This is a genomic window from Cupriavidus sp. 01T418, from assembly GCF_056398885.1.
The window spans coordinates 335,574-443,070 of record NZ_JBFTQG010000002.1 but is presented as its reverse complement, the minus strand read 5'-3'; the positions used below and the strand labels follow the sequence as shown (position 1 = coordinate 443,070).

General features: G+C 64.6%; 100 protein-coding genes, 4 tRNA genes and 1 riboswitch (1 of these 105 running past the window's edge). Of the genes, 35 read left to right on the top strand and 69 right to left on the bottom strand.

Annotation, left to right across the window (positions count from 1 at the left end; genetic code table 11):
* Positions 1 to 361: 361 nt before the first annotated feature.
* Positions 362 to 1,378: a 3'-5' exonuclease gene (locus tag AC1DQ3_RS04175; protein WP_477118897.1), complete on the bottom strand. Its 1,017-nt coding sequence runs from the start codon at positions 1,376 to 1,378 to the stop codon at positions 362 to 364.
* A 323-nt stretch (positions 1,379 to 1,701) separates the two neighbouring features.
* On the opposite strand from AC1DQ3_RS04175, the gene AC1DQ3_RS04170 reads away from it, so the two are divergent.
* The 8 genes from AC1DQ3_RS04170 to AC1DQ3_RS04135 all read left to right on the top strand — a co-directional run bounded on the left by AC1DQ3_RS04170 (position 1,702) and on the right by AC1DQ3_RS04135 (position 8,338).
* A complete protein-coding gene (locus AC1DQ3_RS04170; protein ID WP_477118896.1) occupies positions 1,702 to 2,298 on the top strand; it encodes a recombinase family protein in 597 nt (198 codons plus the stop codon).
* Positions 2,299 to 2,570: 272 nt separating this feature from the next.
* Positions 2,571 to 2,774 (top strand): hypothetical protein, encoded by a 204-nt coding sequence (locus tag AC1DQ3_RS04165; RefSeq protein ID WP_477118895.1) that lies wholly within the window; start codon positions 2,571 to 2,573, stop codon positions 2,772 to 2,774.
* A 106-nt stretch (positions 2,775 to 2,880) separates the two neighbouring features.
* Positions 2,881 to 3,240, top strand: coding sequence for a hypothetical protein (locus tag AC1DQ3_RS04160; RefSeq protein WP_477118894.1), 360 nt, complete (start codon positions 2,881 to 2,883; stop codon positions 3,238 to 3,240).
* A gap of 327 nt (positions 3,241 to 3,567) precedes the next feature.
* The gene (locus AC1DQ3_RS04155; protein WP_477118893.1) at positions 3,568 to 4,434 is read left to right on the top strand and encodes a hypothetical protein; all 867 of its coding nucleotides are present in this window, start codon (positions 3,568 to 3,570) and stop codon (positions 4,432 to 4,434) included.
* A gap of 1 nt (position 4,435) precedes the next feature.
* Positions 4,436 to 5,605, top strand: a complete 1,170-nt coding sequence (locus tag AC1DQ3_RS04150) for a hypothetical protein (protein WP_477118892.1) — start codon at positions 4,436 to 4,438, stop codon at positions 5,603 to 5,605.
* A gap of 263 nt (positions 5,606 to 5,868) precedes the next feature.
* Positions 5,869 to 6,297 (top strand): hypothetical protein, encoded by a 429-nt coding sequence (locus AC1DQ3_RS04145; RefSeq protein ID WP_477118891.1) that lies wholly within the window; start codon positions 5,869 to 5,871, stop codon positions 6,295 to 6,297.
* 275 nt (positions 6,298 to 6,572) lie between these two features.
* Entirely contained in the window at positions 6,573 to 7,505 is a 933-nt protein-coding gene (locus tag AC1DQ3_RS04140) for a metallophosphoesterase (protein ID WP_477118890.1), read from the top strand.
* Positions 7,506 to 7,516: 11 nt separating this feature from the next.
* Positions 7,517 to 8,338 carry a tetratricopeptide repeat protein gene (locus AC1DQ3_RS04135; RefSeq protein WP_477118889.1) on the top strand — a complete coding sequence of 274 codons (822 nt, stop codon included), beginning with the start codon at positions 7,517 to 7,519 and terminating at the stop codon, positions 8,336 to 8,338.
* A 348-nt stretch (positions 8,339 to 8,686) separates the two neighbouring features.
* Here the strand turns inward: AC1DQ3_RS04135 and AC1DQ3_RS04130 are convergent, their stop codons facing one another.
* From AC1DQ3_RS04130 to AC1DQ3_RS04010, 25 genes are all read right to left on the bottom strand, one after another.
* Positions 8,687 to 8,893, bottom strand: coding sequence for a hypothetical protein (locus AC1DQ3_RS04130; RefSeq protein ID WP_477118888.1), 207 nt, complete (start codon positions 8,891 to 8,893; stop codon positions 8,687 to 8,689).
* Between the two features lie 344 nt (positions 8,894 to 9,237).
* Positions 9,238 to 9,495 (bottom strand): hypothetical protein, encoded by a 258-nt coding sequence (locus tag AC1DQ3_RS04125; protein WP_477118887.1) that lies wholly within the window; start codon positions 9,493 to 9,495, stop codon positions 9,238 to 9,240.
* Positions 9,496 to 9,576: 81 nt separating this feature from the next.
* Entirely contained in the window at positions 9,577 to 10,578 is a 1,002-nt protein-coding gene (locus tag AC1DQ3_RS04120; protein WP_477118886.1) for an ADP-ribosylglycohydrolase family protein, read from the bottom strand.
* A gap of 114 nt (positions 10,579 to 10,692) precedes the next feature.
* Entirely contained in the window at positions 10,693 to 11,835 is a 1,143-nt protein-coding gene (metK, locus tag AC1DQ3_RS04115) for a methionine adenosyltransferase (RefSeq protein WP_477118885.1), read from the bottom strand.
* A 60-nt stretch (positions 11,836 to 11,895) separates the two neighbouring features.
* Complete coding sequence (locus tag AC1DQ3_RS04110) at positions 11,896 to 12,378, bottom strand: hypothetical protein (RefSeq protein ID WP_477118884.1); 483 nt, start codon at positions 12,376 to 12,378, stop codon at positions 11,896 to 11,898.
* A gap of 254 nt (positions 12,379 to 12,632) precedes the next feature.
* Positions 12,633 to 13,061 (bottom strand): DUF3293 domain-containing protein, encoded by a 429-nt coding sequence (locus AC1DQ3_RS04105; protein ID WP_477118883.1) that lies wholly within the window; start codon positions 13,059 to 13,061, stop codon positions 12,633 to 12,635.
* A gap of 28 nt (positions 13,062 to 13,089) precedes the next feature.
* A riboswitch (SAM-I-IV-variant riboswitch) is annotated at positions 13,090 to 13,195 on the bottom strand.
* Between the two features lie 368 nt (positions 13,196 to 13,563).
* Entirely contained in the window at positions 13,564 to 14,910 is a 1,347-nt protein-coding gene (locus tag AC1DQ3_RS04100) for a restriction endonuclease subunit S (protein WP_477118882.1), read from the bottom strand.
* Positions 14,907 to 16,346: a class I SAM-dependent DNA methyltransferase gene (locus AC1DQ3_RS04095; protein ID WP_477118881.1), complete on the bottom strand. Its 1,440-nt coding sequence runs from the start codon at positions 16,344 to 16,346 to the stop codon at positions 14,907 to 14,909. Before AC1DQ3_RS04095 ends, AC1DQ3_RS04100 begins: the two co-directional genes overlap by 4 nt.
* A gap of 9 nt (positions 16,347 to 16,355) precedes the next feature.
* Positions 16,356 to 19,709, bottom strand: coding sequence for a type I restriction-modification system endonuclease (gene hsdR / locus AC1DQ3_RS04090; RefSeq protein ID WP_477118880.1), 3,354 nt, complete (start codon positions 19,707 to 19,709; stop codon positions 16,356 to 16,358).
* 484 nt (positions 19,710 to 20,193) lie between these two features.
* A tRNA-Pro gene (locus AC1DQ3_RS04085) sits at positions 20,194 to 20,270 on the bottom strand.
* Positions 20,271 to 20,326: 56 nt separating this feature from the next.
* Complete coding sequence (locus tag AC1DQ3_RS04080) at positions 20,327 to 20,758, bottom strand: MerR family transcriptional regulator (protein WP_477118879.1); 432 nt, start codon at positions 20,756 to 20,758, stop codon at positions 20,327 to 20,329.
* 131 nt (positions 20,759 to 20,889) lie between these two features.
* Complete coding sequence (locus AC1DQ3_RS04075; RefSeq protein ID WP_477118878.1) at positions 20,890 to 21,306, bottom strand: integration host factor subunit alpha; 417 nt, start codon at positions 21,304 to 21,306, stop codon at positions 20,890 to 20,892.
* 68 nt (positions 21,307 to 21,374) lie between these two features.
* On the bottom strand, positions 21,375 to 23,822 hold the full coding sequence (gene pheT, locus AC1DQ3_RS04070; RefSeq protein ID WP_477118877.1) for a phenylalanine--tRNA ligase subunit beta: 2,448 nt from the start codon (positions 23,820 to 23,822) through the stop codon (positions 21,375 to 21,377).
* Between the two features lie 67 nt (positions 23,823 to 23,889).
* Positions 23,890 to 24,933 (bottom strand): phenylalanine--tRNA ligase subunit alpha, encoded by a 1,044-nt coding sequence (gene pheS, locus AC1DQ3_RS04065; RefSeq protein ID WP_477118876.1) that lies wholly within the window; start codon positions 24,931 to 24,933, stop codon positions 23,890 to 23,892.
* A 319-nt stretch (positions 24,934 to 25,252) separates the two neighbouring features.
* Positions 25,253 to 25,609 (bottom strand): 50S ribosomal protein L20, encoded by a 357-nt coding sequence (rplT, locus tag AC1DQ3_RS04060; protein ID WP_006163216.1) that lies wholly within the window; start codon positions 25,607 to 25,609, stop codon positions 25,253 to 25,255.
* A 27-nt stretch (positions 25,610 to 25,636) separates the two neighbouring features.
* Complete coding sequence (gene rpmI / locus AC1DQ3_RS04055; RefSeq protein ID WP_006163215.1) at positions 25,637 to 25,834, bottom strand: 50S ribosomal protein L35; 198 nt, start codon at positions 25,832 to 25,834, stop codon at positions 25,637 to 25,639.
* 168 nt (positions 25,835 to 26,002) lie between these two features.
* Positions 26,003 to 26,524 (bottom strand): translation initiation factor IF-3, encoded by a 522-nt coding sequence (infC, locus tag AC1DQ3_RS04050; RefSeq protein WP_081488948.1) that lies wholly within the window; start codon positions 26,522 to 26,524, stop codon positions 26,003 to 26,005.
* 44 nt (positions 26,525 to 26,568) lie between these two features.
* The gene (gene thrS, locus AC1DQ3_RS04045) at positions 26,569 to 28,476 is read right to left on the bottom strand and encodes a threonine--tRNA ligase (RefSeq protein ID WP_477118875.1); all 1,908 of its coding nucleotides are present in this window, start codon (positions 28,474 to 28,476) and stop codon (positions 26,569 to 26,571) included.
* Between the two features lie 392 nt (positions 28,477 to 28,868).
* A tRNA-Val gene (locus AC1DQ3_RS04040) sits at positions 28,869 to 28,945 on the bottom strand.
* A gap of 60 nt (positions 28,946 to 29,005) precedes the next feature.
* A tRNA-Val gene (locus tag AC1DQ3_RS04035) sits at positions 29,006 to 29,082 on the bottom strand.
* A gap of 21 nt (positions 29,083 to 29,103) precedes the next feature.
* Positions 29,104 to 31,326, bottom strand: a complete 2,223-nt coding sequence (locus AC1DQ3_RS04030; protein ID WP_477118874.1) for a RelA/SpoT family protein — start codon at positions 31,324 to 31,326, stop codon at positions 29,104 to 29,106.
* A 15-nt stretch (positions 31,327 to 31,341) separates the two neighbouring features.
* A complete protein-coding gene (locus AC1DQ3_RS04025) occupies positions 31,342 to 31,704 on the bottom strand; it encodes a RidA family protein (RefSeq protein WP_477118873.1) in 363 nt (120 codons plus the stop codon).
* A gap of 54 nt (positions 31,705 to 31,758) precedes the next feature.
* Positions 31,759 to 32,643, bottom strand: coding sequence for an alpha/beta fold hydrolase (locus AC1DQ3_RS04020; protein WP_477118872.1), 885 nt, complete (start codon positions 32,641 to 32,643; stop codon positions 31,759 to 31,761).
* 239 nt (positions 32,644 to 32,882) lie between these two features.
* A complete protein-coding gene (locus AC1DQ3_RS04015) occupies positions 32,883 to 33,521 on the bottom strand; it encodes a CoA transferase subunit B (protein ID WP_477118871.1) in 639 nt (212 codons plus the stop codon).
* An 11-nt stretch (positions 33,522 to 33,532) separates the two neighbouring features.
* On the bottom strand, positions 33,533 to 34,246 hold the full coding sequence (locus AC1DQ3_RS04010) for a CoA transferase subunit A (RefSeq protein ID WP_477118870.1): 714 nt from the start codon (positions 34,244 to 34,246) through the stop codon (positions 33,533 to 33,535).
* A gap of 173 nt (positions 34,247 to 34,419) precedes the next feature.
* On the opposite strand from AC1DQ3_RS04010, the gene AC1DQ3_RS04005 reads away from it, so the two are divergent.
* Complete coding sequence (locus tag AC1DQ3_RS04005; RefSeq protein WP_477118869.1) at positions 34,420 to 34,965, top strand: PAS domain-containing protein; 546 nt, start codon at positions 34,420 to 34,422, stop codon at positions 34,963 to 34,965.
* 17 nt (positions 34,966 to 34,982) lie between these two features.
* Here the strand turns inward: AC1DQ3_RS04005 and AC1DQ3_RS04000 are convergent, their stop codons facing one another.
* The 5 genes from AC1DQ3_RS04000 to AC1DQ3_RS03980 form a co-directional block, all read right to left on the bottom strand.
* Positions 34,983 to 35,381, bottom strand: coding sequence for an acyl-CoA thioesterase (locus AC1DQ3_RS04000; protein ID WP_477118868.1), 399 nt, complete (start codon positions 35,379 to 35,381; stop codon positions 34,983 to 34,985).
* Positions 35,382 to 35,464: 83 nt separating this feature from the next.
* Positions 35,465 to 36,493: a DctP family TRAP transporter solute-binding subunit gene (locus tag AC1DQ3_RS03995; RefSeq protein WP_477118867.1), complete on the bottom strand. Its 1,029-nt coding sequence runs from the start codon at positions 36,491 to 36,493 to the stop codon at positions 35,465 to 35,467.
* 72 nt (positions 36,494 to 36,565) lie between these two features.
* Positions 36,566 to 37,870 (bottom strand): TRAP transporter large permease, encoded by a 1,305-nt coding sequence (locus AC1DQ3_RS03990; protein ID WP_477118866.1) that lies wholly within the window; start codon positions 37,868 to 37,870, stop codon positions 36,566 to 36,568.
* Positions 37,867 to 38,463, bottom strand: coding sequence for a TRAP transporter small permease (locus tag AC1DQ3_RS03985; protein WP_477118865.1), 597 nt, complete (start codon positions 38,461 to 38,463; stop codon positions 37,867 to 37,869). Before AC1DQ3_RS03985 ends, AC1DQ3_RS03990 begins: the two co-directional genes overlap by 4 nt.
* Before the next feature lie 348 nt (positions 38,464 to 38,811).
* Positions 38,812 to 39,597 carry an SDR family oxidoreductase gene (locus AC1DQ3_RS03980; RefSeq protein ID WP_477118864.1) on the bottom strand — a complete coding sequence of 262 codons (786 nt, stop codon included), beginning with the start codon at positions 39,595 to 39,597 and terminating at the stop codon, positions 38,812 to 38,814.
* A gap of 319 nt (positions 39,598 to 39,916) precedes the next feature.
* Here AC1DQ3_RS03980 and AC1DQ3_RS03975 point away from each other — a divergent pair, with 319 nt between their 5' ends.
* On the top strand, positions 39,917 to 41,602 hold the full coding sequence (locus tag AC1DQ3_RS03975; protein WP_477118863.1) for an electron transfer flavoprotein-ubiquinone oxidoreductase: 1,686 nt from the start codon (positions 39,917 to 39,919) through the stop codon (positions 41,600 to 41,602).
* 221 nt (positions 41,603 to 41,823) lie between these two features.
* Here AC1DQ3_RS03975 and AC1DQ3_RS03970 read toward each other — a convergent pair whose 3' ends face one another.
* Positions 41,824 to 42,723 (bottom strand): flagellar brake protein, encoded by a 900-nt coding sequence (locus AC1DQ3_RS03970; RefSeq protein ID WP_477118862.1) that lies wholly within the window; start codon positions 42,721 to 42,723, stop codon positions 41,824 to 41,826.
* A 406-nt stretch (positions 42,724 to 43,129) separates the two neighbouring features.
* Between AC1DQ3_RS03970 and AC1DQ3_RS03965 the strand changes: the two genes are divergently transcribed.
* Positions 43,130 to 44,236 carry an NAD(P)/FAD-dependent oxidoreductase gene (locus tag AC1DQ3_RS03965; protein ID WP_477118861.1) on the top strand — a complete coding sequence of 369 codons (1,107 nt, stop codon included), beginning with the start codon at positions 43,130 to 43,132 and terminating at the stop codon, positions 44,234 to 44,236.
* A gap of 19 nt (positions 44,237 to 44,255) precedes the next feature.
* Here the strand turns inward: AC1DQ3_RS03965 and AC1DQ3_RS03960 are convergent, their stop codons facing one another.
* The 5 genes from AC1DQ3_RS03960 to AC1DQ3_RS03940 all read right to left on the bottom strand — a co-directional run bounded on the left by AC1DQ3_RS03960 (position 44,256) and on the right by AC1DQ3_RS03940 (position 49,995).
* Positions 44,256 to 45,470, bottom strand: a complete 1,215-nt coding sequence (locus AC1DQ3_RS03960; RefSeq protein WP_477118860.1) for an MFS transporter — start codon at positions 45,468 to 45,470, stop codon at positions 44,256 to 44,258.
* Position 45,471: 1 nt separating this feature from the next.
* Positions 45,472 to 46,590 carry a chorismate synthase gene (aroC, locus tag AC1DQ3_RS03955; RefSeq protein WP_477118859.1) on the bottom strand — a complete coding sequence of 373 codons (1,119 nt, stop codon included), beginning with the start codon at positions 46,588 to 46,590 and terminating at the stop codon, positions 45,472 to 45,474.
* A gap of 86 nt (positions 46,591 to 46,676) precedes the next feature.
* Complete coding sequence (locus AC1DQ3_RS03950) at positions 46,677 to 47,396, bottom strand: glutathione S-transferase C-terminal domain-containing protein (protein ID WP_477118858.1); 720 nt, start codon at positions 47,394 to 47,396, stop codon at positions 46,677 to 46,679.
* 28 nt (positions 47,397 to 47,424) lie between these two features.
* Positions 47,425 to 49,323, bottom strand: coding sequence for an MFS transporter (locus AC1DQ3_RS03945; protein ID WP_477118857.1), 1,899 nt, complete (start codon positions 49,321 to 49,323; stop codon positions 47,425 to 47,427).
* A 225-nt stretch (positions 49,324 to 49,548) separates the two neighbouring features.
* Positions 49,549 to 49,995, bottom strand: coding sequence for a CBS domain-containing protein (locus AC1DQ3_RS03940; protein WP_477118856.1), 447 nt, complete (start codon positions 49,993 to 49,995; stop codon positions 49,549 to 49,551).
* Positions 49,996 to 50,196: 201 nt separating this feature from the next.
* Between AC1DQ3_RS03940 and AC1DQ3_RS03935 the strand changes: the two genes are divergently transcribed.
* From AC1DQ3_RS03935 to AC1DQ3_RS03925, 3 genes are all read left to right on the top strand, one after another.
* The gene (locus AC1DQ3_RS03935) at positions 50,197 to 51,507 is read left to right on the top strand and encodes an O-acetylhomoserine aminocarboxypropyltransferase (RefSeq protein ID WP_477118855.1); all 1,311 of its coding nucleotides are present in this window, start codon (positions 50,197 to 50,199) and stop codon (positions 51,505 to 51,507) included.
* Positions 51,507 to 52,331: an alpha/beta fold hydrolase gene (locus AC1DQ3_RS03930; RefSeq protein ID WP_477118854.1), complete on the top strand. Its 825-nt coding sequence runs from the start codon at positions 51,507 to 51,509 to the stop codon at positions 52,329 to 52,331. Before AC1DQ3_RS03935 ends, AC1DQ3_RS03930 begins: the two co-directional genes overlap by 1 nt.
* Before the next feature lie 101 nt (positions 52,332 to 52,432).
* Entirely contained in the window at positions 52,433 to 52,750 is a 318-nt protein-coding gene (locus AC1DQ3_RS03925; RefSeq protein ID WP_477118853.1) for an Mpo1-like protein, read from the top strand.
* Between the two features lie 26 nt (positions 52,751 to 52,776).
* Here the strand turns inward: AC1DQ3_RS03925 and AC1DQ3_RS03920 are convergent, their stop codons facing one another.
* On the bottom strand, positions 52,777 to 54,120 hold the full coding sequence (locus AC1DQ3_RS03920; RefSeq protein WP_477118852.1) for a YihY family inner membrane protein: 1,344 nt from the start codon (positions 54,118 to 54,120) through the stop codon (positions 52,777 to 52,779).
* A 170-nt stretch (positions 54,121 to 54,290) separates the two neighbouring features.
* On the opposite strand from AC1DQ3_RS03920, the gene wrbA reads away from it, so the two are divergent.
* From wrbA to AC1DQ3_RS03905, 3 genes are all read left to right on the top strand, one after another.
* Positions 54,291 to 54,896 carry an NAD(P)H:quinone oxidoreductase gene (gene wrbA / locus AC1DQ3_RS03915; RefSeq protein ID WP_477118851.1) on the top strand — a complete coding sequence of 202 codons (606 nt, stop codon included), beginning with the start codon at positions 54,291 to 54,293 and terminating at the stop codon, positions 54,894 to 54,896.
* Positions 54,893 to 55,318: a DUF2069 domain-containing protein gene (locus AC1DQ3_RS03910; protein WP_477118850.1), complete on the top strand. Its 426-nt coding sequence runs from the start codon at positions 54,893 to 54,895 to the stop codon at positions 55,316 to 55,318. The genes wrbA and AC1DQ3_RS03910 overlap by 4 nt, the downstream gene beginning before the upstream one ends.
* Positions 55,319 to 55,404: 86 nt before the next feature.
* A complete protein-coding gene (locus AC1DQ3_RS03905) occupies positions 55,405 to 56,826 on the top strand; it encodes an FAD-binding oxidoreductase (RefSeq protein ID WP_477118849.1) in 1,422 nt (473 codons plus the stop codon).
* Positions 56,827 to 56,843: 17 nt separating this feature from the next.
* Here the strand turns inward: AC1DQ3_RS03905 and AC1DQ3_RS03900 are convergent, their stop codons facing one another.
* On the bottom strand, positions 56,844 to 57,386 hold the full coding sequence (locus AC1DQ3_RS03900) for a gamma carbonic anhydrase family protein (RefSeq protein ID WP_477118848.1): 543 nt from the start codon (positions 57,384 to 57,386) through the stop codon (positions 56,844 to 56,846).
* A gap of 358 nt (positions 57,387 to 57,744) precedes the next feature.
* Between AC1DQ3_RS03900 and AC1DQ3_RS03895 the strand changes: the two genes are divergently transcribed.
* Positions 57,745 to 58,584: a class II glutamine amidotransferase gene (locus AC1DQ3_RS03895; RefSeq protein WP_477118847.1), complete on the top strand. Its 840-nt coding sequence runs from the start codon at positions 57,745 to 57,747 to the stop codon at positions 58,582 to 58,584.
* Positions 58,585 to 58,753: 169 nt separating this feature from the next.
* Here the strand turns inward: AC1DQ3_RS03895 and AC1DQ3_RS03890 are convergent, their stop codons facing one another.
* On the bottom strand, positions 58,754 to 58,894 hold the full coding sequence (locus AC1DQ3_RS03890) for a hypothetical protein (protein WP_477118846.1): 141 nt from the start codon (positions 58,892 to 58,894) through the stop codon (positions 58,754 to 58,756).
* Between the two features lie 31 nt (positions 58,895 to 58,925).
* Here AC1DQ3_RS03890 and AC1DQ3_RS03885 point away from each other — a divergent pair, with 31 nt between their 5' ends.
* Positions 58,926 to 61,043: a TonB-dependent receptor gene (locus tag AC1DQ3_RS03885; RefSeq protein WP_477118845.1), complete on the top strand. Its 2,118-nt coding sequence runs from the start codon at positions 58,926 to 58,928 to the stop codon at positions 61,041 to 61,043.
* A gap of 92 nt (positions 61,044 to 61,135) precedes the next feature.
* On the opposite strand, the gene AC1DQ3_RS03880 is transcribed toward AC1DQ3_RS03885, so the two are convergent.
* Positions 61,136 to 62,503 carry an MFS transporter gene (locus tag AC1DQ3_RS03880; RefSeq protein WP_477118919.1) on the bottom strand — a complete coding sequence of 456 codons (1,368 nt, stop codon included), beginning with the start codon at positions 62,501 to 62,503 and terminating at the stop codon, positions 61,136 to 61,138.
* A 160-nt stretch (positions 62,504 to 62,663) separates the two neighbouring features.
* Between AC1DQ3_RS03880 and AC1DQ3_RS03875 the strand changes: the two genes are divergently transcribed.
* A complete protein-coding gene (locus tag AC1DQ3_RS03875) occupies positions 62,664 to 62,813 on the top strand; it encodes a hypothetical protein (RefSeq protein ID WP_477118844.1) in 150 nt (49 codons plus the stop codon).
* Here AC1DQ3_RS03875 and AC1DQ3_RS03870 read toward each other — a convergent pair.
* The 7 genes from AC1DQ3_RS03870 to cysS form a co-directional block, all read right to left on the bottom strand.
* Positions 62,806 to 63,066 (bottom strand): DUF6538 domain-containing protein, encoded by a 261-nt coding sequence (locus AC1DQ3_RS03870; RefSeq protein WP_477118843.1) that lies wholly within the window; start codon positions 63,064 to 63,066, stop codon positions 62,806 to 62,808. The two genes, AC1DQ3_RS03875 and AC1DQ3_RS03870, sit on opposite strands and share 8 nt — an antisense overlap.
* 123 nt (positions 63,067 to 63,189) lie before the next feature.
* Positions 63,190 to 63,283 (bottom strand) — tRNA-Ser (locus tag AC1DQ3_RS03865).
* Positions 63,284 to 63,432: 149 nt separating this feature from the next.
* Positions 63,433 to 64,683 (bottom strand): aspartate kinase, encoded by a 1,251-nt coding sequence (locus AC1DQ3_RS03860; RefSeq protein WP_477118842.1) that lies wholly within the window; start codon positions 64,681 to 64,683, stop codon positions 63,433 to 63,435.
* 194 nt (positions 64,684 to 64,877) lie between these two features.
* Entirely contained in the window at positions 64,878 to 66,311 is a 1,434-nt protein-coding gene (gene tilS, locus AC1DQ3_RS03855) for a tRNA lysidine(34) synthetase TilS (RefSeq protein WP_477118841.1), read from the bottom strand.
* The gene (locus AC1DQ3_RS03850; RefSeq protein ID WP_477118840.1) at positions 66,277 to 67,248 is read right to left on the bottom strand and encodes an acetyl-CoA carboxylase carboxyltransferase subunit alpha; all 972 of its coding nucleotides are present in this window, start codon (positions 67,246 to 67,248) and stop codon (positions 66,277 to 66,279) included. Before AC1DQ3_RS03850 ends, tilS begins: the two co-directional genes overlap by 35 nt.
* 112 nt (positions 67,249 to 67,360) lie before the next feature.
* Positions 67,361 to 68,314, bottom strand: coding sequence for a DNA-3-methyladenine glycosylase family protein (locus AC1DQ3_RS03845; protein WP_477118839.1), 954 nt, complete (start codon positions 68,312 to 68,314; stop codon positions 67,361 to 67,363).
* Positions 68,299 to 69,687: a cysteine--tRNA ligase gene (gene cysS / locus AC1DQ3_RS03840; RefSeq protein ID WP_477118838.1), complete on the bottom strand. Its 1,389-nt coding sequence runs from the start codon at positions 69,685 to 69,687 to the stop codon at positions 68,299 to 68,301. Before cysS ends, AC1DQ3_RS03845 begins: the two co-directional genes overlap by 16 nt.
* A 290-nt stretch (positions 69,688 to 69,977) precedes the next feature.
* Here cysS and AC1DQ3_RS03835 point away from each other — a divergent pair, with 290 nt between their 5' ends.
* The 4 genes from AC1DQ3_RS03835 to AC1DQ3_RS03820 all read left to right on the top strand — a co-directional run bounded on the left by AC1DQ3_RS03835 (position 69,978) and on the right by AC1DQ3_RS03820 (position 72,731).
* Positions 69,978 to 70,679 (top strand): tetratricopeptide repeat protein, encoded by a 702-nt coding sequence (locus tag AC1DQ3_RS03835; RefSeq protein WP_477118837.1) that lies wholly within the window; start codon positions 69,978 to 69,980, stop codon positions 70,677 to 70,679.
* A gap of 67 nt (positions 70,680 to 70,746) precedes the next feature.
* Positions 70,747 to 71,331: a peptidylprolyl isomerase gene (locus AC1DQ3_RS03830; protein WP_477118836.1), complete on the top strand. Its 585-nt coding sequence runs from the start codon at positions 70,747 to 70,749 to the stop codon at positions 71,329 to 71,331.
* A 21-nt stretch (positions 71,332 to 71,352) separates the two neighbouring features.
* Positions 71,353 to 71,853 (top strand): peptidylprolyl isomerase, encoded by a 501-nt coding sequence (locus AC1DQ3_RS03825; RefSeq protein ID WP_477118835.1) that lies wholly within the window; start codon positions 71,353 to 71,355, stop codon positions 71,851 to 71,853.
* Between the two features lie 86 nt (positions 71,854 to 71,939).
* Positions 71,940 to 72,731 carry a UDP-2,3-diacylglucosamine diphosphatase gene (locus AC1DQ3_RS03820; RefSeq protein WP_477118834.1) on the top strand — a complete coding sequence of 264 codons (792 nt, stop codon included), beginning with the start codon at positions 71,940 to 71,942 and terminating at the stop codon, positions 72,729 to 72,731.
* Positions 72,732 to 72,776: 45 nt separating this feature from the next.
* On the opposite strand, the gene cysE is transcribed toward AC1DQ3_RS03820, so the two are convergent.
* Together cysE and AC1DQ3_RS03810 are read right to left on the bottom strand one after the other, a co-directional pair.
* A complete protein-coding gene (gene cysE, locus AC1DQ3_RS03815) occupies positions 72,777 to 73,520 on the bottom strand; it encodes a serine O-acetyltransferase (protein ID WP_477118833.1) in 744 nt (247 codons plus the stop codon).
* 400 nt (positions 73,521 to 73,920) lie between these two features.
* Entirely contained in the window at positions 73,921 to 74,793 is an 873-nt protein-coding gene (locus AC1DQ3_RS03810; RefSeq protein ID WP_477118918.1) for an RNA methyltransferase, read from the bottom strand.
* 156 nt (positions 74,794 to 74,949) lie between these two features.
* On the opposite strand from AC1DQ3_RS03810, the gene AC1DQ3_RS03805 reads away from it, so the two are divergent.
* Both AC1DQ3_RS03805 and AC1DQ3_RS03800 read left to right on the top strand, forming a co-directional pair.
* Entirely contained in the window at positions 74,950 to 75,771 is an 822-nt protein-coding gene (locus tag AC1DQ3_RS03805; protein ID WP_477118832.1) for an inositol monophosphatase family protein, read from the top strand.
* A 377-nt stretch (positions 75,772 to 76,148) separates the two neighbouring features.
* Entirely contained in the window at positions 76,149 to 78,116 is a 1,968-nt protein-coding gene (locus tag AC1DQ3_RS03800) for an APC family permease (protein ID WP_477118831.1), read from the top strand.
* 35 nt (positions 78,117 to 78,151) lie between these two features.
* Here the strand turns inward: AC1DQ3_RS03800 and AC1DQ3_RS03795 are convergent, their stop codons facing one another.
* Positions 78,152 to 78,577: a universal stress protein gene (locus tag AC1DQ3_RS03795; RefSeq protein WP_477118830.1), complete on the bottom strand. Its 426-nt coding sequence runs from the start codon at positions 78,575 to 78,577 to the stop codon at positions 78,152 to 78,154.
* Positions 78,578 to 78,956: 379 nt separating this feature from the next.
* On the opposite strand from AC1DQ3_RS03795, the gene mutS reads away from it, so the two are divergent.
* Positions 78,957 to 81,650 carry a DNA mismatch repair protein MutS gene (mutS, locus tag AC1DQ3_RS03790; protein WP_477118829.1) on the top strand — a complete coding sequence of 898 codons (2,694 nt, stop codon included), beginning with the start codon at positions 78,957 to 78,959 and terminating at the stop codon, positions 81,648 to 81,650.
* Positions 81,651 to 81,757: 107 nt separating this feature from the next.
* Positions 81,758 to 82,750 carry a hypothetical protein gene (locus tag AC1DQ3_RS03785; protein WP_477118828.1) on the top strand — a complete coding sequence of 331 codons (993 nt, stop codon included), beginning with the start codon at positions 81,758 to 81,760 and terminating at the stop codon, positions 82,748 to 82,750.
* Positions 82,751 to 82,875: 125 nt separating this feature from the next.
* On the opposite strand, the gene AC1DQ3_RS03780 is transcribed toward AC1DQ3_RS03785, so the two are convergent.
* The gene (locus AC1DQ3_RS03780; protein WP_477118827.1) at positions 82,876 to 83,409 is read right to left on the bottom strand and encodes an FKBP-type peptidyl-prolyl cis-trans isomerase; all 534 of its coding nucleotides are present in this window, start codon (positions 83,407 to 83,409) and stop codon (positions 82,876 to 82,878) included.
* 11 nt (positions 83,410 to 83,420) lie between these two features.
* On the opposite strand from AC1DQ3_RS03780, the gene AC1DQ3_RS03775 reads away from it, so the two are divergent.
* Positions 83,421 to 84,629: a JmjC domain-containing protein gene (locus AC1DQ3_RS03775; protein WP_477118826.1), complete on the top strand. Its 1,209-nt coding sequence runs from the start codon at positions 83,421 to 83,423 to the stop codon at positions 84,627 to 84,629.
* Positions 84,630 to 84,828: 199 nt separating this feature from the next.
* Complete coding sequence (locus tag AC1DQ3_RS03770) at positions 84,829 to 85,077, top strand: hypothetical protein (RefSeq protein WP_477118825.1); 249 nt, start codon at positions 84,829 to 84,831, stop codon at positions 85,075 to 85,077.
* Between the two features lie 126 nt (positions 85,078 to 85,203).
* On the opposite strand, the gene AC1DQ3_RS03765 is transcribed toward AC1DQ3_RS03770, so the two are convergent.
* The 8 genes from AC1DQ3_RS03765 to AC1DQ3_RS03730 form a co-directional block, all read right to left on the bottom strand.
* Positions 85,204 to 85,992: an MBL fold metallo-hydrolase gene (locus tag AC1DQ3_RS03765; protein WP_477118824.1), complete on the bottom strand. Its 789-nt coding sequence runs from the start codon at positions 85,990 to 85,992 to the stop codon at positions 85,204 to 85,206.
* Positions 85,993 to 86,071: 79 nt separating this feature from the next.
* Positions 86,072 to 87,289 carry an outer membrane protein assembly factor BamC gene (bamC, locus tag AC1DQ3_RS03760; RefSeq protein ID WP_477118823.1) on the bottom strand — a complete coding sequence of 406 codons (1,218 nt, stop codon included), beginning with the start codon at positions 87,287 to 87,289 and terminating at the stop codon, positions 86,072 to 86,074.
* Between the two features lie 44 nt (positions 87,290 to 87,333).
* Positions 87,334 to 88,218 carry a 4-hydroxy-tetrahydrodipicolinate synthase gene (dapA, locus tag AC1DQ3_RS03755; protein WP_477118822.1) on the bottom strand — a complete coding sequence of 295 codons (885 nt, stop codon included), beginning with the start codon at positions 88,216 to 88,218 and terminating at the stop codon, positions 87,334 to 87,336.
* 150 nt (positions 88,219 to 88,368) lie between these two features.
* Positions 88,369 to 88,962 (bottom strand): class I SAM-dependent methyltransferase, encoded by a 594-nt coding sequence (locus AC1DQ3_RS03750; RefSeq protein ID WP_477118821.1) that lies wholly within the window; start codon positions 88,960 to 88,962, stop codon positions 88,369 to 88,371.
* Positions 88,959 to 90,161, bottom strand: coding sequence for a tryptophan--tRNA ligase (locus AC1DQ3_RS03745; protein ID WP_477118820.1), 1,203 nt, complete (start codon positions 90,159 to 90,161; stop codon positions 88,959 to 88,961). The genes AC1DQ3_RS03750 and AC1DQ3_RS03745 overlap by 4 nt, the downstream gene beginning before the upstream one ends.
* An 80-nt stretch (positions 90,162 to 90,241) precedes the next feature.
* Entirely contained in the window at positions 90,242 to 90,907 is a 666-nt protein-coding gene (locus AC1DQ3_RS03740) for a site-2 protease family protein (protein WP_477118819.1), read from the bottom strand.
* 77 nt (positions 90,908 to 90,984) lie between these two features.
* The gene (locus AC1DQ3_RS03735; RefSeq protein ID WP_477118917.1) at positions 90,985 to 91,608 is read right to left on the bottom strand and encodes an L-threonylcarbamoyladenylate synthase; all 624 of its coding nucleotides are present in this window, start codon (positions 91,606 to 91,608) and stop codon (positions 90,985 to 90,987) included.
* Positions 91,609 to 91,745: 137 nt separating this feature from the next.
* Positions 91,746 to 92,591, bottom strand: coding sequence for a 3',5'-nucleoside bisphosphate phosphatase (locus AC1DQ3_RS03730; RefSeq protein ID WP_477118818.1), 846 nt, complete (start codon positions 92,589 to 92,591; stop codon positions 91,746 to 91,748).
* Between the two features lie 215 nt (positions 92,592 to 92,806).
* Here AC1DQ3_RS03730 and AC1DQ3_RS03725 point away from each other — a divergent pair, with 215 nt between their 5' ends.
* Positions 92,807 to 93,940 (top strand): NAD(P)/FAD-dependent oxidoreductase, encoded by a 1,134-nt coding sequence (locus AC1DQ3_RS03725; protein WP_477118817.1) that lies wholly within the window; start codon positions 92,807 to 92,809, stop codon positions 93,938 to 93,940.
* 24 nt (positions 93,941 to 93,964) lie between these two features.
* Here the strand turns inward: AC1DQ3_RS03725 and AC1DQ3_RS03720 are convergent, their stop codons facing one another.
* Positions 93,965 to 94,858 (bottom strand): alpha/beta fold hydrolase, encoded by an 894-nt coding sequence (locus tag AC1DQ3_RS03720; protein WP_477118816.1) that lies wholly within the window; start codon positions 94,856 to 94,858, stop codon positions 93,965 to 93,967.
* A 154-nt stretch (positions 94,859 to 95,012) separates the two neighbouring features.
* On the opposite strand from AC1DQ3_RS03720, the gene AC1DQ3_RS03715 reads away from it, so the two are divergent.
* On the top strand, positions 95,013 to 96,746 hold the full coding sequence (locus tag AC1DQ3_RS03715) for an acetate--CoA ligase (protein ID WP_477118815.1): 1,734 nt from the start codon (positions 95,013 to 95,015) through the stop codon (positions 96,744 to 96,746).
* 271 nt (positions 96,747 to 97,017) lie between these two features.
* Here AC1DQ3_RS03715 and AC1DQ3_RS03710 read toward each other — a convergent pair whose 3' ends face one another.
* The 3 genes from AC1DQ3_RS03710 to AC1DQ3_RS03700 all read right to left on the bottom strand — a co-directional run bounded on the left by AC1DQ3_RS03710 (position 97,018) and on the right by AC1DQ3_RS03700 (position 100,387).
* Positions 97,018 to 97,230: a hypothetical protein gene (locus AC1DQ3_RS03710; protein WP_477118814.1), complete on the bottom strand. Its 213-nt coding sequence runs from the start codon at positions 97,228 to 97,230 to the stop codon at positions 97,018 to 97,020.
* A gap of 11 nt (positions 97,231 to 97,241) precedes the next feature.
* Positions 97,242 to 98,783, bottom strand: a complete 1,542-nt coding sequence (locus AC1DQ3_RS03705) for an RHS repeat domain-containing protein (RefSeq protein WP_477118813.1) — start codon at positions 98,781 to 98,783, stop codon at positions 97,242 to 97,244.
* A 671-nt stretch (positions 98,784 to 99,454) separates the two neighbouring features.
* Positions 99,455 to 100,387, bottom strand: coding sequence for a ferritin-like domain-containing protein (locus AC1DQ3_RS03700; protein WP_477118812.1), 933 nt, complete (start codon positions 100,385 to 100,387; stop codon positions 99,455 to 99,457).
* 133 nt (positions 100,388 to 100,520) lie between these two features.
* Here AC1DQ3_RS03700 and AC1DQ3_RS03695 point away from each other — a divergent pair, with 133 nt between their 5' ends.
* The 3 genes from AC1DQ3_RS03695 to AC1DQ3_RS03685 all read left to right on the top strand — a co-directional run bounded on the left by AC1DQ3_RS03695 (position 100,521) and on the right by AC1DQ3_RS03685 (position 102,668).
* Complete coding sequence (locus AC1DQ3_RS03695) at positions 100,521 to 101,045, top strand: gamma carbonic anhydrase family protein (RefSeq protein ID WP_477118811.1); 525 nt, start codon at positions 100,521 to 100,523, stop codon at positions 101,043 to 101,045.
* A 39-nt stretch (positions 101,046 to 101,084) separates the two neighbouring features.
* Positions 101,085 to 102,113 (top strand): Hsp33 family molecular chaperone HslO, encoded by a 1,029-nt coding sequence (gene hslO, locus AC1DQ3_RS03690; RefSeq protein ID WP_477118810.1) that lies wholly within the window; start codon positions 101,085 to 101,087, stop codon positions 102,111 to 102,113.
* A gap of 114 nt (positions 102,114 to 102,227) precedes the next feature.
* Positions 102,228 to 102,668 carry a hypothetical protein gene (locus tag AC1DQ3_RS03685; RefSeq protein ID WP_477118809.1) on the top strand — a complete coding sequence of 147 codons (441 nt, stop codon included), beginning with the start codon at positions 102,228 to 102,230 and terminating at the stop codon, positions 102,666 to 102,668.
* Between the two features lie 123 nt (positions 102,669 to 102,791).
* Here the strand turns inward: AC1DQ3_RS03685 and ftsB are convergent, their stop codons facing one another.
* The 5 genes from ftsB to AC1DQ3_RS03660 form a co-directional block, all read right to left on the bottom strand.
* On the bottom strand, positions 102,792 to 103,127 hold the full coding sequence (ftsB, locus tag AC1DQ3_RS03680) for a cell division protein FtsB (RefSeq protein ID WP_477118808.1): 336 nt from the start codon (positions 103,125 to 103,127) through the stop codon (positions 102,792 to 102,794).
* Positions 103,128 to 103,220: 93 nt separating this feature from the next.
* A complete protein-coding gene (gene eno, locus AC1DQ3_RS03675) occupies positions 103,221 to 104,510 on the bottom strand; it encodes a phosphopyruvate hydratase (RefSeq protein WP_477118807.1) in 1,290 nt (429 codons plus the stop codon).
* Between the two features lie 106 nt (positions 104,511 to 104,616).
* Positions 104,617 to 104,907 (bottom strand): DUF1330 domain-containing protein, encoded by a 291-nt coding sequence (locus AC1DQ3_RS03670; protein WP_477118806.1) that lies wholly within the window; start codon positions 104,905 to 104,907, stop codon positions 104,617 to 104,619.
* Positions 104,908 to 104,992: 85 nt separating this feature from the next.
* The gene (gene kdsA, locus AC1DQ3_RS03665; protein WP_477118805.1) at positions 104,993 to 105,865 is read right to left on the bottom strand and encodes a 3-deoxy-8-phosphooctulonate synthase; all 873 of its coding nucleotides are present in this window, start codon (positions 105,863 to 105,865) and stop codon (positions 104,993 to 104,995) included.
* Between the two features lie 31 nt (positions 105,866 to 105,896).
* Positions 105,897 to 107,497, bottom strand: partial view of a CTP synthase gene (locus AC1DQ3_RS03660; RefSeq protein WP_477118804.1) — the 3' portion only. It continues 52 nt past the right edge of the window; only the last 1,601 of its 1,653 coding nucleotides appear in the window; its start codon lies beyond the right edge, outside the window — the gene reads right to left on this strand; its stop codon occupies positions 105,897 to 105,899.

The following is a 107,497-nucleotide window of genomic DNA, read 5'->3' as shown; positions in this document are numbered from 1 at the left end:
TCCACGTGTACACCGTCTGCCGTGCCACGCCCACCGCAGCCGCAACCTCCGCGACCGGCTTGTTTGCTAACAGCATCCGTCCAGCGCGAACCCGATTCCTGGTCGCTTCGTCCATCTTCCCAGCCATGCAATCGACTCCCGATCAACGCCTTGAGTAGATAACGCGTCAGACTCGAATCGGTTGTCATGATTTATACAAGTCTCAATAGTGGAATTCCGACACGCTGGCTACGGCAGCTTCGTGGGTTCGAACTTGTGGAACCGTTGATCTTCCGATTCGAGGCCACAGTGGCAAAGACCGGCTAATCAGAGACGCTACAGTGCAAGTCCGCAAGTCCGTAAGTCCGTAAGTCAGCGAAAGTCAGGCGGTGAATTTTCTGAAGGTGTGCGCGCACGACCGGCACGAAATATCAAGCAACTTCCCTGCCGGAACCCGAAGCTGTTGGCTGCACCGAGGACATCGAACTACTATGGTCATTTTTAGATTGGCATACTTCGGACGGGGACGATCATGTTTAGCTTCCCAAGCCTCTTGTGCTGCATCAGCTTGCAATTGAGCAATGCTTGCGTTAGCTCGCGCCGTTTCAGAGTGGGTGGTCTTGGGTTTAGGCGGTTCGTCCTTCATTATTGACCGCAAGTGGTCCCAAGCTTCCTGTTCATTGGGGTACGCAGATGCTATTGCGTCGGGACCACTAGCAACTTGCTGAGGATTTGCGGTTCGTCTGGATGCACTTCCACGCCTTAAATTCTGAGTGCTTTGTCGGCCCATTGATGTAGCGCGTGCAGGCGATTGACCTTCTGACCGGCTCTTCGATGTAAGCAGCACATCTCGCCGCCGCAGTTCGAAGAAACACCGCGCCGTAGCCTCGACATCCGCTTTCGAAGTATGTGCGTCGGAGAAGTTGCGGCCAAACAGCGCAAGATAAAGCTCCTGTAGCTTCGGATTCTTGTAGCCAATTCCGTTCGCCCGCGGTATTCGGCAGACAGAGCCGCTGCTTTGCATAGTACAGATGAAAGGAAGGTGGAATATATCAAAACTGAATCCGTTTCGACTTAATTCTGCCCCAATGACTTTTATGTCGAAATCAACGTTGTGGCCAACAATCGTCAACTCCCCGGACGACTGCAAGTCAGTGACGAACCTTCCAAGCACGTCTTTGATTGGCCGCCCATACCTTCTGGCTTGTACCTCGGATACGCCGTGAATCCGCTCTGCCCCAGGTGCGATTCGAAAGCCATCAGGCTTCACAATATGGTTCTCCATCTTCTCTTCGAAGCCATTAGGCTGCGCGATCAGCCAAGTAATGGTGACGATTCGGAGTTCGAACCGTTTGCTAGGGTGGTCGTTGGTTTCGACGTCAACAAATATATATTTCATGGCTGGTGAAGGCTTAGTGTCAGACCCATGGGCAGTCGCGATGCTCACGCGATCACGCACGTGCCGGTTCAGACTGAGCATAGCACTGCGCATATTGAAAACTGTGGGTTAGGTAACATGGCTATTCACCAGCAAAGGGCGCCACATCGGCGTCGCCGCGCAATGGGGTAAAGCGTTGGCAGGAAAGCGTAAAGCATCACGCCTATGGTGTCCGAAACGGAGCACTGGCGGACACCCTGAATCAGGGTGTCCGAAACTAGGCTTGTAAACTTATCGGACACGGTGTAATATTCGTACGTATATTTCGGACACATGAGTTGCGGATGTCACGATTGTTTGCCTACTGCCGGGTCTCGACTGCGGACCAGACGACCGAGAACCAAGTGAAGGAAATTGAGTCAGCGGGCTTTGCTGTTGCGAAGCAGCGGATCATTGCCGAGACTGTTTCCGGTTCAGTTGCTGCTTCCGAACGCAAGGGGTTCTCAAAGCTACTGGACAAGCTGGAAGACGGCGATGTGCTGATCGTGACAAAACTCGACAGGCTGGGGCGGAATGCCATCGACGTGCGGGCGACAGTAGAACGGTTGGAAACCGCTGGCGTCCGCGTTCACTGTCTGGCGCTTGGCGGCGTGGACCTGACCAGCCCGGCAGGAAAGATGACCATGCAGGTCATCAACGCGGTGGCCGAATTCGAACGTGACCTTCTCATCGAACGGACACAGGCTGGCATTCGCCGGGCGAAGGCGGAAGGCAAGGCATTCGGCAGGCCGTCAGCACTGACAGGCGAACAGCGTGCCGCGGTCCTGGAACGGTTGAATGCTGGTGTCCCCGTTGCTCAGATTGCACGGGACATGAAGACCAGCAGGCAGACAATTTTGCGGGTCAGGGAAGGCGCGGCAGCTTCAGCCTTGGTGACGTAGTGCCGCTGGAAATGACGACACCGTGTCAGTGCTTCATGAACAGGGACAGACTGCGTAGACGACGGCCGGGATCACAAGGCAGGCAGCCAGCGCGAGGTAGTATTTCGCCCGTGATGGGGCGGGTTCGCAGGGAAATGATGACTCAGCGGCTTCATGTTGCCCTACCTCAATGGTTTAGTTAGAAGACTGTGCGCAGGTCTGTCAATGGCCATGACGATCATCAGAGCGCGCTTGGATGCAGTGCTCACAATATCTACCAGTGGCGGAATGCCATGAAACTGAAGCCAGTGAAACTTGAAGACATAGAACTGGACCCGCGCAAGTTCGATGGAGACATGCTGGAGGAATCGTGGGGCCGGACTACCGACGATGAATGCTTTGAAGGCATCTATGGCAGTGGCCTGACGGTGCCGGAGCATTCGGCAGACTACCCAGCTTGGGTGATGTGGCTGGCAAAGAACCATCCGAAAGCTTGACCCGCGGTCGCGCTGCTCCCCAATCTATGCGGGCGGCAACCTATCGCCTCGCCACAAATGAAAGCCCCCTCGGAACCGTCGCTATAACGTCCAAGGATGGCGACAAATGGACAACCTCGTCCAAAATCTGGATGCAACCATTTTGCATTCAAGTGCAATAAAGAGTGTTCCACGCCTTATGCGGGAGCAAGTTCAGGTTTTCCAGATAGCCAACATTGTTGGCCATGCCCCCCCTGAGCTTTTTTTGTTTGATGTTTCATTTATAGGCGGACACGGCGAGCTCGCTGGACCCCACTTCGGTGGGGTGTCCGCTAACCCTGCCCTGGCAACAGTCAGTTGTGCGGCTTCACTTGACGTCATCCGTTTGGTGGATTCAGCCAGCGGGAGGATATGGCCAATGTCCTCGGGAAGTTATGATGTTTCTGGAAGGGTCGTGCCGCACTCTCATCAGTCAGCGGCGAAGTAAATGCACTTGATCTTCCGCCTGCTGTCTCTCCGCGACGAAATGGTCGTGTAGCCAGGGAGTAATCCGTTGCAATCAAGTGCAAAGCATGATGCAGCGCCCCCTACTGGGAAGTAGGGCTGCCTCGCGCTCGATCGTGAGCAATTGCTGCGAGCGGACAACGAAGCGCTGGGCCGCTCTTGCTTGGTATGTTGATCACCGCGGTGTACAGTTTTTCAGCGTGGGGCCATTTCAGCGGTCGGACCTTAGCCGATCGGAAACGCGGGCCCTGACTGCTCCAGCACGGCGACGTCCGGGCGGCATTGATCGGACATTTATCGGGAGGGCGACATGTTCGCGCATGGAGTCAATCGCATCCCTGTGGTCTTCGAGGAGATCACCCGCTCGGACTCGCCCAGCTTTCGGTCCTTCTACGAGATGTATGAGGCTGCGTTCCCCATTGCGGACGAGCGCGAGCCGCCCGAGGCGTTCGACGCCATCCTCGGCTTCAATGCCAATCTGCCACTGCAGATTTCGCATGGGCCCTACCGCGAGATCGTCGTCGCGATCCGCGCGTGGGACGGCGGGCCGGTGGTCGGCGGCCACGTGTTCGGCATCACGACGAGCGCCGCCCACCGCGAGTGCGGCATGGCGGCGTCCGTGCAAGGCATCTACACCTTTCTGCATCCGTGCTGGCGTGGGGCCGTGCCAATTCGAACCTTGACCGAATATTCGCAACGCGCCGCCTCGCGCGTGTTCGAGACGCCGGGGTTCGAACCTCGACAACCGCCGCCCATCATCTTCGAGGTGAACAATCCACTGCGCATGTCCGCGCAAGAGATCGAACTCGATACGCGGCTGTCGGGCACGGACCCGTTCCGGCGCTACATGTTTTGGCGCAGGTCAGGTTTTTGGCCGCTGGACTTTCCGTACGTGCAGCCCCAACTGCGGGTCGACGCCTCGCCGATTGGCTATCTCGACCTCTTCTGCACCCATGGCGCGGCGACTTCGCTTCCGCCCAAGGTGTTGCTCAGGCATCTGAGCGCGTTCATGTCAGTGTCTGTTCTAAAGGGCCGCGATGCCGGCGAGGACGCCGACTTCGCGACGATGAAGGAATGGCTCGAATCCCACGACACGGTGGAGTTCAAGGACCATTCAAGTGGAGATATTGCCGCCATCGCGAATCACGTTCGCAAGCACTCGACAAAAAAAGTGTGACATGGGCAAGAGAGCCTGGTGGCCTGCGTGGCCCTATAAGATCCTGTACGAGTACCTTGAGCTCTACGAGAACAAGTTCGAGGCCATCGTTGCGACGATCGAGATCTTACTCATTGCGTTCGGGCTCTGGACGACGCTCCGCGAGGTGCTCGGGTCGCACAGCGAAGTCGGGCTCGCCACAATCCAGATGGCCTTCGAGTCCGCGGAGTTCGTAGTCTTTCTGCTGCTCCTGCTGACGGCGCTCAGCAGGTTCCTCGTCTCCATTCGGAGAACGAAACTTGGCTATGCCTACGATCACATCTTACAGACGTTCGGTTCGGGTAACGAGCCGGAGGCGTTGCGGCGTTTTCAAGAGCAGGTCGAGGCCGCGCCGATGGGATACGCTCCGGGGCTTCTGCCCGGTTGGTCCGACCAGGTCCAGTATCTGGCCGACAAGATCGCGGTGCAGACGGCGAGTCTGCTTTCCTTGAGGAGCTGGTTCTTCATAGACCGGCGATGGCAGCGGCGCGAGCGGGATTCGCTCTCCGAGTGGTTCAAGGAGTTTCCCGCTGCGCTGTGGATCGTGCCAGAGGCCGAGGATGCCCCGGCTCCAAAGGACCCGCTCAGCGGCGGGTACCTCAGCATTGTCGTCCCGATGACAAGCCATTCGGGTCGGTCGATTCGCAAGGGGCAACGAGCCACCGATCTCGCCGAATTGGACCTGAGCATTCTCGAGCGATTTGGTGATAACGCGGGCCAGAGCGCATCGGAAGCGCGAGGGCTCGATCTGCTGGCCTATTTGCACATCCATTTGCCATCGCCCGAGGCGCCACAGGCGCGAGACGACACGCGACTGCTGGCCGCCAGCATCCAGCACCTCGCCTTCCTGCTGCACGCCATCTACGGCGCAAGCGGCGACGCCTTCATGGATAACTGGAACTTCGCCGTGCTGTGCGAATCGTCGAACCGCCGGATGAACGTGATCCTTCAGGAGCTCGGTTTCGTGCGCATCGAGCGCAAGCCGGATGGGTCAGACACACAGCGTCGCGAAGCAAGAAGTTATGCAGGTTTCACGCTCTTCGAGCTGAACGTGGAACGCGGTTACTGCGAGGAGCCCGAAGGCAGGCACCTTCTGGTCATGCTGCGCAAGATGGTCCTCGCCTTCGCGAAGCCAGCGAAACTGGTGGCTTAGTTATCAGGCTAAAGAGCCGACACCAACACGCCTGCGCGCGCGCCCATTCGGCCGCTCCTGAAACGGATCGTCCATAAGATGGATTTCCTTCCCCTACCAATGGACACGAAAATGATTATGGGAAGGTCCGCCGCAGGCGACTGATCGCGCGACCGTTCCAATGCTATGGCCAATGGCTCGTAGTTATAAAAGTTGAGCCTCTCCGTCGCCAAGCTGCTGGCGGTGCAGAAGGGAACCGACATCACAGCCGCAGGAGAAGAAGCATGACCGGCTTTAAGAGCAACGTGGTATCGGGGCTGTGCGGAGCGGTATTGGCAGCGTCCGGGTTTGCTGCCTACACGGCGCATCAAGTGGTCAGCGGGGGTAGTGAGCCGAGCACGGCCAAGGTGCCACCGGTTGCCACCGCCCCGGCTGCGGCCCCGCAGGATGCGCTTGCCGAGGCCAAGGACTTGGTGCGTGCCCGGTTGACCGACCCGGACAGCGCACAGTTCAGAAACCTGTTCAACGTCACCAGTGTCAAAGGGGAGTTAGTCACCTGTGGCGAGGTCAATGCCAAGAACCAGTTGGGGGGCTATACCGGGTATGCGCACTTCTTCATCGCTGATTCGGGGCACGTGCACCTAGCTGCGGGCGACGTTGAGCGCCTTGTCGATATGCTGTGGGTAACTGCATGCGAAAAGCGGAGGTGGTAGATCATGTGGAAGATCGCGGTGCTGGTTGTGGCGGCGACGGTGTATGCCGGCTTGGTGGCGACCGAGTCTTAGGACCAGCAGTAGTCAACATAACTTTGCAACAGCTAACGTTACGCTGCCCCCCAGAGTGCACAGGTATCACGGTGCGCCCTGCAACTGAGTGCGCGGCGGTGCCGGTAACGGTGTGGCGACTGGACTGGATCTGGCTGCGGTTGGCAATTCGTGGCAAACCAACTGCACCTGCAACCGCACCACGAGAGCCTGATGGGGGGAAGATGAACTACGACATCATCGGCGATATTCACGGGCAGGTAGAAAAGCTCCGCGCGCTCCTACAGCGGCTCGGCTACAGAGAGCGTATCGGCACATGGCAGCACCCGGACCGCACAGCGATCTTCGTGGGTGACTTCATTGACCGAGGCCCCCACCAGCTTGAGACGGTTAGCCTCGTGCGCCGGATGGTCGACGGTGGTCACGCGTTAGCCGTCATGGGGAACCACGAATTCAATGCCATCGCGTGGTATCTAAAAGACCCGGTGCAGGAAGGGGAATACCTGCGGCCACATTGGGGCGAAGTCGGGAGTAAGAACCGTCAGCAGCATGCCGCATTCTTGGCAGAGGCTGAGGACACCCCAAAACACCGTGAGGCCGTGAACTGGTTCCTAACGCTCCCCCTCTGGCTAGATCTGCCTGAGTTGCGGGTCATCCATGCCTGTTGGCACGCCGCTTATATGGCCGATCTCGAACCCCTCTTGCGGCCGGGGAATCGACTGGATGATGCCTTGGTTGCAGCCGCCAGCCGTAAAGGTACGGCTGAATATCGGGCTGTAGAAGGGCTCCTCAAGGGGGCGGAGATTCCGCTACCAAAGGGCTCGTCGTTCTTCGACAAGGATGGAGTCGAGCGGCATGAGGCACGGCTTCGTTGGTGGGACGCCGCCGCGGTGACATACCGTGCTGCGGCGATAGTCCCTCCAGAAAGTCGCGGGCACCTCACCGACGATCCAATTCCTGATGACGCGCGGGTAGGATATGCGGCCGACAAGCCCGTGTTCTTTGGTCATTATTGGCTGACGGGTGTGCCAGGACCACTAGCCTCCCGAGTAGCGTGCGTGGACTACAGTGCCGGGAAGAAGGATGAACCGCTCGTTGCCTACCGCTACGACGGTGAGACCGAACTGGATGCCAGCAAGTTTGTAAGTTCCCACTGATGGAGGAGCGCATGTCTGCCGATTTTTCAACCCAGCTCCGACAGGCCACAGCAGGTGATGCCGACGCGCAATTTACTGTGGCCGAGGCTTACCGCATGGGGCGGGAGACCGACGAAGATCTCCCAGAGTCGTTGCGCTGGTACCGCGCCGCGGCCGAACAGGGACACCCCCAGGCCCAAAACAATCTTGGCAGCATGCTGCTAAACGGGATGGGGACAGACAAGAATCCGGGGGAAGCGGCCATCTGGTACCGCAAGGCCGCTGAGCAAGGAGAAGCCGCGGCGCAATTCAATCTTGCGCTTCGATACCTGCACGGGAACGGAGTGTCGCAAAGCGACACTGAGGCTGCGGACTGGCTAAAAAAGGCTGCCGCGCAAGGCTATACCGATGCCGTCGGCCAGTTGGGAACGCTCTGTCGCTTCGGGCAAGGCGTTCCCCAAGACATTGTCAGAGCTGCAGAGTTGCACACGATTGCCGCGCTCGAAGGCGACGTGACGTCGATCGGCAATCTATCCGACTACCATGGGGAAATCGAGAAGGCGGCGCTGCGGGGGAGCGTAATTGCAGCGCTAAGCCTGGCCAAGATGTATGACCGAGGCCTGGCCGTTCCAAAGGATCCTGCGCAGGTGTATGCCTGGCTCCAGTGGGCAAAGCGACATGGGCTCACCGACAACGATGCTGAGGCTATGGAGGAGCTGGAAGACATGGAGACGTTCTACAGCGCGTTCGCGTCCGATGAGGATGCAAAACGCGGTAAGGCCTTGCTCAAAGAGATGGCTCGGACTGCCGCAAAATACGCCGTGCCACCGACTGCTTCCGAGCACAACGCATAGCTAGGATTACCTTTGGGAGACCGCGATGGCGCTCACAAAGTCCCAGATCGGACGCTGCGGCGAATTGCTGGTGCAATACCGCCTGCTCAAGCTCGGCATTGAGTCTGCGCCCATGACCACCGATTCGGGGGTCGACCTAGTTGCGTACGCCCCTGCATCGGGTCGGCCAGCAACAATACAGGTTAAGACAAACCTCCGTGCGAAGCCCGGCGGGGTAAGGGCAAGGCCGGACTGGATTGGTGGGTGTCAACGGAATGCCCAACTGGGCTTATTACGTTTGTTGACCTATCTTCACAGCGCGTCTGGGTACAGCAAACCCCTGAACTTCCCGGCCTCGCACAGCAATGTTCAGGCGGTCGGTTTCACTTTTACATGTACACCGACCCCACCGCCCGCCCACGAAAGGCAAATCGGCTTCTCCGGTGGATGAAATTCCCACGGTACGCCTAGAGCATCTGACACTAGCAGCCCTACAAGCCCGCCGATTGCCGGATCGGCCGCATGATCCCGCAGCAGTCCGCCGAATCCATTGCTCTCATTGTTCTTGTCTTTCAAATCGCCCTCCCCGACTGGGGTTCGTTGTTCGCCATTGGAAGCGACTGGCACTTCCAATGGTGTCAATGACACCGATGGGACCTGTCGTGCGGCTGCTGCAGCATGGCTCATCTCGTCCACGCAAGTCTTGAAGATGCCTTGATCCGCGGAAGATTCATTCCCCCGATTGCACTTGAGTGCAGAAAGTCTACAAGGTAAATCATATGCCGGAAATAGCGCCTTCCTTCTCAAGGGGGAAGTACAACCGGACTGCGCATCGTTTCGGTGTTCAACCACGGCGGGACGCGGCATCAAGGGCATGCCCCCTTGCGCCGGCGCTCTGTGTTCAGCTCGGTGACCTACCGTCACGGAGCTGGCCAAGATGGCGTATCGAGGCGCTGGCCATGACTAAAGCGCCAACCGTTGCACTTGAATGCAGGGGCTGTGCCGGCATTGCTGCGGTTTGCACTTGAGTGCAGGAGCTTCCTCTTCATGACGGCATGCCTCGGCAGCGACAGCGCCGGCAGCAGGCTCGGGAAGTCGGCGGAATGCCCGACACCCTGCGCGTCTAGTTGCTTCAAAAGCAGCGCCCGCACCATCTCTGCTTCAAGAGGCTCGCTCATGTCAGCCTTCCATCTTCAGTTGGTTGACGCTGTCCGGTTGTGAAGATGGTCGAATGGAATCCCAGACCGGTGGCAATCCCATCAGGTTCCATGAGCGCCTTCTTCTTGACCTTTTGCGAGCAACGCAGAAGTCAACGGCGCAGCAATCTCAAATCCACGTAGCTGCTTAAGCCATCGCGTCGGAATACCGCCCAGCCCGAAGCGGATGCCGGCCAGGCCCCCTGCGACGCAGGCGGTCGTATCGGTGTCATTTCCGAACAGGACGGCCGTCCTGACGACGTCCTCGAACGTCGACTCTTCGAGCGCGCGCCGCGCCGACCAGATCGTGTCGAGCACGTAGCCCGTGCCACGCGGCGCGTCATGTTTCGGGAAACCTCGCAGGATGTCCAACTCGCGGAGATATTCGCTGCCTTTCCGCTCATCGGGCCACGCTTTATAGACCGTTTCGAGACGACTGTCTGCGGATGCCCACGGGTCCGCCAGACCGCGCAGATAGCCGGTGGCGACCAGACAATAGAAAGCGCACGCGACCTGCGAGCGCGCATGGGCATGCGTGGGTAGCGATTGCAGGTGGGCCCCGCGCACGAGTGCCGAGTCGGTCCCCGCATGCAGAAGCGCCAAGGGCAGACAGCGCATTAGACTGCCGTTGCCATTGTCCATGACATCGGCCCCACCCGATTCACGCGGCGACGCGCCGTCGCGCAGATTGTCCAGTGCGTCGGCAGTCTGGATGCCGACATCGAAGACCCGCCCATCAACGGCCAGATAGCCACGGTCCAGCCAGCGCAGCAGCCGGTCGGCGAAATCGACCAGCGAGAAGTGTTCGTGCTCGACCAGGGTGGCCAGCAGACACAGGGCCTGCGCACCGTCGTCGGACCAGGTCCCTATCGGCACACCGGTGTGCGCGCGCGGAAATCCAGCTGGCGGCTGCATCTCGATGGCCTTGCGCGCCGGCAACTGCTGCGCTGGGTGAAACTCATACGGTACGCCAAGCGCATCGCCCACCAGCACGCCCACAAGGCCACCCAGCTTGGCATGGGCGGGGTGCCACTGTGCCAACCCCAAAAATCCATCATGGCTCATTCGGTATCCTCCTTGACTGTCTTCCTTGCGACATCCGCCTCGTCGGCGATTGCCACCCTATCTTTTGCACTCATGGCCCGCAGGCCTGGCAGCGCTCTCGCGCGGGTCATCCCATCACTGTTCCCAAGGCAGACTGACATCCTCCCGGCCGAAATGGCCGTAGGCCGCGGTCGGATAGTAGATAGGACGCAGCAGGTCCAGGGTTTCAATGATCCCCTGCGGCCGCAGGTCGAACTCGCGCGCAAGCTCGGCAGCGATGTCGCGCCGTGATTCGACCTCGGTCCCGTACGTCTCGACCAGGAAGCTGACCGGCTCCGCCTCGCCGATCGCGTAGGCGAGCTGCACCAGGGCACGCCGCGCCCAGCCGCGCGCCACGACCTGCCTCGCTAGGTAACGAGCCATATAGGCCGCCGAGCGGTCCACCTTGGAGGGGTCCTTACCGGAGAAGGCGCCGCCGCCATGGGGCGCCGCGCCGCCATAGGTGTCGACGATGATCTTGCGGCCAGTCAGTCCAGCATCGCCCTTCGGGCCACCTGTGACGAAGCGCCCGGTCGGGTTGATCAGGCGGCGCAGTCCTTTGGCGCGGAAGTGCGCCGGGATCACCGGCTCGATCACATGCTCCAGCACCGCGGCGCGCAGCGCTTCCAACTCGATGCCCGCATCATGCTGCGTCGATAGCACCACGGCCTCAATCTGCGTGGGGCGGCCGTCGACGTAGCGGATGCTCACCTGCGACTTCGCATCCGGCTGAAGCCAGGGCACGATGCCCTGCTCCCGCAGTTCGGCCTGGCGCCGCACGAGCCGGTGCGCGTAGACGATCGGCGCCGGCATCAGCTCCGGCGTCTCGTCGGTGGCATAGCCGAACATTAGCCCCTGGTCCCCCGCGCCCAGGATGCCGTCGGCGCGATCGACACCTTGGTTGATGTCCTGCGACTGGCCATTGAAGCGGATCTGGACTTCGCAGTGCTGCGGGTCGATGCCCGTTTCGGCATCGCGGTAGCCCGTTTCGCGCAGCACCTCGCGCACCAGCGCCTCGGCCGACTCTCGCACCGCCTCGAAATCATCGCGGCGTCGCGTCTTGAACTCGCCGGCTACGACCACGCACTGGTCCGCTAACAGCGTCTCGCAAGCAACCCGCGCATGAGGATCGCGCGCCAGGAAGGCATCCAGGATGCGATCGGAAATGCGGTCGGCCAACTTGTCCGGATGGCCGGCGGAAACCGACTCCGAGGAAAAAAGCCCGTTGCGAATTGTCATGAATCTCTCCTGTTGTGCCGCGCCCGCTTGCTGTCGGCAGCACTAGGGCTCCACCCGTTGTCATCGAATGGAAAACGTATAGCCGAAGGTCAGCTCGGGCCAGGGTGTAGGAAGGACCTGGCCGGCTTTGTATAGCCCGCGGCCGTACTTCCTATAGAAGATCGCCAACGCAAACAGCGGGGCGTAGACCGGTGGCCCCGCGCGCGAGAAGCCGAGGTAGGTCAGCTCTCCCGCACTGGCCGAAAAAGCCGCGTGGACAGCATGGAAGAACGCGTCGCTCTTCGTCACGCATCCGTGCTCGTCGGCGATCAGCTTCGCGTACTTCCGGCTTCGCTCTTGGCTGGCATTGGTGTAGAGCCCCATCAGATCGGCCTGTTCGTGGTCTCCGATGATTTCGACGCGCACACGCTGCGGCACACGCTGCGCCAGGTACATAGGGAAATGCACCAGATCGAAGCTGTGCCTGCGTAAAGCGTCGTCGTCGACGGTGATGGTGGCGTGAGACATATCCCCCGCCTTCGGCATGCAGTCGTCAGCGGGCATGCGTCAACACCGCGGGAATGGGCTGCGGCAACGCCGGATGCCTCTCACCAGCGAGGTACTGGGCCTGGGGTAGGTATGAAGCAGTCGCGTCCCGGCGGACGGCTGGGAGGCAAGTAGGGATGGCAGGCATCTCGATCTCCTGTTTAGCCGCGTTTGACGAATTGTCGGGGGCGGCAAGCTGGAACAAATCCCCCGGTCCATTCCCCCATGCGGGGCGGCAGACCAGCCGTTTCTCAATCCGAGTCTGTCTAAAACTATCGCAAGAGAATCAATTGCGGCATGGCATCCGCGCCGGACCGGACGATGGCGTTCTGGCCGAATTGCGTACCCAGTGCCTTCGCGTCGTCCAAGGCAAGGCCAAGCGTAAGGAAGCTCTCCTCGCCCGGCCATCCATTGACAGGATGCTGGCCGATGCCGCCGATGAAGCGGAATCCGCGTTGCTGCAGGGTGTGCGCCAATGCCCGCTGCCGCTCAAGATTGCAGGCCGGCTCCCGCTGCTCGCTAAAGGGATTGCACGCCGTGATGAAGGCGCTGCAGGCCACGCCGTCCGTATCGTGCAGTGCAGCCAGCACGGGGTTGGCCTCGCCCACCTTCTGGGTGGGCGGGGTGCCGCCGTGCACGTGGTAGTGGGTTTCCAGATAAGCCTGGATGATGTCTTTAGGAATTTCCGAGTCAGAAAACAAAAAACCCTCCGTTGAAGGAGGGTCGACGCGTTACCCGCTTGGTTGCTCCTACAGGAGCCACATCCGCTTTCGCGATCCACCTTGCCCGGGGAGGCAGGTTGGCATGGGCGTCGACCCAATTCATAATGTTCGTCTATTAGAGCACACGCTATCGCAGTACGTCAAGCGCCGACATTGTCGGGGGCAGAATTCCGTGCAAACTAACACGGAGATGAAACCCAGATCCACAACTTTGCCCGCGGCCTACATCACCTCGCGCAGTTCTCCAAAGCGGGCCAGTGGTGGGCGGATTCCGTTGCACTTGAGTGCAGGGCTATGCCGGCATTGCTGCGGTTTGCAAAGAGTCCTAGTAGCTTGCGGTCCATGACAAATTGGGGCCACCGTTCGCGACTCTTCACGTTGTTCGCAATGAAAGCCTGGACCTTATGCCTGACAAGCTAATCGGACACTGGCACGTGACATCCCGTACGTCTGCACCCGCGAGCGTTGGCTCTAGCTAGCCTCATGAATCCAGTGAGCCGCAGGATCGCTTAACCCGCCTCCTACCCGGCGCAGCAAACGCCGCCGACTCCGCCCTCACCCGCTCCAGCAGCTTCTCGGCCGACTCGTCGCTCGGATCCTGCGGCACCAGTTCACCTCGAAAGGCCTTCGTCAGCAGCGCGGGGATGAGCTTGTCAAGGCGTTCGCGGGCGCGCTCGTATTGGACCTGTACCTTGTCAGCGAGGCCGAACAGAGACTCGACCCGGCGGATGATTTCGCGTTGCTCTTGGAGCGATGGCAGTGACATTGGGAATTCTTTCACCTTCGAAAGGTTAAGGTTTGGCTGATTCCCTCCCTCTGCCAAATCACGCATCTCGTAATAGTTGGCCTCAAGCGTCAGGCGCACATAGCGCCTATCCGCTTTTGCTTGATCAACTTGCACCGCAGCACAGGCCTGATTGATTGTGGCCGGAATTGCTAATTCCGTTACTTGGCCCCGTGTTTTGCCTTCGCCATACAAAGCAATCAACAATGTGCCGGCTGGATAGATTTTCAGCCTATGCGCTCTGATTGCCTCATCGGTCACAAACTCATCTGCTGCAGTTACGAAACGCTTGGAAGTGGCGGCACTGGTAATCCACGGCGTGCCCTGCGGCGCATAGAAGGCAGGATTCGAACGCAATGGCGTAGATCCAGTGCCGACTTGGGCAACAGCCTGCACGTCAACGGAACTCCACTCCTTCAACAACCCGCACTCCAACCGCCATTCCTCCGTCAGCTCCCCGCTGATGGCAGCCGCCAGCACGGAGTGCCGGAAGCGCTTGAGCAGCGCCGGCACGCGCTCCAGTCGAGCGCGAGCTGCATCCACGCGGGCCAGCACGGCGTCGAGTTTGTCGGCGATGCGCTTTTGTTCGTGTAGGGGCGCAAGCACGAATGGCGCCTTCTTCCCTGCGTCCGTGCCGAGACGTGGCATGTTCAATCCATGACTGACTTCTGCCGCGTAATCGAGAAAGCGCGGATTCTTGAGCCAGTAGAAAACGTAGCGATTGTCCGTGGCACTGGTCCGCTTGATTGGCACGATTTCAGTGGTGCAGAAACCATCAGAGTCGGCGATCACAACCTTGTTCAAGTATGGTCGCAATTTCCCGTAGAGCACATCTCCCTTCACGAAGCTGTTCTTCGTGCTCTTGGACTGGCGATCCCCGAAGGTAAAACGACCGACAATCCTCGACGTGTCCTTCTCGATGTCCTCAAGCTCCAGAATCCACGCGTCGTCCGCGATTTCATCCGGCTCAGCCTTGATGGTCACCCCGTAGTCAATGACTTCGCCCAGCGTCGTTTCCAACCACCCTTGCGGAAATTCACTCATTCCTCTACCGCCTCCACACCCAGTTCCTCCATCAAGCCGCGCAACTCCTCCAGCGCGCCTTCCAACTCGGCCATCGCCTCCTGTGCCAGCACCTTCGGCTTCCTCAGTTCGCCGCCGTTTTCGTCCTCGTCCTTCAGCCAGGCAATGTCCAGACTGTCGCCACGCTTGGTGATGTCCTCGCGGCTGAAATAACGGAACCGCCCCTCAGCGCCCGTGTCCCTGCGCTGGGCACGCCCGTCCGGCTGGCTGCCATAAGCCTTCTCGAATTCGGCAAAGTGAGCACGGGTTAGCGGCGTGCGCTTACCGAATTGGGGCATGTTCGCGCGCAAGTCGTACACCCACACGCCGGTGGTGTTGCCCTTCTCGGTCTTGCCGCGGGTAAAGAACAGCACGTTGGTCTTCACGCTTTGGGCGTAGAAAATGCCCGTGGGCAGACGCAGGATGGTATGCAGATTGCACTTGTCCATCAGGTCACGGCGAATCTCCGCGCCGATGTTCGCCTCGAACAGCACATTGTCCGGCAGCACCACCGCCGCCCGGCCGCCAGGTTTGAGCGCTCGATAGACATGCTGCAGGAAGGCCAGTTGCTTGTTACTGGTCGGGTAGGTGAAATCATCACGAGTCGGCAGGCCGCCGCCCTTCTTGGTGCCGAACGGCGGGTTAGTCAGGATCAGGTTGGCCTTGGGCAGTTGCTGGCCCTCGCTCGACAGCGTGTCACCGAACCGGATGCCACTGTTCTCGTCCGACTCCAGGTCATGCAGCATCAGGTTCATCAGGCCGAGACGGTGAGTGTCCTGCACGAGTTCCATCCCGTGGAACTGACGGCGATAGGCCTTGTACACCTTCTGATCCAGTGCCTCAATGTCGTTGCGCTCGCGGATGTAATGGTTCGAGGCGATCAGGAAGCCGCCGGTACCGGCCGCCGGATCCTGGATCTGCTCGCTCAGTTGCGGCTGCATCAACGCGACCATGCTGTCAATTAGCACGCGCGGCGTGAAGTACTGGCCGGCGCCGGACTTCTTTTCGTTGGCGTTTTTCTCCAGCAAGCCTTCGTAGAGGTCGCCAAGGCCCTCAACCTTGGCCGAATACCAGTCGATCTCGTCGATGGCGCTGACCAGCCCGGTCAGAGTCGCCGGCTTCTTGATGAAGGAACTGGCGTTGGCAAAGATCTCCTGCGTGATCAGGGAACCGTGCGTACCAAGGTGGATCAGCATGACCTTGTAGAATTCCAGCCGCTCGGGCGCGGCCTGGCACTCCAGGTCGTCCCATCGATAGCCGGCCGGGAGCTTGTCCTCGGTGCCGGTTTCCTTGGCCATCTTCAGGAACAGTAGATAGGTCAGCTCGGTGACGTACTGATGATAGGTCACGCCGTCGTCGCGCAGGACGTGACACAGGTTCCACAGCTTGGCGACAATGTCGTTGGTGATGTTGCTCATTGGTCCTTCTTATTGATTGGCAGCAAGCTGCCAAATGGCTTCGTTCATGTCGGCCAGCACATCATTGAGCTGCTGGTCGAAAATTTGATTGAGACGCCGGAATCCGCCCTGCTGCCCGAACGGCCCTTCATTGATCATGGCTTCGTCCAACACGATGTTCGCCTTGACTTGCTTGGCCAGCCGCTTGAGCCAGTCCTGCTGGACCGGCGTTAGCTTGCGCTGCTGGCTGATGCGCCGTACTGCATCGTCCACGCGCTGGTCGAACGACATCAGCGGATCGCCTAAGGCAGCCTGACGGACGAACCCGAGCACGCGCGCGGCGATCTCGTGGTTTGATTTCTGCGCCCAAGCATGGGTCAGGGACTTCTCGTCAAAGCCGGCGCCTTCCAATGCGACCACTAGATCCATTAGGTCGCGGCGGGTCAGCTCGCGCGGCCGCTGCACTACGGCCATCAGCGCGGGCAGGGTATTGCCATTTTCCTTGACGAACCTGGTGAACCGCTCTAGATAGTCATCCGGTCGCCCGTAGGCGGGGGTTATGTCAATCAGCTTGTCCTCGTGTGAAGACACGACCAGCGGATCGGCTGGCATGTCCCGCTTGCGATCAAGTAACTCGCCCAGCCCGACATGGCGGGACCACCATTCGGCTAGTTGCTTCGTGTCCGCCGTCTTGAGGAATTCGGCGAAGTCCTGCGGGTCGCAGCCAGCCTGCTTCAGTGCATTGGCTTGGGTTTCAGTCAGGTGGCGCTTCTTCCGCTGCCACTTGGCGAGCAACTGCTCGCGTGCCTGCTGGGCAATGGCCTGCTCCGGGTGCTCGATGATTTCCCTGGCCAGTTGGACAAATCCGATGTTCGAGTTCTGAACAACCGGCTTCATGCTGTTGACTGCTTCGAGATTGGTGTACAAGTCCACGGCATCGAAAATGCGGAAGACATCTTTGCCGATCTCATCGCACCGGCGTGTTGCGCGGCCGAGCATCTGTTCATACAGGATGCGACTGTTTACCCGGCGCAGAAACACTAGATTGCTGATCGCCGGCACGTCGATACCGGTGGTCAGCAAATCTACCGTAACAGCGATGACTGGATTGGCCTCGTTGCGGAAGCGACGGATCAACTGCAGGGGTTTGTCCGCACTACCGGTGATTTTGAGGATGGCATCGTCATCGATCTCGATGCCCTTGCCCTGGAACGCCTCCTTTAACAACCGCACTACCATGTCGGCGTGGACGTCCGTTGCGCAGAAAATCAGGGTCTTATCCGGGCCAGCGGGATTGAGATGGTCCGCTAGCGCCCCACAAACCGCACGGTTGAAGTGCTCGGTGATAACCTTCCGGTTGAATTCACCCACTTCGAAATCCAATTCGTCTGGCGCCTGGAATAGATCGAGCGTCTGGGTGTGGGCGTTGTAGGCTGCCACTTCCTCGCCAACCGCATAGTGGATGCCCCCTTCGCTCAGTTCCGTACGAACGCGGAGGGCCGGATCGTGATCGATCAGGTGACCATCCAACACGGCTTCGCGGTAGGAATAGACAAACACCGGCATGCCAAAGATTTCGGTCGTATGCAAGGCCGGCGTGGCAGTCAGGCCAATCTTGACCGCGTCGAAGTGATCGAGGACGCGGCGGTACTTGGAGATGTAATCGGCCTGATCCCTGAACTGAGCCTCGACTTCGCTCATCTCCCGATCCAGCAGGTAACCGCGGTGGCACTCATCGACCACGATGCAATCGTATGCATCGACCGGCAAGCCGCCATCCTCGTCGTACAGGATGCGCTTGACCAGTCCCTGCACGGTGGCGATGTGCAATTTGGTATCCGCTTCGGGCTGCTGCTCGTCAATTTCCTTGATGCCAAAGACGTCGGCGAACCGGTGCAAGGACTCCATCTGCGTTTCCTTGAACGCATTGGCCGCCTGTTCGCCCAACGCCGAGCGGTCGACCAGGAAAAGGATCCGACGGAAACGTTGCGCCTTAAGCAAGCGGTAAACTAAGGCGATACAGGTCTTGGTCTTGCCGGTCCCCGTGGCCATCGCGAGCAGTACACTCTGCTTGCCGGCTTTGATCGCATCTTCCGTGGCTAGGATGGCCCGGCGCTGGTAGTCACGCAGCGGGAAGCCGAACTGAAATCCAATGCTGCCCAGCTTATTTTCCGCTTCATCGATGTCCTGCTTCAGCAGCTCACGGACGCCCTGCGGGGTGTACCAGCCATCCAGGGCCTTGCGGTGATTAGTCGGACGCCGCAGGTCGCAGAACCAGATGCCGCTCACCTCCTTGAACTGCTGCTGGAACGGACGACCATTAGTCGCAAACACAAGCGGCACGCGGAACTGCCCCCATTGGACCTGCATCGGTGCGCCGGATTCGTCCAGCGCATCCCTTGCATAGCGTCGGGCCTGATCGATGGCGGAAGCCACGTTCCTGCTATTGCGTTTGGCCTCGACCACGGCCACGCACTCGGTGCCGAGGAACAGGGCGTAGTCCACGGGGCCGCTAGCGGTCGGCCACTCAGCGATGGCAAGATGCCGGCCGGGTTCAGGCCGGCTACCAGCGCTGTAGCGCAACTGAGCGGAATTGGCCTCCCAACCGGCGTCACGTAGTTGCTGGTCGATCAGCTCGCGCGTCGACTTTTCGTCCAGTAGGATCTGGTCGGCGGCGTGGTCGACCAGCCTCTGTAGGCGAAGCAGGTCCTCCTTCGGCTGCTCGGCGGCCTTCGCCTGCAACTCGGCAAGCTGCGCGGCAGAGACTGCCTGCAGTTCGGCAAGCCTAGCTTCAAGTCCATCGACAGTCTGGCTACCATCCGCCGCCAGGGCTTCCCAAAGCCTAGCCTCTTCCCTAGCTTGAACGATCTGTTCCTCGGCGGTCTGCGCCCGTTGAGCCTCCGCCTCGAACCTCTGCCGCAGCTCCACCAGTTCGGCCTTGACTGCGGCAGACTCGTCCACTGGTGCCTCCGGTGGTATGAAGGCTCCGGGCTTGAAGTCGGCGTTGCCGAAGCTGCGCTGAAACCAAATACCGAGCTGGGAGGCTATCTTCAGGCCCTGCAGCGCGGCCCGATGGTCACCAACGAACTGATGGTTGGCCTCGTTACCAGCCTTCCGCAACCAGTGGAACAGATCGGCCACGTCCCGCGGCAGCCAGCCGGCACCCTTCAGCCGGGACAGCAACGTCGCTTGGCTGTCTTCGTCCGGAGAGTAGATGCCTGCCCTTGCCGCCACCTGCTGTGCCATCAACTCGCCGAACTGGCGCTGTTTGAGCAGGCTCGTATTGGGATCATCAGTGAAATAGCGCTCGGCCCCCGCCCCCAGCAAGGCCAGGTCCGCCTGCAGGCGTGCCAGATGCGCAAAATTCGAACGAGCTCGGGACATCTTGTCTTTTTCTCCTGAGGCACCTAGCGACCGGCTCGTATAATAACCGAAGGGCCAGTAGCGTTTGATACGCATTAGGACAACCCGAGCAAAATTTGATGTTAGGGTTTTGAGTGCGGCGACGCCATACTCGACTCGAAGTAACGTTTGGATTCGAACACGAGTGCGCTTGGAATGCCCTGCGGATCAAAATCGAGGATCTACCGGCGGTAGTGCATGTTCGCGGTGCCGACGGCGGCAGTGCTGAACCCGCGGCCATCGAGCAGGCCAGGCTCCCGGAAGTATAGCTGCAGGCACACCGCGGTGCGCCTGCAGCAGCGGCCCGTGTCCAGTCGACACGACGACCGTCGCGTGTAGTTGGTGCTCCCCCCGCACTGCCCCCCCATCTGGACAACCTCGCAATCTGTTGGGGTCAACGTTGGGGTCAAACGAACAGAATGAAAAAAGGGTCAGCGGTTACTAACCGACTGACCCTTGCTACGTCTGGTCGGGGCGAGAGGATTTGAACCTCCGACCACCTGCACCCCATGCAGGTACGCTACCAGGCTGCGCTACGCCCCGAAAGAAAAAGATTATATCAGACGCTTTTCAAGATTGGCTAGTCTTTGCTGCACTTTTTATTCGTGCTTCGCAATCTGCCGAAGCTGCGCGAGCAAGTGCTGGACTTCCACCAGTTCGTTGCGCAGGTGGTTGACGTCGAGCGAAAAAACCGGTGCTTCATCGGCAGCCTCTGCAACATGCGCCTGCTCGTCTTGCGCGTGCGCATGGCTGTGCTGCCGTCCTTCGTCGAGCCGATTGCGGGCACCGTTGATGGTGAAGCCCTGCTCATAGAGCAGGTCGCGGATGCGCCGGATCAGCAGGACTTCATGATGCTGGTAATAGCGCCGGTTGCCGCGCCGCTTGACGGGCTTGAGCTGCGTGAACTCCTGCTCCCAGTAGCGCAGCACATGCGGCTTGACGGCGCAAAGCTCGCTGACTTCGCCAATGGTGAAGTAGCGTTTGGCGGGAATCGGCGGCAACAAGATGCGTTCGCTGGATCTTTCCGACATACGGTCAATGGGCGGGCTTCAGGCCGTGCCGGGAGAGGTTGCGGTGCCCGCGCGCGATAGCGCGGGGACAAACGAGACAAGCAGGATAACGAGTGCGCGCGCTGCTGGCAAACGACCGAACGATCAAATAGTCAGCCGGCCACCGGCACCAGGCCGGCACGCTCTTCCACCAGGCCCTTGAGCTTCTGGCTGGCATGGAACGTCACCACGCGCCGCGCGGTGATAGGGATGATCTCGCCAGTCTTGGGATTGCGGCCGGGACGTTGCGGCTTGTCGCGCAGCTGGAAATTGCCGAAGCCGGAGAGCTTGACGCTGTCGCCATGTTCCAGCGCTTCGCGGATCACGTCGAAGAATGCCTCGACCATGTCCTTGGATTCGCGCTTGTTGAGACCAACCTGGTCGAACAGCATTTCGGCGAGCTCGGCCTTGGTCAGGGTCGGCACCTCGGCGGCGCGGGCGTCGGACGTCTCGTCGTCGAGCGAGGCTGCCTGCCGGTCGCCTTCCTCACCCATTGCGGCAGCCATGAGATACGCGTGTCGATCGTTCATTGTCATTCAGTGTGGCGATCCGCCCGGATGCGGAGTCCGGGCGTTCCATTGTCATGTCAGCTGATGGATCAGCCGCGCATCCGCGCCTGGAATGCAGCGCTGGCGGCTTCGACCATGCAACGTACCGCACTGTCGACGGTTTCGTCCTGGAGTGTCGCCCCAGTATCTTGCAAGGTCAGGCGGAACGCAAGGCTTTTCTCGTCCGCGCCAATGGCCGCCGAGGCCGCTTTCGGGCGGAACTCGTCAAACAGCACCAGGCTCTGGCAATAGCTGCCGTAGCCTTGTTTTTCCAGCGCATCGCGCATGGCGTCGAGCAGGTCCTGCACCCGTACCGACTGCTTCACCACCAGTGCCAGGTCACGTACCGCGGCCGGGAACCTGGAGATCTCGGTGTAAGTGGGCAGGCCCACTTCACGCAGCGCGTCCAGGTCCAGCTCGAACACCACCGGTGCCTGCGTCAACTCATATTCCTGCAGCCAGCGCGGATGCAGTTCACCGATCATGCCGGCCACCTTGCCGTCGATCACCACCTGCGCGGCGCGGCCCGGATGCAGCGCGGGATGCGTCACCGGCTCGAAGCGCGCCACGCGCGGATGCAGCAATGCCTCGACATCGCCCTTGACGTCGAAGAAGTCCACCGTGCGTGCGGGGATGCCCCACTGTTCCTCGAAGGCCGGACCGTAGGCGATGCCGCCGGCAACCATCGGCTGGCGGTAACCGGCGACGGTCAGGCCGCCATCGGCGACCGAAGCATCGCGATGGAACACGCGGCCCACCTCGAACATCCGCACGCGCGAGGCCTTGCGGTTGAGGTTGTAGCGCACCTTGTCGACCAGGCCACCGATCAGCGTGGAGCGCATCACCGCCAGCTGGCTGGCGATCGGGTTGAGCAGGCGGATCGGATGATCGTTGGCGGCGAAATCGCGCTCCCACTTCTCTTCGACAAAGGCGAAGTTGATCACTTCCTGGTAGTCGCGCGCGGCAATCGCGTGGCGCACTACGTGGGTCGAGCGGCGTGCTTCGTCGGTCGGGCGCATCTCGCTCTCGGCGATCGGCGGACGTGCGGGGATGCGCTCGAAGCCATAGATGCGTGCCACTTCCTCGATCAGGTCTTCCTCGATCTCGATGTCGAAGCGGTAGCTCGGCGGCGTGACCACGAACACTTCGCCGTCCGCGCCTTGCTCGCGCGTGAACGGCAGGTGCAGGCGCTGGAACACGTCGGCGATCACCGCCGGCGACAGTTCGATGCCGAGCACGCGCTCGGCGCGCGCCACGCGCAGGCGCACCGGCTTGCGCTGCGGCAGGTTGACGATCTGGTCGTCGACCGGGCCGGCCTGGCCACCGCAGATATCGAGGATCAGCGCAGTGATGCGCTCGATATGCTCGACCGTGGTGGCATAGTCCACGCCGCGCTCGAAGCGATGCCCGGCATCGGTCGAGAAGTTGAAACGGCGCGATCGGCCCTGGATCGCTTCCGGCCACCAGAAGGCGGCTTCCAGGTAGATGTTGGTGGTGTCCAGCGTGACGGCGGTGCTGTCGCCGCCCATGATGCCGGCCAGGCTCTCGATTTCCTTGTCGTCGGCGATCACGCCGACCTGCTCGTCGATCTCGACCGTATTGCCGTTGAGCAGCTTGAGCTGTTCGCCCTTGCGGCCCCAGCGCACGTCCAGGCCGCCGTGGATCTTGTCCAGGTCGAACACATGCGTCGGACGGCCCAGTTCGAGCATCACATAGTTGGAGATATCGACCAGCGCGGAGATGCTGCGCTGCCCTGCCCGCTCCAGGCGCTGCACCATCCAGGCCGGCGTGGCCGCGTGCGCGTTCACGCCACGGATCACGCGGCCGGAGAAGCGGCCGCACAGGTCGGGCGCCGAAATCCTGACCGGCAGCTTGTCGGCCAGCGTCACGGCAACCGGCTTCATCTCCGGCAGATGCAGTGCCGCACCGGTCAGCGCGGCAACTTCACGCGCCACGCCGTGGATCGACAGGCAGTCTGCCTTGTTGGGCGTGAGCTTGATGACGAAAACCTGGTCATCCAGGTCCAGGTACTCGCGGATGTTCTGGCCGACCTTCGCATCCTCGGGCAGGATCATCAGGCCGCCGTGGTCTTCCGACAGCTTGAGTTCGCGCGCCGAGCACAGCATGCCGTAGCTGTCGACGCCGCGCAGCTTGCCGACCTTGATTTCAAACGGCTTGCCGCCCGCTTCCGCCGGCGGCAGCACCGCGCCAACCAGGGCGCACGGCACCAGGATGCCGGGCGCGACGTTGGGCGCGCCGCAAACGATCTGCAGGTTCGCTCCGGTGCCGGCATCGACCTCGCACACATTGAGACGATCCGCGTCGGGATGGCGCTCGGTGGACAGCACGCGCGCCACCACCACCTTGTCGAAGGGCGGCGCGACCGGGCCGACCTCTTCCACTTCCAGCCCGGCCATGGTCAGGCTGTGCGAGAGCGCATCGGTGGAGATCTTGTCGGGATTGACGAAACTGCGAAGCCAGGATTCCGAGAATTGCATGGCGCTTCTGATCCGGTAAGTATTCTGTTCTGGGGTGTCGGTGACGATCTGCTCTGGCGCGGCGCTGTCAGGCGAACTGGCGCAGGAAACGCGCGTCGCCTTCAAAGAACAGGCGCAGGTCGTTGATGCCGTAGCGGAGCATGGTCAGGCGTTCGAGGCCGGAGCCGAAGGCGAAGCCGATGTAGCGCTCGGGATCCAGGCCCATATTGCGCAGCACATTGGGATGCACCTGGCCCGAGCCGGAGATCTCCAGCCACTTGCCTGCATTCTTCCCTTCCTCGAAGGCCATGTCGATTTCGGCGGACGGCTCGGTGAACGGGAAATACGAGGGACGGAAACGCACCTGGATGTCATCGCGCTCGAAGAACTTGCGCAGGAAGTCGGTGTACACGCCCTTGAGGTCGGCAAAGCTCACATGCTCGCCGATCCACAGGCCTTCGACCTGGTTGAACATCGGCGAGTGCGTGGCATCGCTGTCGACGCGGTAGGTGCGGCCCGGGCAGATCACCTTGATCGGCGGCATCTCGCGGCCCTTGTACTTCTCCACGTGCATGCGCGCGTAACGCACCTGCATCGGGCTGGTGTGGGTACGCAGCAGCAGCAGCTTGCCGTCGCTGTCGCGGCCGTCCACGTAGAACGTATCCTGCATCGAACGGGCCGGATGGTTGTCCGGGTTGTTCAGCGCGGTGAAGTTCATCCAGTCGGTTTCGATCTCGGGACCATCGGCCACGTCGAAGCCGACCGAGCCGAAGATCCGCTCGACGCGCTCCCAGGTTTGCATCACCGGGTGCAGGCTGCCGCGGGCAACCGCGCGGCCGGGCAGCGTGACGTCGATGGCCTCGGCGGCCAGGCGCGCGTTCATCAGCGCATCGGCCAGCGCCTGGCGGCGAGCCTGCAGCGCGGCCTCGACCTGCTGCTTGGCCTGGTTGATACGTGCGCCTTCGCTCTTGCGCGTTTCCGGGTCAAGCTTGCCGAGGCTCTTGAGCAGCTCGGTGAGCGCGCCGGTCTTGCCGAGAAAGCGGGCTTTTTCGTTTTCCAGCGTGGCGTTGTCGTTGGCAGCAGCGAAGGCGGCCTGGGCGTCGGCGACGATTTGATCCGGATCCAGAGACATGGCGGCGGTCGGCGATAAATTTGGCGTCCGGGTCACGCTGGGCCCGGGCGTGGGTTGGCACTAGGTGCGATGTGGGTGCAGAGTCCGCGCGGCACCGGGGGCGGCGCGGGCTTCGTTTCGGATATCGCCTGCGATGCAGAACGGCATTCGAAATAAAAACGGGGCTCGGTGAGGAGCCCCGTTTCTGCAGGTCCGGCCGAATCGCTGTCGCAGCGACACGCGCTGCCAAGGCAAATTCGGCGGAAATGCTGTCGACCTTGCGGTCGGTGCTTGCCCGGGAAGCCACACTGGAAACCAGCGCGGCGCCCCGGAGCCGGCATCAGGCAACGGTGGCTTTCACCTGGTTGACGATGGCGGCAAAGGCAGGCTTGTCATGAATAGCCATGTCCGACAGCACCTTGCGGTCCAGCTCGATCGAAGCCCGCTTCAGGCCGTTCATGAACACGCTGTAGGTCATGCCATGCTCACGCGAAGCAGCATTGATACGCGCAATCCAGAGAGCGCGGAACACGCGCTTCTTGTTGCGGCGATCGCGGTATGCGTACTGGCCAGCACGCATGACCGCCTGCTTGGCGATACGGTAGACATTATTACGGCGGCCGCGGAAACCCTTGGCAGCGACGATGACTTTCTTGTGACGGGCCCGTGCAGTGACCCCACGTTTTACTCGAGGCATGAAATGCTCCTTTCGTTTTCGTTAGGGTTATGCGTAAGGCATCATTGCGCGAACGGCCTTCAGGTTCGTCTCATGGACGTCCTGGGTGCCGCGCAACTGGCGCTTGTTCTTGGTGGTCTTCTTGGTCAGGATGTGACGCTTGAAGGCCTGGCCACGCTTGAACGAACCATTCGGACGCGCAGTAAAGCGCTTGGAAGCGCTTTTCTTGGTCTTCATCTTCGGCATGAAATACTCCAGCTTCTATGACATGCATGCAGGTGGCCAACTGGCGCCGGCACTTGCAAAACCCGCATCCACTTATTGTTGCGCGGTGCCGCGGAGACACCTGCGCTGCTTTCGCACGCCCCCGCGCCCGGAGGAATCCCCTCCGGGCCGCGGCGATGCGCAAAAATCCTACTTCTTCTTCTTGGGAGACAGCACCATCACCATCTGGCGGCCTTCCATCTTCGGCATCTGCTCGACCTGGCCGACTTCTTCCAGATCCGCCTTCAGGCGTTCGAGCACACGCGCGCCGATTTCCTGGTGTGCCATCTCACGGCCGCGGAAACGCAGCGTGATCTTGGTCTTGTCGCCGTCTTCAAGGAAACGCTTCAAGTTGCGCAGCTTGACGTTGTAGTCGCCATCATCCGTACCCGGCCGGAACTTGACTTCCTTGACCTGGATGATCTTCTGCTTCAGCTTGGCGTCGTGCGCGCGCTTGGCTTCCTCGTACTTGAACTTGCCGTAATCCATGATACGGGCAACAGGCGGCACCGCTGTCGGAGCGATTTCCACCAGGTCCAAGTCCTTATCCTCAGCCAGGCGAAGCGCGTCCATGAATTTGACGATGCCGAGCTGCTCATTATCAACCCCGACCAGGCGCAATTCGGGTGCGCTGATTTCGCGGTTGATGCGGTGACCTTTGTCTGTAGCGATGTTGCGTTACCTCAAGAAGAAAAAAACAAGCCGTGCTCATCCCATCAGGCTTTGCTGGCAACGTCCTGTTGCAGACGCTCCACAAATGCGGAAACGGACATCACACCCAGATCCACATTGCCACGGGCACGCACGGCCACTTGACTGGCATCCCGCTCCTTGTCGCCCACTACCAGCAGGTAGGGAATTTTCTGAAGCGAATGCTCGCGAATTTTATACGTAATTTTCTCGTTACGCAAATCCGCCTTAGCCCTAAATCCTTGTTTTTGCAGAAGTTGCACGACGTTTTCGGCATATTCCGCCTGGGAATCGGCAATATTCAGCACCACGACCTGCTCCGGCGCCAGCCAGGCGGGCAGCGCACCGGCGTGGTTTTCCAGCAGGATACCCAGGAAGCGCTCGAAAGAGCCCAGGATGGCCCGGTGCAGCATGACCGGACGCTTGCGCGAATTGTCTTCCGAGACGTATTCGGCATCCAGGCGTTCCGGCAGCACCAGGTCCAGCTGCAGCGTACCGCACTGCCAGGAGCGGCCGATGGCGTCCTTGATATGGTATTCCACCTTGGGGCCGTAGAAAGCGCCCTCGCCCGGCAACTCCTCCCACTCCACGCCGCAGGCGCGCAGCGCCAGGCGCAGGCCTTCCTCGGCGTGATCCCATACCTCGTCCGAGCCGGCGCGCTGCTCAGGGCGCAGCGACAGCTTGACGGCGATGTCCTTGAAGCCGAAATCGTCGTACACGGAGAACGCCAGTTCATTGAAGGCCTTGGCCTCGGCAACGATCTGCTCTTCCGTACAGAAAATGTGCGCATCGTCCTGCACAAAACCGCGTACGCGCATCAGCCCGTGCAGCGCGCCCGAGGGCTCGTTGCGATGGCAGGCGCCGAACTCGGCCAGGCGCAGCGGCAGGTCGCGGTAGGAGCGCAGGCCGTGGTTGAAGATCTGCACATGGCCGGGGCAGTTCATCGGCTTGATCGCGTAGTCGCGCTTTTCCGACTCCGTGACGAACATGTTCTCCTTGTAGTTCTGCCAGTGGCCTGACTTCTCCCACAGCGAACGATCCATCACTTGCGGCGTACGCACCTCTTCATAGCCAGCCTGCGTCAGGCGGCCACGCATGTACTGCTCCACTGCCTGCCACACCTGCCAGCCCTTGGGATGCCAGAACACCATGCCAGGCGCCTCTTCCTGCAGGTGGAACAGGTCGAGCAGCTTGCCCAGCTTGCGGTGGTCGCGCTTCTCGGCCTCTTCCAGCATGTGCAGGTAGGCCTCCTGGTCTTCCTTCCTGGCCCAGGCCGTGCCGTAGATGCGCTGGAGCATCTCGTTCTTGGCGTCGCCGCGCCAATAGGCGCCAGCCACCTTCATCAGCTTGAAGACCTTGAGCTTGCCCGTGGACGGCACGTGCGGGCCACGGCAGAGGTCGACGAACTTGCCTTCGCGGTACAGGCCGATCTCCTGGTCCTGCGGGATCGAGGCAATGATTTCGGCCTTGTACTTCTCGCCCATCGACTCGAACAGCTGCACGGCCTCGTCGCGGCTCCAGACTTCGCGCGACACCTTCTCGTCCTTCTTGGCGAGCTCGGCCATCTTCTTCTCGATGGCAACCAGGTCCTCGGGCGTGAAGGGGCGCTTGTAGGCGAAGTCGTAGTAGAAGCCGTTCTCGATCACCGGACCGATCGTCACCTGCGCGTCGGGATACAGTTCCTTGACCGCATAGGCCAGCAAGTGCGCCGTCGAATGGCGGATCACATCGACGCCATCGGCATCCTTGTCCGTGACGATGGCCAGGCTCGCATCGCCATCGATCAGGTGGCTCGTGTCGACCATCTGGCCGTCCACCTTCCCGGCCAGGGCGGCCTTGGCCAGGCCCGAGCCAATGCTCTGCGCCACTTCGGCAACCGTCACCGGGCCGGGGAATTCGCGTCGGGAACCATCCGGCAGCGTGATTGCGATCATCTTGCACCTCATCAGAAATCCGCCCGCCGGGGCCACGCCGCCGGCAAGCGAATGGAAAGCATCTTGTAGCGCCAGGCTCATGCCACGTTGTGAAACAAGCATTAGCCTGGCAGCGGGGGACTTCGCCCGGATCCACCTACCGGCAACCGAGCAGGATAGCAGGGAGCCAAGAAGCGACAGACGAAAAAAAACGCAGCCAAGGCTGCGTTTTTTTCGATCCAACCCAATCCACCGGGTCCGAAGGCGCACCTCGACTACTGTCGCTAGTTAGCGGTAGTAGTTCGCTGTGTCTTGAACATGGCGCCTTTTCCGTTCCAGGTTATCGGGATTGAACCGGACTGCTTCGTACTCTTCGGTATTGGTATTGCCTGTTACTTCTTGCTGCTATGCGTTGGTAGGCTCGATTGGACTCGAACCAACGACCCCCACCATGTCAAGGTGGTGCTCTAACCAGCTGAGCTACGAGCCTATGGACTACTTGAACTTTACTGCACTACTTCGTATTGCTTACTTCGTACTGCTTATGCGTTGGTAGGCTCGATTGGACTCGAACCAACGACCCCCACCATGTCAAGGTGGTGCTCTAACCAGCTGAGCTACGAGCCTGCGAAGAACAAAAGTATAGCATCACTTTCTTTTAGCCTGCAAGACCCCCACCACATCTTCTATCAAACCGAGGGCGCGCTGCAGTTGCGTGGCCTCCGACACCTCGGCGGTGAACTGCATCCGTGCCACGCCCTTGCTCGACAGCGTCTTCACGCCGGTGACGTTGATCTTCTCGCGCGACAGCACTTCCGAGATGTCGCGCAGCAGCCCTTGCCGGTCGATCGCCTCCACGTGGATATCCACCGGATACACCGCATCGCTCTTCTTGCCCCACTCGGTCTGGATCACCCGCTCCGGCGCGCGCGCCGAGAGCTGGCCGAAGGTGTGGCAGGTGCGGCGATGAATGGAAACACCGCGCCCGCGCGTGACGAAACCCACGATGTCGTCCGGCGGCGCCGGCTTGCAGCACTTGGACATCTGCGTCATCAGCGAATCCACGCCCACCACCAGCACGCCGCTCTTGGCGCCGCGCGCCACGCTGGTGGCGCGGCTCTTCTTGGTGACCGCCTCTTCCTCGCTCTGCACCACCGCGGCTTCGCCTTCGGGATGCCGCAGCGCCTGCTCCACGTGCCGCAGGCTGAATTCTTCCTTGGCGACCGCGGCGAACAGGTCGTCCGGCGTCTTGAAGCCGAGGCGCGCCGCAAGGTCGTCCAGGTTGACCGCGGTCTTGCCCTCGCGCTGCAAGGTCTTGTCGATCAGCGCGCGACCTTGCGAGATGGTCTCCTGCGAGTCCAGCGCATTGAACCAGGCCCGCACCTTGGCCCGTGCGCGCGGGCTCGCCAGGTAGCCCAGCTCGACGTTGAGCCAGTCGCGCGACGGCCCGCCCTGCTTGACCGCGATGATGTCCACCGTCTGGCCGTTCTTGAGCGGCGTGTTCAACGGCACCATGGTGCCGTCCACGCGCGCGCCGCGGCAGCGATGGCCCAGATCGGTGTGCAGGTAGTACGCGAAATCCACTGGTGTGGCGCCTTGCGGCAAGGCCACCACGCGCGCCTGCGGCGTGAGCACATAGATGTGGTCGTCGATGGCGGCGTGCTTGAGCTGCTCCCACGGCGACTCGTCGTGCGCGACCGTGTGGTCGGCATCGTCCTTCCAGGCCAGCAGCTGGCGCAGCCAGGCGATCTTCTCGTCGTAGCGCTCGCTGGCCGAGAACTGTCCGCTATAGCCCTTGGAGCCCGCCTCCTTGTAGCGCCAGTGCGCGGCCACGCCGTACTCGGCGAAGTGATGCATCTCCTGGGTGCGGATCTGCACCTCGAAGGCGCGCCCGTCGTCGCCGATCACGACCGTGTGCAGCGATTTGTAGCCATTCGACTTGGGCCGGGAAATATAGTCGTCGAACTCGCGCGGGATCGGCTGCCAGATATGGTGCACGATGCCCAGCACGGTGTAGCAATCCTTGATGTCGTCGACGATCACGCGGAAAGCGCGCACATCGTAGAGATCGGCAAAGTCGAGCGCCTTGCCGCGCATCTTCTTCCAGATGCTGTGGATATGCTTGGGACGGCCGGACACCTCGGCGCGGATGCCGGCCGACGCCAGCTCGGACTGCAGCCGGGCAATCGCGCTGGAGATATAGCCTTCGCGTTCGATCCGTTTCTCGTCGAGCAGGCGCGCAATGCGCTTGTAGGTATCGGGTTGCTCGAAGCGGAATGCCAGGTCTTCCAGCTCCCACTTCATTTGCCAGATCCCGAGCCGGTTGGCCAGCGGCGCGTAGATGTCCAGCGTTTCGCGCGCGACGCCGGGCAATGGCTGCGCCTTGGTCTGCGCCAGCCAGCGCAGCGTCTGCAGGCGCGAGGCCAGCCGCACCAGCACCACGCGGATGTCCTGCGCGAAGGCCAGCAGCATCTTGCGCAGCGCCTCCACCTGTTCCTGGCGAGCGGCGATTTCGTCCTTGGTGGTTTCGGGCGCGCCGCTGTGGCCCACCGCGATTGCGCCGATGCGCAACAACTGCCTCACGCCCTTGACAAGCCCCGCGACTTCTTCGCCGAACAACGGCTCGATTTCCGTCTCGCAGCCTGGCACGAAGGCCGCCAGCGCGAACAGGCAGGCCGCGGCGCGCGCGGCATCGTCGACGCGCAGGCCGTCGAGAATGCGCAGCATGCCCTCGGCGTGCGAGAACACGGTCTCGCCGGTGGGCAGCGTCGCCTCGCTGCCGCGCTCGCGCACGAACGCCAGGGCGCGCTCCACCAGCCCGGAATCGGGCGTGCCGGCAATCTGCCCGGTCAGGTCAGTCGACGTCACCATATCGCTGCCCCGACCTCACTTGAGCGCGGCGGTAACCACCACTTCGATCAGGTATTGCGGGTTGGCCAGGCGCGCCTCCACGGTGGCGCGCGGGGGCGTATGGCCCTGCACGACCCACTCGTCCCAGACCTCGTTCATGATGCCGATCTGGTCGACGTCGGTCAGGAAGATCTGGCACGAAAGAATCCGGCCCTTGTCGCTGCCGGCTTCGTTCAGCAGACGCTCGATATGGCCCAGCACCTCGCGGGTCTGGCCGCGCAGATCCGCGCCGGGATCGACCTCCGGCACCTGGCCGGCGAGATAGACCACGCCGTTGTAGATCGCGTATTCGGACAGGCGCTTGCCCACATGGGCGCGCTTCAGTTCATTGGTACTCATGGCAATACTTCATCGTCGAGAAACATCGAACATCGAATCCGGGCCGCCCCGGCATCAGGCCGTGCCCACGAAAAACTGCCTGGCAATGGCCACTTGCGCGGGATCGAGGAACATCGGGGCATGGCCCACGTCCGGCACCTCCACCGAAGTCACGCCATGCCCGCGCGCCACCATCTCCACCACGGTCTCGCGCGTCAGCAAATCGGACTGCGCGCCGCGCACCACCAGTATGGGCGCCTGGATGGCCTCGAAGCCACGCCACAGCGCCGCTTCGCCGGCGCTCACCTGCTCGGGCGTCGTCTCCCGGAACGGCAGCGCCATCGCCGGATCGTAATGCAAGCCCCATTCCAGGCCTTCCGCGCCCTGCACCGGCTTGAGCATGGCGCCGTTCAGTTCGCGCCATTGCTCGGGCGTGTGGCGGCCAAAGGAAGCACTGATGGTCTGCAGGTAGGCCAGGCCTTCCTCGAAGGCCTTGAAGCGCACCGGCAAACCCAGGTAGGAACCGATCCGCTCCACCGCCGAGGCGGCGATGCGCGGCCCCACGTCGTTGAGCAGCAGCTTGCGCACCGGCGACTTGGGCAGGCCCGCCAGCCCCATGCCGATCAGGCCGCCCATCGAGGTGCCGAACCAGTCGACCTGGTCCACGTTGAGCCGGGCGATCAGGGTAACCATGTCCGACACGTACTGCGGCACCACGTAGCGGCGCGGATCCGCGAGCCAGTCCGAGCGCCCGCGCCCGACCACGTCGGGGCACACCACACGGTACTCGCCGCACAGCGCGGCGGCGACCGTATCGAAGTCGCGGCCGGTGCGGGTCAGCCCGTGCACGCACATCAACACCCGGGGGTTGGTGGGATCGCCCCACTCGTGATATGCCATGCGGTGGAGACCCACCGGGCTGATGCATTGGACGAAGCCGAGGCGCGGGCTGGCTGACATCTGAACTCCCTGGCTGGGCGGTAGCAGAAACGGCACCGCCGGGTGGCGGCGCCCGGGTTGGGCAAAGGTGGATTGTACGCTGCAGCGGTTACAATGCCACAGCATCCGGGTTCGTGCGGCGGCGCCCCGGTCTTTGCCTGCTACGACAAGCGCAGCACCTGACGAAGGCGCAGCCGCGCCGTCAGGAAAAAAGCCCCGCGAACGCAAGCTCGCGGGGCTTTTCTTATTGCGGTGACCCGTCAGAGCAACGGTGCGCCCGTCTTGCTCTGGATCTCTTCGCGGCTCACGCCCGGCGCCGTTTCCACCAGCTTGAGGCCGGCATCGGTCACGTCGATCACGCCGAGGTCGGTGATGATGCGGTTGACCACGCCCAAGCCCGTGAGCGGCAGCGCGCACGACGCCAGGATCTTGATGTCCTCGCTGCCGTCCTTTTTCTTGGCGGTGTGTTCCATCAACACCACCACGCGGCCCACGCCGGCCACCAGGTCCATCGCGCCGCCCATGCCCTTGACCATCTTGCCCGGGATCATCCAGTTGGCCAGGTCGCCCTTCTCGCTGACCTGCATGGCGCCCAGGATGGCCAGGTTGATATGGCCGCCGCGAATCATCGCGAAGGAATCCGCCGAGGAGAAGATCGACGAGCCCGGCAGCGTCGTCACGGTCTGCTTGCCGGCATTGATCATGTCGGCGTCGACCTCGTCTTCGGTCGGGAACGGGCCGATGCCCAGCAGGCCATTCTCGGATTGCAGCCAGACTTCCATGCCCTGCGGAACATGGTTGGCCACCAGCGTCGGCAGGCCGATGCCCAGGTTCACGTAGAAGCCGTCCTGCAGTTCGCTAGCGGCGCGCGCCGCCATTTCGTCACGTGTCCATGCCATGATAGTTCTCCTTAGCTGGCCTGATTTGCCGAAGCCCGCACGGTGCGCTGCTCGATGCGTTTCTCGGGATTGGCGTTCAGCACGATGCGCTGCACAAAAATGCCCGGCGTGTGGATCTCGTCCGGATCCAGCGAGCCGGTATCGACCAGGTGCTCGACCTCGACCACGGTGAACTTGCCGGCCATCGCGCACATCGGGTTGAAGTTGCGCGCGGTGCGGCGGAAGATCAGGTTGCCGGCGCGGTCCGCCTTGTACGCCTTGACCAGCGCCACGTCGGCGGTCAGCGCGCGTTCCATCACGTACTGCTGGCCGTCGAATTCGCGGATTTCCTTGCCTTCGGCCACGATGGTGCCCACGCCGGTCTTGGTGAAGAAGGCGGGGATGCCCGAGCCGCCGGCCCGCAACTTCTCGGCCAGCGTGCCTTGGGGAGTGAATTCCAGCTCGAGCTCACCGGCCAGGTACTGGCGCTCGAATTCCTTGTTCTCACCCACGTAGGACGAGATCATCTTCTTGATCTGGCGCGTGGCCAGCAGCAGGCCCAGGCCGAAGCCATCCACGCCGGCGTTGTTCGAGATACAGGTGAGTTGCTTGGCGCCGCTATCGCGCAGGGCAGCAATCAGCGCCTCCGGGATGCCGCACAGACCGAAACCGCCAACCGCGATCGTCTGGCCGTCGCGAACGACGCCCGCGAGCGCCTCTGCGGCACTGGCATAGACCTTGTTCATGTTTGCTCCTTCCTCGGTGATGTCCCGTCGTTGGGCCCGCCTTCGGGTGATGCCGGCGAGTCATGCAGGGAATTGTAACGGTACAATCGGAACGGAGATCGCCCGATTGCCGACTGCCCGACAGCATACGCAAGCACCGCATCCCGCGCCAATACGTACATTTACATAAGCAAATGCCCGCTATCGACTACCAGACCGCCTTCCAGCTCGCCCCGGTTGGCCTTGTGCTGTCGCGCGAGCGCATGATCGAGGACTGCAACGACGAGCTTTGCCGCATCTTCGGCACCACCCGGCAGGCCATGATTGGCAAGTCGTTCCAGGTACTCTATCCCACCGCGGATGAATTCGAGCGCACCGGCGCGCGGATCGTGCCCATCATGAACGCCACGGGCACCTACTCCGACGAGCGCATCATGAAGCGCGCCGGCGGCGACCTGTTCTGGTGCCATGTCACCGGACGCTCGCTGGATCGCCAGCAGCCGCTGGGCGCCGGCATCTGGACCTTCGAAGACCTCTCGCAAAAGCGCGTGGTCACCGCCGAACTGACGGCGCGCGAACGCGATGTCGCCGCGCAACTGGTCGACGGCAAGACCAGCAAGCAGATCGGCAGGCTGCTGTCGATCAGCCCGCGCACCGTGGACATCTACCGGGCCAGGCTGATGAAGAAGTACGGCGCCCATACCTCGGTGGACCTGGTGCAACGCCTGGTCAACCATTAATTGGCGGCAAAGACCGCCTACTCCATCAGCGCCCGGATCGCCGGCGGCACGGGCACCGATTTCTCGGCCTCGTAGTCGCACCACACCACCTTGGCGCCGCCTTGCGCATACACCACATCGGGCTGGTCGGTGCGGCGGATCTCCATGCGGGTCTCGAAGCTGGTGCGGCCCAGTTCGCCGGCGTACATCCGGCACTCGATATCCCCTGGATAACGCAGCTGCTTCAGGAAGTTCATGTGCGCGTTGATGATGACGGGACCACAACCGCTGGCATCCTTGCCGCCATGGCCGAGCGACTCGAACCAGGCAATGCGCGCCTGCTCCAGGTAACGGAAGTAGACCGTGTTGTTGACATGGCCCATGGCGTCCATGTCGCCCCACCGGATGGGCATGAGGAGTGTGAATACGGGTTTCATGACGCTGAGCCTACCACGGGTAAAAGAAAGGGAAAGGGGCGGCGAACGGCCCCTCTCTCACCCTCGCGATCACGCCCCGCCGCTTAGCGCTTGGCGATCGAGGCTTCAGCCTTGCCGACCAGATCGACGCCGATCTGCTTCTTCCATTTGTCGTAGACCTTGGCCGTGGCCTTGCGGAAGGCATCGTGCTCGGCCGGCGTCAGTTGCGACACCTTCACGCCGTGGGCTTCCATTTCCTTCCAGCCCGGCGCGCCCGCCTCCACCAGGCCCTTGCGGGCCAGCGCGATTTCCTGCTTGCCGGCGTCGATGGCTGCCTGCTTGACGATCTCGCGGTCGGCCGGGGTCCAGCTTTCCCAGATCTGCTTGTTGACCACGAAGATCAACGGGTCGGCGACATAGCCCCAGGTGGTGACGAACTTCTGGCCCACCGTATAGAGCTTGGCGGCGGCGAACACGGACTGCGGATTTTCCTGGCCGTCCACCGCGCCCGAGGCCAGGGCCGGCTGCGCGTCGGCCCAGCTCATCTGGGTCGGATTGGCGCCGAGCGCGTTGAAGGTCTCGATATACAGCGGCGAGCCCACCACACGCAGCTTCATGCCCTTCAGGTCTTCCGGCTTGCGGATTTCGCGCTTGGAGTTCGAGACTTCGCGAAAGCCGTTCTCGCCCCAGGCCAGCGGCACCACGCCGGCCTTGTCCAGGGACGCGAAGATCGATTTGCCGACTTCGCCCTGGGTGAGCGCGTCCAGCGCCTTGTAGTCCGGCATCAGGAACGGCAGCGAGAACAGGTTCAGTTCCTTGACCTGCGGCGACCAGTTGATGGTCGAGCCGACCGCCATGTCGATCACGCCCTGGCGGATCGCCGAGAACTCGCGGGTCTGGTCGCCCGCCACCAGCGAAGTGCCGGGGTAGAGCTTGATATTGATGCGGCCGCTGGTGCGCTGGCGCACCAGGTCAGCCCAGATCTCGCCGCCCTTGCCCCACGGGAAGGCCGGGCCGACCACCAGCGACATCTTGTATTCGGCTTTGTAGGCCTGCGCCATGGCGCCGGCAGGCGCGAGGGCGGCAGCAACGATGGTGGCTGCCAGCGACAGCATCAAGGCACGACGTTGCATCGGTACTCTCCTCTCGGGATAGGTTGTGCGTTGCTTGTTTCTTGTTTCGTGTTTCGTGTTTCTTGCGCGGCTTCAATAACCGAGGTAGTCCGGCAGCCACGTCGCCAGCGGCGGATAAGCCAGCACCATCAGCATGGCGACGAACATGGCCAGCAGCATCCAGATCACCCAGGGCACGGTCTCTTCCATGCGCACACGCGCGATCCGGCACGAGACCATCAGGTTCACCGCCAGCGGCGGCGTGAACTGGCCAAGCGCAACCTTGAGCGTCAGCACCACGCCGAACCACACCGGATTCCAGTGGAAGGCGTTGGCGATCGGCAGCAGCAGCGGCACGAAGATCAGGAAGATCGAGATGCCGTCGAGGAACATCCCTACCGTCATCAGCAGCGCCACGATCAGCGCCAGTACGCCGTACTCGCCCAGCCCCGCATGCGCGATGGCATTGGCCAGCGGATCGATCACGCCCAGCGTGGACAGCGCATAGGCAAAGATGCCGGCCAGCGCCACCACGAGCAGGATCACCGCGGAAGTCTCGGCCGCCTCCTGGAAGATCGTGAACAGGTCGCGCACGCCGATGCTGCGGTAGATCACCATGCCGACGAACAGGCCGTACACCACCGCCACCACGGCGGCCTCGGTCGGCGTGAACCAGCCCGCGCGCATGCCGCCCAGGATCAGGAACGGCGCGACCAGCCCCCAGGCCGCTTCGCGCAGGCTCTTCCAGAACGGCGGACGCGGCAGCCCGGCCTCGATGGCGCCCATATTGTGCTTGCGCGCCAGCCAGACGGCCGGCACGATCAGCGCCACGCCGGCCAGGATGCCGGGGATCATGCCGGCGGCGAACAGCGCCGGCACCGAGGCGCCGGGCACCAGCACGCTGTAGATGATGAAGGCGACCGAGGGCGGGATCAGGATGTCGGTGGCGGCGGCGGCGCCGACCACGGCCGCGCTGTAGGCGCCGGGATAGCCGGCGCGCGACATGGCAGCGATCATCACGCCGCCCACCGCGGCCGCGTTGGCCGGGCCGGAGCCGGAGATGCCGCCCAGGAACATGGCCACCAGGATCGCCACCAGCGGCAGCATGCCCGGGCCGCGCCCGACAATGGCAATGGCAAAGGTGACGAGGCGCTGCGCCACGCCGGAACGATCGAAGATCGAGCCGACCAGCACGAACATCGGGATGGCCAGCAGCGGGTACTTGCCCAGCCCCGCATAGAAGTTCTGCGGCACGGCCAGCAGGCCGAACATCTGTGTATCCAGATTGGACAGGCCGATCGCCACCAGGCCGCCGAGTCCCAGCGACACGCCGATCGGCACGCCAAGCATCATCAAGCCAAGGAACACGACAAACAGGATGATCGCAACGAGGGTCATGGCGCCGAATCCGAAGCCGCTACGCCAAACGCGCGTTCGGCGAGCGCGCGCAGGTTGCGCAGCGCCACGCCGAAGGCCCGCAGCGCGATGGCGGCCGACAGCACCGGCAGCCAGACCGAGTACCACCAGCTGGGCACGCCAATGCCCGGCGAGGTCTCGCCAAACATGTATTCATCCCAGGCAATGCGTGCACCCAGCACCGCCAGCGCGATGAACATGACTGCGACAGCCACCGCCGACAACACGGCCAGGCGCCGCTGCCGCGCCACGCTGCCGCGCGCGAAGAAGAATTCGATGCGGATATTGCGGTCGCGCGCCACGGCCGCGCTGCCGGCCACCAGGGCCAGCACGATCATCAGGAAGACCGAGAATTCCTCGGTCCAGGCAAAGGACGCGTCGGTGAAATAGCGGACCACCACATTGGCGAAGGTGATGCACACCAGCAGCGCCATGACGATCACGCCAACCCAGTCTTCGATCCGCGGCGAAACCTTGAAACCGCTGTCCCCTTGCTGGCTGGCACCGGTCCCGTCCGGCATGGCCGTGACGTGTTGCGGGTCGGCATCGCGCCGCCCCTCGCTATCTCCTTGCATCTCCGCGGCCTCCGGTCCGCGCGGCATGGCAGGCCGCTGGCGGTCATTCCTTGAATTGGCTTGGTCCTTGGTCTCTAGTCTCTAGTGGCTAGTGGCTAGTCTCCAGGCATCGCGGATTATGCCAAGACTACGGCGCATGCGGGAATTTTTGGCAAGGGCGCTCGGGTGCCCCGTCGGCGGCGCGCGCCATCGGATGGCAGTCGCGTTATCCGCAAGCCGGCGAATCGCATCCCGCCCCCAAGGGGACCGGACAAGCCCGGAAGCACGCGAACCGCATGCCCTGCCCGCGCCTTTGGCGCGCCGCGGGGCCGGCTTTTGCCGGCAGGCGGGCATGGCGCCCGCCGCCGCTTACACCATGCCGTCGTCGGCGGTAATGATCGCGCCGTTGATGAACGCCGACTGGTCGGACGCCAGCAGCAGGAGCAGGCCGTCCAGATCCTCGGGCTTGCCCACGCGCTTGCGCGGCAGCATCTGGATCAGCTTCTGGCCGGCATCGGTGTCCCAGTGGTGGTGATTGATGTCGGTGTCGATGTAGCCGGGGCAGATCGCGTTGACGTTGATGCCATGACGCGCCCATTCCAGCGCCATCGCCTTGGTCATATGGACCACCGAGGCCTTGCTCATGCAGTACACGCCGATCTGCGACAGCACCTTGAGCCCGGCCACCGAGGCAATGTTGATGATGCGCGACTGGGGTAGCGGATTGCCGTTTTTCTCCGCCCCCTTGGAGCGCGCGATCATGCGCTTGGCCACTTCCTGGGCCACGAAAAAGGCACCCCGGGTGTTGGTGTCGAAGACGAAGTCGAAATCGTCCGGCGTTACGTCGGTGAGGCGTTGGGTGGTGGAAACCCCCGAATTATTGACCAGGATATCGATCGCGCCCGCTTCGGTCTCGGCATGCGCCACCGCGGAGCGGATGCTGTCGTGGTCGGTCACGTCCAGCTGCACCACGTGGGCGCTGCCGTCCTCGGCTTCGATCGCGGCACGCAGCTCCTTGAGCCGCTCGGTGCGCCGCGACGCCAGTATCACCTTGGCGCCGGCGGATGCCAGGACGTGGGCAAACCGCGTGCCCAGGCCGCTCGAAGCGCCTGTCACCAGCGCCACCTTGCCTTCCAGATTGATCGACAGACCCATATTGACCTCTTGGTTCGGGAGCCCCCGCGCCGCCTGCCATGGCCACGGCTACCAGGTACTCCGCACGAATCTGCCTGGCTCAAACGGAAGGCAGCATATCAAAAAAAAGAACGGTCGTTCCAAAAAAAATCTTGCCTGACCATGGCGAGTCCCGGACAATGCCGGAGATTCTAAGAACTCGGGCTATAAAGGGAAAGAGGAAAAACACGCAGGCGTCACGATTTGGCGCCTTGTGCGCCCCACCCCTGCCCTGGTTCCCGCCAAAGACAGCATTTCCCACAACTGCGCGCAAGTTGCCAAGAATAGAGGGTTAGAGACAATGGATCAGCAACAGCTCCTGGAGCAGTACGGCCCCCGCGAGGCCATGGAATACGACGTTGTCATCGTCGGCGGCGGTCCCGCCGGCCTGGCAACCGCCATCCGTCTGAAGCAACTGGCCCAGGAGAAAGGCACCGAAGTCAACGTATGCGTGCTGGAAAAAGGCTCCGAACCCGGCGCCCACATCCTGTCCGGCGCCATTATGGACCCGCGTGCGCTGAACGAGCTGTTCCCGAACTGGAAGGAACTCGGCGCCCCGCTGAACCAGCCGGTCGCCGAAGACAAATTCCTGTTCCTCAACGAAGCCGGTTCCAAGGCCACGCCGTCCGCCCTGCTGCCGGAGTGCTTCCATAACCACGGCAACTACATCATCAGCCTGTCCAACTTCACGCGCTGGCTGGGGCAGCAGGCCGAAGGCCTGGGCGTCGAGATCTTCCCCGGCTTCCCGGCCGCCGAAGTGCTCTACAACGACGATGGCTCGGTCAAGGGCGTGGCCACGGGCAACATGGGCATCAACAAGGAAGGCGAGCCTACCGAGAACTTCCAGCTCGGCATGGAGCTGCATGCCAGGTACACCATCTTCGCCGAGGGCTCGCGCGGCCACCTGGGCAAACAGCTGATTGCGCGGTTCAGGCTCGATGCCGGCAAGGATCCGCAGAGCTACGGCATCGGCCTGAAGGAACTGTGGGAAATCGATCCCGCCAGGCACCAGCCAGGCCTGGTGGTGCATACGGCCGGCTGGCCGCTGGACCCGGCCACCTACGGCGGCTCCTTCCTGTACCACATGGAAGACAACAAGGTCGCGGTGGGCTTCGTGGTGGGCCTGGACTACACCAATCCGTGGCTGTCGCCCTTCGAGGAATTCCAGCGTTTCAAGACCCACCCGGAAATCCGCCAGTATTTCGAAGGCGGCAAGCGCATCAGCTACGGCGCGCGCGCCATCACGGCCGGCGGCCTGTTGTCGCTGCCCAAGACCGTGTTCCCGGGCGGCGCCCTGGTCGGCTGCGACGCCGGCTACCTGAACGCCTCGCGCATCAAGGGCAGCCACGCCGCCATCAAGACCGGCATGATGGCCGCCGAAGCCGCGTACGACGCGCTGCAGGCCGGCCGCCAGCACGACGAGCTGACGGCCTACCCGACCGCCTTCGAGAACAGCTGGCTGTACAAGGAACTGCTGCAGGCAAAGAACTTCAAGCAGTGGTTCAAGAAGGGCCGCACCACCGCCACGCTGATGACCGGCATCGAGCAATGGCTGCTGCCCAAGCTGGGCATCCGCAACCCGCCCTGGACCATCCACCGCGAGAAGCCGGACCACGTCTACCTCAAGCCGGCCGCGGAATGCCAGCAGATCGTCTATCCCAAGCCAGACGGCAAGCTGACCTTCGACCGCCTCAGCTCGGTGTTCATCAGCAACACCAACCATGAGGAAAACCAGCCGGCCCACCTGACGCTCAAGGACGCCAGCGTGCCCGTCAGCGTCAACTGGGACAAGTTTGCCGGCCCCGAAAGCCGCTACTGCCCGGCCGGCGTCTATGAGTTCGTGCAGAACGACGACGGCAAGGAGCGCCTGCAGATCAATGCGCAGAACTGCGTGCACTGCAAGACCTGCGACATCAAGGATCCCACGCAGAATATCGTGTGGGTGACGCCGGAAGGCGGCGGCGGCCCGAACTACGTGGGCATGTAAGCGCGCCCCCAAGGGCGATAGGAAGCGGCATGGAACGGCATCGAACGGCACCGGATTCGGTGCCGTTTTTTTATGTGCTCAGGCCAGCGGGCCCGACGTCGCGGGCAATGCCAGCGCATCGTGATAGAAAGAACGGCTCGCTGTCCGCCAGCCTCCGCCACCGCCCGATACCAGCCGATCACATCGGCCAGGCCGGCGGTCAAGGCAGTAGCGCGAACGTTTCAGGCCGAGACCGGCATGCTGGCGCTTGCCAGCAATTGTTCGTAGATAAAGCACTGGAGCAGCGTCAGCTCACGCTCGCCGAGCACATCGAACGCAACGCCGAACGTGGGGAACTCGGCATCCGCCTCGGCCGGCAGCGGGTTGCGCACCAGCCCGTCGACCATGATCTCGCTGTCCAGCGCCGCGGTGCGCAGATGGAAGCACAAGCGTACCGGCGTACCCGGCGCCGGCACCGTCCCGGCAATCTGGACCTGCGCGCCGCCGGTGCTCAGGTCGGTCAGGAGCACCAGCCTGCCAGGCTGGCGGGAAGCTGGTGCTGCCTCGGCAGCGTCCGGCGGGTCGTTTGCCGTGCTGCCGGCATCCACCAGGTAGGCGGCCAGGCGGGTCGGCACACGGGTGGCTTTGCGCACCGGCAGCTGCTGCGACTCGGCCGGTGCCGACAACACCAGATAGCGGAAGGGACTGCGGCAGAGCGCGGTCACGGTCGACTCGAAACTGAGGATGGCGTGGCCGGAAAAGCCGCGCAACAACATCGTGGCGCCGGGCTGGACCTGCAACTCCTTGCCGCCAAGTTGCGGCCATGTCACGAACAGGCCTTGCTCGACGAAGCCGATCAGCCGGCTGGCGGCGGCCCGGCCCACCTGCCCTGGCGACTTGACCTGCAACAGCGTACCAACCTGCAGGCCAAGGGGCCCGGCCGTGACGAGCCGTGCGCCGTCCTCCAGCTCGCCCGGCTCGCTATCGGGGCGGCAGACTGTGCCATGGCGGAACACCAGGGCGACATCGCGATCCTCGGGGATCACGCTGCCGCTGCCGAGCACGAGGTTTCCCGCCTGGTCCAGCAAGGACCAGGGCAAGGGCTGCCCGACCGGGAGATCGTTAGGATTGAGTGCAATCATGGGAAGCGGCGGTGAACGCCCAGGCAGCGGGCGTGGCAGATCCAACGGTGGCCTCGGAAGACAGCTGTCTCCCGGCCACCCCCTGACGAGGCGCTCAACGCATCCCGCGATGCCTGGCCCCGCCGAAACGCCCCGCAGGGCCGACGGCCATGCGCGTGTCCCGGCCAAAGGCCGCCGCGAGGTGCCAAGTGAATAGCGTATCTCATCCAGCCTTCTATCGGCCTGTTTTGGAAAATCCTTAAGCGCAATTCATCATCGCGTCATAACCTCGCAGCCGGACGCGCCTTGACGCCATCCCGCTTTCCTCGCAACATCTCGCCACAAGCTGCCTGACAGCCTTACAACGATTGCGCAGGCCGCGCACAGCGAGCACGCTGCCCTGGTCGACGCCCTGCAGAGGAAAACAATGGAACAAGTGGATTGCGTGGTAATCGGCGCGGGTGTGGTAGGTCTGGCGGTGGCGAGACAACTGGCCTTGCAGGGCCGCGAAGTCATCATCCTGGAAACAGAGAACGCCTTCGGCACCATGACCAGCGCGCGCAACAGCGAAGTGATCCATGCCGGCATCTATTACCCGGCCGGCTCGCTAAAGGCCGCGATGTGCGTGCGCGGCAAGGCCATGCTGTATGACTACTGCGCCTCGCATCACATCGAGCACCAGCGCTGCGGCAAACTGATCGTCGCCACCACCGAGGCCCAGGTGCCCACGCTAGAAAGCATCCGGGCCAAGGCCGCGGCCAATGGCGTGCACGACCTGCAACTGCTCAGCCAGGCCGAGGCGCAGGCCCTGGAGCCGAACCTGCAATGCCGCGCCGCCCTGCTCTCGCCCTCGACCGGCATCGTCGACAGCCACGGCCTGATGCTGGCGCTGCTGGGCGATGCGGAGAAGGCCGGCGCCATGCTGGCGGTGCAGTCGCCGGTAGCGGGCGGCGCGGTCACGCCCGAAGGCATCCGGCTCGACGTAGGCAGCCAGGACGACGCCGCCGGCACCACGCTGCTGGCCCGCACCGTGATCAATTCGGCGGGCCTGACGGCACCGGCGCTGGCACGCAGCATCGCGGGGATGCCCGCCGAACACATCCCGCCGCAGTATTACGCCAAAGGCAGCTATTTCACGCTGGCCGGGCGCGCGCCCTTCTCGCGGCTGATCTATCCGGTGCCGGAAGCCGCCGGCCTGGGCGTGCACCTGACCATCGACCTGGGCGGCCAAGCGCGCTTCGGCCCCAACGTGCGCTGGATCGACGAGGTCGAGTACGGCGTGAACCCTGCCGATGCCGACAGTTTCTACGACGAAGTACGGAATTACTGGCCGGAACTGGCCGACGGCGCACTGCAGCCGGGCTATGCCGGCATTCGCCCCAAGATCAGCGGACCCGGCGAGCCGGCGGCGGACTTCCGCATCGATGGCCCGGCGATCCATGGCGTGCCGGGGCTGGTCAACCTGTTCGGCATCGAGTCTCCCGGGTTGACCTCGTCGCTGGCGCTGGCCCAGCACGTGGCAGGCCTGCTCTGACGCGCGCGCCCGGCCCTCGTCAATGCCCGGCGTTGGCGGCGTCGGAGGCGGCTTCCGTGCGGAACGTCATGAGCGCGCACAGCGCCCCACCTGCCGCCGCCAGCGCGGCCAGCCCGAACGTATGGGCCGGGCCCAGCGCCTTCCAGGTCCAGCCCATCGCGAGCCCGCCGAACGTGCCGCCAAGGCCGTAAGAAAGGCCCGTGTAGAGCGCCTGCCCACGCCCCTGCAAGGGGCCGGCAAACCAGCGTTGCAGGCGCTTGAGGCTGGCGCTGTGATGCGCGCCAAAGGTGGCCGCATGCAGCACCTGCACCAGTGCCATCAGCCAGGATAGCTCCGCGAAGTACCCGGTCAGGCCAAAGCGCAGCGCGGCCAGCACGAAGGTGCCGGTCAGGATGGTGCGCAGCGGGACGCTGCCGAACAGCCGCCCCTGGTAGAAAAAGAAGACGATCTCGGCGACCACGCCGATGGTCCACATCACGCCGATGGCGAACTTGCTGTAGCCGAGCTGCTCCAGGTACAGCGAATAGAACACATACAGCGCGGCATGCGCGAACATCATCAGGAAGGCCGAGCCGAAGAACCAGGCCGCGTCCGGACGGCGCAGCAGCGGCAGCGCCGGCGGCGGCCTGACGCGCGGCCCGTCGTCGGGCGCATCGCGCATGCCGAACACCACCAGCAGGAACAGCGCCAGCATGGCGCTGGCCAGCCACGGGAACGCCTCCATGCCAAGGCGCTCGAACAGCGCCCCACCCAGCAGCACGGCCGCGATAAAGCCGGCCGAGCCGAACATGCGAATGCGCCCGTAGCGATGGTCGAAGGCGCCATAGCGGCGCAGCGTGGAAATCGTGAGCGCGTCGCCCAGCGGCGACATGGCGCTGGTGATCAGGTTCAGCGCGATCATCATCGCCATCATGCCGCCGTAGCTGGTCACGCCAGGCACCATCAGGAAGGCGAGCAAGGAACTGACTGCGGCCAGGCGCAGCAGCCGCACCCGGGTGTGCATCACGTCCGACAGCCAGCCCCAGAAATACGGGCCGACGATGCGGCTGACCTGGAAACAGGCCATCAGCACGCCGATCTGCACCGCGGTAAAGCCGCGTCCGGCGAAGAACAGGCTTACATAAGGGGAGATGACACCGACATAGCCGTAGTAGCCGAGGTAGAACAGGCCGAACCGCGTCTCCGAGACGCGTCCGGCACCCGGCGCATGGGCGTGCGGTTCCGCCTGCGCCAACTTAGCGCGACTGGCCGGACTGCGGTGACTGGGCAGGGATGCGCGGGGTATCGACCTTGACGTCGCCGCACTGGGCGCGATGGCGCAGCGCGTGATCCATCAGCACCAGCGCCAGCATGGCTTCGGCAATGGGCGTGGCACGGATGCCCACGCAGGGGTCGTGGCGGCCAAAGGTTTCCACCGTGGCGGGCTGGCCTGCCTTGTCGATCGATGCGCGCGGCGAGCGGATGCTGGAGGTCGGTTTGACCGCCAGCGAGACGGTCACATCCTGGCCGGTCGAGATGCCGCCCAGCACGCCACCTGCGTTATTGCCGAGGAATCCTTCGGGGCTAAGCGAGTCGCCATGCATGGTGCCCCGCTGGCTGACGCTGTCGAAGCCAGCACCGATTTCCACGCCCTTGACCGCATTGATGCCCATCATGGCGTGCGCGATATCGGCGTCGAGCTTGTCGAACAGCGGCTCGCCCAGGCCAACCGGCACATTGCTCGCCACCACCTCGATGCGCGCGCCGACCGAATCGCCATCGCGGCGCAGCGCGTCCATATAGGTTTCCAGTTCCGGCACGATGTCCGCATTGGGGGCGAAGAAGGGATTCTGCGGCACTTCCGCCCAGTCCACGAACGGCACGCGGATCTCGCCCAGTTGCGACATATAGCCCCGGATTTCGGTGCCGTATTGCTCGCGCAGCCATTTCTTGGCCACGGCCGCGGCCGCCACCACCGGCGCCGTCAGGCGCGCCGACGAACGGCCGCCGCCGCGATAGTCGCGGATGCCGTACTTCTGCCAGTAGGTGTAGTCGGCGTGGCCGGGCCGGAAGGTCTCGACGATATTGCCGTAGTCCTTGCTGCGCTGGTCGGTATTGCGGATCAGCAGGCAGATCGGCGTGCCGGTGGTCTTGCCCTCGAACACGCCGGACAGGATCTCGACCTGGTCGGCTTCCTGGCGCTGGGTGACGTGGCGCGAAGTGCCCGGCTTGCGGCGGTCCAGATCGATCTGGATATCGGCCTCGCTGAGCGCCATGCCCGGCGGGCAACCGTCCACCACCGCGCCGATGGCCGGCCCGTGCGATTCGCCGAAGGTGGTGACAGTAAAGAGCAGGCCGAGGGTATTGCCGGACATGATGGGAACCGCGGAGGGCGTGAGAATTGGGGAACGGGGTACATTGTAAGGCTTTTGCCGCCCGGCTGGCCCCGGCCTTGCCGATATCAGGCCACCGGCGCCGGCGCCGGATCCGGGTAGTACCGCGCCTGCATCCGTGCGGCGTAGGCAACCAGGTTGGGGTGGGATTCGGCCGCGGTGCGGATCGGCGTATCGAACAGCGGGCACAACGCACCGGCCACGAAGGCAAAGACCGTGGCGTCGGCGCCGCACGGCTTGTCGCCCATCAGGTAGGGCTGATCGCCCAGCACGTCGGCCACGGCCGCCACGTCGCGGCTGGCGATCGCGGCCAGGTCGGCCGGGTCGTGGCGCCCGAGCCCCTGCGTCCACAGGATGCGGCGGATCCTGGAGCGCACAAAGCGCATCGCCAGTCCCCGCAGCGGCCAGGGCACGGCGCGGAAGAAGGTTGCCGGGCCCCGCGCGAAATTGGTGTCGTGGTTCCAGCGCGCGTCGGCCACCGCCCAGTAGAAGTTGTCTTCCAGCATCTTTTCCACCGACCAGGCGATGCCGCGCTGCCTGGGCGTCAGGCCTTCGTCGAAATCAATGTGGTAGGTCTTTTCCAGATGCCACCGGATCAGCGTGGAATCCGCCACCACGCGGCCCTCGTCGTCCAGATAGGGCAGCTTGCCCTTGGGCGCGCGCCGCAGGCCGCCGCGCTCGGTGCGGTATGGCAGGCCCGTGAGCTTGAGCAGCATGTCGGCCTTGGTGACAAAGGGGCTGGCATCGGGCAGGCCGAATGCCGGCCCGAAGGTATAGAGCTTGATCATGCTTGCGGACTCCTTCCGGCCGGCGGCATTAGCGCCACTCGCCGCGCAAGCCCTGCACCACCTGCTGCAGGCTTTCCGGCGTGGCCAGTTCCGGTGCGATCGGGTCGCCCACCACCAGTTCGAGCCGGTTGAGAATCCCGCGCCGGAACGGGCGGGACATGGCGGAGCCACCCTTGCGGGAGAAGAAGCTGCCCCACAGTCCGCGCAGGGCCATCGGCACCACCGGCACCGGCGTGCGCCGGATGATCTGCTGCACGCCTTGCTTGAAGGGGTTGAGCTCGCCGGTGGCGGTAATCTTGCCCTCCGGGAAGATGCAGACGAGGTCGCCCTCCGAAAGCGCCCGCGCGACTTCGTCGTAGGCGCGCTCCAGCATCTGCGGGTCCTCGTGCGCCGGCGCGATGGGGATCGCCTTGGCTTGGCGGAAGAACCACGATATCAGCGGCACCTTGAAGATGTTGTGGTCCATCAGGAAGCGCACCGGCCGCGGGCTGCAGGCCATCAGCACCACCGCATCGGCAAAGCTCACGTGGTTGCACACCAGCACCGCCGGTCCCTGTGCCGGGATGCGATCGGCATTGATGCGCCGCAGGCGGTACACCGTGTGCACCAGGATCCAGGCGATGAAGCGCAGCAGGAACTCCGGCACCAGGGTGTAGATATAGATGGCCACCACCGCGTTCAGCAACCCGACCACCAGGAACAGTTGCGGAATGCTGAAGCCAGCCTGGGTCAGCACCACCGCCAGCAGCGAGGACCCGATCATGAAAAAGCTGTTCAGGATGTTGTTGGCGGCAATGATGCGGGCCCGGTGGGTCGGCGCGCAACGGCTCTGGATCAGCGCATACAGCGGCACGCTGTAGAAGCCGCCGAACATCGCCAGCAGGAACAGGTCGGCCAGCACGCGCCAATGGCGAGGGTCGGCGGCAAAGCCGGCGAGGCCGGACAGTGCGTCATGCCGCTCGCCGTTGCTGGCCAGGAAGAGATCGACCGCGAACACCGTCATGCCGATCGAGCCGAACGGCACCAGGCCGACCTCGACATGACGCCCGGACAGCCGCTCGCACAGCAGCGAGCCGGTGCCGATGCCGAGCGAGAACACCGCCAGCAGCAAGGTCACCACATTCTGGTCGCCGCCCAGCACATCCTTGGCAAAGCTGAAAAAGGAGGTCAGGAAGGTGGCGCCCAGGAACCACAGCCACGAAATGCCCAGCAGGCTCAGGAAAACCGTGCGCTCGCCATGGGCCAGCTTGAGGTTGCGCCAGGTTTCCGTGAACGGGTTCCAGTTGATGCGCAGGTCCGGCTGCGGCGCCGGCGAGTCCGGCACGCGCGCCGACACCAGCCGCCCTGCCAGCGCCAGCGCTACGCAGGCGGCTCCGACGTACAACGGCCCGACGATCTTTTCACCATGGGCCAGGCCAGCCAGTTCGCCGCCCAGCAGGGTGCCGATCAGGATGGCGACGAAGGTGCCCATTTCCACCAGCCCGTTGCCGCCCACCAGTTCGGTCTCGTCGAGGTGCTGCGGCAGGTAGGCGAACTTGACCGGGCCGAACACCGTCGAGTGCAAGCCCATCAGGAAGGTGCCGAGGTAGAGCAAGGGCGCGCTGTGCATGGCAAAACCGCCGAGGCCCAGCAGCATGATGCCGATTTCCAGCGTCTTCACCAGCCGGATCAGCCTGGATTTCTCGATCTTGTCGGCAATCTGGCCACTGGTGGCCGAGAACAGCACGAACGGCGCGATGAAGATGGCGGAGATCAGGAACGCCGCGCTCTTGGCGTCAACGCCGCTGAACAGCGCGGTGTGGTAGGTAACCAGCGAGGTGAAGGCAACCTTGAAGAGGTTGTCGTTCATGGCGCCCAGGAACTGGGTCCAGAAAAATGGGCCGAAGCGGCGCGCGCCGAGCAGGCGGAATTGGTTTTGTTGGCTCATGTAGGCAGGAAAGTGGTGACCCCGGCAACCGGGCGGCCTGTCGGGCGCCCGGCGACGTCGCCGGCAATGCTCCCACGGCAGCAGCATGCCATTGCAAGGGATTCTTGCGGTCCCGTGCAATGCACATCGGAACCGCGCCCCGCCCTGCCGGGACGCACCAGGCCTCAACCGCGATACGGCATCGTCCCCCCGGACGCGCCCCGTTCCCCGCGCCGGCGCAGCGCCTCAATCGGTCTTCTCTTCCGGCCAGTCGCGAATATACGCCTTGAGCATGCGATTCTCGAAACTTTGCTCTTCCACCACGGCCTTGGCCACGTCATAGAAGGAGATCACGCCCATCAGGGTACGGTTGTCCAGCACCGGCAGGTAGCGGGTGTGGCGCTCCAGCATCATGCGGCGGACTTCATTGACGTCGGTCTCCATGGTGCAGGTGAGCGGCGCATCGTCCATGACCTTGCGCAGGCTGACGGTGCCGACGCTGCCGCCGTTGGCGGACAGGGTCTTGATGATCTCGCGGAAGGTGAGCATGCCCACCAGGTCGCCGTATTCCATTACCACCAGCGAACCGATATCGTGCTCTGCCATGATATTGACCGCCAGCAGCAGTGACGTCTCCGGCTTCACCGTATAGAGCGTGTTGCCCTTGATTTGCAGGATGTCGCTGACTTTCATGATGGTCTCCGCTTGCTGAAACTGCTGTTTTGCTGTGTATTGCCTGCCGCCGCCGGCACGGCCTGATGCGCCGATCCTAGCCGAAACCGGCTGTCCAAGTAAAGCACGGGGAGACGCCGGCGCCGCCAGGGCAATTGCCGTGCTCCCCGGCGGCAGCGGATGCTACGATGCGCAACGCAGACAACTCAAGCCTTCAAAGCCATGTCCGGTACCCGATTCGACACCCTGGCGCTGCATGCAGGCGCTGCCCCCGACCCCGCCACCGGGGCGCGGGCCACGCCCATCCACCTGACGACATCCTTCGTCTTCCGCGACAGCGAGCATGCCGCCTCGCTGTTCAATATGGAGCGCGCGGGCCATGTTTACTCCCGCATCTCCAATCCGACCGTCGCCGTGTTCGAGGAGCGCGTCGCCGCGCTGGAGAACGGGGCCGGCGCGATCGGCGTGGCCTCGGGCCAGGCCGCGCTGCACCTGGCCGTGGCCACGCTGATGGGCGCGGGCTCGCACGTGGTGGCATCCAGCGCGCTGTACGGCGGCTCGCACAACCTGCTGCACTACACGCTGCGCCGTTTCGGCATCGAGACCACCTTCGTGCAGGCGCGCGACATCGACGCCTGGCGCGCGGCGATCCGGCCGCAGACCAGGCTGCTGTTCGGCGAGACCCTGGGCAACCCCGGGCTGGACGTGCTCGATATCCCGACCCTGGCCCAACTCGGCCAGGACAACGGCATCCCGCTGCTGGTCGACTCCACCTTCACCACGCCCTACCTGCTCAAGCCCTTCGATCACGGCGCCGGCCTGCTCTACCACTCGGCCACCAAGTTCCTGGGCGGCCACGGCACCACCATCGGCGGCGTGCTGGTGGAAGGCGGCACCTTCGACTTCGAGGCCTCCGGGCGCTTCCCGGAACTGTCGGAGCCGTATGCCGGCTTCCACGACATGGTCTTCACCGAGGAAAGCACGGTGGCGCCCTTCCTGCTGCGCGCCCGCCGCGAAGGGCTGCGCGACTTCGGCGCCTGCCTGAGCCCGATGGCCGCCTGGCAACTGCTGCAGGGCATCGAGACGCTGCCGCTGCGCATGGCCCGGCATGTGGAGAACGCCCGCCGCGTGGTGCAGTTCCTGGTATCGCACCCGATGGTCGAGTCGGTGGCCTATCCGGAGCTGGAATCCCACCCGGACTACGAACTCGCCAAGCGCCTGCTGCCACGCGGCGCCGGCGCCGTGTTCAGCTTCAACCTGAAGGGCACCCGCGCCGCCGGCCAGCGCTTTATCGAGGGCCTGGCCCTGTTCTCGCACCTGGCCAACGTGGGCGATGCCCGCTCGCTGGTGATCCACCCCGCCTCCACCACCCACTACCGCATGGACGCCGCGGCGCTGCAGGCAGCCGGCATCGGCGAAGGCACCATCCGCCTGTCGGTGGGCCTGGAAGATCCGGACGACCTGATCGACGATCTGAAGCGCGGCCTCAAGGCTGCGGAAAAAGCCATGAGCGCCAAGGGAGGGCAAGCCTGATGGAACTGACGATCGCAGGCCGCAAGGCCTATGCCTACACCGGCGGCAAGCCCTTCGATCCGGCCCTGCCCTGCGCCGTGTTCGTGCACGGCGCGCAGAACGACCATAGCGTCTGGGCCTTGCAGACGCGCTGGTTCGCCCACCACGGCTTCGGCGTGCTGGCGGTGGACCTGCCCGGCCACAACCGCAGCGAAGGTGCGCCGCTCAAGACGGTCGAAGCCATGGCCGACTGGGTGATCGAAGGGGTCCGCGCGGCCGGCGTGAAAGCGCCCGCGCTGGTGTTCGGGCACAGCATGGGCTCGCTGATCGCGCTGGAAACCGCCGCCCGCCACCCCGACGCGGTGCGCGGCATCGCGCTGCTCGCCACGGCCTATCCGATGAAGGTAGCCGACGCCCTGCTCGACGCTTCGCTCAACCGCGTGGACCAGGCCATCGCCATGGTCAATACCTGGTCGCACTCCAGCCTGGCCAACAAGCCCTCCTCGCCGGGACCGGGCTCGTGGATGCAAGGCGGCAGCCAGCGCCTGATGGAGCGCGTAGCGCGGCGCAACCCAGAAGGCCACGTCTTCCACACCGACTTCTCGGCGTGCAACGCCTACGCCAATGGCGACGCCGCGGTGGCCGCGGTCCGCTGCCCCGCGCTGTTCATCACCGGCAGCAAGGACATGATGACCTCGCCCAGGGCCGCCCAGGCGCTGGCGGCGAAGATGGCCTCGGCCAGCACGGTCACCGTGCCTTGCGGGCATGCGCTGATGGGCGAGAAGCCGGATGAGGTACTGGATGCGCTGGCGGCGTTTGCACGCCAGGTGGTGGCTGCGGGGTGAATGCCTCGGCCTGGCGAGCGCCTCCCGGGAAGATCCTCGCCAGACACATCCAGCCCGCCGGCTAGACTGAAATTTCCAACGAACCGCCACCGGAGATCGCCATGTCGCAGGCCCACCCCCGTGAGTTCGAGAATTTCGCCGCCTTCTACCCGTACTACCTGAACGAGCACCGCAACCGCACTTGCCGCCGCCTGCATTTCGCGGGCTCCACGGCCGCCTTGCTGTGCCTGCCAGCCCTGATCCTCACCGGCAACTGGTGGTGGCTGGCCGCCGCCGCCGTATCGGGCTATGCCTTTGCCTGGGTCGGCCATTTCTTCTTCGAGAAAAACCGTCCCGCCACCTTCCGCCACCCGCTCTACAGCCTGATGGGCGACTGGGTGATGTACGCCGATACCTGGCGCGGCCGGATTCGCCTCTAGGATCCTGGGTAAGCATCAGACCTGGATCAGACCTGGCCATGCCAGCCGGGCGGCACCACTTCCAGCGTGCGGCGCGCAGGATCCGCCGGGCCTTCCTGAGCCGCCGCCCCATCCTGCTGCTGGCGGCGGAACACCACCTCCAGCGGCTGGTCCAGCCGCGGATTGTCCAGCACCTGCCTGAGCGCGTCGGCACCCTGCAACTGCTGCGCCAGCGCCGTACGCGGCAGGCGCGGCAGATTCAGCACCAGGCGGTCGTGCAACATGCGCAGCGTCACCCGGTTGGGATCGCACAGCAGCGCCCAATGGGCCTGGCCACGCTCCTGCGCCAGCCTGCCGATCAAATGCATGGCCTTCAGCTTGCCCAGCAGCCCCGCCAGGTAATCCGCTTCCACCCGCAGCTTGCGGCCCAGGTCGAGCTCGCCGACGCTGCGCGGCATCTCGTCCCGCGCCCGGTAGAGCAGGTAAAGCACGCCCAGCGCATCGAAGAACTCGCTGCCGGCAAAGGTGCGCCGGCGCCAGTGGCCCTGCCGGATCACCGGCAGGTTGGCGGCAATGGTGGCGCCCAGCAGGGTCACCAGCCAGCTCAGGTAGATCCACAGCAGGAAGATCGGCAGCGCGGCGAAGGTGCCATAGACGGCCGTGTAGGTCGGGATATGGGTGACGAAGTAACCGAAGCCGCGTTTGGACAGCTCGAAGGCCAGCGCCGCCACCAGCCCGGCGGCAATCGCATCGCGCCAATCCACGTTGGCGTTGGGCACGGCGGTATAGAGAAAGGCAAAGGCCAACGCCGACAGCAGCACCGGCGTCAGGCTCACCACCAGCCCCAGCCCGAGCGGCATGGTGCCCACATAGCCGGCCGAGACCGAGATCAGGTAGGAGCTGATCGACAGGCTCGCGCCGATCAGCACGGGACCCAGCGTCAGCACCGCCCAGAACACCAGTACGCGCTGCGCCAGGGGGCGGCGCTGCTTGACGCGCCAGATCGCGTTGAGCGCGTCCTCCACCGTCAGCATGGTCAGCACGGAGGTCACCATCAACCCGCCCAGGCCGACCGCGGTCAGGCCCTTGGCATTTGTCGCGAACTGGCCAAAATAGCTTGTGATGGAATTGCTGAGGTTGCCGGGAATCAGGTTCTGGAACAGGAAGGTTTCGGTGGCGCTGCGAAACTCGCGGAATACCGGAAAGGCCGCCAGCAGGGCGAAGGCCACGGTCAGCACCGGCACCACCGCCAGCACCGTGGTGAACGTCAGGCTGGCCGCGACCTGCGGCAAGCGGCCTTCGTCGGCGCGGCGCAGCGCATAGCGCGTGAGCGCGCGCAGTTTTTGCAGATTCCATTCCCTGCGCAGGCGAACGATGCGGGCGGCAAACATGCTGAGGCAGACTCCTTGCTGATTCAGTGGCGCACCCCGGCAGCGCTGTGCGTGCCGGGGCCGCAACTATAATACGCGCATTGCCCTGCGCGCCGCGCAAGGCACCAACCCGGCCCGCCCCCTGGGACCGCCCCATCCCGGCGCCCTGGTTGCGCACCGCAACCCTGTCCATGACCGAACTCCTCGTCCTCTATTACAGCCGCCACGGCAGCACCCGCAGGCTGGCCGAACTCATCGCCACCGGCATCGACAGCGTGCCCGGCGCCCAGGCGCGCCTGCGCACGGTGCCGCCGGTTTCCACCGTGAGCGAGGCCACCGCGCCGGATATCCCGGCAGAAGGTCCGCCTTACGCCGAGTTGCGCGACCTCGATGAATGCGCCGGCCTGGCCCTGGGCAGCCCCACCCGTTTCGGCAATATGGCCGCACCGATGAAGTACTTCCTCGATGGCACCGTGGCCCAATGGCTGTCGGGCACCCTCACCGGCAAGCCCGCCTGCGTGTTCACCGCCACCGGCAGCCTGCACGGTGGCCAGGAAACCACCCTGCTGTCGATGATGCTGCCCCTGCTGCATCACGGCATGCTGATACTCGGCCTGYCCTATTCGGAAAGCGCCCTGATGACCACCGCCAGCGGCGGCACGCCCTACGGCCCCAGCCATCACGCGCACCCGGACAACAGCGCGCCGGTGTCCGAGGACGAAGCCGCGCTCGCGCGTGCCATGGGCAAGCGCCTGGCCGAAACCGCGCTGCGCCTCGCGGGCGGGAGCCGCGCATGAACGCCGCGCCGCAGCCCACCGCCAACGCGACCGACGGCGCGCTGCACAGCGCCGCCTTGTACAGCCTGAGCGCCGGCAGCCTGGTTGCGCTGATCCTGCTGTGCATCGCCTGGGAATGGTTCCTGGCGCCGCTGCGTCCGGGCGGCTCCTGGCTGATCCTCAAGTTCCTGCCGCTGCTGCTGCCGCTGCGCGGCGTGCTGACCCGCAACCGCTACACCATGCAGTGGTCCTCGATGCTGATCCTGCTGTTCTTCACCGAAGGCATCGTGCGCGCCACCAGCGACCGCCCGCCGTCGTCCACGCTGGCGTGGATCGAGGTGGCGCTGACGCTGCTGTTCTTCTTCGGCACCATCCTCTACCTGCGCCCGTACAAGCGCCGCGCCAAGGCGCTGCAACCTGCCAAGGCCAAACCCGGAAAATAACGTCGTCGCTGACCGCGTCGTAAGCCCGTAGCCATCCACTTTTTGCGCGGCCGCCATCGCGGCGCCCGCCCCCCGGACCGACCGCCATGACCGCCTCGCATCCCGATTCCTTCCTCGCCCTCTGCCGCGCCGCCCTGGGCGAGCAGAACGTGCTGACCGAAGCCGCCGACAAGGCCCCGTACCTGACGGACTGGCGCAAGCGCTACACGGGGGATGCCCTGGCTGTGCTGCGTCCTGGCTCGACCGAGGAAGTCGCCGCCGCCGTCCATGCCTGCCACGCGCACAAGCTGGCGGTGGTGCCGCAAGGCGGCAACACCGGGCTGTGCGGCGGCGCGACGCCGGCGCAGGGGCAGCAATCGGTGGTGATCTCCCTCCAGCGCCTGAACCGCGTGCGGCAGGTGGACCCGCTCAACAACACCATCACGGTGGAAGCCGGCGTGATCCTGCAGCAGTTGCAGGAAGCCGCGCACGAGCATGGCCGGCTGTTCCCGCTGAGCCTCGCCGCGGAAGGCAGTTGCACCATCGGCGGCAACCTCTCCACCAATGCGGGCGGCACGGCCGTGCTGCGCTACGGCAACACGCGCGAGCTGTGCCTGGGGCTGGAGGTAGTGACGCCCGCCGGCGAGATCTGGGACGGCCTGCGCGGCCTGCGCAAGGACAACACCGGCTACGACCTGCGCGATCTCTTCATCGGCGCCGAAGGCACGCTCGGCATCATCACCGCCGCCGTGATGAAGCTGTACCCGCTGCCGCGCGCCCGCGTCACGGCACTGGCGGCCGTGGCCGATCCGCGCGCGGCCCTCGCCCTGCTGGCCATCGCACAGCAGCGCGCCGGCGCCATGCTGACGGGCTTCGAGCTGATGTCGGAGATGTGCCTGTCGCTGGTGACCACGCATTACCCGCAACTGCGCTATCCCTTCGACCGCACGCAGCCGCAGGTCGTGCTGCTGGAACTGTCCGACAGCGAGAGCGAAGACCATGCGCGCGCCATCTTCGAAGCGCTGATGGAAACCGCCTTCGAAGCCGGCGTCGTGCAAGACGCGGTGGTGGCCGAATCCGTCCAGCAGTCGCGCGACTTCTGGAATCTGCGCGAACATATCCCGCTGGCGCAGGTCGACGACGGCAAGAACATCAAGCACGACATCGCCCTGCCAATCTCGCGCATCGCGGACTTCATCGACACCACCGACGCGCTGATCCAGGATGCGTTCCCCGGCGCGCGCATGGTCACCTTCGGCCATCTTGGCGACGGCAACCTGCACTACAACGTCTCGCCACCCGTGGGCGAAAACCATGATGTCTTCCTCGGCAACTCGGAAGCCATCAACCTGATCGTGCACAACAGCGTGCACGCGCATCGGGGCTCGATCTCGGCGGAACACGGGCTGGGCCAGCTCAAGCGCGGGGAGAACCGGCGCTACAAGAGCGATGTGGAGCTCGCGATGATGCGGGCGATCAAGCAGGCGCTGGATCCGCAGGGACTGATGAATCCGGGCAAAGTGCTCTAGGCAGGCCGGCAACCCGCTCAGCGAGCCTGCAGCTCCGCGACATGCTGGTCTTTCAGCTTCACGTAATTGGCCGCCGAATAGCGGAAGAAGGCCCGTTCCTTTTCCGTCAGCGCCCTCGCCTCCCTGGCCGGGCTGCCGACATAGAGATGCCCGCCCTTGAGCACCTTGCCCGGCGGCACCAGGCTGCCGGCGCCGAGAATCACCTCGTCCTCGATCACCGCGCCGTCCATCACGATGGTGCCCATGCCGATCAGGAWGCGGCTGCCGATGGTGCAGCCATGCAGCAGCGCCTTGTGGCCGATCGTCACGTCGTCGCCGATGGTGAGCGCAAAGCCATCCGGGTTGAAGGGCCCGGCATGCGTGATGTGCAGCACGCTGCCGTCCTGCACGCTGGTGCGCGCGCCGATGCGGATGCGATGCATGTCGCCGCGGATGGTCACCAGCGGCCAGATGGAGCTGTCGGCGCCGATCTCTACGTCGCCGATCACGACGGCACTGGGGTCGACGAGCACGCGGTCGCCGAGTTGGGGGCCTTTGCCCTGGAAGCTGCGAATGGTCACGATGAAAGCCTGGATACGGAAAGTCGCTATGCCAGCCGGGTGCCACGGCGCCAGGATAGCGCCGGGCCGGGCGCGGGACGCGCTGGCACGAGCATTCTAATCCGATCGCGGCAGGATACCCGCCCGCCCCCCCTGTGCGCCATCACGTACTTCAAGTCCGCCAGGGGAGGCGTCCTGCTTGCAGGAGCGTGGTTTTCCGTCGCGCCCGCGTGTCTTCCGAGCGAATCACGACCTTCCACTTTGCCTGCGGCAGCACACTGACCTACAACTGAAAAGAGCAATCTGGCGGGCGCAAGGACGATGAATTGACCGCCTGGCAGAAGTGCTTCCGGATGGGAACACGTTGAGGAGAGGCATCATGTGCCGCTGGCTGGCATACTCGGGCAATCCGATCCAACTCGATACCGTGCTGTTCCGGGCCGAGCATTCCCTGATCGAGCAGAGCCTGCGCTCGCGGCTTGGGCACACCACGACCAATGGAGACGGGTTCGGGATCGGCTGGTATGGCAGCCACTCGGAAGTGCCATTCCGTTACCGGTGCCTGCATCCTGCCTGGAATGACGCCAACCTGCGCGAGGCGGCCCGCGCCATCCGGGCGCCGATGTTTGTCGCGCATATCCGCGCGGCGACCGACACGCCGGCGCAGGAGACCAACTGCCATCCGTTTCGCTACGGCCGCTGGCTGTTTGCCCACAATGGCCTGATACGGGACTACCCGGTTATCAGGCGTGAACTGATGATGGCGGTGGCGCCCGAACTGTTCCGCTGGATCGAGGGTTCCACCGACTCCGAAGTCATGTTCTTTCTCGCCCTGACGTTCGGGCTTGAACGCGATCCGCGCGCGGCGCTGCAACAGATGGTGGGCCTGATCGAGGACGTTGGCCACCGCCATGACATCGAGCACCCGGTGAACATGACGGTTTGCGCGACCGACGGCGAACAGATCGTCGCCGTGCGCTACTCCAGCGAGGTGGATTCGCGCTCGCTCTTCCACAGCACATCAGTTCGTCATTTGCGCGAGCTCTATCCCGACAACTCGCATATCGCCGAAGCCGGCGACGCTGCCATCCTCGTTCTTTCCGAACCCCTGGCCGACCTTCCCCACGCATGGGCGGAAATCCCGGAGGGTACGGCAATCCTTGCCAAAGACGGCGTCATCGAACATGAAAGGTTCGTTCCCCGCCTGCCCGTGAGCTGATGCGCGGCAGCGCGGCGACGGCAGACGGATCTGAGGCCAGGAGATCGCAGCATCATCACGGTCGCCGCGCTGATTGCGCAAGCGCAGGCCGAACGGCTGCCAGCTGATCTCCTGGTCTTGCGTTAACCGGCCAGGCAGCAGGACCGTTAGCCCAGATCGGATTGCTCGATCACCGCTGCCACGTCTGCATGGCGCGAAATCCGAACGCATAGCCGAAGTCCGCGGCGTCAGCGCGCGTGGGGGAACGTCCTTCCCCGGCTGCACGATATGCATTGACCGCATCTCCCTCGTAAATGATAATGCGTCTCATTACTACTCCTATCACAGCGAATTACAGGGATATGAAAATCAAATTGCACCCGTTTTACTCCGCCGTTCTCGGTGTTTCTGCCTGCCAGCCAATGCTTGCCGGCATCGCCCAGGCACAGGAGGCCGGAAAACCCGCCGTGGCCCGGAGCCTGCCGGAAGTCACCGTCAAGGCCGACATCAGTCGTGAACTGGGCGAAGGCTACAACCCGCCAAACGCCGTCAGCGCGACCAGGACCGAAGCCCCGTTGCGCGACATTCCGCAGACCGTCAATGTGGTCACCGCCGACGTCATGCGCGACCAGCACGCCACCTCGATGCAGGATGCGCTGAAGAACGTGCCGGGCGTGTCGTTCTCCACCGGTGACGGCCAGCGCGACCAGGTCTCGATCCGCGGCTTCAGCGCGATCGCCGACCAGTTTGTCGATGGCATCCGTGACGACGCGCGGTACTTCCGCGACCTGTCCAACGTCGACCGCGTCGAAGTCATCAAGGGGCCGGCGGCGGTGCTGTACGGGCGCGGTTCGTCCGGTGGCCTGATCAACCGCGTGACCAGGAAGCCCGGGCTCGACGTGACTGACTTCGCCCTCAGCTATGGCATGTGGGCCGACCGCCGCGCCCAGGCCGACGTGGGCCGCGTGCGCGCCGACGGCGCAGCCGCGTTCCGCGTGACGGGGGCTGTGGAGAAAGCCAACAGCTACCGCTCGCAGCAGTTCCTGGATCGTGCCGCCGTGGCGCCGTCCCTGGAACTGCGCATCGCGCCGCAGACCATCGTGCTGCTGCAGGCCGACTACTTGGAAGACCGCCGCGTGACCGACTTTGGTATCCCGGCGTACAAGGGCCGGCCGGTCGATGTGCCGGCATCGCGGTACTATGGCGCCGCCAATGCGCACGACGCCGACTACACCCAGTCGCGCGTGTACTCGGGCACGGCCACGCTCAACCACCGCTTCAACGGCGACTGGTCGATCCGCAACGCCACGCGGTACTACCACTACTCGCTGGATCGCAATAACACGCTGACCAGCTCGGTCAACGAAGTGACACAGCGGCTGACGATGTCGCACTCCAACGTCTTTCGGGAAGACCACGGCTGGTTCAATCAGACGGACCTGATCCAGAAGGCGACGATCTTCGGCACCAAGCACGAAATCCTGTACGGGATGGAGGTCGGCCAGCAGAACAAGGATCTTTCCAACTTTAGCAAGGCCGTGCCGGGCACCTTCGATCTGTTCAACCCGGTGCTGCCGACGCTGCCGCGCCTGGTTGGCGGCACGCCGCGTACGAGCAACCTGGCTACCGCCAAGACCCTCGCGTTCTACACGCAGGACATGATCGCCTTTACCGAGCAGTGGAAGGCGCTGCTCGGCGTGCGTTACGACCACTTCCAGCAGGACACGATCCAGCGCCTGGCCGGCCAGACGAACCTGTCGCGCACCGATAACGCCTGGAGCCCGCGCGCGGGCCTGGTCTGGCAGCCGTCGAAGGTGCAGTCATACTACGTGTCGTGGAGCCGGTCTTTCCAGCCGTCGGGCGAGACCTCCGCACTGGCCGCCAACAACGCCGAACTGGCACCGGAAACGACCAACAATGCCGAAGTCGGCGCCAGGTATGACTGGCTCGACGGCAAGGCGAGCACAACGGTTTCCGTATTCCGGCTGCAACGGAACAATATGAAGATCGCCAATGCCACCGGCACTGCGCTGATTCCGATTGGCCAGCAGCGCACGGATGGCGTTGAGCTGAGCGGCGCCGCGGAGCTCGGCAGCGGCTGGCGCATGCTGGCCGGCTACGCCTACCTGGATGCGGTGGTCACCAAGTCGACCCCTGCATTGCAGGGCAAGCGTGCCACGCTGACGCCGCGCCATTCCGGCAACCTGTGGCTGACCAAGACGCTGGGCCATGGCTTTGGCATCGGCGGCGGCCTGAACCTGGTCGGCGCCCGGATGGCCGATCGGGCCAATACCGTCACGCTGCCGGGCTACGTCACGGCGAACATGATGGCCTGGTACCGCCATGGTCCGTTCGAGGCGCAGTTGAATCTGTACAACCTGTTCAACAAGCGCTACATCGTCGCGGCGCATGGTTCGACGAACCTGAGCATGCCGGGGGCACCGCGGAGTGTGGTGGCTACAATTCGGTATCGGATGTAGGCGGTCGCCCAGGAAGCTGGCGCGAGCGTGAAGACGCGCGCGTCAGCTCCGTGCCGGACCCCCTCGACACGCTGGCGCCGTATGTGATGCGGTTAGACCGACGCGTTCAGGTGCGGGGCCGCGATGCGCAGCGTGCTGACGACGGCCGCGGCAGCCGCGAACGCGGCGGCGACATAGAGCGCGAGCGTCGGCCCGTGCTCGGGTGCGACGCCGAACATCAGTGCGACGAGCGCCGTGCCGAGCGTCTGCCCGGTCAGCCGCGCGGTGCTGAGCATGCCGCCCGCGCTGCCGCTGCGCTTGCGCGGCGCCGACGACAGTATTGCGCGGTTGTTCGGCGCCTGGAACAGGCCAAAGCCCGCACCGCACAGCGCCATGCGCCAGACGATGTCAACCGTCCCCGGGTGCGCGCCGATCGTCGCAAGCGACAGCAGGCCGGCCGCGAACAGCGCGAGCCCGATGCCGCCGAGCACGCCGGCCGAGTAGCGGTCGGACAGCGCGCCGGCGAGCGGCGCGGCGACCACGATCATGAGCGGCCAAGGCGTCATGTAGAAACCCGTCTGCACCTGCGAGAAGCCGAGCGAATGTTGGAGCCAGAACGGTAGTGCGACGAACGCGACCATCTGCGACGTGAACGACGCGATCGACGTGCAGATCGACAGCGCGAAGACCGGGATGCGCATCAGGTCGACGGGCAAGAGTGGCGTCGGTTGCGCTAGCTGTCGCTTCAAGAAGAAATAGCCGACGACGGACGCCATTGTCAATTCCGCAACGATGATCGCGCCGCGCTCGCCGTAGCCGAGCCCATCCACGGCCATGAACAGCAGCCCGAACACACATGCATTCATCAGCGCGCTCGAGACATCGTACGGCGCGTCGTGCAGCGGATTGGCGGGCAGCGCGCGCAGGCTGCCGAGTACCGCGGCGATGCCGATCGGCACGTTGATCGCGAAGAGCCACGGCCATGGCGCGACCGACAGCACCGCGGACGCGACCGTTGGCCCGATCGCCGACGACAGTGCGACCACCATCGCATTGACCGCCAAGCCGCGTCCAAGCATCGACGACGGATAGATCGTCTGCACGAGCGCCGCGGTGATGCTCATCATGCCCGATGCGCCGAACCCCTGGATCACGCGCATCACCACGAGCGTCGGCAGCGAGCTGGCGAGTGCGCAGCCGAGCGACGCGACGGTGAACAGCGCGAGGCCGGCGATGTAGATGCGCCGGTGGCCGACGCGATCCCCAAGCGACGCGAGCGGCAGCAGCGTGATCGTGATGGCCAGCTGATATGCGTTGACGATCCAGATCGACGCGGCGTCGGATGTATGCAGGTCGCGCGCGATGGTCGGCAACGCGACGTTGGCGATCGAGCCGTCGAGCACGGAGAGTATGGTGCCCAGTGCGACGAAGACGACCGCCCAGTAGCGTTTCGGAAGCGGCAGGCCCGTATCGGCATTCATGAGGGGAATCGTGTCAATCTGAGGCTGGAACTCGGCCATAGGGCTTCCTTGGGGTGACGGTGCGGCAGGTTGAATCGCGCGCTTATTTTTTTCCCGTCGGCCTTATCGACACGACTGGATCGATTCCACACAACGCTCAGTTCGCTGCCCTGGCCATCAGATGATCGCCAAACTGCCCCCGCAGATGGTTTTTCTGGACCTTGCCCGCATCCTCCTGTGCCGCGCGCCCAACCGCACGGTCAAGGGCAGGCATCCTGGAAACCTGAACATGAGCCGCCCCTTGCCGGCTCGCGCCGAAGCCACTACATGACAGGCACGGTCTTTCGGCTTGATGCCATGTTGCTCGCAATAGGCATCTGTTCAACAGATGGTGAGGTCAGGCCGCGCTTCTGTGCGAACTCATCGTCCAGTGCAACGACGGCGCGCAGTGCGAGACGGGCCGCGGTGGCCCTGTCCTTGACGCTGAGGCTGCGAAGAATCTCTCGCTTGCCACAGACGGCAACGAGGTCCATCGGCACGCGCTTGCGCAGGTAGTAGATGCCGTGTCGGCGGGTGAGGTACATGCTGGCTCCCGGTCAGTCTGTGTCAGGTACACACGCGGTGGCAGCAGTGAAACGGGGAGCACAAAAAACAAAACCCCGGAAGACCGCAATCTTCCGGGGTTCTGCCGCCAATTACAGAGTAGCTGGCGGAGACGGAGGGATTCGAACCCTCGATCCAGGTTTTGGCCCGGATGCTCCCTTAGCAGGGGAGTGCCTTCGACCTCTCGGCCACGTCTCCCAAACCTGCCGTTGTGTGAGGGAGGCCACACAACGAAGCGCGTATTCTATCGGTCGGATTTCAATTGGTCAACGCTGATTCGATGACCGATTGAAAATATTTTCACAGCCGATAGTTGGGCAGGCCGCACGCGGCCCGCCCGGCATGGATCACGCCTGATCCAGCTCGAACACCTTGTGCAGCGCGCGCACGGCGAGCTCCATGTACTTCTCGTCGATCAGCACCGAGATCTTGATTTCCGAGGTGGAGATCATCTGGATGTTGATGCCTTCTTCGGCCAGCGTGCGGAACATCTTGCTGGCGATGCCGACATGCGAGCGCATGCCTACGCCGACCACCGAGACCTTGGACACCTTCGGATCGCCCGATACGCTGGCGGCGCCGATATGTGCCTTCACGCCATCGTTCAGGATGGCCAGTGCACGCTGGTACTCGCCGCGCGGCACGGTGAAGGTGAAATCGGTCTTGCCGTCGACGGACTGGTTCTGGATGATCATGTCGACGTCGATGTTGGCGTCGGCCACGGGGCCCAGGATCTGGTACGCGATGCCGGGCTTGTCGGGCACGCCCAGGACGGTGATCTTCGCCTCGTCACGGGCAAAGGCGATGCCGGAGATGACGGCTGCTTCCATTTCAGACTCTTCCTCAAAAGTGATCAGCGTGCCCGAGTGCATTTCTTGCTCGAGGGGCATCAGGGGGTCGGTCAGCGACGACAGCACGCGGGTCTTCACGCGGTACTTGCCGGCGAACTCCACCGAACGGATCTGCAGCACCTTGGAGCCGAGGCTGGCCATTTCCAGCATTTCCTCGAAGGTGATCCGGTCCAGCCGGCGGGCGTCTTCGACCACGCGCGGATCGGTGGTGTAGACCCCGTCCACGTCGGTATAGATCAGGCACTCATCGGCCTCGATGGCGGCGGCGATCGCCACTGCCGAGGTATCCGAGCCGCCGCGGCCGAGCGTGGTGATATCGCCCTTGCCGTTGATGCCCTGGAAGCCCGTGATGACGACCACGCGCCCGGCGTCGAGATCGCCCAGAATGCGCTCGTCATCGATCGATTCGATGCGGGCCTTGGTGTGCGACGAGTCGGTCAGCACCGGCACTTGCCAGCCGGTGTAGCTGATCGCGCCGATGCCCTCGCCTTGCAGCGCGATGGCGAGCAAGGCCGAACTGGCCTGCTCGCCGGTCGCCGCCAGCATATCCAGCTCGCGCGGGCTCGGCTGCGCCGAAATTTCCTTGGCAAGACCAAGCAGGCGATTGGTTTCGCCTGACATGGCCGAAGGCACCACGACTACGCGGTGGCCGGCGCGATGCCATTTGGCAACGCGCTTGGCGACATTCTTGATGCGTTCCGGAGAACCCATCGAAGTGCCGCCGTATTTGTGAACGATGAGAGCCATCTATTTGTCGACGCCAGCGATTGTGCAAAACCTCTGAAAATACACGAAGAGGCGGCCTGAGGCAAGGCGCGGGTGTGACGACATGCGTCCGGCGGAAGTGGCGCGGGCGGCTCGCATGCGTATTTGCGCGCCACATCAATGCGGTCCCGCATCCGCTTGCGCAGCCTCTTCGCGCGGCTTGTTCAGCCCGCGGGCTACTCCCCGGACCACTCCACCCACTCTACACGCCAGCGTGGCGCGGCGGGCGCATCCGGCCAGCGCCGGTGCATCCCCAGCCCGGCCGCGAACACGAGCTGCGCGCCCGCCCACAGCAAGGGCAGGCGCCCGCGCCGCGCAATTGGCACGCCAGCCTCCTGGTAGGCCTGCTTGAGCGCGCGCGCGGGCCCGCCCGGGCGCAGCACGATGCGCTCGCCGCCCTGCCGCGCCGCCAGCCGCAGTGGCTGCCGCAGCGCGGCCTCCGGCAGGCCGAAGGTGTCGTCGCGCGTGAATCGCAACTCGCCATGCCACGCCGGCACCGCCAGGCTTGCCTCACCCTGCCAGGATAGTGCGAGATCGCCCGCGGCGATCGCCGGCCCCGCGCGGCGGGCCAGCACGCGGCCCTGGAAGCGAAGCAGCACCAGCCCCTCGTGATGGATGGCTGGCTCGCCGCCTGCGTGCTCGATCAATTGCGCGCGCATGGCGGACAACCGCGCCGTGGAGGGTGCCTGCGTGCCAAGGTCGCGCAACCACAGGCGCAGCACCATGTCGGCCTGCGCCGGCGCAAGCGCGCGCAGGCCGGCGAGATCGAGTTCGGCAAGGGTGCCGGCATCGCGCGGCGGGCGCACCAGTTTGGCCATCAGTTGCGTGGCGAGTCCGTCCAGCAATTCGCCGGCCTGCGCCAGATGGGCGGCAGCTTGCGCCACATTGGCCTGCAAGGCGGGGAATGCCGCGGCCAGCGCGGGCATCTGCGCTCTCAGCGCGTTGCGGGCGAAGCGGGCATCGTCATTGGAGGGATCGTCGATCCACGCAAGTGCATGGACGGTGCAATAGGCATCGATGTCATCGCGCGCCACATCGAGCCAGGGCCGCAGCAGCACGATCTGCTGCCGCGCGCCCATGCGGCGCAGGCGCGGCATGCCGCCCAGCCCGGCCAGCCCGCTGCCGCGGAACAGCCGCAACAACACCGTCTCGACCTGGTCGTCCAGGTGATGCGCGAACAGCAGCAGTTCCGCCCCGGCCTCGTCGCACATGGCCTCCAGCGCGGCGTAGCGCGCGCGGCGCGCGGCTGCCTCCAGCCCTTCGCCGTGTTGCTGCTCCACCGTGACGCGGCGGCTGAAAAAGGGCATCTGCCAGTCGCTGCACAGCGAGGCGCAGAACAGGTCCCACTGGTCGGCCTGCGCCTGCAGCCCGTGGTGCACGTGCAGCGCCACCACGCGCAGCGGCAGCGACGACGAAGCCACCGCCGCACGCAGCGCGTGCAGCAGCGCGACCGAATCGCGTCCGCCGGAAAGCGCCACCGCCACTGTGCCTGCCCGTGCGCCGTCGCCAGAAACAACAAAGGCCGCACCGGCCTGGAGCGCCTGTGCGACCTTGTCGGTCAAGCCGGCGGACGGGTCAGTCCGGTGCGCCGGTTTCCTTGAACTTGCCATAGGACAGCAGTCGCTCGTTGCGGCGCGCCTGCAGCTCTTTCACGCCCATGCCCTGGAACTGGCGCAGCGAATCCGCCAGCGAACGCTTGAGCATGGCAGCCATGCCCTTGACATCGCGGTGCGCGCCGCCCAGCGGCTCGCTGACGATCTTGTCGATCAGGCCGAGCGCCTTCAGGCGGTGCGCGGTCAGGCCGAGTGCTTCGGCGGCTTCCGGTGCCTTCTCGGCGGTCTTCCACAGGATGGATGCGCAACCTTCCGGCGAGATCACCGCGTAGGTGGCGAATTGCAGCATCTGCACCACGTCGCCCACGGCAATCGCCAGCGCGCCGCCGGAGCCGCCTTCGCCGATGATGGTGGCGATCAGGGGCACATTGAGGCCGGCCATCACGTAGAGATTGTGACCAATGGCTTCGGACTGGCCGCGTTCTTCCGCGTCGATGCCGGGGAATGCACCCGGGGTATCCACGAACGTGAAGATCGGCAGGCCGAACTTGTCGGCCACTTCCATCAGGCGCTTGGCTTTGCGGTAGCCCTCGGGCTTGGGCATGCCGAAGTTGCGCAAGGCGCGCTCTTTGGTGTCGCGCCCCTTCTGGTGGCCGATCACCATGCACGCCTGCCCGTTGAAGCGGGCCAGGCCGCCGACGATGGAGAGATCATCGGCAAAGGTGCGGTCGCCGTGCAGTTCGTGGAAATCGGTGAAGATCTCCCGCACGTAGTCCAGGGTGTAAGGGCGCTGCGGATGCCGTGCGATCTGTGCCACCTGCCACGGCGTCAGGTTGGCGTAGATGTCCTTGGTAAGCTGCTGGCTCTTGCCGGCCAGCCGCGAAATCTCTTCGGAGATATCGACAGCCGAATCGTCCTGCACAAAACGCAGTTCTTCGATCTTTGCCTCGAGTTCGGCAATGGGCTGCTCAAAATCCAGGAAGGTGGTTTTCATGAGACTCGCGTACCTGTCTGTGAAGGTGCGCATTCTACCGGAATTCGCCCGTTAAACCGAAGTCAGGGGATCAGCCTCGCGCACTTCCATGCAAATTTAGCTGTCCGTCAGGCTAATACGTCACCGGCAACGGGTCAAGGCTGCGCCACATATACCACGTGGCAACCGTTCGCCACGGTTCCCAGTTGGCCGCCACCTCGCGCGCTTCGCTACGGGTGACGGGTTCGCCGCTGAAGTAATTCGCCGAAATGGCGTTGATCAGGCCAACGTCGTCGAGCGGCAATACATTGGGCCGCATCAGGTTGAACATCAGGAACATTTCGGCGGTCCAGCGGCCGATGCCACGGATCTGCGTCAGTTCGGCGATGACGGCTTCGTCGTCCATCTCCGTCCAGCTGTCGACATGCACCCGCCCTGCCTTGAAATGCTCGGCCAGGTCGACGATGTACTCGGCCTTGCGGCGCGACAGGCCGCATGCGGCGAGGTTATCGTGCCCGGCCTTGAGCATCTGCGCCGGCGTGAGCTTGGGACAGAGTGCCGCCAGCCGCTCCCACACGGTCTGCGCGGCCTTTACCGAAATCTGCTGGCCGACGACGGAGCGGGCCAGCGTGATAAAGGGGTCGCCGCGCGAGATCAGGTGCGCCGGGCCGTAGGTGGGGATCATCTTGCGCAGGATACGGTCGCGCTTCATCAGGTCGGCGCAGGCCTCATCCCAGTAGGCCGGACGCACCGCGTCCACCACCGTCTCGACCGGCAGGGGGATGGCCTGGGCTTCCGGCAGCACGGGCGCCTTGGGCGCGCGTGCCGCGGCCATCGGCACCGCCTTGCCATCCGCCTTGGCCACCACCGGCCCTGGCGACTTGACCGTGGCCTTGCCGGCCACCTTGAGACCGCCCTTGAGGCCGCCCTTGAGGCCGCCCTTGAGCGGCTTGGCAGCCTTCGCCGCCGTGCCTGCCTTGGACGACTTGCCCGGCGCCGGGGACTTGGCCGTGCTGGCCGCAGCAGTCTTGGACGGCGCCGCAGGCGTCGCTGTCTTGCGCACGGCAGCGTTCAAGCGCGCCTCCACTCGGTGACCCCGCCCGGCTTGTCTTCCAGGATCACGCCACCAGTAAGCAATTCGGCACGGATGCGATCTGCTTCGGCGAAATTGCGGTCGGCCTTGGCTTGCTTGCGCGCACCGATCAGCACTTCGATCTGCTCCGGCTGCAGGCCATCGGCCGCCTTGCCGCCTTGCAGGAACGCATGCGCGTCGCGCTCCAGCAAGCCGAGCGTGGCGGCCAGGCCCTTGAGCTGGCGTGCCATCTCCGGCGAGCCGGTGCGGTTGACTTCGCCGGCGAGGTCGAACAGCACGGCCATGGCGATCGGGGTGTTGAAGTCGTCGCCCATGGCATCGATAAAGCGCCGCGCATGCGCCTCTTCCCAGTCCAGGGGCTGGCCATCGGGCTGCACGTCCTTGAGCGCGGTGTACAGTCGCGTCAGCGAGTGACGTGCGTCCTCCAGATGGGCATTGCTGTAGTGCAGCGGGCTGCGATAGTGCGCGCGCAGGATGAAGAAGCGCACCACTTCGGCGTCATACTCCTTGAGCACATCGCGGATGGTGAAGAAGTTGCCGAGCGACTTCGACATCTTCTCGTCGTTGATGCGCACGAAGCCGTTGTGCATCCACAGGTTGACGAAGGTCTTGCCGCTGGCCCCTTCGGACTGCGCGATCTCGTTCTCGTGGTGCGGGAATTGCAGGTCGGCGCCGCCGCCGTGGATATCGAAATGCTCGCCCAGCAGCGCGCAGCTCATCGCCGAGCATTCGATGTGCCAGCCCGGGCGGCCCGTGCCCCACTTCGAGTCCCACTTGCTTTCGGCGGGCTCGCTTTCCTTGGCGGACTTCCACAGCACGAAGTCGAGCGGATCGTGCTTGGCCTCGTTGGTAGCCACGCGCTCGCCGGCGCGCAGGTCTTCCAGCGACTTGCCGGACAGGCGCCCGTAGCCGGGGAACTTGCGCACCGCATAGTTCACGTCGCCATCGCTGGCATGGTAAGCCAGCCCGCGGGCCTCCAGCTTGCCGATGATGTCGAGCATCTGCGGCACGTAGTCGGTGGCGCGCGGCTCCTGGTCCGGACGCTGGATACCCAGGGCGTCGGCATCCTCGTGCATGTAGCGGATGAAGCGGTTGGTCAGTTCGCCGATGGTCTCGCCATTCTCCGCGGCGCGGCGAATGATCTTGTCATCGATGTCGGTGATGTTCTGTACATAGGTCACCTGGTAGCCGGCCGTGCGCAGCCAGCGCTGCACCATGTCGAATACCACCATCACGCGCGCATGGCCAACGTGACAATAGTCGTACACCGTCATGCCGCACACATACATGCGCACACGGCCGGGTTCGATTGGCACGAAAAGCTGTTTCTCACGCGCGAGCGTGTTGTAGATATTCAGAGGATGCATGAAACAAGGTGAAAGGATGAGGAATCCTGCCGGTAGCAATACCGGGCACGAACTGGGGCTAACTGGAGCCAACCGGAGCTAACTGGCACTGGCCAGGCCGCATTCCGGATGCGCCATTGTCGCGCCTTCGCGGACCGGCAACTTGCGCCTGCGCAAACCCAGGCGCGACCCATATCTTACCGGAAGCGCCTGACCTCGGTGGCCCGTCGCCTGCCTTGCAGCGCACCGATACCCGGGCCGGCATGGCCGTGCTTTGCTAGAATGCCGCGGAGTATAACGGACCGCCATCCATGAGCCTGTTCCTGCCCACCATAGCAACCGCTTCATCCCCGCCCCTGCGCCGGCGCATTGCGGCCGCCTCGCTAGCCCTGGCGGCCAGCCTGGCAGGCATGCTTGCCACGGCGGGCCCCGCGCGCGCGCAGGCGGGACCGGTGTCACGTTCCGTGCCGACAGTCCCGCCCGGCGGCGTGCGCTCGGCCGATCCCGGCATGGCCGACGCGGAGAAGGCCGCGGCGCAGAAGAAGTATGGCGAGGCCATCGACCGGTTCGACCGCGTGCTGGCCACCAACCCGCGCAATGCGCAGGCGCGCTTCGAGCGTGCCTGGGCCCTGGCCCAGGCCGGGCGCGAGGACGAGGCCATCGCGGCGCTGTCGTCCATGGCGCAGGATTTCCCCGAACTGCCTGAACCGCACAACAATCTGGCCCTGCTGTATGCCAAGCGCGGGGATCTCAGGCGCGCGGAGGCGGAACTGCTGCTCGCGCTCGATGCCAGACCCGATTTCGCAGTGGGTTACAGCAATCTGGGCGATGTCTACCGGCGCCTGGCCGAGAACGCCTACCGCGACGCACTCCGCCGCAACCCCAAGGATGCGGCGGCGGCTACAGGCCTCAAGCTGGTGCAGCCCGAGGCGGCAAACCAGCCCCCCGCGAGCAGCACGCGCAAGGGCGGCGCGGCGGCCAGCGAGCCAGCGGCCGCACCCGCACCGAAGTAACTTGCCAGCAGGCGGGGCCCCTACCAGGCCCCGGTGCTATCGTTTTCCCCGATCCACGGAGTCAAGCATGATCTTTTCGCGTCGCCTCGTCCTCGCCGGCATGGCCGCCGGTGTCCTGGCGCTCTCCCCCCTGGCCGCGCAGGCGCAGCAGCAGAGAACCGAGCGGGTGCAATTCGTCACCAGCGCCGGCAAGTTCACGATCGAGGTCTATCCGGACGCCGCGCCCAAGACCGTGGCGAACTTCATGGAGTACGTGAAGAGCGGTTTCTATAGCGGCACCATCTTCCACCGCGTCATCAACGGCTTCATGGTGCAAGGCGGCGGCTTCGACCGCGACATGAAGCAAAAGCCCGCGCGCGCGCCGATTCCGCTGGAGGCCCAGAACGGGCTGAAGAACAAGGCGGGCACGGTTGCCATGGCACGCACCAGCGATCCGAACTCGGCCACCGCCCAGTTCTTCATCAATGTGGTGGATAATTCCAGTCTCGACTATCCGCAGCCGGACGGTAACGGCTACGCTGTATTTGGCAGAGTGGTGGAAGGCATGGATACCGTCGAAAAGATGAAGAACGCGCCGACCACCTCGTATGGTCCCATGCACAATGTGCCGGCCACGCCGATCGTGATCGAGTCGGCCTCCGTCGTCAAATAAACACCGAACAAAGGAACTCCAATGTCCAAGGTAGAACTCCACACCAGCCAGGGTGTCATCACCATCGAACTCGACGCCGAAAAGGCGCCCAAGTCGGTCGAGAATTTCCTGTCCTATGTGCGCAAGGGCCACTACGACAACACCATTTTTCACCGTGTGATCAAGAACTTCATGATCCAGGGCGGCGGTTTCGAACCCGGCATGAAGCAAAAGAACACCGATGCCCCGATCGAGAACGAAGCTGGCAACGGCCTCAAGAACGATCGCTACACGGTTGCCATGGCGCGTACCAACGCGCCGCATTCGGCCACCGCGCAGTTCTTCATCAACGCGGTCGACAATGACTTCCTGAACTTCACCTCGCCGACCCCGCAGGGCTTCGGCTACGCCGTGTTCGGCAAGGTGATCGACGGTACCGATGTGGTCGAGAAGATCAAGGGCGTGCGCACCGGCAGCGCCGGCTTCCACCAGGACGTGCCGCTCGAGGACGTCATCATCGAGAAGGCCGTGGTGGTCGAATAAGTCGCTGGCCTTCCACGCCAGGACGCGTTCCACCGGGCCTCTCCGGGTCGCGCCATGAAGTCAGGCCAGATTCTCCTTCCAACCGCATGACTGCGACCCCATCCACGCCGGCCACCGGCGCCCTCGCGGTGCCGGCGCCGGCGTGGTTCATTTCCGACCTGCATCTCACGCCGGAGATGCCGCGCACGCTGGCGTCCTTCGAGCGCGTGGTCGCACGCGCGGCACAAGAGGCGCGCGCGCTGTTTATCCTGGGTGATTTCTTCGAGTTCTGGATCGGCGACGAGGAAACCGACAGCCCGTTCGCGGCGCAGGTGGCCGCCATGCTGCGCCAGCTTGCCGGACGCGGCGTGCAGGTGTACCTGATGCACGGCAACCGCGACTTCCTGCTGGGGCAGCGTTTTGCGCACGCCGCCGGCGCGGCCTTGCTGCCCGACCCCACCGTGATCGAATGCGCTGGCCAGCGCGTGGTGCTCAGCCATGGCGACATGCTCTGCACCGACGACGAGCGCTATATGCATTTCCGCCGCTGGACCCGCAAACGCTGGGTCCAGCGTACCTTCCTGTCGCTGCCGCTGGCGCTGCGCCTGCGCGTGGCGCGCCGCCTGCGCGCCAACAGCGAAGCCGGCCGCGCCGGCCAGGCGCGCCGCGATGCCCCGCCCGACTACGGCGACACCACGCCGCAGGCCGTGGCGGCGCTGTTGCGCGACAGCCATGCGCCGGTCCTGGTGCACGGCCACACGCATCGTCCCGCCCGCCACGAAAGCCCGGAGGGCGTGCGCTGGGTGCTGACCGACTGGGACCTCGACGGCAAGCGGCCACGCGCCGCCGTGCTGCAGCTCGACGCAGGCGGATTCCACGTACTGCCGCAGCTGGACTGATGCCGCGGCCGGCGAGCCGGCCGCGGCAGTCGCACACGCGCTTGCCTACTTCATCAGCTTGCGCAACTCGCTCGCGTCGAAGCGGTCGTTCGGCGTGTTCTCCAGGTGCTCACCGAGCCGGTCCAGCGCGGCCATCACGGTCTCGATGCGCTCGTGCTGCTGCGCCGCATTGTCGATCAGGCTCTTGAGCGCCAGCGAAACCGGATCGTCCGCGTTCGGCGTGATGCCGTAGGCGGAGAACTCCTGCTTCGCGCCCTGCAGCCCGCTGGGCGCATCCGGCAGGATGACGCGCGCCGGAATGCCCACCGCGGTGGCGCCCGGCGGCACCGGTTTCAGCACCACGGCATTGGAGCCGATGCGCGCGCCGTCGCCGATGGTGTAGCCGCCAAGCACCTTGGCGCCGGCGCTGACCACCACATTCGCACCGAGAGTGGGATGGCGCTTCACCCCCTTGTAGAGCGATGTGCCGCCCAGCGTCACGCCCTGGTAGATGGTGCAGTCGTCGCCGATCTCGGCGGTTTCGCCCACCACCACGCCCATGCCGTGGTCGATGAACACACGCCGTCCTACCTTGGCGCCGGGGTGGATCTCGATCCCGGTGAAAAAACGCGCCCAGTGCGAAATCCATCGGCCTAGCCAGTGGAACCCCGCGTTCCAGCACGCATGGGAGAAGCGGTGAAACATCACGGCGTGAAAGCCGGGATAGCAGGTCAGTACCTCCAGACGGCTGCGTGCGGCGGGATCGCGCCGCATGATGGCGTCGATATCTTCCTTCAGGCGAGAGAACATCTTGGTCGTGTCGTGTCGAGTTGCCGCGCCGTGCGACGCGCGCCCTGGGTCACCAGGATCGGCCTGCGTCGCCGGCATGGTCATTGGCCGGTGGGTACGGGATCAGGGAGTGTAAGAGATTTGCCACCCTGCTGCCGCCATGGACATTGGCTGCGATGGCGCCGTCCGCTCCGCCTGTGCCGCGGCACAGGCCACGGCAGCGCAGGGCGATGCGGCACCACCCACGATCAACATCGCTCGGGCACGTGGACCAGGCCGGTCATCAGGCGGCGCGCGCTGTGGCTCAACACGGCGCGCTCCAATCGACGTCGCAGTCCGGACGCTGCGAGGGACGCACCAGCGCGACCTTGCTGGTGCCGCCGCGCATGTGCATGTAGTAGGCCGGAATCTCTGCCACCGCTCACTTCTCCTGTTTTGTTGGCGCCTCGGTGCCGGGCCCTTGCGTGGCGACCAGCATGTGCTTGGCGATGCCCCGCAGGATATTCACTTCCTCGCGCTCCAGTCCGCTGCGCGCGAGCAGCCGGCGCAGGCGCGGCATCAGCTTCTTCGGGCTGGCCGGATCGAGAAAGCCAATGGCTTCCAGGCCGGCCTGCAGATGGCCGAACATGGCCTCGATCTGCTCGGCCGTGGCCGGTTCGCCAGCATAGCCGATCTCGGCGAGCGGTGTAGCCCTCACCTCCAGCAACGCCAGGCGCATCTCGTAGGCCACCAGTTGCACGGCCTGGGCAAGATTGAGCGAGGTGTAGGCCGGGTTGGCGGGAATATGGGTGACCGCCGAGCAACGATCCACCACCTCGTTGGGCAGGCCGAAGCGCTCATTGCCGAACACGAAGGCAACGTGCGCGCCTGCCTCTGCCGGGCCGGCGCCATGCCGGGCCGCCTGTTGGGCGCCAATGCGGGCGCCGGCCTGCGCCACCGCGTCGCGCGGCAACAGGCGCGGCGGCCCGAACTCGCGCTGGCGTGCCGTAAGCGCCACCGCGTAGGCAGTGCCGGCCAGCGCGGCCTCGATATCCTCGACGATCACCGCGGCGGCCAGCACATCGTCGGCGCCGCTGGCCATGGCGATGGCATCCGGGTGCTCGCGCACTGCCGGCTCGCGTGGCGAAACCAGCACAAGGCTGCCCGGCACGGTGCCGAAACCCATGGTTTTCATGGCGCGCGCAACCGCGCCGACATTGCCTGGATGGCTGGTTTCCACCAGCACGAAGCGCACTGCGGAAAACGCGGCGAGGGCGCCGTCGGCGGCCACGCTCGTCTGGTTCTGCGGGTTCATATACAATTCAGGCTTCATCTTCGGTGCGCCGCCCGTTCTAATGCGATCGCGACGCGCCCGTTCTTCTACAATCCGTTGTGTTGTCAGCCGCCCCGAAGGGCAGCGCGCCGGCCTTTTGCGCCAGGCCGCGCACCTTTGGCCGGCCTGGAGAGATTCATGCATCCGATGCTAAATATCGCCGTCAAGGCGGCCCGCAAGGCAGGTTCCGTCATCAACCGCGCGTCGATGGACGTCGAGCGGGTTCAGGTCTCGCGCAAACAGCACAACGATTTCGTCACCGAAGTCGATCGCGCCGCCGAGGCCGCGATCGTCGAAATCATCCGCACGGCCTACCCGGATCACGCCATTCTAGCGGAAGAGTCCGGCCAGTCCTGGGCCGAGGGCGAAGAACCCACCAGCGAATACATCTGGGTGATCGACCCGCTCGACGGCACGACCAACTTCATCCACGGCTTCCCCCAGTACGCGGTTTCCATTGCCCAGCTGCACAAGGGCGTGCCGGCGCAAGCGGTCGTCTACGATCCGGCCCGTGACGAACTCTTCACCGCCAGCAAGGGTGCCGGCGCCTTCCTGAACAACCGCCGCATCCGCGTCTCGCGCCGCGACAAGCTGGCCGACTGCCTGATCGGCACCGGCTTCCCCTACCGCGACATGGAAGGCCTGGACCAGTACCTGGAACTGTTCGCGCTGATGACGCGCAGCTGCGCCGGCCTGCGCCGCCCGGGCTCGGCCGCACTCGACCTGGCCTACGTGGCCTGCGGCCGCACCGACGGCTTCTTCGAGCAAGGCCTGCATCCCTGGGACATGGCTGCCGGCATGCTGCTGGTGACCGAAGCCGGCGGCCTGGTGGGCAACTATTCGGGCGAAGCCCGACAGCTCGAACAGGGCGAAGTGCTGGCCGGCAACCCCAAGGCATTCGCGCAGATGGTGCGCCTGCTGACCCCGTTCTCGGTGGACAACGCCAAGCCGGCCCGATAAGGGTCCGCTAAGGGTCCGCCAAGGGTCCGCAACAGGGGTCCGCACCAGCAACGCCATAACAGCAACAACGCAACGCGGCCGCGTGGCCGTACCCAGCGTTGCGGGCGCGGCGGCGCCCCGGCAGGTGTCCACATACCGGGCGCCACGCCGCCCACGATCATCGCCATCGCGCTCAGGCATCCACTGCGACTGAGCTGGCAGGCACGGACAGCATGTCGGCAATGCCGTTCTTGCGAATCCGCCTGCTTGCCACCTACATTACTCCCACGGGCGCTCGTCCATGCGCCCGGTGCTGGCAAGCGAGCAGCGACACCGCCAGCTGCGATTCCCGACGCCGCGCTCCGTGTGCTGCGCCGCAAGCATCCCGGGTGGCGAACATGGCGGCATTGTCGGAGTGGTGGAGACGCCTGGCGGGCCAGCCGCTCGACCCGCTCGCGCCGGGCACCCGCCACGCGATTGCCGTGGTGCCGGTGCTGGCCTGGGTCGGACTGGGCGCCGACGGGCTTTCCTCGTCGTGCTATGGCCCCGAGGAGGCATTCCTCGCCCTTGGTTCCCATACGCCGCTGGCGCTCTTCCTTGCCCTTGCCACCGCCGGCACGGTATTCATCATCGCGGTCGGCTACAACCAGGTCATCGAGCTGTTCCCAACCGGCGGCGGCGGCTACCGCGTAGCTACCGCATTGCTGGGACCGCACCCGGGACTGGTGTCGGGCGCGGCGTTGCTGGTCGATTACGTGCTGACCGTCTCGACGTCGCTCGCCAGCGGCGTCGACGCGTTCTTCAGCCTGCTGCCGGTAGAGGCGCAATCGCTCAAGCTGGCAACCGAACTGGTGATCGTGGTCATGATGACCGGGCTCAATTTCCGCGGCATGAAGGAATCGATCCTGGTGCTGATGCCCATCTTCCTGATCTTCGTGGCATTGCATCTCGGGCTGATCGTGTATGGCCTTGCCGCGCATGGCGATCATCTCGGCGCGGTCGTGCCCGGCGCCATTGGCGAGGCGTCCGGCATGTCCCACGCGATGGGTCCGATCGCGGTGGCAGCGCTGCTGATGCGCGCGTTCTCGCTGGGTGGCGGCACCTACACCGGGCTGGAGGCGGTATCGAACAACGTGAATATGCTGGCCGAGCCGCGCGTGCCAAACGGCAAGTGGACGATGTTCTACATGGCGACCTCGCTGGCCTTCACGGCGGGCGGGATCATCCTGCTGTACATGCTATGGAATGCAACGCCGGTGGAGGGCAAGACACTGAACGCGGTGGTCTTCGGCCGCGTCATCGACCATCTCGGCTTCGGCTCGGCATTGTCCCGCCATGCGCTGCTCGCGGTGGTGCTGGCCTCGGAGGCCGGGCTACTGCTGGTGGGCGCGCAGACCGGCTTCCTCGACGGCCCGGCGGTGCTATCCAACATGGCGGCGGACTATTGGGTGCCGCGGCATTTCCGCGATCTTTCCGCCCGGCTGGTGCGCCAGAACGGCGTCATCGTCATGGGCCTGGCCAGCTTGCTGATCCTGCTGTGGACGCGCGGCCAGGTCGCGGTGCTGGTGGTGCTGTACAGCATCAATGTGTTCCTGACCTTCAGCCTCTCGCTGCTTGGCCTGTGCATCTACTGGTGGCGCCATCGCGGCGAGCCTCGCTGGATCGTTCGCTTCGGCCTGTCCCTGCTGGGCTTGTCGGTCACCTCCACGGTGCTGGCGATCACGCTGGTTGAGAAGTTCACCGCCGGCGGCTGGCTGACGGTCCTGGTAACGGGCCTGGTGATCTTCCTGTGCGTCCTCGTCAAGCGGCACTACACGGCCACCCGCGCCGAACTCTCGCGCGCGGATGCCCTCTTCGCCGGCAGCCCGCCGCTGGTCGATGCGAGCCGCGTGCGGCCACTCGACCCCAACCAGCCCACCGCGATCGTACTGGTGGGCAAGCACCGCGGCGCCAGCATGCATGCGCTGCTCTGGGTCGAGCGCCTATTTCCGGGACACTTCAAGAATATGATTTTCCTGGCCGTGGGAGAGGTGGATGCGCAGAGCTATGAGGGCCAGGAAACGCTGCATCGCCTGCAACAGGCGATTGGCGAGTCGCTGCGTTACTACGTTGCCAATTGCCAGCGCCATGGACTGGCTGCCGATTCGCACGCGGCATTCGGCACGAATCCGGTGCGCGAGTTCCTGAAGCTGGTCGATGCCGTGACGGCGGAGTACCCGAACAGTGTCTGCTTTGCCAGCAAGCTGATCTTCCAGCACGTCAATTTCCTCACTGCCTGGCTGCATAACCAGACGCCAGGCGAGTTGCAGGCGCGGCTGCACCTGCAGGGCAAGCAGATGGTCTTGCTGCCGATGAATGTGCCGTGACAGCCCGGCTTGCCGATCCTGGCGATCTTGCCTGGCTACCTGACCAGCGTCACCGGCACGCGCGACATGCGAATCAGCTTGTTCGTCAGCCTTCCCGCCAGCAGCGCGCCGACGGCCGTGCGCCCGGCCGTGCCCATCACGATGGCATCGCAATCGTTCGCCGCCGCGGTCTGCGCAATGGTCTGCGCTACGTCGCCGATCTTGACCTGCGCAACGTACCTGGCGCCGGCATCGTCCAGGATGCTCCGTGCACCGCGCAGCGCAGCCTCGCCGCTCGATTCTTCGAGCTTGCGCAATGCCGCCAGCGAGTGAAAGGCTGACGCGCGGCCGAATTCCAGCGGCGGCTGGACGTTAAGCAGGAGCACCTCGGACACACAGCGATCCCGGAACATGAAGGCAGCGTGACGCACCGCATCCAGTGCGTGCGCCGAGCCGTTGACGGGTACCAGAACTCTCAACATGTCGAACACCTTCCCTTGTTTCTGTGGTTTCACTACCGGCGCCGGGTTGGTCCCCAAGGGTGATGGAGCCACCTTTTGTATCTGCCGGGTATCTCGATTCCATATAAGTCCGGATTGCACAAAGATTCTGTAAAGAGACAGGCGGGCGCGTATTTTTTTTGTAAAGATCCTCCCCCTCCCCTTCCTGCAGCCTTCTGTCCCCTTCTCGCCCCGTTCTCGCCCCGTTCTCGTCCCCTGCGGGGCCCGGCTCGCAGTAAAATGCCGGTTTTGTCCGCGCCCGCCTCATCCACGACGCCTGCCGCGCACGCCGCGCCAGGGCCGCAGGCCGCCGGAGTACCCGAAAACAGGCGGTTTCGCCAAAGCCGCCCGAGAGGATTGCATGTCCGTAGAACCCCGACAGTCCGCCAAGACCGAGCCGAAAGCCGGTAACGCGGAAAAGCACACGCCCATGATGGCGCAGTACCTTGGCCTGAAGGCCGACCATCCGGACACCTTGCTGTTCTACCGGATGGGCGACTTCTACGAGCTTTTCCACGACGATGCCGAGAAGGCCTCGCGCCTGCTCGACATCACGCTGACGGCGCGCGGCAGCTCCAACGGTGTGCCGATCCGGATGGCGGGCATTCCCTTCCACTCGGTGGACCAGTACCTCGCGCGGCTGGTCAAGCTGGGCGAATCGGTGGCGATCTGCGAGCAGATCGGCGACCCGGCCACCAGCAAGGGGCCGGTGGAACGCAAGGTGGTACGCATCGTCACGCCGGGCACGCTGACCGACGCGGCGCTGCTGCCGGACAAGGCCGATACCTACCTGATGGCGGTACATCGACAGACCACGCGCCGCGGCGTCAGCAAGATAGGTTTGGCCTGGCTCAACCTCGCCAGCGGCGAGTTGCGCCTGATGGAATGCGAAGTGTCGCAGTTCGGCCGCGAACTGGAGCGGATCCGCCCTGCCGAACTGCTGTTTGCCGACGGCATCGAATTGCCGGCCCTGGCCTGCGCGCGGACCCGGCTGCCCGAATGGCATTTCGACCTGGAAGCCGGCACCCGCCGCCTGCGCGAGCAGCTTGGCGTAGCCAGCCTCGACCCGTTCGGCTGCGCCGGGCTGGGCGCGGCGCTCGGTGCCGCGGGTGCGCTGCTCAACTACGCTGCATCCACCCAGGGGCAATCGCTGCGCCACGTGAAGGGCGTGACGGTCGAGCGCGAATCGGAATTCGTTGGCCTGGACACTGCCACGCGGCGCAACCTGGAACTGACCGAGACCCTGCGCGGCGGCGAGTCGCCGACGCTGTTCTCGCTGCTGGACACCTGCGCCACCGCCATGGGCAGCCGCCTGCTGCGCCACTGGCTGCACCATCCGCTGCGCGACAGCGCGATCCCGCAGGCGCGCCAGCAGGCCATCGGCGCCATGCTCGGCCAGGGCACCGATGCGCTGCGCGCGGCACTGCGCCGGCTGTCCGACGTGGAGCGCATCACCGCGCGCTTGGCCCTGATGAATGCACGCCCGCGCGACCTGTCCTCGCTGCGCGATACGCTGACCGCCCTGCCCGACGTGCAGGCCTGCCTGCATCCTGACGATGCCGCGCCGTTGCTGGACCAGACCGTGACGGAACTGGCCGTGCCCTGGGAATGCCATGCGCTGCTGGTCAGCGCGGTGGCGCCGGAGCCGGCCAGCGTGATCCGCGACGGCGGCGTGATCGCCCGCGGCTACGATGCGACGCTCGACGAGCTGCGCGATATCTCCGAAAACTGCGGCCAGTTCCTGGTGGAGCTGGAAGCCCGCGAGCGCACCCGCACCGGCATTGCCAACCTGCGCGTGGAATACAACCGCGTGCACGGCTTCTATATCGAGGTGACCAACGGCCAGGCCGACAAGGTGCCCGACGACTATCGCCGCCGCCAGACGCTGAAGAACGCCGAGCGCTACATCACGCCCGAACTCAAGGCCTTCGAAGACAAGGCGCTGTCGGCGCAGGACCGCGCGCTGGCGCGCGAGAAGCTGCTCTACGATGCGCTGCTGCAACAGTTGCTGCCGCATATCGGCGAACTGCAGCGCGTGGCCGGCGCGCTGGCGCGCCTCGACGTGCTGGCCGCCCTGGCCGAGCGCGCGCAGACGCTGGACTGGACCCAGCCCGAGCGCGTCGACGAAAACGTGATCGACATCGCGCAAGGCCGCCATCCGGTGGTGGAAGGCCAGCTCGCCGCCGAATCCGTGCCGTTTATCGCCAATGACTGCCAGCTGAACGAGGCGCGCAAGCTGCTGCTGATCACCGGCCCGAACATGGGCGGCAAATCGACTTTCATGCGCCAGACCGCGCTGATCGTGCTGCTGGCCTGCGTGGGCGCCTACGTGCCGGCGCGGCGCGCGGTGATCGGCCCGATCGACCGCATTTTCACCCGCATCGGCGCCGCCGACGACCTGGCGGGCGGGCGCTCGACCTTCATGGTGGAGATGACCGAAGCCGCCGGCATCCTGCACAACGCCACGCCGGCCAGCCTGGTGCTGATGGACGAGATCGGGCGCGGCACGTCGACCTTCGACGGCCTCGCGCTGGCGTGGGCGATCGCGCGTCACCTGCTGGCGCATAACCGCAGCCATACGCTGTTCGCCACCCACTACTTCGAGCTGACGCAGCTGCCGCAGGAATTCACGCAGGCGGCCAACGTGCACCTGTCGGCGGTCGAGCATGGCGATGGCATCGTGTTCCTGCACGCCGTGCAGGATGGCCCTGCCAGCCAGAGCTACGGCCTGCAGGTCGCGCAGCTGGCGGGCGTGCCGCAGCCGGTGATCCGTGCGGCCCGCAAGCACCTGGCATGGCTGGAGCAGCAGTCGGCGGATGCCACGCCCACGCCCCAGCTCGACCTGTTTGCCGCGCCGCCCGCGCCGCTGGACGACCAGGACGACGACTGCACGGAACGGGACAACGGGCCGGCGGCCAGCGCCATCTCGCCACAGCAGGCGGCGCTACTCGACGCGGTGGCCGAACTCGACCCGGACAGCCTGACTCCACGCGACGCGCTCGATGCACTCTATCGGCTGCGCGCGCTCGCCAAGGAAGCTGTAGCCACCGCATGACGCCAATCCGGCTCGTGCACCAGCGCCTGCAACGATCCATGCCGCGGCCCGCGGGCGGGCTGTGCGCAGCGTGTGCGCACCCGCTGCGGGGCCTGGCACGGCGTGCCATGCTGGGGATTTTGCTGGCGTTGCCGGCAGCCCCCTCCCTGGCACTGGCTGAACGCGCCCGCGCCCCGGCCGCCGAGACCGTGCGCGTGGCCCTGATTGCCGACCAGCCGCAATGGCCGGCTGCGGAGGCAGGCACGGCCCGCCTGCTCGACTACCTGGCCGCGCGCCACCTCGGTTTCGTCGTCCATCTGGGCGGCATCAAGGGCGACACCGAATCCTGCGACGATGCCTTGCTCACCGCGCGCCAGCGCTTGCTCGACCAGTCGCCCCTGCCCCTGGTCTACCTGCCCGGTGAAACCGACTGGGCGGAATGCCAGCGCGCGGCGAACGGCCGTTTCGATGCCGTGGAACGGCTGAACCGGCTGCGCGAGCTGTTCTACCCGGCGGATACCACGCTCGGCCAGCGTGTCCTGCCCTTGATGCGGCAATCCGACCAGGCCACTTTCCGCAGCTATCGGGAAAACGTGCGCTGGAGCGCCGGCAACGTGATGCTGGTGGCGGTGAACCTGCCCGGCGACAATAATCACTACCGCTCGGAGGGCGGCCGCAACGGCGAGTTCGAGGACCGCCGCGAGGCCAACCGGCAGTGGCTGGCCCGCGCGTTTTCGCTGGCACAGCAGCAGAACCTGCCCGGCGTCGTGGTGCTGGAGCATGCCGACCCACAGTTCGGCAACGGCTGGGAGCAGCGCGGCCACCCCTCCCTGTTCGACGGCTTCCTGCGCCGCCGCACGCGCGATGGCTTCCTGGAGTTCAAGCGCCAGCTGCGCGATCTGGCCGGGCGCTATCGGGGCCAGATCCTGCTGGTTCACACCGGGATAGGCGGCTTCGGCATCGACAAGCCGCTCAAGGATGCCAGCGGCAAGACGCTGCGCAACTTCACCCGCGTGGTGTTGCCCAGTGGCGCTCCCGGCCAGTACACCGAACTTGTGATCACCCCAGGCTCGCCGTCGCTGTTCGAAGTGACGCTCAAGGATGGCCCCGAGGCGGAGTAAGGCCGGAGCAAGGCCCGGGCAGGGCTGCGAGCGAGGCCGCATCCGATGCCACGCACCCAAAGAAAAAGCCGGCAAGGCCGGCTTATTCGTGGGTACTGCCGCGAGGACTCGCGCGCGCCGCGCACTCAGTGCAGCGTGCGGCTGTTGTCGCCTTCGTCGTCCTCGTCCTCGTCCACGATTTCGATGCCCGAGGCGCCGTGCGCGTGGCCGTGCTGTACTTCATCGGCCGTGGCTTCGCGCACTTCGGCAACCTGCAGCCAGAAACGCAGCGCCATGCCGGCCAGCGGATGGTTGCCATCCAGCACCACCTTGTCTTCCGCCACGTCGGTCACCGTGTAGATGATCGAGTCCTCGTCATCGCTGTCTTCGGGCACGCCTTCGAACTGCATGCCGATTTCCAGCGGCTCGGGGAAACGGTCACGCGGCTCGACCTTCACCATGTCGGCGTCGTAGTCGCCGAAGGCTTCGTCGGGCTCGAGCTGCAACTGGGTTTCGAAGCCGGCTTCATGGCCTTCCAGCGCTTCCTCGATCTTGGGGAACGTGCCATCATACCCGCCGTGCAAGTAAACCATCGGCTCATCCGACTCCTCGATCAGATTGCCCTGCGCATCCGACAGCTTGTACACCACGGATACCACCGTGTTCTTAGCGATTTTCAATTCTTGACTCCATGAACGATTCCGCATTATACGCGCAGGCCCTGCCCCCCGGCCCCGTCGATCCCGACGCGCCACTCGCCTTGCTGGGAGGCATGACGCCGGCCGCTTTCATGCGCGATATCTGGCAACGCAAGCCCCTGCTGATCCGACAAGCGGTACCGGGAATCGAGCCGCCGGTATCGCGCGAGTCGCTTTTCGAACTAGCCGACCACGATGACGTCGAGTCGCGCCTGGTGTCGCACTTCCGCAACCGCTGGAAGCTTGAGCAAGGCCCCTTCGCCGCCGACAACCTGCCCTCGCGCAAAGCCCGCCAGTGGACCTTGCTGGTGCAGGGCGTTAACCTCCACGATAGTGCAGCCGCGGCGTTGTTGGGACAATTCCGTTTCGTTCCCGACGCGCGCCTGGACGACCTGATGATCAGCTACGCCAGCGACGGCGGCGGCGTAGGCCCGCACTTCGACTCCTACGACGTATTCCTCTTGCAAGTATCGGGACGGCGCCGCTGGCGCATCTCGTCCCAGGCCAGGCTCGACCTGGTGCCCGACCTGCCGCTGAAGATCCTCTCGGACTTCACCCCGGAGGAGGAATGGGTGCTGGAACCGGGCGATATGCTTTACCTGCCACCCCAGTATGCCCACGACGGCATTGCCGAAGGCGAGTGCATGACCTGTTCGATCGGCTTCCGGGCACCGGCCTACCGCGAACTCGCCGGACACTTCCTGGCATGGCTGTCGGAAACCGTCGAGGACAACGAAGACCTGGGCGGCCGCTACGCCGATGCGGGCGAGGCGGCCACGGCACATCCCGCCCAACTGCCGGCCCAGATGGTGCGCGCCGTCAGTGAACGGTTGAGCGCCCTGCGCTGGTCGGGAAGCATGATCTCGGAGTTTCTGGGGGCGCATCTCTCCGAACCCAAGCCGAGTGTGGAGTTTGCAGAAATATCCGAAATCGTATTGAAGAAATACAACAAACTCGCGCTGACGCACGGCATCGTGCTTGCACCGGCATCGATTGCCCTGTATGACCGCACCCATTTCTTTATCAATGGCGAAGCCTACGAACCGCCCGACGCGCTTGCACGCTGGCTGCGGCGGCTGGCCGACCACCGCTGCCTGAGTGCCGCGGAAGTGGCCGCCTGCGCGGATTTGCCGGATCTGATGGAGACTTTTCATCACTGGGCGCTGGAAGGATGGCTGCAATTTGCGCCATCTCCGCTGTAATAATCCGTAACAAGCAAAAACAGCAAAAGAGAGCGCTACACAAGCCGGGAAAACGCGGATATAATCGCTGGCTGGCTAGTACTGTGTACCACTGCATTTGTCGGCACCCGGGAGAGCCTCTATTTTGCAGTTCAAGAGCGATAATTACCGGTAATTATTCATCGCCTGTTTTTCTGTTATTAAAGTTAAAGGACGAACAATGAAGAAGTCTCTCCTGATCGCATCGCTGCTCGCCGCCGTTGCTCTCGCCGCTTGCGGCAAGAAAGAAGAAGCCGCTGCTCCGGCACCGGCAGCAGAAGCTTCGGCTCCCGCTGCTGCTGCTCCCGCTGCCGCCGAAGCAACGGCTGCTGCTTCCGACGCAACGGCTGCTGCTGCTAGCGCAGCAACTTCGGCTGCTGAAGCTTCCGGCGCAGCCGCTGACGCTTCGGCCGCAGCTGCCAAGCAGTAATCGGTCTCGACCGATAAAAAAGCCGACCTTCGGGTCGGCTTTTTTTCGTCCATCTTTCCGAATACGTCGCTTTCGTCACAACAACGGATCGGCCGTCCGGGCCAGCTACCTATCTCAGACCATACATCAGGCCCTGACCGGCTGCCAGTCCAGCCCTTCGTGCTGGTCCGCCACCAGGATGTCGCCGGCGGACACGCCCAGCACCGCTGCCAGCGCCTGGGTAGCCAGCTCCCTTGTATTGTTCTGCTGGCTCAGGTGCGCAGCCACCACACGCTGCAGCCCCGCATGCGCCACGCTGGCCAGGATGCTGGCCGCGACGTCGTTGGCAAGATGGCCGAAGTCGCCACCGATGCGGCGCTTGAGCGAATACGGATAGGCCGAATTGCGCAGCATCTCGCGATCGTGATTGCACTCCAGCACCAGCGCATGCACGCCTGCCAGCCGGGCGGTGACGTAAGGCGTCTCCATGCCCGCATCGGTCAGTACGCCAAGCCGGGCATCCCCATCGCTGAGCACGAACTGCAGCGGCTCGCGCGCATCGTGCGGCACTGTGTAGGGGAGGATGTGGAGGCTGCCGATGACCAGCGCATGGTCGGCGCCGCAGACGCGCACATCCGCCTTGTCCGCCCCGCGCATATGCGAGGTGGCAAGCCAGGTGCCGTGGCTGGTGTGGACCGGCACATCGTGGCGCGCGGCAAAGGCATAGGCCGAGCCGACGTGATCGCCATGCTCGTGCGTGACCAGCACGGCATCGAGCTGGTCGGGCGTGACGCCGAGCCGCTCCAGCCGCCGCGCGGTTTCGCGAATGCCAAAACCGCAGTCGAGCAACACCCTGGTCGTGGTGGTGCCCGCTTGCGATTCGATCAACAGGGAATTGCCCTCGCTGCCGCTGCCGAGGAAGGCGAAGCGCATCATGCGACGGCCTCCCCGGACAGCGTGCGGAGCCAACCCGCGGCCGGGCGCCGCGGGTAGTCTTGCGTGACCCGCACGCCGGTCAGCGCAGTTGCTCGTCCAGCAGCGTAAGAATGCGCTTGCCGATGTCGGAACCTTCCGGCTGGCCTGCGTCGTTCTGCACCGTCACGGTCGTGCCGTCACCATCGCCCTTCAGTGCCACGCGGTACTTCTTGGCCTTCTTGCTATCTTCGGCGCCGGTCTTGGTGAACAGCTTGGAGAAGAAGCCGCGGTTGTCCACGGTATCGCGCGTGTCGACGTAGCGCACGTAGTAGACCCCCTGGGCGCGGTCACGGTCTTCCACCGTGAAGTTGACGCGATCCAGCGCCAGGCCGACCGAGCGCCATGCGCGGTCGAACGGCTCGGACAACTGCAGTGCCTGCGCGCCGTTGACCTGGGTCAGGCTGGCATTGCCGCTGGCTGCCTTGGCGGCGCCGGCAGCAGCAGCGGGAGCCGCTGCCACGGTCGCTGCCGGGGTGGCACCGCTCTTGGCCATGCGGTCGGCCTGCTCCTTCTGCACGCCCAGGCGCTGCGCGAAGCGCGAGAGGAATTCGGCTTCCAGCTCAGGATCGGAAGGACGCGGCGTCCAGATCGTGTTCGACTTGTCGATGCCGGTCAGCTGTTCCTGCGCGCCCCGATGGCTGATGTAGACCTCCAGGTTGCCGTTCTGCGAACGCTCCAGACGGGTACGGAACTTGTCGCGCTCGGAGGTCGAGTACAGGCCATCGAAGACCTTGCCGATGGTATTGCGGATGAAATCCTGCGGGATCTTGGCGCGGTTCTCGGCCCAGTCGGTTTCCATGATGCCGGTCTCGGGCGAGTCCTGCACCAGCAGGAAACCGCTCTCCTGCCAGAATTCACGCAACGACTGCCACAGCTTGTCGGTAGCCATGCCATTGCTGATCACCAGCCAGCGCTGGTTGCCGTCGCGCTCCATGCGGATGCCTTGCGTGGAGGGCAGCACGTTCTCGGCGCCCGCCTGCTGCTGCACCGTCTTGGTCGCCTGGTTGTAGGTCGACAGCGTCGAGGTGCCGTTCTGGTCCGGCACCGAGTAGCGGCGATCGCCTTCGATCTTGGTCAGGTCCGGCGGCACGTCCAGCGTGGAGGTGCGCTTGGCGGCGGACTTGTAGTCGATCTTGTCGGGCGCCATGGCATCGTTGATGCTGCTGCAACCGGTCATCGCGCTGGCTACCAGCACGGGCAAGACCAGGGCGGCACGGCGAATCTGCGTTGCGCCGTGGCGGTTAAGCTTGAGTTTCATTGACACGCAATCCTAGTTGATGGATGACGGCAAAAGCGCCGCGATCAGCCGAGCAAACCGGCAGTCGACAGCGCCTTGCGCACCACGTCGTGGCATTCCGGTGACAGCGGCGTGAGCGGGAGGCGGATACCGCCCTGCATCCTGCCCATTTGCTGGAGCGCCCATTTGACGGGAATCGGGTTGGCCTCGACGAACATTGCCTTGTTCAGCTCAACCAGCTCCATATGGATGCGACGCGCGGTGATCGCATCGCCCTTCAGCGCAGCCACGCACAAATCGTGCATCTTGCGCGGCGCCACGTTGGCCGTGACGGAAATATTGCCATGGCCACCCAGCAGCATCAGGGCAATCGCGGTGGGGTCGTCGCCACTGTAGATGGCGAAGCCTTCCGGCGCATCCTTGATCAGTTGCGCCGCGCGATCGATATTGCCCGTCGCTTCCTTCACGCCGACGATGCCCGGCACCTGCGCCAGGCGCAGGACGGTATCGGGCAGCATGTCGGCCACGGTGCGGCCCGGCACGTTGTACAGCACCACCGGCAGGTCCACCGCTTCCGCGATGGTGCGGAAATGGCGGTACATGCCTTCCTGCGTCGGCTTGTTGTAATAAGGCACGACCTGCAGCGACGCGTCGGCGCCGACCTGCCTGGCGAACGCGGTCAGCTCGATCGCTTCCCTGGTCGAGTTGCCGCCGGTGCCGGCAATGATCGGGATGCGCTTGTCGGCCTGCTCCACGGCGACGCGGACCAGTTCGCAATGCTCATCCACGGTCACCGTCGGCGACTCGCCAGTGGTGCCGACGATCACGATGCCATCGGTGCCCTCGGCCACGTGCCAGTCGACCAGGGCGCGCAGCGCCGGTAAATCCAGGCTGCCATCTTCCTGCATCGGCGTCACGATAGCGACGATGCTGCCGTTAATCTGTGTCATAACGTTAGTGAATTCGAGAAACGAATACCGCGATTGTACCGGATACCTCAGGCCTTCCGACCGCACCTTCGACCGACGGAATCCCAAGGCAGTTCAACGCGTGAAGTCCAGGTCTCGCCGACCCGGCAGGCAAATAACCCGGGCCGCACTTCAGCCCGGCAAAGGATAACGGGGCGGCGCATTGCCCTCCGTATTTCCACCAGCCTCCCTGACTGCGCAAAGACGCTGCACGAAGGCAGTTTTAGGCACTTGCAGCATACCATCTTCGAAGCCCACCACGCGCAACGTGCCGCGCACGGCCTCCAGCAGTTCGCCGGGCCGCAGCAGGAAAGCCGGATTGGAAGGCTTGCCCACGGTCTCGTTGCCGGCCGCAAAGGTTTCGTAGAGCAGCACGCCGCCCGGCGCCAGGGCATCGAGCAGATGGGGCCATAGTGGACGGTGCAGATAATTCGTCACCACGATCGCGTCGAAGCGCCTCTCATCGGCCAGTGGCCACGTGCCCTGCTCCAGGTCGGCCTGGCGGGTGGCAATCCCGGCGGCAGCCAGCGCGGCCAGCGCCGCCCCGTCCCGGTCGACGCCCAGCACGGCATGGCCGCGGGCCGCGAACCAGGCCGCATGGCGGCCACTGCCGCAGGCCAGGTCGAGCACCCGGCCGCCCGGGCGCACCAGATGCGCCCAGCGCGTCACCCACGGCGACGGCGCAGCCAGCGGCGCGTGCGCAGCGGCACCCGCGGCCGTGCTCACCGGTACCCCAGGCCCATGGCCGCGCGCACGTCGCGCATGGTTTCGCGCGCCACCTGGCTGGCCTTGTCGCAGCCGTGCGCGACAATGTCGCGCAACAGGGCGGGGGCGTCCATGTATTTTTGCGCCCGTTCCAGCATGGGCTGCTGCTCGCGCAGGATGCCCTCGATCACCGGCTGCTTGCATTCGATGCAGCCGATGCCGGCGCTGCGGCAGCCCTTCTCCACCCACTCGCGCGTTGGCGCGTCGGTGTAGACCTGGTGCAACTGCCACACCGGGCAACGCGCCGGCTCGCCGGCATCGGTGCGGCGCACGCGCGCCGGATCGGTCGGCATGGTGCGCACCTTCTTTTCCACCGAAGCCTTGTCCTCGCGCATGCGGATGGTGTTGCCGTAGGACTTCGACATCTTCTGGCCGTCCAGCCCGGGCATCCGCGACGCCGCAGTCAGCAGCGCCTGCGGCTCGACCAGGATGGTCTTGCGCGAACCGCCCAGATAGCCCAGCAGCAGTTCGCGGTCCTCGGCGGACAGGCTCTGGGACTGGGCCACCAGCGCGGCGCCCTCTTCCAGGGCCTCGGCCTTGCCCTGCTCATGATAGGCGCGGCGCAGCTCGATATACGCCTTGGTCCGCTTGCCGCCCAGCTTTCTGGCGGCTTCCTGCGCCCGCTCCTCGAAGCCCGGCTGGCGGCCGTAGAGGTAGTTGAAGCGGCGCGCGATCTCGCGCGTGATCTCCACATGCGGCACCTGGTCTTCGCCCACCGGCACGCGGCCGGCCCGGTAGATCAGGATGTCGGCGGCCTGCAGCAGCGGGTAGCCGAGGAAACCGTAGGTGGACAGATCCTTGTCCTTGAGCTTCTCGATCTGGTCCTTGTAGGTCGGCACCCGTTCCAGCCAGCCCAGCGGCGTGCCCATGGACAGCAGCAGAAACAGTTCCGCATGTTCCGGCACGCGGCTCTGGATAAACAGCGTGGCGCGCTCGGGATCGACGCCGGCGGCAAGCCAGTCGATCAGCATCTCCCAGACCGATTCGCCGATCACTTCGGGCGACTCGTAGTGCGTGGTGAGCGCGTGCCAGTCCGCCACGAAGAAGAAGCAGGGGTACTCGGCTTGCAACCGGACCCAGTTTTTCAGGACGCCGTGATAGTGACCCAGGTGCAGCGCGCCGGTGGGCCGCATGCCGGAAAGAACGCGATCGGGGAACATGTCTGTCTGTATTTGCGGGAATCGGTACTGGTAATCGTATTCGTATTCGGCTTCGGCGCCTGCGTTGCCGCCGGCGCGGCTTACTGCACCAGCGCCAGGATGGGTTGCAGCATCAGCAGCACCAGGCTTCTGAGCGCCCCCATCACCGGCTGCATCCACACCCTGGTGATCACGCCCGCCGCTACCAGTGCCAGCACCACGAAGATGCCGTAGGGCTCGATGCGCGACACCGCACGCGCAAGCCGCTGGGGCAACAGCGCGGTCAGCACGCGCCCGCCGTCGAGCGGCGGCACGGGAAACAGGTTGAACGCCGCCATCACCAGGTTGACCAGCACGCCAGCCTGCGCCATCTGGCTGAAGAAGGGCTCCTGCACCCTGGCCACCAACAGCCCTACGGCCACGAGCGCCCACAGGAAAGCCTGCAGCACATTACTGCCCGGGCCAGCCAGCGCCACCCACATGCCGTGCCAGCGCGGATTGCGCAGGCGCTCGAAGACCACCGGCACCGGCTTGGCGTAGCCGAACACAAACTGGCCGCTGGTCATGAAGTAGAGCAGCAGCGGCACCACGATGGTGCCGATGGGGTCGATATGACGTGCCGGGTTAATGCTGACGCGGCCCATGGCATAGGCGGTATTGTCGCCAAACAGCTTGGCCACATAGCCGTGCGCGGCCTCATGCAGCGTGATGGCGAACAGGACCGGCAAGGCATAGACCGCAACGGTCTGAATCAGGGAGGAATCCATGGGGCGCTATTGTACCGGGGACGCGGGAAAGTGCGCCCGCCGCCTGGGCCGCGCGGCGCGGCAAGGGCAATTTGGAATCAAAGGTCGAAGCGCTCGATGTCGCCCCGTCCCTGCCGTACCAGCTCGGGCTCTCCCCCGGTGAGGTCGATCACGGTGGTCGGCTGCGCCGGCGCCGCGCCGCCGCAGATCACCAGTTCGAGTTGCTTTTCCAGCCGGGCGCGGATCACCTCCGGCTCATTGAGCGGGGCCTCGTCGCCGGGCAGTTGCAGCGTGGCCGAGATCAGCGGCTCGCCCACTTCGGCCAGCAGCGCCAGCGGGATGGCGTGCTCGGGCACGCGCACGCCGATGGTCTTGCGCGCGGGATGCGAGAGCCGGCGCGGCACTTCCTTGGTGGCTTCGAGGATAAACACATAGGGCCCGGGCGTGGCGCCCTTGAGCCAGCGGTACTGGCGGTTGTCCACGCGGGCGAAGTTGCCGAGCTCGGACAGGTCGCTGCACATCAACGTCAGGTGGTGCTTGTCGTCAATCCCGCGCAGGCGGCGCAGCCGCTCCACCGCGGCCTTGTCGTCGAGCCGGCAGGCCAGCGCGTAGCTGGAGTCGGTGGGCAAGGCAATCAGCCCGCCCTTCCCGATAATCTGCGCGGCCTGCTTGATCAGGCGGGCTTGCGGGTTGAGCGGATGGATTTCGAAATATTGGGACATGTGCGGGCTATGGGCAAACGGCCGCGAGACCGGCGCGAACACCGCGTGCACGCCGGGCGAGCTCTGCGATGGGGAGATGCGAAGGGAGCGCATGGTGCGGGCCGTGGAGGCGCCGTGCGGCCGTTGGCCGGCGCGGCTTACCAGTCATGCCAGACCGGCGTGACCGAGGACGGCAGCGGCGGCAGCGAGCCCAGCTCGGTCCGCCCCTCGCCCGGCCCATGGAAATCCGAGCCGCGCGAGGCCAGCAGGCCGTAGTGATGCGCGACATCGACGTAGCGGCGGTACTGGTCAGGCGTATGGCTGCCAGTCACCACCTCGACCGCGGTCCCGCCGAGCTGCTTGAACTCGTCGAACAGCGCATCGTGCTGGAGTTGCGTGTAGTTGTAACGCCCCGGATGCGCCATCACCGGAATGCCGCCGGCTGCCTGGATCCAGCCCACGGCATCGGCCAGCCTGGCCCAGCGGTGCCCCACATAGCCCGGACAGCCTTCGCCGAGGTACTTGCTGAACACGTCGCTGATGGTCTTGCACCGGCCCCGCTCCACCAGCCAGCGCGCGAAATGCGTGCGGGAGATCAGGTCGGGATTGCCGACATGCTGCAGCGCGCCCTCGTAGGCGCCCTCGATGCCGATGGCGGCCAGCGCCTCGCCGATATCCTGCGCCCGCGCGGCGCGGCCGGAGCGCGTCGCCGCCAGGCCCGCAACCAGCGCCGGACACGCCGGGTCGATCTGCAAGCCAACGATATGGACGGTCTGGCCGGCCCAGGTCACCGAAATCTCCACCCCCGGCACATAACGCATGCCAAGCGCCTCGGCCGCAGCGCGCGCCTCGGCCTGGCCGCCGACCTCATCGTGGTCCGTCAGCGCCCAGAATGCCACGCCGCCGGCGCGCGCGCGCGCGGCGACGTTCCCGGGCGACAACATGCCGTCGGATACCGTGGAATGGCAATGCAGATCTGCATTGATTGCGTGTGGATTTTGCATTTCCCTATTCTACTCCCGCGCTTATTCCGCGTTAATCCCCTGTTAATCCCGCCGCCAGTGGCCGCGTGGGCTGGCCCACATATTCCGCGCCGGCAGGCAGGCCGATAGCCCTGCCGCCAACGCTGGCGTAGGCATGGGGCGCCGCGCCGCGCGGTATAGTTGGGGCCTGACGACCCTCCCCCCGGGGCGGCGCTGCGCGCGCCGCCTGCCAAGCCATGCCGATCCACGCCACTGACTCCGCCACGCCCGCAACCCGCAACCCGGCCGACGGCGCCGCCCCATCCGGGGCGATCCGCACCGATGTCCTGATCGTCGGCGCGGGCCCGGTCGGCCTGTTCGCCGCGTTCCAGGCGGGCGTGCTGGGATTGAAGTGCGAGCTCATCGACGTGCTGGACCGCGCCGGCGGGCAGTGCACCGAGCTGTATCCGGAAAAGCCGATCTACGACATCCCCGCGGTGCCCGGCTGCCTGGCCCAGGACCTGGTCGACCGCCTGCTCGAGCAATGCGCGCCGTTCGCGTTTCCCATGCATTTCAGCGAACGCGCCAACGGCCTCGCCGAGATTCCGCCCGCACCGCAAGCCGCGCAGGCGCACGGCCATGAGCACGAACATCCGCACCGCCTGCTGGTCACCACGGACAATGGCAAGCGCTTCGACGTGGCCGCGGTGCTGATCTGCGCCGGCGCCGGCGCCTTCGCCCCGCAGCGCGTAGCGCTACCCGAGGCTGCCGCGCTGGAAGACCGCCACCTGCACTACGCCGTGCGCGATACCGCGCGCTTTGCCGGCAAGCGCGTGGTGGTGGCCGGAGGCGGCGATTCGGCGCTGGACTGGGCGCTGGCATTGCGCAAAACCGCCGCGCGCGTCACGCTGGTGCACCGCCGGGAGGGCTTCCGCGCGGCCGACGGCACGGTGGCCGAAATGCGGGCCGCGGTGGCCGCCGGCGAAATGGACTTCGTGGTAGGCATGCTGGGCGCGCTCAAGACCGAGGGCGATGCGCTGGCCGGCGTCGAGATCCGCACCCGCGACGACAGCGTCAGCCTGCCAGCCGACGAACTGGTGGCGCTGTACGGCCTGGTCTCCGAACCCGGCCCGATCGCCGGCTGGGACCTCGACATGCGCGCCGGCCGCATCGTGGTGGATACCACCACGTACGAAACTTCCCGGCGCGGCATCTTCGCCGCCGGCGATATCGCGTTCTATCACAACAAGCAGAAGCTCATCCTCTCGGGCTTCCACGAGGCCGCGCTGGCCTTGCGCCGCGCCCATCACTATGCCTTTCCCGAGAAGGCGCTGGTGCACGTGCACACCAGCAACAATGCCACGCTCAAGGCAAAGCTGAACCACGCCTGAGCGCCGCCAGCCGGACATTGCATGCTACATGCAGAACGACTCGACCAGCCCGGCAACCACCCGCGGCTGGTCGTGATGCAGCATATGGCCGGCGTCATCGACAATGGCTTCACGGAAATCCCGGAATGCCTTGAAGCGCAGCTTGAACGCGTCCAGCGGCTGCCCCTTTGCGATGTGGCTAAGCGTTTGCGAGTCGCGCGCTTCCACGTGCAGCACCGGCGCGGTAGCCTTGGCCCAGATCGCCATCACTTCGTCGAGCCGGTACAGCACCGGGTTGACCAGCTTGTGGGCGGCGTCGCCAAGGATTTCCCAACGGCCTTGCGCGTTCCTGGCCGACCAGTGCGCGGCCAGGAACGCGGCACGCTCGTCCGTCAGGCGCGGATTGTTCTTCTGCAAGCGCGCCGCCACCGCGTCCACGCTGTCATAGGTCTTCAGCGGCTGGCGCTGGCGTAGCTCGTCCAGCCAGCGCGCGTAGCGGCCGGGCGCCTGCTCGGCGCGGGTGCCGGTCATGCCAAACCCCTCCAGGTCTACCACGCGGCGCACCCGCTCCGGGCGGATGCCGGCATAGAAGCAGGCGACGTTGGCGCCCATGCTGTGCCCCACCAGGTTCACGGGCTGGTCCGGCTGGTAATGATCCAGCACCGCCTCGAGATCGGCGACGTAGTCGGGAAACCAGTAGGACCCGGTGCCGGGATAGCGCGTGGGCCAGTCGGTCTGGCCGAAGCCGCGCCAGTCCGGCGCGATCACGTGCCAGTCGCGCTCCAGGGCATCCACCATGAACTGGAACGAGGCGGCCACGTCCATCCAGCCATGCAGCAGGAACAGGGTGGGTGAACCGGGCTCGCCCCAGTGGCGCACGTGCATGTCGAGGCCGCGCAACGTGATAAATTCCGAGCGCGAGGTTTCTCTGATTGTCATGGCGTCTCCCCGGGTGCCTGATGGTGGCGGAAGCATTCACCCGCGACAGCGGGGAAGCCCAGAAATAGAACGATCGTTCGTTTGCGTGGATTATAGCGGCAAGCCGGCGCGGCATGTATCCGCGCACCTTCAAGCGACAACCAGGAGACCCAGCATGGCCGCACCCGCCCTGCCCGCCAGCCGGCGCGACGATTACCGCGCGCTCCACGAACAATTCGGCTGGTACGTGCCCGAACATTTCAACCTGGCCGACGTCTGCTGCAGCCGTTGGGCGCGCTCGCCCGCCACCGCGGACCGGGTGGCGGTCCACACCGAACACGAGGACGGGCGCCGCGCCAGCTACAGCTACGCGTACATCCAGGCCGAGGCGGACCGTCTCTCGCGGGCGCTGCGCGCGCTGGGCGTGGCGCGGGGCGACCGGGTCGGCATTGTCATGCCCCAGCGCATCGAGACGGTGATCGCGCAGATGGCGATCTACCAGCTCGGCGCCATCGCCATGCCCTTGTCGATGCTGTTCGGGCCCGAAGCGCTGGCCTACCGGCTCCAGCACAGCGAAGCCTGCGTGGCCATCGCCGATGAAACGGCGATCGACAATGTGCTGGCGGCGCGTGCCGAGTGCCCGGCGCTGGCCTCGGTGATCGGCGTCGGCGGCGCCGTGGGCCGCGCCGAGCACGACTGGGACGTGCTGCTGGCCGCCGAACTCCCGGAGTTCACCGCCGTACAGACCGGGGCCGACGAGGCCGCGGTGCTGATCTACACCAGCGGCACCACCGGCCAGCCCAAAGGCGCGCTGATCCCGCACCGCGCGCTGATTGGCAACCTGTCCGGCTTCGTCTGTTCGCAGAACTGGTTTCCGCAGGAGGACGACGTATTCTGGAGCCCCGCCGACTGGGCCTGGACCGGCGGACTGTGGGATGCCTTGATGCCCGCGCTGTATTTCGGCAAGCCCATCGTGGGCTATCAGGGCCGGTTCTCGGCGCAGGTCGCCTTCGAACTGATGGAGCGCTACCGCGTGACCAATACCTTTCTGTTTCCCACCGCGCTCAAGCAGATGATGAAGACCTGCCCCGCGCCGCGCGAGCATTACCAGTTGCACCTGCGCGCGCTGATGAGCGCGGGCGAAGCCGTCGGGGGAACCGTGTTCGGCTGGTGCCGCGACGCGCTCGGCGTGATCGTCAACGAGATGTTCGGCCAGACCGAGATCAACTACATCGTGGGCAACTGCACCGCGCAGAACGACGATGGCCAGCTTGGCTGGCCCGCGCGCCCGGGTTCGATGGGGCGCCCCTACCCCGGCCATCGCATCGCCGTCATCGACGAGGACGGCAGGCCATGCGCCCCGGGCGAGGACGGCGAGATCGCCGTGTGCAGCACCGACCGCCATGGCCACCCCGATCCCGTGTTCTTCCTCGGCTACTGGCGCAACGAGGAGGCCACCGCGGGCAAATACCTGGAGCGCGATGGCCTGCGCTGGTGCCGCACCGGCGACCTCGCGCGCGCCGACGAGGACGGCTACCTCTGGTACCAGGGCCGCGCCGACGATGTCTTCAAGTCTTCCGGCTATCGCATCGGGCCGAGCGAGATCGAAAACTGCCTGCTCAAGCACCCCGCCGTGTCGAACTGCGCCGTGGTGCCTTCCCCGGACCCGGAGCGCGGCGCGGTGGTCAAGGCATTCATCGTGCTGGTGCCGTCGGTGGCCCGCTCGGCGCAGGCCGACGCCGCGCTGGTCGCCGAATTGCAGCAACATGTGCGCGGCCAGCTGGCGCCGTATGAGTACCCCAAGGCCATAGAGTTCATCGAGCAACTGCCGATGACTACCACCGGCAAGATCCAGCGGCGCGTGCTGCGCGAGATCGAAGCCCGGCGCGGCGCGCCAGCGCGCCTCTAGCATGGCGGGCGGGCGCGGCTGCAAGGCTGTTGCCTGCCTCTGGCCAGCGATCCCGCCCCCTCAGATTCTGCCCCTTCGCGGCGTCCGGCCTGTAAGAACCGGAGCGCCGTGGACATCCGGCCGCCGACCTCGATATCGAAGCGGTTCCGACGTCAGACTATGCGCAGCCCATCGCCATGCCGGTGAGTTCGACAGTTAAAATGTAAGCCCTTGATTTTATCGGAGCCGACTGCAAAACGCTCCACTACAAGAAGAGCCGCGTTGATTCGCGCTAGTCGTCCATCGGGTGGTATTTGCCCCATCCAAGAAAGTCGTTCCGCTTTTGTGCAGCCTCTTCGTAGCTGTCGGCTTCGAACTTAGTCAGTAAGATTGGCTCTCCTTCGAACATCGACGCATGTGCCGGAAACTGTCCTGCCTCGAGTAGAGAGAATTCAGCCGCGCCGTCTGCGTCTATTGCTTTCCATAGTTCATAAGTCTTGCGCATTTAAAGCTCTCTTATGGTACGAAGGCAATGCCCTCGATTATCTCGATATCGACCCGCTCCCGGCCATTCTCATGTTGAATGGCACGATTCTGGAATGATTTTCCAGGAGGGCCGACTCCACCCACTGCCCCTGCTCTAACAACATACCCTCTAGCTTTGGCGAGAGCTTCGCTACGATCTCTGTATTGGGTCGTATTCATCCGTCCTTCGAGCGCATCTAGCATGGCCAAGCCCTCCCTCACCGTTGGCGGCCGCGGCTGTGGCCCCCATCTTTCGACATCGCCGATTCCCGGATCACGGTAACCAGGACCTTGCGCCTGAATGCGCCCCCGGTGCATTTTCTTCTTGCTCGGGCCTGTACAACTTTCGATCAGCGGCGTCGTCCAAATCGCCAGCCATTCCCAAGGCTTCTTCCCGCCGACGTTGGGAGCGAGCACGTCCCATGGATCCGGCGTGTAGCTACCAGGAATCGAGACAGACGCGCCAAGGGCAACTGCGGGTGCCGGTACGGCTTGCGCATGTGCCGATCCAAAGAGCCAGTTGAACAACTTCGAGATCCAGCCCATCCACGCGCTGAAGGGATTGGCACCTGAATTTTCTGGGGCTGCTTTCGCGAAGGCCAGCTGTTGCTCTTCCGGATCGGGACCAGTGAGCGTCTGTCCATTGAATAACACATCAATGAGCCGGTGCGCGGCATCGTAAGTGTAGTTCGTAACATTTCCATGGGGACTCGTCACCTGGATTCTCTGCCCAATCGCGTCATACACGTACGCCGTCACATTGTCGCCATACAGATACTGGAGCACGCGACCCCGCTGATCGTAGACGTACTTGACGGTAACGCCCTCCAGATCAGCCGCTTCGAGCAAGCGTCCGGCCGGATCGTATCGCACGGCACGCGAAGTTCTCCCAGTTCCATCGGCCGCCGACACCAGGTTGCCTTGAGCATCGTAGCTAAATGTCCACTGCTGGGTCACCGCGTCATCGACCTGCTCGGTCAACGCCGTCATCAGGCCGTTCCCATCATAGCTATAGCCGTTGCTCGACACCACACCGGACGGCGCTGCATTCAGTCCCTGATTGCCATTGGCGTCCGCCGTAGGAAACCACCCGTGCGCGGTGAGCTGGCCCTTGTCGTCATAGGTGAAATTGTCCACACGTCCTGGCGCGGCAACCTTCAGCGGCAGATTCCACGACGGATGCCACTCCGTGGTCGTGGTCTTCGCGTCGGCCGTGCCGTAGCCCTCGATGCGTTGCGTCTCGCGGCCGAGCGCGTCGTGGCTGTAGCGCGTCTCCTTGTTGTCAAAATCCACCCGGCTCGACACATTGCCACTGGCGTCGTACGCGGTGGCCTTCGCCACATTGCCGCATTCCGGACACGACGCGGAGACGCTCGCGGGACGGTTGACAAAACCAGTATTCAATACATAGGGGTTCGCGAAGACATCTGCAGAGCAACCGTTTTCGTTTTGCGCAAATGCTGTGAGGGGAATCAGGCCAAGTGCTGCAATCGCCAGGAAGGCGAACAGAGGGATCGCTTTTAGGATGCCCATGTCCTACGTGAATTCATGCTCGAGTGGTTGGGGGGCTGGAATCCCACAGACTGGCGCATTCCCGATGGAAGCGATCCGCCCACGCAACGATTTTCTGAGCGCCGATTTGGCCATGCCTCGCCCACGTGGGTTGCTCGCGATTTCTCATCCTGACCCCTTCTTTTTCTTTGGATGCGTGATGAATAGCTCCCGCGAGAGATGGCGGTCGCAAGTTTTCTCTTGCCGTCTGTTGAAAGCTGCACTGGTTCACCGCCCGCCTGGGACGCTAGCCAGACATTGTCTCGGTGAGTAATGAGGGCCAGACACGCTTGAGCTTCGCTCTTGCCTCCTACTAAGAATATCGAGATAGCTAGCGCAAGGGAGTTAGCAAATACTTTGTTGGCGCGCATGATCAGACCTAGTAGCAACTAACTCAAGTTGGGTAACCAACGCGCCGTACGAACGGGGCGACGAGAGCCGGCTTGATCCACCCGTTGTCTCCGCAGATTAATTCCACTTCAAATATTGTGATCGGATAGACTACCCAAAGCGCACCTTCTGGCAAATAGCAATGTTTCTAATTTGATTTGATATTTTCTAACGGCGTTGATCGTTTATCCCAATATTGGGAAATCAAATTCAGTCGTGCCGACGCAATTCCGCAAAGGCACCGACGGCGCCACCCAGCAGGCCTATGTCGCCCCGGCGGACTCCTGCTGACCGGCCTGCCTCTCCAGCCACGCCAACTCATCCTCGTCGAACCCCGCCGCGCGGCGCGCCGCCAGGTTGAAGGGCGGCCGCAGGCGCGGTGCCTGATAGCGCGCGGCCAGATCGGCGTAGGTGGCAACCGGGTCGAGGCCACGAGCCGCGCATAGCCAGCGGTACCAGCGGTTGCCGATGGCGACGTGGCCCACCTCGTCGCGCAGGATGATGTCGATGATGGCGGCGGCGTCATGATCGCCGGCGGCGGCCAGCTTGGCGCGCACCGGCGGCGAGGCGTCCAGGCCGCGCGCCTCCAGCGTGCGCGGCACCAGCGCCATGCGCGCCAGCACGTCGCCGGCGGTCTTGTCGGCCATTTCCCAAAGACTGTTGTGCGCGGGGAAATCGCCATAGCGTGCGCCCAGCGTGGCCAGGTGCCCGGCCAGCAGGCTGAAATGCAGCGCTTCCTCGTCGGCCACGCGCAGCCAGTCGCGGTAGAAGGCCTCCGGCATCCCGCCGAAACGCCAGATCGCATCCAGCGCCAGGTTGATGGCGTTGAATTCGATATGCGCCAGCGCGTGGATCAACGCCGAGCGGCCGGCGGGCGTATGGATGGAGCGGCGCCGCTCGACCCGCTGTGGCGGCACCAGTTCGGGCAGCGGCGGCCGGCCGGGCAGCGGCAACCTGTCCGACAGGGACTCGCCGATGCCAAGGGCATGCGGCGTCATGGCCTCGGCCGCCTGGCGCAGGCTGCGCGTGGCAGCGGCTTTCCCGGCGGCATCGCACATGCACAGGATGGCAAGCGCCTGGCGGCGCAAGGACGGCGCCGCCAGGCCGGATGGCCCATCGGGTGCGGCAAGCATGGTACGGGCAGGATCTGCGTCGGCGGCGCGCAGGCCGGCGGCATTGGGTAGGTTGGCTGGCATAAGCGTAAAATTCGGGTTGCCGCCATTGTAGAGCGCGGCCGGCAGCGCTTTCGCGCCGGCACGCCCATGTCCACGCCCTTTAAAGCCCGGCGGCAAACCCCATATACCCAAACGAACTTGTGCAGGAGACTTCATGGCGCTTTACCAGCTCGGCGATCTCGTCCCCAACATCGATCCGGATGCCTACGTGGCGCCGGAAGCCACCATCATCGGTAACGTGACGCTGAAGGCGCGTGCCAGTGCCTGGCCGGGCGTGGTGATCCGGGGCGACAACGAACCGATCGTGGTGGGCGAGTCCAGCAATGTGCAGGAAGGCACCGTGCTCCACACCGATCCCGGCTGCCCGCTGACCATCGGCGACAAGGTATCGATCGGCCACCAGGCCATGCTGCACGGCTGCACCGTGGGCGAAGGCTCGCTGATCGGCATCCAGGCGGTGATCCTGAACCGCGCCGTGATCGGCAAGGAATGCCTGGTCGGCGCCGGCGCGGTGGTCACCGAAGGCAAGGTGTTCCCGGATCGCTCGCTGATCCTGGGCGCGCCGGCCAAGGTGGTACGCGAACTCACCGATCAGGATGTGGCCAACCTGTACCGCAATGCCGAAACCTACGCCACGCGCCAGGCCATGTACAAGACGCAACTCAAACGCATCGACTAAGGCGCCGCGCCGCCCGCGCCGATTTACCGACGGATCATCGTGACTGACACCATCACCCCCGACACCCTGCAGAAATTCCTGTTCGACGCGGCCCCCGTGCGCGGCGAACTGGTGCGCATGCAGGCCACCTGGCAGGAAGTACTGCGCCGCAATCATTACCCCGCGCCGGTGCGCCGCCTGCTGGGCGAAATGATGTCCGCCGCTGCCCTGCTTTCGGCCAACCTGAAGTTCAACGGCGCGCTGGTGATGCAGGTGCACGGCGACGGCCCGGTGCGCATGCTGGTGGTGGAATGCCTGTCGGACCTGTCGATGCGGGCGACCGCAAAACTCGCCGAAGGCGTGGCGCTGGCCGACGATGCCACGCTGGCGGATCTCGTCAACGTGGGCGGCCGCGGCCGCTTCGCCATCACGCTGGATCCGCAGGACAAGCTCCCCGGACAGCAGCCATACCAAAGCGTCGTGCCGCTGGCCGATGCGCATGGCCCGATGGCGTCGATGACCGCCGTGCTCGAACACTATATGCAAGCGTCCGAGCAGCTCGACACCCGGCTGTGGTTGGCCGCCGACGACAAGGTTGCCGCCGGCATGCTGCTGCAGAAGCTGCCCTCCTACGGCGGCACGCTGGAAGGCCATGCCGGGCGCGCACCCGCCGAAGTCGGCGAAACCGGCGCGCCGCTGGCGCACAGCGGCCGCGCGCAGGATCTCGACACCTGGGATCGTGCCTGCCAGCTCGGCGCCACGCTGAAGGACGAGGAGCTGCTGGCCGAAACACCCGACACCCTGTTGCGCCGCCTGTTCTGGGAAGACCTGGAAGCCACCGGCCTGCGCGTGTTCGAACCGCTCACGCCGCACTTCCAGTGCTCGTGCTCGCGCGCCAAGGTGGCGGGCATGCTGCAGAACCTCGGCCGCGTGGAGATCGAGGACATCCTGGTCGAACGCGGCGAAGTGGAAATCCAGTGCGATTTCTGCGGCCAGCAGTACCACTTCGATCCGGTCGACTGCGCGCAATTGTTTGCACCGGCGCCTGTCGCGACCGGCGCCGGCGACGGCGCGGGGCAGCAACACTGAGTGCTGAGTAGTAACGTCGCGGGGCGCGGTGGCTCAAGAGGAACCCCACCAGGAACCTTTAGGCCTTTCAATGAGGTCCAAGCGTCAGTGACCTACCAGAGTCAGGGAGTCAACATGCCCGCTTTGTCTTCGAACCCGTCCGCCGCGGCCGCGCGGCAATTGCCATGCCCCGCCCGCGTGCCGGGCGCGATCAGCGCCCTGCTGCTCGGGGCGGTGCTGGCCTGCGGCGGCTGCGCCGAGTTGCCGCGCGACGCCAACGGCTCGCCGCCGACCTTGCGGCTGGCGCCCAACGGGGTTCCGCCGGCGCCCATCACCGCTGAAGAAAAGAAGAAGCTCGACGCCCTGAACCGCCAGGTGCTGCTCGAGCAGGAGGCCGCCATCGCCCGCCAGCAACAGGCCGAGGCCATGGCGCAGGCGGCAGCCTATGCCTATCCCGCACCCAGCTGGAACCTGTATTACGGTGGATGGGGCGGCGGCCACTGGGGTGGCGGCGTTGGCTTCAGCAGCCCTGGATACTGGGGCTGGGGCGGCTACCCGTACCCGTACTGGTGGTGATACCGGTGGTGAGTTGAACCGGCGGCAGACGCGAGCCGGCCGCATCCCTCCGATGCCGGGGGTTGCCACGAGGCAATCGAGAACAGGAAAATCGAGAAAGGCGGGGCTGGCGCCCGTCGCCCGTCAGTGGCGGAAGGCCGGGGAATTCGCCGGAGGCGGCAGCGGCGGCGTGGCGCTGACCTTGGGCGCGGGCGCCACGAACTGCACGAACACCTCGCCATCCTTGACCATGCCCAGCTCATAGCGGGCACGTTCCTCGATGGCGCCGGTGCCATCCTGCAGGTCCTTCACTTCCCCTTCCAGCTTGGCATTGCGCAGCTTCAGCGACTGGTTGCGCGCAGTCTGCTCCTGCACCTGCTTGTCCATTTCCCACACACGCAGCCAACCACCCTTGCCCAGCCACAAGGGATACTGGATGGCGAGCAACAGCACAAACAACAGCAACGAGATCAGGCGCATGGGTGATGGCGCGTGGGTGATGGCACGTAAGCGAAAAAGGAAGTTGGGTCAGCACCGGCCGCGGCATTGACCGCGGCCGGTGCTGACACGAGCTTAGCGCAGATTGTAGAACGCGCTCTTGCCCGGGTAACTGGCGATATCACCGAGATCTTCCTCGATGCGCAGCAGCTGGTTGTACTTCGAGATACGGTCCGAACGCGACAGCGAGCCGGTCTTGATCTGGCCGGCGTTGGTGCCCACCGCGATATCGGCGATGGTGCTGTCCTCGGTCTCGCCCGAACGGTGCGAGATCACGGCGGTGTAGCCGGCGCGCTTGGCCATCTCGATGGCGGCGAAGGTTTCGGTCAGGGTGCCGATCTGGTTGATCTTGATCAGGATCGAGTTGCCGATGCCCTTCTCGATGCCTTCCTTCAGGATCTTGGTGTTGGTGACGAACAGGTCGTCGCCCACCAGCTGCACGCGCTTGCCCAGCTTGTCGGTCAGGACCTTCCAGCCGTCCCAGTCGCCTTCGGCCATGGCGTCCTCGATCGACACGATCGGGAACTTGTCGCACAGGTTGGCCAGGTAGTCGGCGAACTGCGTCGCGGTCAGCTTCAGGCCTTCGCCTTCCAGGTGGTACTGGCCTTCGCCTTCGTGATAGAACTCGCTGGCGGCGCAGTCCAGTGCCAGCAGCACGTCTTCGCCTGCACGATAGCCGGCCTTCTCGATGGCCTGGACAATGGTGTTCAGGCACTCTTCGTTCGAAGCGAAGTTCGGCGCGAAGCCGCCTTCATCGCCAACCGCCGTCGACATGCCCTTGTCGGACAGGATCTTCTTGAGCGCGTGGAACACTTCGGCGCCGCAACGCAGGGCTTCGCGGAAGCTCGTCTGCGACACCGGCATGATCATGAATTCCTGGATGTCCAGGCTGTTGTTGGCGTGCGCGCCACCGTTGACGATGTTCATCATCGGCACCGGCATCTGCATCGCGCCCGAACCGCCGAAGTAGCGGTACAGCGGCAGGCCGGCTTCTTCGGCTGCAGCCTTGGCCACGGCCATCGACACGGCCAGCATGGCGTTGGCGCCCAGGCGGCCCTTGTTCTCGGTGCCGTCGAGATCGATCAGGGTGCGGTCCAGGAAAGCCTGCTCGGAGGCATCCAGGCCCATGATGGCTTCGGAGATTTCGGTGTTGATATGCTCGACGGCCTTCAACACGCCCTTGCCGAGATAACGCGACTTGTCGCCGTCGCGCAGCTCGATGGCTTCGCGCGAACCGGTGGACGCGCCCGACGGCACGGCCGCGCGGCCCATCACGCCGGATTCGAGCAGGACGTCGCACTCGACCGTCGGGTTACCGCGCGAGTCGAGAACTTCGCGACCGATGATATCTACGATTGCACTCATGGATTCCTCTTGGACTGTTTTGATGCTTGATGACTTCTACTGCACGGGCGCCATGCCCTGGACTACCGCTGACGGGCGCTGAATCACACCGACGCCTGACTGATGCTTAAGCGCCTTCTACCACGATCATGTTCATGCGCGCGGCATGCTCGCGCGACTTGCGCGCGGCGCGATATTCTTCGCTGTCGTGGAACGACTTTGCCGCTTCATAGCTGGGAAACTTCAGTACGACCACGCGCGTCGGGGCCCAGTCGCCCTCGAGCGTCTCGGTCTTGCCGCCACGCACCAGCACCTCCGCGCCATGCATCTTCATGGCATGGCTGGAAAGTACCTTGTACTCCTCGTACTGCCGGGGATCGGTGACATCGACGTGGGCAATGATATAGCCGCTGGCCATGGCGTATCTCCGTGTGATTTTATGATGTGGATTCTACCTGGCTGATCATGGCCGCCTGATGACGGCCATGATCGGCACCATGCGCTCAGGCGCAGGTTGCCGGCCAGCTGAAATTGTCTTCGAGGAAGCCCGAGCGCTTGACCAGCGTATCGAGTTCCTTGAGCACGGACAGCAGTTCCTTCATGCGCGACAGCGGCACGGCGTTGGGGCCGTCCGACATGGCCTTGCTCGGGTCCGGGTGCGTTTCCATGAACAGCCCGGCCACGCCGGTTGCCACGGCAGCGCGCGACAGCACCGGCACGAACTCGCGCTGGCCGCCGGAGCTGGTGCCCTGGCCGCCCGGCAACTGTACCGAGTGCGTGGCATCAAACACCACCGGCGCGCCGGTCTCGCGCATGATCGCGAGCGAGCGCATGTCGGAGACCAGGTTGTTGTAGCCGAAGGAGACGCCGCGTTCGCAGGCCATGAAGCTGTCTTCCGGCAGCCCCGCCTCGCGCGCGGCATCGCGTGCCTTGTCGATGACGTTCTTCATGTCATGCGGCGCGAGGAACTGCCCCTTCTTGATATTGACGGGGCGGCCGCTCTGCGCGCAGGCACGGATGAAGTCGGTCTGGCGGCACAGGAAGGCCGGCGTCTGCAGCACGTCCACCACCGCGGCCACCGGCTTGACCTCGTCGATCTCGTGGATGTCGGTCAGCACCGGCACGCCGATCTCGCGCTTGACCGTGGCCAGGATCTCCAGCCCCTTCTCCATGCCCAGCCCGCGGAAGGTCCTGCCCGACGAACGGTTGGCCTTGTCGAACGAGGACTTGTAGATAAAGGGGATGCCGAGCGCGCCGGTGATCGCCTTGAGCTCGCCGGCGGTATCCAGCGCCATCTGCTCAGACTCGATCACGCACGGACCGGCGATCAGGAAGAACGGCCGGTCCAGGCCAACGTCAAATCCACAGAGTTTCATCACTAGTCTCCTGCTTGCGGTGCCCTGGGCCTCAGCCCGCCGTGCTCTGCTGGTTGGCCAGCGCCGCTTCCACGTAGGCCTTGAACAGCGGATGGCCGTCGCGCGGGGTCGAGGTGAATTCCGGGTGGAACTGCACGCCCACGAACCACGGGTGCAGGCTTTCCGGCAGTTCCATCATTTCCGGCAGGTCTTCCGTCGGGGTACGCGCCGAGATCACCATGCCCGCCTTTTCCAGCGTCGGCACATAGTGGTTGTTGACCTCGTAGCGGTGGCGATGGCGCTCGTTGACTTCCTCGCCATAGATCTTGGCCGCCTTGGTACCCGGCCTGACCGGCACGCGCTGGGCGCCCAGGCGCATGGTGCCGCCCAGGTCGGACTCGGCGGAGCGCTGCTCGACCTTGCCCTCGCGGTCGACCCATTCGGTGATCAGTGCGACCACCGGATGCTCGGTTTCCAGGTTGAACTCGGTCGAGTTGGCATCGGCCATCGCCGCCACGTGGCGGGCGAACTCGATCACGGCCAGCTGCATGCCCAGGCAGATGCCAAGGTAAGGCACCTTGTTCTCGCGGGCATATTGAATCGCGCGGATCTTGCCTTCCGTGCCGCGCTTGCCGAAGCCGCCCGGGACCAGGATGGCGTCCAGCGGCTTGAGCACTTCGAGGTGGCCCGATTCGAGTTCTTCCGAATCGATGTACTCGATGTTCACGCGGGTGGCGGTGTGCATGCCGGCGTGGCGCAGCGCTTCGATCAGCGACTTGTACGACTCGGTCAGGTCGACATACTTGCCCACCATGCCGATGGTGATCTCGTGCTGCGGATTTTCCTGGGCATTGACCAGGCGCTGCCACATGGCGAGATCGGCCGGCTTCGGATCGATACGCAGCTCTTCGCAGATCAGGCGGTCGAGGCCCTGCTCGTTGAGCATCTGCGGGATCTTGTAGATGCTGTCCACGTCCCACACCGAGATCACGGCTTCCTGCGGGATATTGGAGAACAGCGAAATCTTGGCGCGCTCCTCGTCCGGGATCGGACGGTCGGCGCGGCACAGCAGCGCGGTCGGCGAAATGCCGATTTCACGCAGCTTCTGCACCGAGTGCTGGGTCGGCTTGGTCTTCAGCTCGCCGGCGCTGGCAATGAACGGCACCAGCGTCAGGTGCACGAAGGCCGCGTGGTTGCGGCCCATGCGCAGGCTCATCTGGCGCGCGGCTTCCAGGAACGGCAGCGATTCGATATCGCCCACCGTGCCGCCGATTTCCACCAGCGCGACATCCGCCTTGCCACCGTGCGACGCGGCCGCGCCGCGCTCGATGAAGGCCTGGATTTCGTTAGTGATGTGCGGGATCACCTGCACCGTCTTGCCGAGATACTCGCCGCGGCGTTCCTTGCGGATCACCGACTCGTAGATCTGGCCCGTGGTGAAGTTGTTCGACTTGCGCATCTTGGCCGAGACGAACCGCTCGTAGTGGCCGAGATCGAGATCGGTTTCAGCGCCGTCTTCCGTGACGAACACCTCGCCATGCTGGAAGGGGCTCATCGTGCCGGGATCGACGTTGATGTAGGGATCTAGCTTGAGGAGGGTGACTTTGAGGCCGCGCGACTCGAGAATGGCCGCGAGCGAAGCAGCAGCGATGC

Bases quoted from the DNA above. Each gene is read 5' to 3' on its own strand.
- AC1DQ3_RS04175 (WP_477118897.1), bottom strand. From the start codon at position 1,378: ATGAAATATATATTTGTTGACGTCGAAACCAACGACCACCCTAGCAAA.
- AC1DQ3_RS04170 (WP_477118896.1), top strand. From the start codon at position 1,702: ATGTCACGATTGTTTGCCTACTGCCGGGTCTCGACTGCGGACCAGACG.
- AC1DQ3_RS04165 (WP_477118895.1), top strand. From the start codon at position 2,571: ATGAAACTGAAGCCAGTGAAACTTGAAGACATAGAACTGGACCCGCGC.
- AC1DQ3_RS04160 (WP_477118894.1), top strand. From the start codon at position 2,881: ATGGACAACCTCGTCCAAAATCTGGATGCAACCATTTTGCATTCAAGT.
- AC1DQ3_RS04155 (WP_477118893.1), top strand. From the start codon at position 3,568: ATGTTCGCGCATGGAGTCAATCGCATCCCTGTGGTCTTCGAGGAGATC.
- AC1DQ3_RS04150 (WP_477118892.1), top strand. From the start codon at position 4,436: ATGGGCAAGAGAGCCTGGTGGCCTGCGTGGCCCTATAAGATCCTGTAC.
- AC1DQ3_RS04145 (WP_477118891.1), top strand. From the start codon at position 5,869: ATGACCGGCTTTAAGAGCAACGTGGTATCGGGGCTGTGCGGAGCGGTA.
- AC1DQ3_RS04140 (WP_477118890.1), top strand. From the start codon at position 6,573: ATGAACTACGACATCATCGGCGATATTCACGGGCAGGTAGAAAAGCTC.
- AC1DQ3_RS04135 (WP_477118889.1), top strand. From the start codon at position 7,517: ATGTCTGCCGATTTTTCAACCCAGCTCCGACAGGCCACAGCAGGTGAT.
- AC1DQ3_RS04125 (WP_477118887.1), bottom strand. From the start codon at position 9,495: ATGAGCGAGCCTCTTGAAGCAGAGATGGTGCGGGCGCTGCTTTTGAAG.
- AC1DQ3_RS04120 (WP_477118886.1), bottom strand. From the start codon at position 10,578: ATGAGCCATGATGGATTTTTGGGGTTGGCACAGTGGCACCCCGCCCAT.
- metK (WP_477118885.1), bottom strand. From the start codon at position 11,835: ATGACAATTCGCAACGGGCTTTTTTCCTCGGAGTCGGTTTCCGCCGGC.
- AC1DQ3_RS04110 (WP_477118884.1), bottom strand. From the start codon at position 12,378: ATGCCCGCTGACGACTGCATGCCGAAGGCGGGGGATATGTCTCACGCC.
- AC1DQ3_RS04100 (WP_477118882.1), bottom strand. From the start codon at position 14,910: ATGAGTGAATTTCCGCAAGGGTGGTTGGAAACGACGCTGGGCGAAGTC.
- AC1DQ3_RS04095 (WP_477118881.1), bottom strand. From the start codon at position 16,346: ATGAGCAACATCACCAACGACATTGTCGCCAAGCTGTGGAACCTGTGT.
- hsdR (WP_477118880.1), bottom strand. From the start codon at position 19,709: ATGTCCCGAGCTCGTTCGAATTTTGCGCATCTGGCACGCCTGCAGGCG.
- AC1DQ3_RS04080 (WP_477118879.1), bottom strand. From the start codon at position 20,758: ATGTCGGAAAGATCCAGCGAACGCATCTTGTTGCCGCCGATTCCCGCC.
- AC1DQ3_RS04075 (WP_477118878.1), bottom strand. From the start codon at position 21,306: ATGAACGATCGACACGCGTATCTCATGGCTGCCGCAATGGGTGAGGAA.
- pheT (WP_477118877.1), bottom strand. From the start codon at position 23,822: ATGCAATTCTCGGAATCCTGGCTTCGCAGTTTCGTCAATCCCGACAAG.
- pheS (WP_477118876.1), bottom strand. From the start codon at position 24,933: ATGTCTCTGGATCCGGATCAAATCGTCGCCGACGCCCAGGCCGCCTTC.
- rplT (WP_006163216.1), bottom strand. From the start codon at position 25,609: ATGCCTCGAGTAAAACGTGGGGTCACTGCACGGGCCCGTCACAAGAAA.
- rpmI (WP_006163215.1), bottom strand. From the start codon at position 25,834: ATGCCGAAGATGAAGACCAAGAAAAGCGCTTCCAAGCGCTTTACTGCG.
- thrS (WP_477118875.1), bottom strand. From the start codon at position 28,476: ATGATCGCAATCACGCTGCCGGATGGTTCCCGACGCGAATTCCCCGGC.
- AC1DQ3_RS04030 (WP_477118874.1), bottom strand. From the start codon at position 31,326: ATGGTGACGTCGACTGACCTGACCGGGCAGATTGCCGGCACGCCCGAT.
- AC1DQ3_RS04025 (WP_477118873.1), bottom strand. From the start codon at position 31,704: ATGAGTACCAATGAACTGAAGCGCGCCCATGTGGGCAAGCGCCTGTCC.
- AC1DQ3_RS04020 (WP_477118872.1), bottom strand. From the start codon at position 32,643: ATGTCAGCCAGCCCGCGCCTCGGCTTCGTCCAATGCATCAGCCCGGTG.
- AC1DQ3_RS04015 (WP_477118871.1), bottom strand. From the start codon at position 33,521: ATGGCATGGACACGTGACGAAATGGCGGCGCGCGCCGCTAGCGAACTG.
- AC1DQ3_RS04010 (WP_477118870.1), bottom strand. From the start codon at position 34,246: ATGAACAAGGTCTATGCCAGTGCCGCAGAGGCGCTCGCGGGCGTCGTT.
- AC1DQ3_RS04005 (WP_477118869.1), top strand. From the start codon at position 34,420: ATGCCCGCTATCGACTACCAGACCGCCTTCCAGCTCGCCCCGGTTGGC.
- AC1DQ3_RS04000 (WP_477118868.1), bottom strand. From the start codon at position 35,381: ATGAAACCCGTATTCACACTCCTCATGCCCATCCGGTGGGGCGACATG.
- AC1DQ3_RS03995 (WP_477118867.1), bottom strand. From the start codon at position 36,493: ATGCAACGTCGTGCCTTGATGCTGTCGCTGGCAGCCACCATCGTTGCT.
- AC1DQ3_RS03990 (WP_477118866.1), bottom strand. From the start codon at position 37,870: ATGACCCTCGTTGCGATCATCCTGTTTGTCGTGTTCCTTGGCTTGATG.
- AC1DQ3_RS03985 (WP_477118865.1), bottom strand. From the start codon at position 38,463: ATGCAAGGAGATAGCGAGGGGCGGCGCGATGCCGACCCGCAACACGTC.
- AC1DQ3_RS03980 (WP_477118864.1), bottom strand. From the start codon at position 39,597: ATGGGTCTGTCGATCAATCTGGAAGGCAAGGTGGCGCTGGTGACAGGC.
- AC1DQ3_RS03975 (WP_477118863.1), top strand. From the start codon at position 39,917: ATGGATCAGCAACAGCTCCTGGAGCAGTACGGCCCCCGCGAGGCCATG.
- AC1DQ3_RS03970 (WP_477118862.1), bottom strand. From the start codon at position 42,723: ATGATTGCACTCAATCCTAACGATCTCCCGGTCGGGCAGCCCTTGCCC.
- AC1DQ3_RS03965 (WP_477118861.1), top strand. From the start codon at position 43,130: ATGGAACAAGTGGATTGCGTGGTAATCGGCGCGGGTGTGGTAGGTCTG.
- aroC (WP_477118859.1), bottom strand. From the start codon at position 46,590: ATGTCCGGCAATACCCTCGGCCTGCTCTTTACTGTCACCACCTTCGGC.
- AC1DQ3_RS03950 (WP_477118858.1), bottom strand. From the start codon at position 47,396: ATGATCAAGCTCTATACCTTCGGGCCGGCATTCGGCCTGCCCGATGCC.
- AC1DQ3_RS03945 (WP_477118857.1), bottom strand. From the start codon at position 49,323: ATGAGCCAACAAAACCAATTCCGCCTGCTCGGCGCGCGCCGCTTCGGC.
- AC1DQ3_RS03940 (WP_477118856.1), bottom strand. From the start codon at position 49,995: ATGAAAGTCAGCGACATCCTGCAAATCAAGGGCAACACGCTCTATACG.
- AC1DQ3_RS03935 (WP_477118855.1), top strand. From the start codon at position 50,197: ATGTCCGGTACCCGATTCGACACCCTGGCGCTGCATGCAGGCGCTGCC.
- AC1DQ3_RS03930 (WP_477118854.1), top strand. From the start codon at position 51,507: ATGGAACTGACGATCGCAGGCCGCAAGGCCTATGCCTACACCGGCGGC.
- AC1DQ3_RS03925 (WP_477118853.1), top strand. From the start codon at position 52,433: ATGTCGCAGGCCCACCCCCGTGAGTTCGAGAATTTCGCCGCCTTCTAC.
- AC1DQ3_RS03920 (WP_477118852.1), bottom strand. From the start codon at position 54,120: ATGTTTGCCGCCCGCATCGTTCGCCTGCGCAGGGAATGGAATCTGCAA.
- AC1DQ3_RS03910 (WP_477118850.1), top strand. From the start codon at position 54,893: ATGAACGCCGCGCCGCAGCCCACCGCCAACGCGACCGACGGCGCGCTG.
- AC1DQ3_RS03905 (WP_477118849.1), top strand. From the start codon at position 55,405: ATGACCGCCTCGCATCCCGATTCCTTCCTCGCCCTCTGCCGCGCCGCC.
- AC1DQ3_RS03895 (WP_477118847.1), top strand. From the start codon at position 57,745: ATGTGCCGCTGGCTGGCATACTCGGGCAATCCGATCCAACTCGATACC.
- AC1DQ3_RS03890 (WP_477118846.1), bottom strand. From the start codon at position 58,894: ATGAGACGCATTATCATTTACGAGGGAGATGCGGTCAATGCATATCGT.
- AC1DQ3_RS03885 (WP_477118845.1), top strand. From the start codon at position 58,926: ATGAAAATCAAATTGCACCCGTTTTACTCCGCCGTTCTCGGTGTTTCT.
- AC1DQ3_RS03880 (WP_477118919.1), bottom strand. From the start codon at position 62,503: ATGAATGCCGATACGGGCCTGCCGCTTCCGAAACGCTACTGGGCGGTC.
- AC1DQ3_RS03875 (WP_477118844.1), top strand. From the start codon at position 62,664: ATGATCGCCAAACTGCCCCCGCAGATGGTTTTTCTGGACCTTGCCCGC.
- AC1DQ3_RS03870 (WP_477118843.1), bottom strand. From the start codon at position 63,066: ATGTACCTCACCCGCCGACACGGCATCTACTACCTGCGCAAGCGCGTG.
- AC1DQ3_RS03860 (WP_477118842.1), bottom strand. From the start codon at position 64,683: ATGGCTCTCATCGTTCACAAATACGGCGGCACTTCGATGGGTTCTCCG.
- tilS (WP_477118841.1), bottom strand. From the start codon at position 66,311: ATGGCAAGTTCAAGGAAACCGGCGCACCGGACTGACCCGTCCGCCGGC.
- AC1DQ3_RS03850 (WP_477118840.1), bottom strand. From the start codon at position 67,248: ATGAAAACCACCTTCCTGGATTTTGAGCAGCCCATTGCCGAACTCGAG.
- cysS (WP_477118838.1), bottom strand. From the start codon at position 69,687: ATGCATCCTCTGAATATCTACAACACGCTCGCGCGTGAGAAACAGCTT.
- AC1DQ3_RS03835 (WP_477118837.1), top strand. From the start codon at position 69,978: ATGAGCCTGTTCCTGCCCACCATAGCAACCGCTTCATCCCCGCCCCTG.
- AC1DQ3_RS03830 (WP_477118836.1), top strand. From the start codon at position 70,747: ATGATCTTTTCGCGTCGCCTCGTCCTCGCCGGCATGGCCGCCGGTGTC.
- AC1DQ3_RS03825 (WP_477118835.1), top strand. From the start codon at position 71,353: ATGTCCAAGGTAGAACTCCACACCAGCCAGGGTGTCATCACCATCGAA.
- AC1DQ3_RS03820 (WP_477118834.1), top strand. From the start codon at position 71,940: ATGACTGCGACCCCATCCACGCCGGCCACCGGCGCCCTCGCGGTGCCG.
- cysE (WP_477118833.1), bottom strand. From the start codon at position 73,520: ATGTTCTCTCGCCTGAAGGAAGATATCGACGCCATCATGCGGCGCGAT.
- AC1DQ3_RS03810 (WP_477118918.1), bottom strand. From the start codon at position 74,793: ATGAACCCGCAGAACCAGACGAGCGTGGCCGCCGACGGCGCCCTCGCC.
- AC1DQ3_RS03805 (WP_477118832.1), top strand. From the start codon at position 74,950: ATGCATCCGATGCTAAATATCGCCGTCAAGGCGGCCCGCAAGGCAGGT.
- AC1DQ3_RS03800 (WP_477118831.1), top strand. From the start codon at position 76,149: ATGGCGGCATTGTCGGAGTGGTGGAGACGCCTGGCGGGCCAGCCGCTC.
- AC1DQ3_RS03795 (WP_477118830.1), bottom strand. From the start codon at position 78,577: ATGTTGAGAGTTCTGGTACCCGTCAACGGCTCGGCGCACGCACTGGAT.
- mutS (WP_477118829.1), top strand. From the start codon at position 78,957: ATGTCCGTAGAACCCCGACAGTCCGCCAAGACCGAGCCGAAAGCCGGT.
- AC1DQ3_RS03785 (WP_477118828.1), top strand. From the start codon at position 81,758: ATGCTGGGGATTTTGCTGGCGTTGCCGGCAGCCCCCTCCCTGGCACTG.
- AC1DQ3_RS03775 (WP_477118826.1), top strand. From the start codon at position 83,421: ATGAACGATTCCGCATTATACGCGCAGGCCCTGCCCCCCGGCCCCGTC.
- AC1DQ3_RS03770 (WP_477118825.1), top strand. From the start codon at position 84,829: ATGAAGAAGTCTCTCCTGATCGCATCGCTGCTCGCCGCCGTTGCTCTC.
- AC1DQ3_RS03765 (WP_477118824.1), bottom strand. From the start codon at position 85,992: ATGATGCGCTTCGCCTTCCTCGGCAGCGGCAGCGAGGGCAATTCCCTG.
- bamC (WP_477118823.1), bottom strand. From the start codon at position 87,289: ATGAAACTCAAGCTTAACCGCCACGGCGCAACGCAGATTCGCCGTGCC.
- dapA (WP_477118822.1), bottom strand. From the start codon at position 88,218: ATGACACAGATTAACGGCAGCATCGTCGCTATCGTGACGCCGATGCAG.
- AC1DQ3_RS03745 (WP_477118820.1), bottom strand. From the start codon at position 90,161: ATGTTCCCCGATCGCGTTCTTTCCGGCATGCGGCCCACCGGCGCGCTG.
- AC1DQ3_RS03740 (WP_477118819.1), bottom strand. From the start codon at position 90,907: ATGGATTCCTCCCTGATTCAGACCGTTGCGGTCTATGCCTTGCCGGTC.
- AC1DQ3_RS03735 (WP_477118917.1), bottom strand. From the start codon at position 91,608: ATGTCCCAATATTTCGAAATCCATCCGCTCAACCCGCAAGCCCGCCTG.
- AC1DQ3_RS03730 (WP_477118818.1), bottom strand. From the start codon at position 92,591: ATGCAAAATCCACACGCAATCAATGCAGATCTGCATTGCCATTCCACG.
- AC1DQ3_RS03725 (WP_477118817.1), top strand. From the start codon at position 92,807: ATGCCGATCCACGCCACTGACTCCGCCACGCCCGCAACCCGCAACCCG.
- AC1DQ3_RS03720 (WP_477118816.1), bottom strand. From the start codon at position 94,858: ATGACAATCAGAGAAACCTCGCGCTCGGAATTTATCACGTTGCGCGGC.
- AC1DQ3_RS03715 (WP_477118815.1), top strand. From the start codon at position 95,013: ATGGCCGCACCCGCCCTGCCCGCCAGCCGGCGCGACGATTACCGCGCG.
- AC1DQ3_RS03710 (WP_477118814.1), bottom strand. From the start codon at position 97,230: ATGCGCAAGACTTATGAACTATGGAAAGCAATAGACGCAGACGGCGCG.
- AC1DQ3_RS03705 (WP_477118813.1), bottom strand. From the start codon at position 98,783: ATGGGCATCCTAAAAGCGATCCCTCTGTTCGCCTTCCTGGCGATTGCA.
- AC1DQ3_RS03700 (WP_477118812.1), bottom strand. From the start codon at position 100,387: ATGCCAGCCAACCTACCCAATGCCGCCGGCCTGCGCGCCGCCGACGCA.
- AC1DQ3_RS03695 (WP_477118811.1), top strand. From the start codon at position 100,521: ATGGCGCTTTACCAGCTCGGCGATCTCGTCCCCAACATCGATCCGGAT.
- AC1DQ3_RS03685 (WP_477118809.1), top strand. From the start codon at position 102,228: ATGCCCGCTTTGTCTTCGAACCCGTCCGCCGCGGCCGCGCGGCAATTG.
- ftsB (WP_477118808.1), bottom strand. From the start codon at position 103,127: ATGCGCCTGATCTCGTTGCTGTTGTTTGTGCTGTTGCTCGCCATCCAG.
- eno (WP_477118807.1), bottom strand. From the start codon at position 104,510: ATGAGTGCAATCGTAGATATCATCGGTCGCGAAGTTCTCGACTCGCGC.
- AC1DQ3_RS03670 (WP_477118806.1), bottom strand. From the start codon at position 104,907: ATGGCCAGCGGCTATATCATTGCCCACGTCGATGTCACCGATCCCCGG.
- kdsA (WP_477118805.1), bottom strand. From the start codon at position 105,865: ATGAAACTCTGTGGATTTGACGTTGGCCTGGACCGGCCGTTCTTCCTG.